This window comes from Frankia sp. EI5c (assembly GCF_001636565.1).
Classification (GTDB): domain Bacteria; phylum Actinomycetota; class Actinomycetes; order Frankiales; family Frankiaceae; genus Parafrankia.
On sequence record NZ_LRTK01000027.1, the window covers coordinates 1 to 115,343 of the forward strand.

Sequence of the window (115,343 nt, forward strand, 5' to 3'; positions counted from 1 at the left end):
ATGGCTGGCCCGGCTGGTATGGCTGGCCCGGCTGGGAGGGCTGGCCCGGCTGGGAGGTCAGCGGGCGCGGGCCGGGACGGGCAGGGGATATCCCGCGCGGGACGCGCGGGCGTGGCCTTGCCGCAACTCCCGGGCGAGACCCTTCAGGTAGCGCCGGGCGGGGCGGCGCACCCCGGCCGCCGCGGGATCGCGGATCATGACGGAACGGGCTGGCAGCAGGTACCGGCCGCGCAGGTACTCGCCGATCCACCGGCCCTGCGGACCGGCCAGCTCCGGGTCGGGGGAGACCCGGAACACCCCTTCCAGCTCGGTGTGGAAGACCCCGCCGAAGAAACGACCGCGACTCCAGGGCGGCGGCGGTGCGGCCGAACCGGGCCTCGTGCCGGTGCTGGTGCCGGTGCCGAGGTCTGTGCTGGTGGCCGTCGCCGACGGCGGTTCCAGGCCGGGCGCGGGAGGCGCGCCGACGAACACGATCGCGTCCTGGCCAGGCAGGGAGGTGTGTCGGACCCCGGGCAGGCCGCCACCCGGCAGGGTGAACGGGGGACGCCAGCCGGGGGCGGAACTCAGCGTGAGCGGACCGGGGAGCGCGGTGAGCCGGTCGATGAGACCGAACTCGTCGAGCGTCCGGGCCGCCGCGCGGGCGGGCAGCTCNCCGCCGGCACCCACCACCACGGCCACCGCGTCCAGCCCACTGTCGACGAGGGCGGCCAGCGCGGCCGCACCGGCGGACCCGAGTACTGCCGGGTCCGGATGCGCGGCGGTGGCGTCGACGACCACGGCCAACCGGGGAAGACGGGACACGCCGGCCGACTGTACGGCATGGACCACTCGTGGGGTGACACAGCCGGGGACACGCGCCGGCGCATTACCGTTACGGACATGAGTGTCGTCAAGATCAATGTGCTCACGGTCCCCCCGGCGATGCGGGAGACCCTGGAGTCACGGTTCGCCGGCCGGGCCGGGATGGTCGAGAAGGCGGACGGGTTCGAATGGTTCGAGCTCCTGCGTCCGCTGGAGGGAACCGACACCTACCTCGTCTACACCCGGTGGCGCAGTGAGGAGGACTTCCAGCGCTGGCAGTCCTCGATGGCCTTCAGCGAGGGCCACCGGGCCGCCAACGCCGAGGCCGCCCCGCCGGCTCACGGGCACCCCGGCGGCGCTCCCGGTGGTCAGGGCGCTCCCGGTGGTCAGGGCGCGCCAGCCGCGACGGGAGCCACGTTGTGGTCCTTCGAGGTCGTGCAGAGCGCGGCGCCACCCGCCGGCTGATCCGGCCCCGGTCCGTCCCCAACCACCGCAATCCGCCGCCGCGGCTCAGCCACGGGCGTCAGCCGTCCCGCGATGGCTCGCGTCCTCCACCTCGCCGACGAACTCCTCCACGACGTCCTCCATGGCCACGACCCCGAGTGTGGTGCCCGCCGCGTCGACCGCCCGGCCCAGGTGGGAGTTCGTCCGCTGCATTAGGCGCAGCGTCTCGTCGAGCCGCAGGCCCACGGGGATCCGCACCATGGGCCGCAGCCGGTGCGGCGGCAGCGGCTCGTCCCGTGCCTCCTCGGCGATCCCCAGGACGTCCTTCGCGTGCAGGAACCCGACCAGCTCCGCGGGCGGGCCCGGCGGGCTGCCCGCCACGGCGCTGTCCGCGGCCGGGGCGCGCACCGGGAAGCGGGAGAAGCCGGTCTCGGCGACGACCTGCTCCAGCTGGGTCGCCGTGACCGTCCAGGGCACGGTGACAATCTCCGCGCGCGGGATCATCACCGAGCTGGCGGTGCGTCCCGAGAGTTCCAGCGCGTGGGTGAGCAGTTCGTGCTCGCCGGAGTGCAGCAGTCCCTCCTGCCGGGACTGGCCGATGAGCGCGCCCAGCTCCTCCGGGGTGTAGGCGGTGGACAGCTCGTCGGACGGGGTGACGCGCAGCAGCCGCAGCACCGCGTTCGCGAACTGGTTCAGGAACGCGATGAACGGCCGGGTCATCCGGGCGAAGGCGAACAGCGGTGGGCCCAGCCAGAGCGCGGCGCGTTCCGGGCCGGCGATGGAGAGGTTCTTCGGCACCATCTCGCCCAGCACCATGTGCAGCGAGACCACGATCACCAGGGCGACGGCGAACGCGATCACGTGCTGGGCGTCGTGGGGTACGCCGGCCGCGGCCAGGCCCGAGGCCAGCAGGTGGGCCACCGCCGGCTCGGCGACCGCGCCGAGGGCCAGCGAGCACACGGTGATGCCGAGCTGGGTCGCCGCGAGCATGGGGGAGAGATGCTCCAGGTGGGTCAGCACCGCCGCCGCGCGCCGGTCGCCCTGCTGGACGAGCGGGGCGACCCGGTCGCGGCGGGCTGAGATCAGCGCGAACTCGGCACCGACGAAGAACGCGTTCCCGGCCAGCAGGAGCAGGCCGGCGAGGATCGCCAGCGCGGTCATCGACGCGCTCCTTCCGTGCCTTCCGTGCCTTCCGTGCCAGCCGTGCCAGTGCTGCCAGCCGTGCCAGTGGTGTCAGCCGTGCCAGCCGTGCCAGCCGTGCCAGCCGCGGTGCCGCTCGCCGCTGGCGCTGTTCCGGTCGGGTCGGCCGGTTTCGCGGCGAGGCGGANCCGGCTGATCCGACGGCCGTCGAGCGAGACCACCCCGAGCTCGTGCCCGTCCACCTGGACGACGTCGTGCGGCTGCCCGAGCCGGCCGAGGCGGGCCAGCATGAGACCGCCGAGGGTCTCGTACGGGCCGGGGGGCAGGCCGGTACCGGTAGCCGCCTCGACCTCGTCCAGGCGCAGGAGCCCCGACAGCAGCCACTGACCCGGGGCGAGTGGCACGACGTCCGGCGTCGTCCGCCGGTCGTACTCGTCGTCGACCTCGCCCACGAGCTCCTCGACGAGGTCCTCCATGGTGACGATGCCGTCCATCCCGCCGTACTCGTCGATCACGACGGCGAGCTGGAGGCCGCTGCGGCGCAGGCGATGCAGCAGGACCTCGCAGTGCAGGGAAGCCGGTACGAGCAGCGGCCTGACCAGGACCTCCGACACCCGGTGCCGGGGCCGCTCCCGCGGTGGCACCCGGAAGACATCCTTGACGTGTACGACGCCCATGACCTCGTCGGCGTACCCGCCCGCGGCACGGTCGCGGGAGCGCCCCGGTTCGGGGATCTCGGTCCCGCCGGTGTTTTCGGTCCCGCCGGCCCCTTCGGCCCCTTCGGCCCCTTCGGTTTCTTCGGTTTCTTCGGGCGCTTCGGCGCGGGGCGCGGGGCGCAGCACCGGGAAGCGGGACCGGCCGGTCCGCTCGGCCAGCGTCAGCAGGTCCGCCAGCGTCGTGTCCGCGGCGGTGAACACGGTCCGCATCCGGGGGGTCATGACGTCGGACGCGCGCCGGTCACCGAAGCGGAGCGATCTGCTCAGCAGGTCGGCGGTGGTGGAGGGGAGGGTGCCGTGCTCGGCTGAGGACGTCACGATCGAGTCCAGCTCGGCGGAGGACCGCCCGCTGCGCAGCTCGTCCTGCGGCTCGACTCCCACCGCCCGCACCAGGATGTTCGCCGCCCCGTTGAGCACGCTGATCAGGGGTCGGAAGACGCGGGTGAACAGCACCTGGGCCGGCGCGACCGCACGGGCGACCCGCACCGGCTCGGAGATGGCCCAGTTCTTCGGCACGAGCTCGCCGAACACCATCTGGGTGACGGTGGCCAGCACCAGGGCCAGCGCGATCGCCGTGATCGAGCGCGGCGACGGCGGGATCCCGACCGCCTCCAGCGGCGGGCGCAGCAGGGCCGCGATCGCCGGCTCGGCGAGGTAGCCCACTGCCAGCGAGGTCGCGGTGATTCCCAGCTGGGCTCCGGAGAGCTGGAACGACAGTGATCGCACCGCGCGCAGCACGGTGCCGGCGCGGCGCTCACCCGCATCCGCGGCCTCCTGCATCTGGTGTGGCTCGACCGCCACCAACGAGAACTCGGCTGCCACGAACAGTGCGTTGCCGGCGATCAGGAGCACGGAGACGATCAGGTAGCCGACGGCCTCAAGCATGCGGGTGGCTCCCTCGGATCGGCCCGGTGCGGCGAGGTGCGGTGCGGTGCGGACATGCGGTGTGGGCGGTGCGGNGCGGGCGGCGTGACGCCCGGAAGGGCATTGCCCGTCCGGCACGCCCGGAACACGCCCACAGCACCATTGCGTCCGACATCTCGCCGTCGGGCCGGTTGGTACGCCCCCGACCTGGGCGGGTTCGTCCCGGCGGTCGCGGCCCGCACGAGATTCAGTCACTCATGGTGTTGTGATCAGGTGCTCTCCGTTGTCACACTGATCGATGTGGCCCGGGTTCTCGCTGTAGCCAACCAGAAGGGTGGCGTCGCCAAGACGACCTCGGTCGCGAGCCTCGGTGCCGCGCTGTGCGAGCTTGGCCGCCGCGTCCTGCTCGTGGATCTCGACCCGCAGGCCTGCCTGACGTTCTCGATGGGTCTCGACCCGGACGCACTCGAACTGTCCCTGCACGACGTGCTGCTCGGCCGGCTGCCCGCGGGCATCGTGATCCGCCGCACCTCCGACGGCGCCGATCTGCTGCCCGCCACGATCGAGCTGGCCGGCTGCGAGGCCATCCTGCTGTCGCGGACGGGCCGTGAGCACGCGCTGCGGCTGGCGCTCGACGAGGTCGCGGCGGAGTACGACTTCGTCCTCGTCGACTGCCCACCCTCGCTCGGCGTCCTCACCATCAACGGCCTGACCGCCGCGGACGAGGTCGTCATCCCCCTCCAGTGCGAGACGCTCTCCCACCGGGGGGTGGGGCAGCTGCTCGACACCGTCGCGGACGTCCAGCGGCTGACGAACCCTCGGCTGCGGGTGCGCGGGGTGCTGCCCACCCTGTTCGACGGCCGTACCGCGCACAGCCGGGCCGTGGTCCTCGACGTCGCCTCTCGCTATGACGTGACCATTCTGGAACCGCCGATCGTCAGGTCGGTGCGGTTCGCCGAGGCCCCGGGCCTGGGGCGGTCGATCCTCACCACCGCCGGCCGGTCCAAGGGGGCGGAGGCCTACCGTGCCCACGGCCGCGCGATCGCCGGGGTGGCCGGCCCGCCCGTCGGCGAGGCGACGGCGCGGCGGGTACCGGCAGGAGGGGGCGCCGAAGAGGCCAGCGGCGCCGGGGGTGCGGGTGCGGCTGCGGGGGGCGCGAGTGGCGCGGGGGGCGCGAGCGGAACCGGGGGTGGGCCTGGCAGAGAAACCGGCGGCGGTCAGCCGCGGCCCGGCGGGCGGGTGAGCGCGCGTCCACCGGCGCAGGCGGTCGGCCCAGATGCCGCCGTGTCAGGCGCGGCGGTGTGAAGGCGGCGGTGTGAAGAACGAGCGTACGGCGGCGGGGTTCGACCGGCTGCGCCCCCGCGCGGCGGGAATCGACGGCACCCGCGAGACGGCGGGCGGCGGCGGTCACGGAGCGCCCGGCGGCGGCCCTGGGGCGAGAGTGCCCGGTCGCGGCCCGGCGGGCGGAAGTCGCGGGCCCGGCGGCGCGGCGGCGGCCGGCAGACCAGCTGCGCCCGGCGCCGGTACGGGACGTCGCCCAGCCGCCGGAGCGAGCGGGCCGGGCCCGGCGGTGGGCCGGGACGCGCACGGTAAGCGAGCCCTCTACAGCGGGGTGCGCCCACCGGGAGGTCGCAGTACGGCCCTCATGGTCGAGTGCTCGCGCTGCGAGCGGACGAGCGCGGTCAGCCTCCGCCGCGCGCTGTGGGTACTGACCCCGAGCATGCATCTCCCGCTGCCGCTGCGGCACCCGTCACTGCTGCGGTGCCCGGCCTGCGGGCGGCCGAGCTGGGTCAGGCTGGCGTTGCGCGCCCAGGCCTGACCCAGCCCGGTTCCCTGCCGTCCGCTCAGGCCGACTCGGCCTGGTGGGTGCGGTCGTTGTCGGCGGAGTCCGAGCCATCGCCGTCGCCCGACTCCGCGCCGTCCCGGACGGTGCCGGTTCCGCGGCCACGGCCGCCCCGGCGGCGCCGCCGGCGCCTGACGGGCTCGCCGTTCGGATCGGCGGCCGCGAGCTCGACCGGAGCTTCTCCGCCGGTATCCGTCGCGGTCTCGTCCCGGCCCGTGAGATCGGCCCCGAGGACGCGGACCGATGCGACGGTCACCGCCTGGTCGTAGCCGTCGGCTGAGCTGCGCGAATCGTCGTCCTGGACGCCGGCGCCCGCGGAGCCCTCGGGGGCACCGGCCACCGACAGCCCGGTCGCCGCGGCGGCCGCACCCGCTCCCCGGGTGCGCTGCCGCACGCGGGTCCGCACCGGGCGGACGGGCTTCTCCTCCTGGTCACGACCGCGGGTGCGGCCACGGGGGCCGGCTCCGCGCCGGCCGCCGCCCAGGTCCTCGACCTCTTCGGCGGCGAGCCCGGCGCGGGTGCGTGCCGCGTGCGGCAGCGTGCCCTTCACATCGGCCGGAATCGCCAGCAGCTCGAACAGGTGCGGGGAGGTGGAGTAGGTCTCCAGCGGTTCTTCGAACGGCAGCGCCAGCGCCCGGTTGACGAGGGTCCACCGGGGCAGGTCGTCCCAGTCCACGAAGGTGATGGCCACGCCGCTGCCGCCGGCCCGGCCGGTCCGGCCGATCCGGTGCAGGTAGACGTTCTCGTCCTCGGGGCACTGGTAGTTCACGACATGGGTGACGCCGCCGACGTCGATGCCGCGGGCCGCCACGTCGGTGGCGACCAGCACGTCGACCTTGCCGCCGCGGAACGCGCGCAGTGCCTGCTCGCGCTGGCCCTGGCCGAGGTCGCCGTGCACCGCCGCGGCCGCGAAGCCGCGCCGGGCGAGGTCCTCGGCGACCTTGTCGGCCGTGCGCCGGGTGCGGACGAACACCATGGCCAGGCCACGGTCGGTGGCCTGCAGGAGGCGGGCCAGCACCTCCATCTTGTCCAGCGCGTGCGCGCGGAAGACGTGCTGCTGGGTGTTCGGGACGGTGCGGCCCTCGTCCGGCTGCTCGGCGCGGACGTGCACCGGCCGGCTCATCAGCCGGCGGGCCAGCGAGATCACCGGGCCGGGCATCGTGGCGGAGAACAGCATCGTGTGCCGCTCCGCGGGGAGGTACCCGATGATGCGCTCGACGTCCGGCAGGAAGCCGAGGTCCAGCATCTCGTCGGCCTCGTCGAGGACGAGGGTGCGGGCGCCGGAGAGGTCGAGCGCCTTCTGCCGGGCCAGGTCGAGCAGCCGGCCGGGCGTGCCGACGACGATGTCGACGCCGGTGCGCAGCGCGGTCAGCTGGGGCTCGTAGGCACGTCCGCCGTAGACCGACAGCACCCGCAGGCCGCGGCCGAGGCCGGCGCGGGCGATGTCCGCGGTGACCTGCACGCACAGCTCGCGGGTGGGGACGACGACGAGCGCCTGCGGGCGGCCGTCCGCGCCTTCGTCCTTGGCGGTGACGACCTGGACCACCGGAATGCCGAAGGCGAGGGTCTTGCCGGTGCCGGTGCGCGCCTGGCCGATGATGTCGATGCGGTCGAGCGCGAGCGGGAGAGTGAGCTCCTGGATGGCGAACGGCCGGAGGATGCCGACCTCCGCGAGCGCCGCGACGGTCTCGGGCCGGACGCCGATCTCGGCGAACAGCGGCGCCTGGGGCGGACCCGCATCCGGGGTCTGGCTCGTCGCGTCAGCTGCGATTTCGCTGGTGGTTTCGCCGGGGCTGGCTTCGATGTCGGACGTAGGTGTGTTTGTGACGGACAGCGGGACACTCCTGGTCTGCTCTGAGCGGTGTCCTTCGCTGAACCCGCTCGCGATATGCCGCGCGGCGCCTGCGACCCGATTCCCCGGGGCGGCGTCAGTCGATCAGCGGCCTGTTGGCCAGGTGGTGTGATGGCCACCGGCTGGGTCAAGGATAACCCGTGTGCCGCCCCGAGTGGGTGTGATATTGCAACGTTCTTCGCCTAGTTGACGTGCGGATCGGCGGGTGGCATCGCGCTCGACCACCGGATTTCGTGCCCGCGGCCCAACACCCGTACGGGTTCCGCCGCACCGGCACCATCCGGCCACCCGTCCGGTGACATCTCACCGACAGCCCGCCGGCCGGTGTTTCTGTCGAGGCGGGTGGCGACGGACCGCGCGGACCACCGCGGCGCGGGCGGCCGGTGCGGGCGTACACCGCGGTGGGGTGGCGCCGAGGTGCCAGAATCACGCTGTGGCCCAGACTTCCCAGACCCGTACCGCAAGTCCCGCCGCCGCCGCGACGGAGCCGGCCGACGGGTCGGCCACGCCGGGCGGCGCGCACCCGGCGCTCGTCGATCTGCTGGGTCTGCTGGCCCTCGGTGAGCTGACCGCCTTCGAGCGGATGGCGACGGATGCCCGCATGGCACCGACCTTGGCCGACAAGATCGCGCTCGGTCGGATGGCGGCAGCCGAGTTCGCTCATTTCGAGGCGATCGAGGGCGAGCTGACCCGGCTCGGGGTCGACCTGGAACAGGCGATGGCGCCGTTCGTGTCCGCCCTGACCGCCTTCCACAACCTCACCGCGCCGTCGGACTGGCTGGAAAGCCTGGTGAAGGCCTATGTGGGGGACGGCATCGCGACGGATTTCTACCGCGAGATCGCCGGCCGGCTCGAACCNGAGGCCCGCGGGCTGGTTCTCCGGGTGCTCGCCGACACCGGCCACGCGGCCTTCGCCGTGGACCGGGTGCGCGCCGCCATCGCCAGCAATCCCGTGGTGGCCGGCCGGCTGGCGCTGTGGGCCCGCCGGCTGGTCGGGGAGGCCCTCACCCAGGCACAGCGGGTGGCGATCGACCGGGACGCGCTGACCGGCCTGCTGGCCGGGGTCGGCGACCTGGAGGAGATCGCGGCGATCTTCAACCGCATCATGGCCGCACACAGCCGGCGGATGGCCGCGCTCGGCCTCTCCGCCTGACGGCACCGGGGGCCGGGGCTGACCAGTCTCAGGCGGTGCCGAAACCGACCCGGCGGGCCTCGGACTCCGCGATCTCCACATAGGCGAGCGCGTCGGCCGGGACGACCACCCGGCGCCCCTTCTCGTCCACGAGGGTGAGAAGCCCGGTCTTGCCGCCGACCGCCTCGCTGACCAGCGCGGCGACCGCGTCCGGTGACTGGGTGCTCTCCAGTACCAGCTCGCGGGCGACGTGCTTGATCCCGATCTTGACCTCCACTCGATGACCTCCGCGTGGTCGAGTTGGCTGGGACGCCTGCTCTTTGCTGGGGCGCCTGCTCCGTACCGCCGGCAGCCGGCGGCACGGACGATCAGCGCCCACACTATGGCCTACCGGCCCCGGGGCGGGCCCGGCGGACCGCTGTTCGCTCCGGGCACACGGCCCGGTGGTGATCTCGGCTCAGTTCTCGGCGGTGGACGTCTCGACGGGCGGGCCGATGGACCCCTCGGCGGTCGTCGCGACGGACGCCTCGGTGGGCCCCTCGGCGGGCGGCGACTGGCGGGGGTAGCCGGCGATCCCGCGCCAGGCCAGCTCGACGAGTTGCTCCACGGCGCGTTCCTTGGGGATCGACGCACCCCGCAACAGCCACCAGCGTGCCCCCGACTCGGCCAGGCCCACCAGCCCGACGGCGAGCAGGTCGGCCTCGTCCTGGGTGAGCCCGGTGTCCACGACGATGGTGGCCGCGATGGCGCGCACGCACTGCGCGAAGTTGTCCTCCACCCGCTGCCGGACGGCGGGCTCACTGCGCAGGTCGGATTCCAGGACGAGCTGGTGGGCGCCGCTGGGGTCGTTGACGAAGTCGAAGTAGGCCCGGATCGACCGCTCGACGCGCACGTGGTTGTCGGCGGTCGACGCCAGCGCGGCGTGCACCGCCGACACCAGCCGCTCCGAATGCTCGTCGAGCAGCGCCAGGTAGAGCTCCAGCTTTCCGGGGAAGTGCTGGTAGAGAACCGGCTTGCTNACCCCGGCGCGCTCGGCGATCTCGTCCATCGCCGCGGCGTGGTAGCCCTGGGCGACGAACACCTCGCGGGCCGCGCCCAGCAGCTGGAACCGGCGCGCGGTTCGGGGGAGTCGGGGAGTGCGACCCGGACGCGACTGCGGCGCCGCAGGCTCGGCTGTCACCCGCGCACCTCCTGGTTGTTCACCGGCTGTCGTCGAGCACACGCGGGCCGGCGGTGCCCAGCCACGTCGACATCTCGCCAACACTACCCGCGTTGACGGCCCAGGCCCCCGGATGAGCACTGTTGCCCCGGCCTATCGGTATTCCTCCTCGTCGTCCTGCTCGACGACGAGGTTCTGTTCCACGGCGTCGAACTCGTCGGCCTCGGCCGCGCCGGGGTGCGGGGGAGCCGCGCCGGCGCCGCTGTCCTGGGTCTCCTGGGCCGTCTCCTGGGCCTCGGAGGGCCGCAGCTCGCGCGACTGCTCGGCGGCGTCGGCGTCCGGGACGTCCAGGAGGCGGTCGGTCGAGGAACTCATCGGGTCTCCCTCATCGCTCGTCCATTCGCTCGTCGTGCCGGGCCGGTGGCGCTGGTCCGGTGGCGCTGGTCCGGGTGTGGCCGCCTGGCACCGATACCCGCCATCGGCGCCGTCGACCCGGCGGTTGCGGGATCGGTCGCGGTCGGGCCCGACCCAACTTCCCAGTGGGCCTGCGTTGGGCCACCATTGGGCTGACTCGACATGGGGAGCGAACATGCGTTCGATCTGGAAGGGTGCGATCTCCTTCGGCCTGGTGTCGATCCCGGTCCGGCTCTACTCCGCCACCCAGGAGCGAGATGTCTCGTTCCACCAGGTCAGACGTTCGGATGGTGTTCGGGTCCGGTACCGGCGGGTGGCCGAGACCGACGGGGAGGAGGTCGCCTACGCGGACATCGCCAAGGGTTACGAGCTGCCTGACGGCGAGATCGTGGTGCTGACCGACGAGGACTTCGCCAGCCTGCCGCTGCGGACGTCGCGCTCGATCGACGTGCTGGAGTTCGTGCCGCTCGACCAGGTCGACCCGATCTACTTCGCGAAGAGCTACTACCTGGAGCCCGACCGCCCAGGCCTGAAGCCGTACGTGCTGCTCCGGGACGCGCTCGCGGGTTCGGGGCGGGTGGCGCTGGTGAAGGTGGCGCTGCGCCAGCGCGAGCAGCTCGCCACCCTGCGGGTGCGTGACGAGGTCTTCGTCCTGGAGACGATGCTGTGGCCGGACGAGGTGCGCGAGCCCGAGTTCGACTTCCTGACCGAGGAGGTGGACGTCCGGTCGCAGGAGCTGGCCATGGCGAGCTCGCTGATCGAGACGCTGGCCGCGGACTTCGACCCGACGAAGTTCCGGGACGAGTACCGCGAGGCGCTGCAGGCGGTGATCGACGCGAAGATCGCCGGTCGGGACGTCGTCGCCCCGGCCGCGGGGCCGGCCGCCCCGGGTCCTTCCGGTGATCTCATGGCGGCGCTGCGGGCCAGCATCGAGGCGGCCCGCGCGGACGGCCGGTCCGCGGACGCTTCGCGGCCGGCGGGCACGCGGGCCCGAAAGAGCCAGCCCGCCCGCGGCCCGAAGAGCGCCCGGGCGGCGAAGAGCGCCCGGGACACGAAGAGTGCCGGCGACGCGAAGACCACCAGGGACACGAAGACCACCGGGGACACGAAGACCACCAGGGACACGAAGACCACCAGGGAGAAGACGGGCACCGCCGCGCGGAAGGAGCACCCCGGCGCCGACACCGCCCGCCGGTCCGCCTGAGACCGCCGGCACCGCCTCGCCGCCGCCGTCCGGAACCGGGAACAGCCGGGCCGGTGGATGTGCTGTACCAGAGCGGACAACCTCACGCGACCCGCCGACAGGCGGGCTGTGCCGGAGGGCACGCGAACCGTCGATCACGGCTGCCGGGACGGGTGGCTGTGGCATCGTCGGGTGGTAAGTCAGCAGAAGGCGAGGAGCAACGTGTCACTACCGCCCCTGGTCGCCCCCGCCGAGGGGCTGACCGTCGACGAGGTCCGCCGGTACTCGCGGCATCTGATCATCCCGGACGTCGCGATGGACGGCCAGAAGCGGCTCAAGAACGCCAGGGTGCTCGCCGTGGGTGCGGGTGGGCTGGGCTCGCCCACGCTGATGTACCTCGCGGCGGCGGGCGTCGGGACGCTGGGCATCGCCGAGTTCGACGTCGTGGACGAGTCGAACCTGCAGCGGCAGATCATCCACGGGCAGTCGGACGTCGGCCGGAGCAAGGCCGAGTCCGCGCGGGACTCCGTCCTTGAGATCAACCCGTACGTGAACGTGATCATCCACGAGACCCGGCTGGACACCTCCAACGTCAGGGAGATCTTCAGCCAGTACGACCTGATCGTCGACGGCACCGACAACTTCGCGACCCGCTACCTGGTCAACGACGCCTGCGTGCTGCTCGGCAAGCCGTACGTCTGGGGCTCCATCTACCGCTTCGACGGGCAGGCGAGCGTCTTCTGGGCCGAGCACGGGCCCTGCTACCGGTGCCTCTACCCGGAGCCCCCGCCGCCGGGCATGGTGCCGTCCTGTGCGGAGGGCGGGGTGCTGGGCGTCCTCTGCGCCTCGATCGGGTCGATCCAGACCACCGAGGCCATCAAGCTGCTGACCGGGATCGGTGAGCCGCTGGTCGGCCGGCTGATGGTCTACGACGCGCTGGACATGACCTACCGCGCGATCAAGGTGCGCAAGGACCCGGAATGCCCGCTGTGCGGGAAGAACCCGTCGATCACCGAGCTCATCGACTACGAGGCGTTCTGCGGAGTGGTGTCCGAGGAGGCCCAGCAGGCCGCCGCCGGTTCCACGATCACCGCCGCCGAGCTGAAGGGCATCCTGGACGGCGGGGAACCGATCGAACTGGTCGACGTCCGGGAGCCCGCGGAGTGGGAGATCGTGCGGATCCCCGGCGCGCGCCTGATCCCCAAGGGTGATCTGCCGGCGCACCTGTCGGAGCTGCCGCAGGACCGGCGGGTGGTCGTCTACTGCAAGAGCGGGGTGCGCTCTGCCGAGGCGCTGGCGACGCTCAAGGCCGCCGGTTTCTCCTCGGCCGTGCACGTCCAGGGTGGGGTCACGGCCTGGGCGACCCAGGTGGACAAGTCACTGCCCGTCTACTGATTCGCGCCGTCCACTGATTCGCGGGAGGGTCGGGGCCGTGCCTGAACACGGGTTCCCGCACGGTCCCGGCCCGACGCCCTACGCGGTGTCGGTGCTGGACGCCGTCGCCGGCATCCCCGCCGGCCGGGTCCTGACCTACGGCGATGTCGCGGAGTTCGTCGGCGCGGGCACCGGCCGCACGGTGGGGACGGTGCTCGCCCGGTACGGCCACGAGGAGGACGTCCCGTGGCATCGCGTGGTCCGGGCTTCCGGCGAGCCGAATCCGGCGGCCCCGGCCGAGGCCCTGCGCCGCCTGAGCGCGGACGGAACCCCGCTGCGACCCGGGGGCACCCGGGTCGACCTCGCCGCGGCGCGCTGGGGCGGCCGGCTCAGCGCGCGGTGAAGCCGCCGTCGGCGGTGTAGATGCTGCCGGTCACCAGGGATGCCTGGTCCGAGAGCAGGAAGTTCACGACCTCGGCCACCTCCGCCGCCGTCCCCAGCCGGTTCGTCGGCTGGAAGTAGCGGGCTCCCCGCTGCGCGCTGACCATCGCCGTGTCGATGAACCCGGGAGCCACGGCGTTGACCCGGATCCCCCGCGTCGCGTTGTCCAGCGCGGCCACCTTGGTCAGGCCGATGACGCCGTGCTTGGCGGCGACATAGGCCGGCGTACCCGGCAGGCCGACGGTGCCCAGCACGGACGCCATGTTCACGATCGACCCGCCGCCGGTGGCGAGCATCGCGGGGATCTCCGCCCGCAGACAGTAGAAGACGCCGGACAGGTTGACGGAGATGACCTTGTCCCAGTCGGCCAGTGGGATGTCCTCCAGCGGTGCCCGGGTGGTCGCCACCCCGGCGTTGTTGACCGCGAGGTCGAGGCGGCCCTGGAACTCGTACGCGGTCCGCACGGCATCGGCCACCGCCTCGGGGTCGGCGACGTCCACGGCGAGGACGAGGGTCTCGCCACCGGCGGCCTCGATCTCGGCGGCGACCTCCTTGGCCGCGTCGGCGTCCCGGTCGGCGAGCACCACCCGGGCGCCGGCCGCGGAGAGCCGGCGGGCACACGCGGCCCCGATTCCGGAGCCCGCGCCGGTGACGAACGCGACCCGGCCGTGCTGTTCCCCGGCGCCGGCCCGGGGGGACGGCCCGGTGCCTGCCAGGGGTGCCGTGCCTGCCAGGGGTGCCGTGCCTGCCGGGGGCGCGGTGCCCGGGGGTGTGGTGCCTGCCGGGGGCGCGGTGCCCGGGGGTGTGGTGCCTGCCGGGGGCGCGGTGCCCGGGGGTGTGGTGCCTGCCGGGGGCGCGGTGCCTGCCGGGGCTGTGCCACCGGCGGCGGGGGTGTGGTCCGGTGTGGTGTCGGGGCCATGGGCGGGCTGAGTCATGGCATTACTCATACCGGGTGAAGCTGCCACGGTGAGGCAACGGCCCGCATCCTTTGCAACACCTTTAGTGCTATTCGTGCGCATCTTGTGTCGCTCCAGGGAATCCNGCGTCGCGACGCGGGCCGGCGCGTCGCCGCGCACCCCGCCGCCCGCGTCAGGCATTGGTGATCTTGTCGGGGTGGCGTGATGTGCTGTGCGGCGTGGTCACCGCGCCGCCCACCGCCCGCCACCCGCCCCGGCGACCGTTTCGCCTGGTGGCACCGCCCGTTCCGGCGGCATCACCCATCGTGTTGGATGCTGCGCAGGCCGAGGTGGTGGGACACGCCGGAGGCCNGCTGCTGGTCCTCGCCGGGCCGGGCACGGGCAAGACCACCACGCTCGTCGAAGCCGTCGCCCGCCGGATCGAGCGGGGTGCGGACCCGGCGTCCCTGCTGGTGCTCACCTTCAGCCGGCGCGCGGCCCGGCACCTGCGCGAGCGGTTCGCCGCCCGGCTCGGGCCCGGCGCGGTCGGCCCGGCCGCCTGGACGTTCCACGCCTGGTGCCTGGCCCTGCTGCGGGCCTACGGCGCCGGTACGCCGCTCGGCGGGTTCCGGCTGCTGTCCGGCCCCGAGCAGGACGCCCGCCTGCGTGACCTCCTGGAAGGCTCCCGCGAGCTCGGCCGCCCGGTCTGGCCCGACGCGCTGGCCGGGGCGCTGGGCACCCGCGGCTTCGCCGAGGAGGTCCGGATGCTCATGGCGCGGGCCCGGGAGGTCGGCGTGGACCCGCCGGCCCTGGCCCGCCTCGCCCGCCGGGTCGGTCGCGCCGACTGGAAGGCGGTCGCCGAGTTCTACGGCGACTACCTCGACGCGCTCGGGGCCGAGGGCGCGATCGACTACGCCGACCTCGTGCACAGCGCCGCGAACCTCGCCGCCGACCAGGACGTCCTCGCGAGCCTGCGCGGGCGCTACCGGGCGGTGTTCGTCGACGAGTACCAGGACACCGATCCCGCGCAGGAACGTCTGCTGGCGGCGGTCGCCGGTGGCGGTGGTGATCTAGTGGTCTTCGGCGATCCGGACCAGGCGATCTACGCCTTCCGCGGCGCGGAGGTCCGCGGCCTGCTCGACTTCCCGGCCCGCTTCCCCCGCCGGGACGGCTCGCCCGCCCCGGTCACCGCGCTGCGCCGCTGCCGCCGGATGTCCCCGGCGCCGCTCGCCGCCAGCCGCCGGGTGGCGGCCGCGCTCCCGTCCGCGGGCCTGCCCGTCCGGTACGTGCGCGCGCACCGCGATCTGATCGCGGCCGGCGGCACGGCCGGCCCCGGCCAGGTCTCGGCCCGCACCTACCCGACGGCCGGCGCCGAGGCGGAGGCGATCGCCGAGCTGCTGCGCCGCGAGCATCTGGAGAACGGGGTCGGCTGGGACGACATGGCTGTCCTGGTCCGCTCGACGGCCGGCCTCGGTGTGCTGCGCCGGGTGCTGACGGCATCCGGGGTGCCGGTGAGCGTCGAGGGCGGCGAGCTGCCCGCGGCCCGGGAGCCCGCCGCCCAGCTGCTGCTGACGGCGCTGCGCTGCGCGGACGAGCCGTCCGTCCACCTGACGCCGGAGACGGCGCGCGCGCTGCTGACCTCGCCGCTCGGCGGGGCCGATCCGGCCGGCCTGCGTGCCCTCGGCCGCGAGCTGCGGGCACTCGACGCCGCCGCGTCCGCGGCGGGGGCCGAACCCGCGGCGGCGGGACGGCTCCCGGGCACGCCCGCGTCGTCCGCCGAGCTGCTGCGGGCGGCCGTCGCCGATCCGGACCGCATGCTGCTTCTGGTCCCCGACGAGGTCGCCGCGCCGGCGCGCCGTCTCGGTCAGCTGCTGCGGACCGCCCGCGCCGAACTGCGGCGCGGTGCCGCGCCCGAGGACGCGCTGTGGACCCTGTGGTCGGCCAGCGGGTGGGGGCCCCGGCTGGAACGGGTGTCCGCGGCGGGCGGGCCCGCCGGCCGGTCGGCTGACCGCGATCTCGACGCCGTCGTCGCGCTCTTCGACGCGGTGGGGCGCCTCGGCGAGCGGCGGGGCCCCGGATTCTCGGTGGCCTCGGTGGTAGCCGAGCTCACCAGGCAGCAGATCGCCCCGGACACGGCGACGGCCAGGGCCGGTCGCCCGGCAACCGTTCGGCTGCTCACCGCGCACCGCTCCAAGGGACTGGAGTGGGAGGTCGTGGTCGTCTGCGGTGTGCAGGACGGCGTCTGGCCCGACCTGCGCCAGCGCCACACCCTGCTCGGTGCCGAGCAGCTCGACTCCCCACGCCGGGGCGGTCTCCGCCCGCCACGCACCCGGGAGGAGCTGCTCGCCGACGAGCGGCGGCTGTTCTACGTGGCGCTCACCCGGGCGCGCCGGCGGCTGGTGGTCACGGCGGTCGACGGCGCCGACGACGACGGGGAGCAGCCCAGCAGGTTCCTGCGCGAGCTGGGCGTCCAGGTGGAGGACGTGCGCACCCGGCCCGCCCGGCCCCTCACCCTGGTCGGCCTGGTCGCCGCGCTGCGGCGGATTTCCGTGGACCCGCAGGCCACGGCGGCGATGCGGGCGGCGGCGGCGGTCCGGCTGGCCGCCCTCGCGGCCGTCGGTGACGGTGACGGTGACGGCGTTGACGGCCGCGGCAGCGATGACGGCGGCCGCGGCAGCGATGGCGGCGGCAGCGATGACGGTGGCAGCGATGGCGGTGGCAGCGATGGCGGTGGCAGCGATGGCGGTGGCAGCGATGGCGGTGGCGGCGGCCGCGGTGGCGGTGGCCGGCCGCTGGTTCCCGCCGCCCATCCGGATCGCTGGTGGGGGCTGGTGGACGTCACCAGTTCGTCGGTGCCGGTCGTCGCGCCGGACGGGCCGATCAGGCTGTCCGGATCGTCGCTGTCGAGTCTGGCCGCCTGCGGGCTGCGCTGGTTCCTTGAACACGAGGCGAACGCGGCCGAGCCGGCCTCCGCCGCCCAGGGCTTCGGCAAGGTTGTGCACGCACTGGCGGACGAGGTGTCCAGCGGCCGGACCGAGGCGCGGATGGACGCCCTGGACGCCCGGCTCGACCTCGTCTGGCGGTATCTCGAGTTCGACTCGCGGTGGCGGTCCGCGCAGGAGCGGTCGGCGGCCCGGGAGGCGCTGCGCCGTTTCCTGGACTGGCACGCGGCGCAGCGACGGGCGGTTGTGGCCTCGGAGGTGCGCTTCGCGTGCGACATCGAGGTGGCTGGCCGGGTCGTCCGGCTGCGCGGTTTCATCGACCGGGTCGAGCTCGACGACGCCGGCCGGGTGCACGTGGTCGACTTCAAGACCGGCCGCGCGGCGCCGAGCCGTCGAGATCTGAGCACGCACGCCCAGCTCGGGAGCTACCAGCTCGCCGTGCGCGAGGGGGCGTTGGACCAGGTGCCCGGGGCGCGCGCGGTTCCGGGCGGTGCCGAACTGGTCCACCTGCGCCGGGACGCCGGCGGGGACAGCCTGGGCCCGCGCCTGCCGGACGAGCAGCCCGCCCCGCCCGAGGTGCAGCGCCAGGAGCCGTTGCCCGCGGAGGGGCGCGCGTGGATCGACGACCTGCTCCAGGACGCGGTACGGACCATCACCAGCGAGTCGTTCCGGCCGACACCGGGCGATGCGTGCACCATGTGTTCGTTCCGTCGATCCTGCCCGGCGCGGCCGGAGGGAGAGCAGGTGATCGATTGACCGGCGTCCTCGGCGCTGGCGCGCAGCAGGCGCTCCCCGGCCTCGGCCCCGCGGTGGACACCGGCGACGACGCGGCCACCCGTCCTCCGCTCGACCCCGAGGATCTCCGTGACCTGCTCGGTGTCCCGTACACCGACGAGCAGCTCGCCGCGGCCACCGCGCCGCTGGAACCGGCGGTCGTCATCGCCGGCGCCGGTTCGGGCAAGACGTCCGTGATGGCGGCCCGGGTGGTGTGGCTGGTGGCGACCCGCCAGGTCGAGCCGGGGCGGGTGCTCGGGCTGACCTTCACGAACAAGGCGGCGGCGGAGCTGGCCGGCCGGGTACGGCTCGCCCTGCGCCGGGCCGCAGAGCAGACGGGCCGGGACGGCTGGGGCCCGCCGGGTGGCGGCGGGCGGAGCGGTGGTCAGCACGGGGGCCACGAACAGCAGGGCCACGAACAGCAGGGCCACGAACAGCAGGGCGGCCCCGGGTGGGGCGGGGCCGGCGGCCGGTTCGACGGCGGGGCCGGCGAAACGCCCATGCCGGCCGTCACCGACGAGCCGACGATCAGCACCTACCACGCCTACGCCGGTCGCCTGGTCGGCGAGCATGCCCTGCGCCTCGGCCTGGAGCCGGACACGAGGATGCTCGTCGCGGCCGCGCGCTACCAGCTCGCGGCGCGGGTGGTGCGTACCCACGGCGGCCGGGTCGAGGCGCTGACCCGGTCGATGGCCGCGCTCGTGGCCGATCTCGTGGCCCTCGACGGCGAGCTGAGTGAGCATCTGGTCTCGGCCGACGACCTGATGGCCTTCGACGCCGACCTGTTCGAACAGGCGCTCGCGGCGGTCGCGGAGGCCGCGCGGCGGACCGGGACGAAGGGCCTGCGCCGCGAGCTGCGCCGGATCGCGGCGACCGCGCGGGCCCGGCGTGAGCTCGCGGCGCTCGTCGCCGACTACCGGGCGGCCCGGCGGGCCCGCGAGGTGCTGGACTTCGGTGACCAGGTCACCTTCGCGGCGCGGCTGGCCGGGCGAGTGCCGCCGGTGGGGGAGGCGGAGCGCGCGCGCTTCGGCGTGGTCCTGCTCGACGAGTACCAGGACACCTCGGTCGCCCAGCGGACGATGCTGGCGGGGCTGTTCGGCGGCGGGCATCCGGTGACGGCGGTCGGCGACCCCTGCCAGGCGATCTACGGCTGGCGCGGCGCCTCGGTCGCCAACCTCGACAACTTCCCCGACCATTTCCCGCGGGCCGACGGCGCGCCCGCCGCCCGTTACCGGCTTTCGGTCAACCAGCGCAGCGGTGGCCGGCTGCTCGTCCTCGCCAACGATGTGGCCGCCCCGCTGCGGGCCCGGCACCACGTCGTCGAGCTGCGCCCGCGGGCCGACGTCGTCGCCGCCGGGCGCACCCTGGTGGCACTGCACGCGAGCTGGGCCGAGGAGGTCACCTGGGTCGCCGCCCGGTTGGCGGAACTGGCCGCGGCGGGGGAGCGGCCGGGGAACATGGCCGTGCTGGTGCGGGCCCGGTCCGACGTCCGCGCGCTGCACACGGCGCTGACGGCGGCGGGGCTGCCGGTCGAGGTGGTCGGCCTCGCCGGGCTGCTGGACCTGCCCGAGGTGACCGAGGTGGTCACGGTTCTGGAGGTGCTGGACTCGCCCATCGCCAACGCGGCGCTCGTCCGCCTGCTCACCGGGCCGCGGGTACGGCTCGGCCCGCGTGACCTCGCGGCCCTGGGCCGGCGGGCCCGCGGACTGCTGGCCGCCGGCGGGCCCGCCGGCGGCCGGCGCGGGGCGGCCGCGGCCGGCACCGGTGGGGCGGTCGTGGATCCGCTGGCCGAGGCGGTCGCCGGAGTCGACCCCTGCGACGTCGTGGCCCTCGCGGACGCCCTGGCCGATCCCGGTGACGAGCTCTCCGCCGCCGGCCGGGAGCGGGTGATCGGGCTCGCGGCTGAGCTGGCGGCGTTACGCGCGCATGTGAGCGACGGCCTGCTCGACCTGCTGAACCGGGTGATCTCCACGATCGGGCTCGATGTGGAGATCTCCGCCAGCCCGAAGGCGGTCGCGGCCCGCCGGCGGGAGAACCTGGCCTCCTTCCTGGACGTCGCCGCCGACTTCGACGACCCCGACGGGCCGAACTCGCTGACGTCCTTCCTCGCCTTCCTGGGGGCCGCCCGGGAACACGAGCGCGGCCTGGACATCACCGGCCCGACCGGCGCCGACGCGGTCGCGCTCATGACGGTGCACCGGGCGAAGGGGCTCGAATGGGAGGTCGTGGCGGTGCCGGACCTGAGCCGGGCGGTCTTTCCCGACCTGACGGTGCGGGACAGGTGGACCACATCGCCGGGCGTGCTGCCCACTCCGCTGCGCGGCGACGCCGACGAGCTGCCGTCCTACACGGTCAGCGACTCGAAGGCGGCGCTGGCGACGTTCACCGACGACTGCCGGGACTACCAGGAGCGGGAGGAACGCCGGCTGGCCTACGTCGCGTTCACCCGGGCGAAGTCGGTACTGCTCGGCAGCGGGCACTGGTGGGGGCCGACGCAGCGTTCCAGGCGTGGTCCCTCGGTGTTCCTCACCGAACTGCGTGACCACGCCGAGGCCGGCCATGGGAACGTTGACGTCTGGACACCCGAGCCGCCCCCGGGCGGCAACCCCGATCTGGCCGTACCGGCCGAGTTCGAGTGGCCGATGCCCTACGAGCCGGTCGCGTACGCACGGCGGCAGCAGGCCGCCTCGGCCGTCCGGGAGGCGCTCGACCTGCTGCGCGCCGGGCAGGCGCCAGCGCCCGACGACCTGGCCGGGATGACCCCGCGGGAGCGGGCACTGCTCGCCGAGTTCGATCGCGAGGCCGCCCTGCTGCTCGCCGAGGAACGCGCGGCCCGGGCCCCCTTCCGGGAGGTCGCGATCCCGACCAGCCTGACGGCGTCCGAGATCGTGCGGATGCGCGCCGACCCGGCGGAGTTCGCCCGCGAGCTGGCCCGGCCGGTGCCGCGCCGGCCGGTGCCGCAGGCGCGGCGCGGCACCCGCTTCCACGCCTGGGTGGAGGAGGTGTTCGACCAGCGGCCGCTGATCGACGTCGACGACCTGCCGGATGCCGCCGACGCCGGCAGCCTGGACGACCACGACCTGGCCGGGCTGCAGGACGCGTTCCTGGCGGGGCCGTACGGCGGGCGCCGCCCGTTCGCCGTCGAGGCCCCGTTCGAGGTGATGATCGGCGGGCGGGCCGTGCGGGGGCGGATCGACGCCGTCTACGACCTGGGCGACGGCCGCTGGGAGGTCGTCGACTGGAAGACCGGCTCGGAGCCGGCCGACCCGGTGCAGCTCGCCGTCTACCGGGTCGCCTGGGCGCGGGTGCGCGGGGTCGGCGTGGCGGACGTCGACGCGGCGTACTTCTACGTCACGTCCGGGCAGGTCGTCCGTCCGCCGCTGCTGGCCGAGGAGGAGATCGTCGCCCTCCTGTCGGGCCAGGCGGGCCTCGACGGCCCGGGCCGCACCGCGCCCGGGGCCTGAGGGCGGCGTTCAGCGGCGGATGTCGACCAGCAGGGCGAGGTGGTCGGAGACCGCGGTGCGACGGGCCTCGGTGGACGCGACCGTCCCCACCGGCCCGCGGGCCAGGACATGGTCGAGCTGCACCCGGGGCGCATGCGCGGGATAGGTGCGGTGGGCGGCGAGGCGCCGCCAGCCGGTGAGCGCGGTGGGCAACCGCCCCGGCAGGTTCAGGTCGCCGAGCAGCAGCACCGGCCCGTCGGCGCCGCGCAGGCGGCGGACCAGCCGGCGCAGCTGGACGGCGTTCCAGCCCGGCGCGAACGAGAGGTGGGTGGTGACCACGGTGAGTGGTCCGCTGGCGGTCTCGATGACGGCCGCCAGGGCCACCCGCGGCTCGTCGTCGAGCAGGATCANGCGGGCCCGCCGGGACGTCCCGGCGACCAGGACGGGAGCCCGCACCGGTGACCGGCCGAGCGGCACCACCCACCAGCGGTGTACCGGCAGCCGGCTGACCAGGGCGATGCCGTAGGCCGGCTCGCCCGCGGCCCGGTGCCCGTCAGCCGGGCGCCAGCGGTGCCCCGGCGTGCCGTAGACGGTCGGGGCGAACCGCCAGCCGTCGTCGGCGGCCCCCAGCGCGGTGGCGGCGGTGGCGGCCAGGTCGCCCCCGCCGGAGCGCGGCTGCGCGAGATCCATCTCCTGCAGGCCGAGGACGTCGCAGTCCAGGTCGGCGATCGCGGCGGTGAGACGGTCCACCTCGACCCGGCCGTCGGCGAGGGACAGGCCGTGCATCGCGTTGAACGAACCGACCCGCACAGCACAGACCGTAGCGCGACCGGCGGGTGTCAGTCGGCCCGAAGCGGCGGTGCCGCGGGCTCCGGTCCCGGTCCTGGTCCTGGTCCTGGTCCTGGGCTGGTTACCATGCTGGCCCCCGGACTGGTCCCGGAATCGCCGTCGGCGGCGGGCGGGCCCACGGGGCACCCCGGTCGCAGCCCGATGGTCGCCCGCAGGACCAGCTCCAGCTCGAAACGGGCCTCGGGGTCGTCCAGGGTCTCGCCGAACAGGTCCCGCAGCTGCCCGACCCGGTAGCGCACGGTCTGCGGGTGGATGTGCAGCCGCTCGGCGACCAGCCGGCGCTGGCCGTGCAGGGCGAGCCAGTACAGCAGGGTCTCGGCCAGCCGGGTCCGGGTGCGTTCGGGGAGCGCGTCCAGCGGCNCGGTCCGCCGCCGCGCGAGATCGTCGAGCAGCCGCGGGTCGCGGGCCAGCAGCAGGTCGGCCAGGTGGTCGTCGGTGAACAGCGTGTCCCGCCCGGCCGCCGCGGGCAGCCGGCCGGCGATCAGCGCGGTGCGGGCGAACCGCGCGCGCTCCACACTCGAGGTGATCTGCCGCCAGGCGACGTACGGCCCGACGACCGCGCCGGTGCCGGTGAGCCGCTCAGCCAGCCGCTGCCGCCGCAACGGGTCGCCCGCGTCCCCCACGAACAGCCAGAACTCCGCGCCGTGGCTGGCACGGGGCAGGCCGATCGACACGTTCGGGGGCGGCTGTTCGCCGGGTCCGTGGGGCACCAGGACCGCCGCCATCCGCGCGGGCAGCCGGATTCCGCCGGTGCCGGCGACATGCTCGATGGTGGCGGCGTCCGCGCCGGAGAGCAGCAGCTCACCGAGACGGTCCCACAGCCGTTCCCGTTCACCGGCGGCCTCGAACTGGGCCAGCGCGTAGCCGTCCGCGGAGGCGGCCGAGATGCCGTCGATGTAGGCGAACATCATCTCGGCCAGGGACACGAGCGCGGCCGCGTCGAGCCCGGCGTGCAGCGCCGCCTCCCCGAGCCGGCGCCAGGAGATCCGGGCTCCCACCCGGTAGGCGCTCAGCAGGTTGTCGAGGGAGCGGCCGGCCCGGACCTCACCGCGCCCCAGCCGGACGTAGACCTCCCGGCTCGCGGCCAGATCGCCGGCGGCCGCCGGCCCGGCCTCGACGATGGCGAGGAAGCGGGCGAGCGCCTCCTCCACCCCCCGCCGGACGCCCCGCCCGAACGAGCCCTCCAGCGGGCGGGCGTATGCCGGCACCTCGGCGGCGATCGCCGCGATGATCTCCTCGGCGAGTGATTCCAGCCCGTGGGCCAGCGAGCCGCTCAGCCCGGGCGGAAAGGTTCCCACCGGGACAGTCTCGCCCGCCGCCCCGCCCTGAGGACCACCGGCCCGCCGCCCGCCGCCCGGCGCCGGGTTCCGGGTGTGAGGAGCACAATCGTCGCGTGGAGACTCCGACCGGCATCGTCAGCGTGCTGCTCACCGGCTGCGCGATCGGCCTGCTCGGCCGGCTCGCCGTCCCCGCGCGCCGGCAGGCACCGATCGGCTGCCTGATGACCGTGCTCATCGGCCTGCTGGGGGCCGCCCTCGGGCTCGTCGTCGCGACGAGTGTCGACGCCGGCTGGCTGCTGACGCTGCTGCTGCAGGTCGCGGCCGCCGCGGTGCTCGTCTTCCTCGTCTCGGCCGCCGGCGGTCGCCAGCAACGCTGACGGCTCTGGCCCCGGTCGGGCCGCGTTCGTGCTCGGGCCACAGATTCGTGCTCGTGTCACAGAGTGGGCCACGTGATTGGTGCCCGTATCGCCCTTTCGTAGTCCTCTTCTCTCCGCCTGGGGACGGGTCGAGGAGGTGAAGATGCCGAACGTGGCCGGCTGGGCGGCGCGGGCAGTAGCGTGGCGATGTGTCCTCGCCTTCGACCGCCGGCCCTACCGCCCTCAGCGCGGTGAGCGGCACGCTGCCCGCCCCCTCGTACCCGGTGCGGCGGGCGACCCTCGACAACGGCCTGCGGGTTCTGCTCGCTCCGGACCAGACTGCCCCCGTCGTGGCGGTCGCGGTGCACTACGACGTGGGTTTCCGCTCGGAGCCCGAGGGGCGGACGGGGTTCGCCCATCTGTTCGAGCACCTGATGTTCCAGGGCAGCGAGAACGTGGGCAAGGCCGAGCACCCCAAGTACGTGCAGGCCGCCGGCGGGATCTTCAACGGGTCGACCCACCCCGACCACACCGACTACTTCGAGCTGCTGCCCTCCGGTGCCCTCGAACTGGCGCTCTTCCTCGAGGCCGACCGGATGCGGGCGCCGAAGATCACCCGGGAGAACCTGGACAACCAGATCGCCGTGGTCCAGGAGGAGATCCGGGTCAACGTGCTGAACCGGCCCTATGGCGGGTTCCCGTGGATCACGCTCCCGCCGGTCGCCTTCGACACCTTCCCGAACGCGCACAACGGCTATGGCGACTTCACCGAGCTGGAAGCCGCCAGCCTGGACGACGCGGCGGACTTCTACGACAAGTTCTACGCGCCGGGCAACGCGATCCTGACCGTCGCGGGCGAGTTCGAGCCCGACCGGGTGCTCGACCTCATCCAGCGGTACTTCGGAGTGATCCCGGCCCGCGCGGTCCCGGCGCGGCGCAGCTTCGCCGAGCCGGTGCGGGCGGGGGAGTGCCGGGAGGTGCTCACCGACCGGCTGGCGCCCCGCCCGGCGCTCGCGGTGGGCTACCGGGTGCCGGATCCCGCCGCCGACCTTCCGGGCTTCCTCGCGGCGTCCCTGCTCACCGATGTGCTCACCACCGGCGACGCGAGCCGGCTGGAGCGGCGGCTCGTCCAGAAGGACCGTTCGGTGACCGCGGTCAGCACCTATGTCGGCACCTTCGGGGACCCGTTCGACCAGCGCGATCCGCTGCTGCTGACGCTGGAGGCCCGGCAGACCGGCGATTCGGGTGTCGACGCGGTGCTCGCGGCCGTCGACGAGGAGCTCGACCGGATCGCGAGTGACGGGCTTGAGCCCGGTGAGCTCGAACGGGTCCGGGCCCAGACCGCCGCCGGCATGCTGCGGGAGGCGGATGACGCGCTCGGCCGCGCTCTCAAGATTGCGACTTTCGAGCTGCACCACGGCCGCGCCGAGCTGCTCAACGAACTGCCCGGCCTGCTGGCGGAGGTCGGCGCCGAGGCGGTCGCCGCCGCCGCGGGCGCGCTGCGCGCGCAGGGCCGCGCGGTGCTGGAGCTGCGGGCGGGCGCCGCGTGACGATGACGATGCCCCGAGACCGGGCCACCGGCACGATGACCGGTGCGGGGATCTCCCGCGCGGGGGACGAGGAGGCACGGTGACGACGACCGCCCAAACTCCGACCGCCCAAACTCCGACCGCCCAGACTCCGACCGCCCAGAGTCCGGGCGCCGGGACGGCGACTGCCGGGAGCGGGGCCGAGGCCGCCGCTCAGGCCCCTTCGGTGATCCCGGTGGTCACCCCTACCGTCCCGGCGGAGCTGCCGGCGGTGGTCCGGCGCACCCTGGCGAACGGCCTGCGGGTCGACGTGGTCGCCCGGTCGAGTGTCCCGCTGGTCGAACTGCGGCTGCGGATCCCCTTCGCGGGCGCCGGCGCCGCGCACCAGGCCGAGGCCGAGCTGTTGGCGGAGACGATCCTCACCGGTTCGGGTCGGTATGACCGGGTCGGGCTGGCAACCGCCGTGCAGGCGCTGGGCGGGTCGCTGCGCACCGGCGTGGACGCCGACCGGCTGGCCGTCGTCAGCTCCGCGCTGGCCACCAGCCTGGAGCCGCTGCTGGCGCTGATCGCCGACGTGCTGATCTCGGCGAGCTATCCGGACGACGAGTTCGCCGGTGAGCGGGCCCGCATCATCGAGGACACCGCCACCGCGCTGAGTCAGCCCGCGGTGATCGCCCGCGAGGCGCTGCTGCGCCGGATGTTCGGTGACCACCCGTACGGCAGCGCCCTCAGCCAGCCGTCCGCCCTCGGCGAGGTCGGCGCCGAGCGGGTACGCGCCCTGCACGCGGCGCGGGTCTGCCCCGACGGCGCGATCCTCACCGTCGTCGGGGACGTCGACCCCGAGCGCGCGCTCGACGCGGTCGACGCCACGCTCGGCGCGTGGAAGGGAACCGCCGCCGAAGGCCACCCGCCGGCCCCGGTGGCCGCCGCCGGCCGCATCGTGATCGTCGACCGTCCCGGCGCGGTGCAGACGAACATCCGGCTCGGCGGCCGGGCGTTGGACCGCTTCGCGCCGGCGCACCCGGCGCTGCGGCTGGCGAGCACGATCTTCGGTGGCTACTTCAGCTCGCGCCTGGTCTCCAACATCCGCGAGGACAAGGGGTACACCTACTCGCCGCGCAGCGCGGTCGAGCACTACCAGGCCGGCTCCCGGTTCACCGTCGCGGCGGACGTCTCCACCGAGGTGACCGGTCCGGCGCTGCTGGAGATCCTCTACGAGCTCGGCCGGATGGCGCTGCTGCCGCCGGGTGCCGACGAGCTGGACGCCGCCCGCCAGTACCTCATCGGCACGCTGGCGCTGTCGGGCGCCACCGCGGCGGGCCTGGCCGGCACGCTGTCCGGGCTGTCGGGGGCCGGTGTCGGGGTGGAGTACCTGCGGGACCATCCGCGGGCCCTCACCCAGGTCACCGCGGCGGAGGTCCAGGCGGTCTCGGCCGAGCTGCTGGCGCCGACCGGGCTGGTCACCGTCCTGGTGGGCGACGCCTCGAAGATCGCCGACGCCGTGCGGGTACTCGGCGACGTCGAGCCGGTCTGACCCGCGCGGGGGCATGGCGAGTGACTGCGGTACGGGCGACGGTCGCGGTGCGGGCGGTCGCGGTGCGGGCGGCTGTGGTTCGGGTGGTCGCGGAAGCCGGAACGGGGAGCTTGGCGCCGGTGGGGGCAGGGCCGGCAGGGTCAGCGGCGGCTGGGCGTGGCACGCGGCGGGCTGGGGCGGGGCGTTCCGCCGCCGGGCCCTCCCGAGGCCGGCCCGGGCGGGGGTCCGGATCCGCCGCGGCCCAGCTCCCCGGGCAGGTTGACCCGTGGGTCGCCCACCGAGTCGACCACCTGACGGGCCAGGTCGTGGACCCGCCGGCCCATTCCCCGGGCGGTTCGGCGCAGTCGCTCGAAGGCGTCCCTGGGCTTGATGTGGTTGCGCTCGGCCAGTACTCCGATGGCCTGCTCGACGATGACCCGGGAGGCCAGCGCGTGCTCAAGCTGGATCACTGACAGCCGCAGCTGCTCGGTCTCGTTGAGATCGCGGTCGGCGCGGCGGGGGCGGCCCGGCGGGCTGAGGTCCTCGGCGAGCAGGTCGGCGAGGACCATCGCGGAGATGAGATCGCCGACCGGGCGGATCTCGGAGCCCGGTCCTTCCACGATCCAGCCCGCCGGCGCCCGTCGCAGCCGCATGTCGGCGGCGCCGTGCCCGGGGGCGCCGCCGCCGGCCGCGCCGCTCGGGCCGCGGGCGACGCCGGGGCGAGGAGGACCTGACCTGGGCGGGGCGGGTCGCGGAGCCCCCGGCCGGGCGGGTGGCCCGGACCGGACCGCGCGGGCGAGGACCTCCGGGGTCACCCGGGGCGTTCCCGGTGCGGGCTCCGGGGCCGCCGGGCCGGGTTGGCCGAGCCGGGTCCCCGGCTGCGGGCTCGGCGCCTGGGACGCCTCCCGCGCCGGGCTGCCCGCGATCGCGGGCTCACCGGTCGGGGCAGGCCCGCCGATCGGGCCGGCACCTCCGGCCGGGCGACGTTCGGCTTCCTGGTCGGGTTCGCCTGCCGGCGCGGGCTCCGGTCCGAGATGTCCCCGTCCCCGGCCCGGTTCTGCTTCCGGGCCCGGTCCGGTTCCGGCGGCGGACCGCCCGGCCGCGTCGGCGCCCTCGACCCCGTTACTGGCAGCAACCTCCGGCCGGGTCTCACGCGTCAGTTGGTCGCGCAGTGCGTCTGACGCTCCCAGACTGTCCGCGATTGCCCGTAGTACACCGAGTGATTCCGGGGGTACGGCGACAGCGGACCGGTCGAGGCCGGCGAGGATGCCCAGCACTGCCCCGTCGGGGCCGATCACGGGCATCGAGACATGGCTGCGGACGCCGAACCGTTCGGCCTCGACGGTGTCGGCCAGGGTGGGATCCTGGTCGGCCNGAGAACCGGCGGCTGGCGCCCCGTCCAGCATTCGGGCAGGTAGACACCGGGCGCGCGGGACATCCAGCCCGGAAACCAGATCGNGGATCGGCCCGGTCACCCGCAGATAGACGGCATCGGTCGCCGACACCGCGACGAGGCACGTCTGCTCCATCTGGTGGAGTGCATGCGTGGCTCTCAGCGCGGCGTCGACCGTGCTCCACGGGAGTCCTGAAGGTGCTGACGACACAGGCCGAACTCTCCCACAAAGTTCACGGGCAGTGACGGACACCGTCCCACGCGCCGGCCATGTGTGCGCCGGGAAGGCGTGAACTCCCGCAATGTCGTCGCCCTGCGTATCCGTTATGCGGCAGAAGTGACCTTATCGGTGACCTGACGGAGGGACGGGTTGGTCATCACCGTCCCATCGGGAAAGACCACGGTGGGCACGGTCGCGTTGCCGTTGTTGGCATCGCGGACAAGTTGCTCTGCTGTCGGGTCCTGCTCGATGTCGACCGTCACGTACTCCACGCCCGCGCGGTCCAGCTGGCCTTTCAGCCGGACGCAGTAACCACACCAGGGGGTGGTGTACATAGTGATCACAGCGGGACCTCCGTCGGGAGCGATCGAATCGTGGTGGGGCCGCCCGGTTGGCGGCTGATGTGCATAACCCGGTTGTGGTGCCTTCGCTTCCCGCTTCCGCGTGTCGGGTCGCGCCCCGACTACCGTGTCGCATCATGTCCGGACCAACTGCCCCCGGGGCCCGTCGCCCGGCGTCCGCGTCTCCTCGCCGCCCGTCGCCCGTCGAGGAGACTGCCGGCGTGGGCGAGTCGACTGTGACAACGCGGAGCAGTTCGGTTACACCCCGAAGCGGGTCGGTGCCACCGCCGGGCATCCCGGTGAATTCTGGCGAGCAGCTCGATCCCGAACAACTCGCCGCTGTGTTGGCACCTGTGGGCCCGGTCTGCATCCTCGCCGGTGCGGGCACCGGCAAGACCCGTGCCATCACCCACCGGATCGCCCATCTGGTGACGGAGCGGGGGATCGGTGCCGGGCAGATCCTAGCCGTCACGTTCACCAACCGCGCCGCCGCGGAGCTGCGCGGGCGGCTGCGGTCGATGGGGGCCGAAGGCGTCCAGGCCCGCACCTTCCACGCGGCGGCACTGCGCCAGCTCAGCTATTTCTGGCCGCAGGTCGCCGGAGTGGCGCTGCCGAGGCTGGAGAAGAGCAGAATGCCGCTGCTGGTCCGCGCGGCGAACCGGGTGCGGCTCCGCCCGGACCGTGCCGAACTGCGCGATCTCGTCTCGGAGATCGAATGGGCCAAGGCGATGATGGTCGCCCCCGTGGACTACGCCCACCTCGCCGCCGAGCACCGGCGGGAGACCTCGCACGCCCCCGACGTCGTGACCCGGGTGTACGAGGCATATGAGGACGTCAAGGGCGAGGCGGGCGTCCTCGACTTCGACGATCTTCTGTTGCTCACCGCGGCCGTGATCGAGGAGCACGGGTGGGTCGCCGCCGAGCTGCGCTCCCGGTATCGCCACTTCGTGGTCGACGAGTACCAGGACGTCAACCCGCTCCAGCAGCGGGTGCTCGACGCCTGGCTCGGGGAGCGCGACAGCCTGTGCGTCGTCGGGGACGAACACCAGACCATCTACTCGTTCACCGGGGCCAGCGCGCGGTACCTGGTGGAGTTCCCGCGGCGGTTCCCCACCGCGACGGTCGTCCGGCTCGTCCGCGACTACCGCTCGACTCCCCAGGTGGTCGCCCTGGCGAACGGCCTGCTCGACGGTGCCCGCCCGCCCGCGGCGCCCGTCACCCCGGCGGCTGCCCCGGCTGCCCCGGCTGCCCCGGAGTCTTCCGCGGGGCGGTTGGTGGCGATGCGTCCGCCGGGCCCGGCACCCGCGTGGCTGGAGGCGGACAGCGAGCCCGAGGAGGCCGCGGGCGTGGCCCGGCGCATCCGCGGGCTGCTGGCCGGTGGTGTCCCGGCCAGCGAGATCGCGGTGCTGTACCGGATCAACGCGCAGTCCGAGGCGTACGAGACGGCGCTGGGCCGGGCTGACATCCCCTATCTGCTGCGCGGTGGGGAGAAGTTCTTCGAGCGGCCCGAGGTCACCGGCGCGGTGCGGATGCTGCGCGCGGCCGTTCGTTCCGCCGAGCCGGACCGGCCCGGGGGGCTCGCCGACGCCGTCGTCGACGTGCTGGGCGCGCTGGGCTGGCGCCCCGGCGCCGCGCCGGCCGGCCCGGGTGCGGACCGCGAGCGCTGGGAGAACCTCGCCGCGCTGCACCGGCTCGCCATCGATCTGGCCGCCGCCAGTCCGCGGGCCGGCCTCGACGACTTCGTCGCGGACCTCGCCGAGCGGGCCGCGCACCAGCACGCCCCGACGGTGCAGGGGGTCACGCTGGCCTCACTGCACGCGGCCAAGGGCCTCGAATGGGACGCGGTGTTCCTGGTCGGCCTGGTCGACGGAACGCTGCCGATCATCCACGCCCAGACCGAGGAGCAGATCGCCGAAGAACGTCGCCTCCTGTACGTCGGCATCACCAGGGCGCGGGTTCACCTGACGCTGTCGTGGTCGCTGGCCCGTGCGGAGGGAGCCCGTCGGTCCCGGCGGCCGTCGTGCTTCCTCGACGACCTGCGCCGGTCGGCCTCCCGCTCCGCGACCGCCGGCTCAGGCGCCAGCCGTTCGGATGCCGGACGGCTGGGCGCTGACCGTGAGGGTGCCGGCCGAGCCGGTGCCGGCCGAGCCGGTACTGGCCGAGCCGGTGCTGGACGAGAAGGTGCTGGACGAGAAGGTGCTGGTCGCGAGGGTGGCGCGGCAGTGGACGGCGGTGGTCGTTCCCGGGGTCGGCAGAGCGTTCCCTGCCGGGTCTGCGGGCGGGCACTGGTCGGCGCGCGGGCCCGGATCGGGCGGTGCGACGACTGCCCGGGCCAGGCGGACGCGGGCCTTTTCGAGCGGCTGTGTGCCTGGCGTGCTCAGCGCGCCAGGGAGCAGGGCGCGCCCGCGTTCGTCGTTCTCACCGACGCGACGCTGCGGCTGGTCGCGGAGCGGCGGCCCGCGACCGTCGCGGAACTCGTCGCGCTGCCGGGTGTCGGTCAGGTCAAGCTCAACCGGTACGGCGACGACATCCTCGCGCTGGTCGCGGCCACGCCGCCGCCGGGGTCGGCTCGCTGACGTCCCGCGGATCGGCGACATCAGCGGCACCGGCGGCACCGGCGGCACCGGCGGTACCCGGTCGCGTGTTCACATGAAGTGACTATGTAGTCGCCTCCAGCGACACGCCCGGCCTGTGTCGATCTCCCTGTGCCGGAACGTGTCCCGTGGATCACGCGAAAAATAGGTTGTCAGTCTCGGTGACTGCTCCTACCGTTGTCCGTGAACACCGGGGCGCGATCAGTGCGCCCATGGGGGCGGAACCAGTTCTGGTTCGGCGGAGCCGCGGAGGAGGTCATGATGAGCACGAAGATCATGGCCGCCGTGCGTGTGCGGTTGTTCCCCGCCGACCTGCAACTCCCGTCCGGCGGGTGGACCCCGAGCCGCGATCTCTGCCTCGACCTCGCCGTTGGGTGGGCCGAGGCCAGCGGCCGGCAGACCGCCGTCGCGCGNGATGGCGCCGCGGCAACCGGCAACGCCGTGAGCGGTGATGCCCTGGCTGGCCGCGTCGCCACGTGCGCCGACCTGGCGGGCGCTGCCGTCGAGGGCAGCCCGATGACTCATGAAGGCACGACCGCACGTCTGGCGGGCGCTGGCAGCACGCGTCCGTTCCAGCAGTCGGGTCCCGTTCCGGATCCACTCCCGGCCTAGCGCCGACCCGGAGTGACTCCCGAGGCCGCGGATCCCGACAGGGATTCGCGGCCTTCGTGTTTCTCCAGGTCTGCCGTCCGCCAGCCACCACCCGGAGGTCTGATCCTGACCGTCGCCGATGGACCCAAGACCGAGCTACCGAACTGGAACAAACCGCCAATGTCGGAGGTGACCCCGGTGTTCGACCCCTCGATCGATTCCCGGATCGAGCGGGAGCGTCTCGTCCTGCCCTGCTGGGACGTGGACCCCGAGCTTTTCTTCGCCGAATCCCCGGCGGATGTCGAATCNGCCAAGTCCGTCTGCGTGCAGTGCCCGGTGCGACCGGCCTGCCTTGCCGCCGCCATCAACCGTGCCGAGCCCTGGGGGGTGTGGGGCGGCGAGCTCGTCGTGACGGGCCGGGTCGTCCCGCGCAAGCGTCCCCGGGGCAGGCCGCGTAAGCAGGTCGCGGCCTGATTCCGGGCCGGGTGGCAGGGCGGGGCGTCGACTTTTCGGCGCCCCGCCCCTTGGCGTTGGCGTGCGCTTCTCCTGATGGTGCGGTGGGCGCCGGTAGGGTGCGAGCGTGCCCAGCAGCGATCGCGTGTATCCGATCCGGACGGGTGCCGGCACGGTGGCGCAACCAGCGGCCGGCGCTTCTCCGGGCGAGGCGTTGGCGCGCGTGGTGGCCGTGCTGACCGACCCGAAGCTCGCCCATGTCGTCGACCTGGTCGCCTGGGTCGAGCGCGGCTGGTTGTGGGTCGCGAACGCCGGCGGCGCCTCGCGCCTGCCGGCGGACGCCCCGGACGGGCCCTGGGAGGTCCTGCGCGGCCGTGACCCGGTCGCCGTCCAGGACCCGCTGCACGGCGTTCCGCTGGCCGCGGCCCTCGCGGATCCCTCCCCGCCGTCGGCGCGGAACTCCTATCCGCTCGCCGGGCGGCGGCTGCTGTCCGTCTTCGCCGATCCGACGCGTTCCCCCGACGTGGTGGTCGTGCACACTCCGCGGCACTACTGGCCCGAACGGGGGGGTCACCTGGGTGAGCATGGCTCACTCGACGCGGGCCAGTCGCGGGCGCCGCTGCTCCTCGCCGGGGCGGGTGTGACCGGCCGGGGACTGCTCAGGCGAGCGGCCAGGGTGGTCGACATCGCCCCGACGCTGGCGATGCTCGCCGGAGCGACCATGCCCGCGACGGAGGGTGCGCCGCTGGCGGATCTCGCCGGTCCCGGCGCGCGCCACGTGGTCGGGCTGCTGTGGGACGGGACGAACTGCAACGACCTGCTCGACCTGGCGGGGCGCGGCGAGCTGCCGAACGTCGCGCGCCTGCTGGCCCGCGGGGTGGCGTTGACCNGGGGTGCCGTCGCGGAGTTCCCGAGCGTCACCCTGACCAATCACACCTCGGCACTCACCGGCGTCGGGCCTGGCCGGCACGGGATCCTGCACAACGTCTACTTCGACCGGGAGACCGGCCGCCAGGTGATCGCCAACGACGCCGGGACCTGGCATGTCGCCTGTGACCAGCTCCGGGAGGGTGTCCTGACCCTCTTCGAGGCGGTCGCGCGGGCCCGTCCCGGTGCGCGGACGGCCTGTGTGAACGAGCCGATCGACCGGGGGGCGGACTATTCGACGTTCGGTCTGGTCCGCGACCTCGGCGTTTCCGCCCGGCCCGGCGGCGCCGGCGGTCAGGGGGGCGCGACCATGGACGACTACCTGCCTCCGGCCGAGGGCGATCCGCACGCGAACGCGGGCTGGGTGACCGCCGATCCGGACTACGCGTGGTCGACGCGGGTGGACGCGCTGGGACTCAACCAGATTGTCGACCTGTGGGCCGAGGGCACCGAACCACCTTTGCTGACCTGGTGGAACACGACCATCACCGATACCGGTCATCACGGCGGGGGCGCCTGCTCGCCCGAGTCACGCGCCGCGCTCGCGGACGCCGACCGCCGGCTGGGGGTCTTTCTCGACCTGCTCGACCGGCGCGGGCTGACCGACTCCACCGCGATCCTGCTGACGGCCGACCACGGATTCGAGACAGCCGACCCGGCCTGCCGAGGCGACTGGGACGTCGCCCTGCGGGAGTGCGGGATCGAGTTCCGGGACGAGGGCTACGGCTTCATCTACCTGAATGTTTCCGCGCACCTGGATGTCTCCGCGCACCTGGATGTCTCCGTGCCGCCGGGCACCGCCGGGGCCGGCCCGGACGGCCACCCGGGCGCACCGGTCGACCTGCCGCCGCAGGCCGCGGGTACCTGAGCCGACCGTCGCCCGGTCGGTGCCGGTGGTCAGCTGCCCGGTGGTGTGCGGGGTGATGGTGTGCGGGGCGGTGGTGTGCGGGGCGGTGGGTCAGTCGCGCTCGGCCTTGGGTTCGCGGGCCGGCCGGGTGCGGCTCGCGGGCCGGCTCGTCTCGGCCGGCCCGGCCTGCTCCGGGGGCCGAACACGGCTGCGCGAGCGGCTGGCGCGCTGAGCCGGAGCCAGCACGACCGGCCCCGGCCTGGCCCGGGCGACGGCGGTCCCGTCCCCGACCTCGACGTCGAGCCCGGGCAGCCGGCGGCCAGGGCGGTTGGCGGCCTTGGCATGGCGGGCGGCGGCGGTTCGCGGCGCGGCGAAGCCGGGCTGCCAGCGCTCCATCTCGGCCCGGAACGGGCCGGAACTACCGAGCTGGCACAGAATGCCGATCGCGCCGAGCGTCACCCGGTGGATCAGCAGGTACGACGGCGGAAGGTTGAGCTGGCGACCGAGCTGCGCCGCGGCGGACCGCCAGTCGCCGAGCCGGAGGGCCTCGCCGCGCAGCCAGCCGCGGGAGAAGGTGAACTCGTCCTGCGCGATCGGCGCCAGCATCGGCGCGAGATAGTCCAGCAGACCGTCGGCGGGGATGCTGGCGCCGGCCGGGATGAACCCCTCGGCCCGAAGGCCCTCCGCCACCGCCTCGGCGTCGCCGGCGAGGGTCAGGCGGGCCAGCCGCCCGATGGGCTCGGGTAGCCCCTCGGGCAACCGGTTCACCGCGCCGAAGTCGAGGACCCCGAGGCGCCCGTCGGGAAGCAGCCGGAAGTTTCCCGGATGCGGGTCGGCGTGCAGCAGCCCGGCGCGACCGGGGCAGGAGTAGAGGAAACGGACGAGCAGCAGACCAGCCCGGTCCCGTTCCTCCTGCGTGCCGCTTTCGATCACGGTCGACAGNGGCACGCCGTCGACCCACTCGCTGACCAGCACGCGGTCGGCACCGGCGATCGGACGGGGCACGACGATGTCCGGGTCGCCCGCGTACGCCTGCGCGAACGCCCGCTGCCAGGCGGCCTCAAGGCGGTAGTCGAGCTCCTCGGTGATGCGCGCTTTGAGCTCCGCGATCAGGGGTTTGATGTCGAGCCCCGGGGTGAGGGCACCGAACAGGCGGGCCGCCCGGCCGAGCTGGTTGAGATCGGCCAGCAGCGCGGCACCGGCTCCCGGGTACTGGATCTTGACCGCGACGGGGGTTCCGTCCGCCCACACCGCCCGGTGCACCTGCCCGATGCTGGCCGCCGCGGCCGGCGTGTCGTCGAAGCTGGTGAACAGGGACCGCCAGTCGGCCCCGAGCTCCTCGCGCAGGACCTTGTGCACCGCCGCGGCGGGCAGCGGCGGCGCCGCCTCCTGCAACTTTGTCAGGGCGGCCCGATAGGGGCTGGCGACCTCGTCGGGCAGCGCCGCCTCGAAGACGGACAGCGCCTGCCCCAGCTTCATGGCGCCGCCCTTCAGCTCCCCGAGTACCCGGAAGACCTGCGCGGCGGTGCGTTCCTGCAGCTCGGTGGCGACGGCTTCGGCGGGCCGGCCGCCCAGACGTTTCCCGACACCGAGGGTCGCCCGGCCGGCCATGCCGATCGGGAGGGTCGCGAGCTTGGCGGTGCGGACGACCGCCCGCCGCGGGATGTCGGACACGCCTCCATCGTGCCCTCTCCCGGGGGGCGCTGTGTCGTCCTCGCGATAGACGGCCTCACCTCGTGCTGCCCGTGTCGGGCTGCCGCCGGTCGCGGGAGGGGGCGTTCCCGGTGGGTGAGACCGGGTTGGCGTGGGGTGGTGGGTCGGCCGCGCGGCGTGCGGTGCGGCAGGGGCACTCGGGGTGCGGCGGCCAGGTGCGGCGCCGGATCCGCAGGTCGGACCGGGTGATCTCCAGGGTGCCCTCGGCGGTCGCGGGCAGCCGCGGCCGCGATCCGCCGGTGGCGGGGGGCGCCGCGTCGAGGAGATCGAGGGCCTGCATGCAGGCGATCGAGGCGACGAGGGTGGCCAGGGAGATCTCGCAGGGGTCGGCGCCGCGTTCCGAGGGCCGGACCATCTGCATCGCGAGGATCGGCCAGTCGGGATCGCGGGCGTCCCGGTGCAGGTGCTGGCAGTGCAGACAGGACGTGCTGCCCGGAACCACCAGCGGGCCGACGACCCCGGTGGTCTCGCGGACACCCGCGAGCAGATGCGGGAACCCGGCCCGCTCCAGGCGGAGGCACTCGTCCGGATGGATCAAGGGCAGGCCCACCGGGGCGAGAACCACCAGGTCGGGGCGCAGTGGCTCCACCAGGGAGGCCCTCGGCGCCCCCGGCGCACCCGGCGAGCGGGCCGAGCGCGGCGAGCGCGGAGTCGGTACGCGGCCGGTAGGACCCGGAAGCTGCCCGACCCGGCCCATCGCGGCCTGGGTGGCCGACGAGCGGGGCCGGCCGACGTCGTCGAGGCGCAGCCCGCCGGGCGCGACGTCGGCGGGCGCGGTGCTGCCGGGATCGTCGACGACCACCTGGCCGACGCCGGCAGCCGTCAGCAGGGTCGCGATCTGGGCCCCGATTCGCCCGGCGCCACGTACCGACACCCGCGCCCGGCGCCGGCGCCACAGCGCTGACCGGGGCAGCCGGACCCCGAAGCTCGCCAGCGACAGCGCGGCGACATCCGGTGCGAAGCGGCCGTGGTCGACCTCGGCGGAGGCCGGAACCCCGGTACCGGCCGCGGTGCCGGGGTCGCTGTCGTCGTCGAGCAGGCCGGCCTGGGCGAGGATCTCGATCATCGTGCGGGTGGCCGGATCGCGGGCCTGCCCACCGGGATCAAGATCGGGGCCAGGTGGCTCCAGGGTGTCCAGCGCGGACCGGTAGGCCGGGCCGATGCCGGTCAGTATGACGGCGCGCAGCGGATCGACGCCGATCTGCAGAGTGGTGCTGTCCCGCCAGAGTCGGCGGAGACCGGGCTTGAGGACCGGGCGCACGGGATCCTCCCCTTGCGTCGGCCGGCGGGGACGGGCCGGCGGCGATGAGACCGGTCCACGATGACATGGCATCGCCGGGTCGGGGCCGATGTCAGCCGGGTCTGTGGAAAGACGATTCTCGTCCGCGAATGCGGGATTCCGTCATTTCTGCACCCGTGTTCGCCGACTCTGTAGAAGGTGAATTCGGCGAAAAAACAAATGAATACGGCTCGGTCGCGGCGGCCGTGAGACGGTGCCGCGGCCGTGAGACGGTGCCGCGGCCGTGAGACGGTGCCCGGCCCACCGGCGGTGACCGGGCCCCGCCGGTGGGCTCTCGTTGTGCTGACCGGTGCGCGGTGCCCGCCCGGCGGGTCAGCCGCGGGTCGGTCCGCCCGGCCGGTCAGAAGGCGATCCCGCCCATGTCGCCGGAGACAGGCGAACCCCCGGGGAGCGCAAGAGCCTCCGGCTTCCCCTTCCGGAGGCGCCTCGCATACCCGGGGGCCCGTCAGGTCAAGCTACGACCGATCAGCGTGCCGGTCAATTCGTGTGGCCTCGTGGCGGGCTTCTCGGCGGCCTTCCCGGCCGCGGCGGCTGCCCGGGTCAGGATCCCGGGCCGTCCGAGGTGGGGGCGGGACCCTCGCCGGGTGGTTTGTCGTCAAGTTTCTCGATTTCCGCCATGATGTCCAGATCCCCGCCGGCTGTCGCCCCCGAGACGAAGGCGGACGGGTCTGCCAGATCGTCCCCGCCGGGCAGCAGGTCGGGGTGGGCCCACACCGCGTCCCGCCCGTCGTGGCCACGGGCCACGGTCAGGGCCTCCCACAGGGCCGCGGCCTCGCGCAGCCGGCGCGGCCGCAGCGAAAGCCCGACCAAGGTCGCGAAGATCTGCTCGCCCGGGCCGCCTTCCGCCCGCCGCCGGCGCACCATTTCGCGCAGTTTCGCCGCCGACGGCAGGTGCTCGCGGGCGGCGGTGTCCGCGACGTGGTCCACCCAGCCCTCGATGAGCGCGAGCACGAGCTCCAGCCGGGCGAGCGCGGCCTTCTGCTCAGGCGTGTCGGCGTCGGCGAAGACGTCCTCACCGAGCGCCTCGGTGAGCCGCTCCGGATTCATCAGCGTCGTCGGGTCGATCATCTGCATCACCCGGCCGACGGCCTCGGGGTCCACGGCGATCCCGCGCGCGTACTCCTCGACCGCGCCCAGTACGTGGGAACGCAGCCAGGGCACGTGCGCGTACAGCCGGTTCGAGGCCGCCTCGCGCAGCGCGAGGTAGATGCGGACCTCCTCGTCGGCGAGGCCGAGACCCTCCCCGAAGGCCGCCACGTTGGCCGGCAGGAGGGCCGCGGTGCCGGCCGGGCCCAGCGGCAGCCCGACCTCGGTCGAGCTCACCACCTCGCCGGCCAGGCTGCCGATGGCCTGGCCTACCTGAGCGCCGAAGAGCATCCCGCCGACCTGGTTCATCATCTGCATGACCGGCCCGCCGGCACCCATCAGCCGGCCGAGGTCGACGCCGGGCGGCAGCGCGCCCGCGAGCTCGGGCGGCAGGTCGCCGCCGCCGAGCTGGCTGAGGCCGGACGAGATCCCGGTGCGCATGGCCTCGACGACCTTGCTCGCGACCGGGTCGCACAGCGTCCGCCAGACCGGCAGGGTGGCCTCGATCCACTGCTCGCGCGACCAGGCGACGGCGGTGGCGGCTCCGGANGGGAGGGCACTCACCGGGTCGAGCCACACGTCGGCGATGCGCAGCGCGTTCTCGACCTCGCCGACCTCGGCGGGCCGCACGGCGCGGTCGGTGCTGCCCAGCGCCCGTACCGCCACCTGGCGGGCGAGCTCCCAGTTGACCGGCCCACCCTGCCAGGACAGGAGACGCTCAAGCTCGGCGAAGAACGGTGCCCCGCCGCCGGAGGGGCGGCCGGGGTCACCACCCGGCGTCGGGCCGAAGCCGAAGGGGAAGCCGCCGCTCATCGCGGGGACCCGTGGACGTTCCGTGGGGACATGAACCCACGGTAGTGCGTTTTCCGGTCGACTGGTGAACGGTGGCCGGTCGGGCGTTNCGGTCGAGGGGTGGATGCCACCTTCTCGGACCAGGTGCCCGTTGTGCACCCCTCTCCGGTTGCCGACGGCAGTGCGCGGCCCGGGGTCGTGGTTCTCGCCGAGATACGCGAAACACCGCTGTCCGTGGACGAATGCCTGGCCGCCGTTCGGCTGCCGGAGGTGGGCGGAATCGGGCTGTTCATCGGTACCGTCCGCGATCATGATCATGGGCGGTCGGTGGACGACCTGGAGTACAGCGCGCATCCGAACGCCACCCGCGAGCTCGCCCGGGTCGCCGCCGACGTGGCCGCTGAGCAGGGCGTTCGCGCCATGGCCGTGCTGCACCGGACGGGGCGCCTGGCGATCGGGGACATAGCCGTCATCGTGGCGGCCGGGGCCGCGCACCGGGCGGAGGCCCTGACCGCCTGCCGCCGCCTCATTGACGACGTGAAGGAACAGGTCCCGATCTGGAAGCGGCAGGCATTCGCGGACGGCTCGTCGGAATGGGTAGGCGCCTGCTGAGTGGGCACCTAAGATAGATGTAGGTCATCTACCTTCCCCCGTCTCGACGTCGAGGCCGCCATGTGGTTCCTGCTTATCCCCCNCGCCGCGCTGATCCTCGCCCTGGTCTGGTTCACGCTGCGCAGCCGTCCCGACCGCACCTCCGAAGCCATGATCACTATCGAGGGGTACCGCCGCGGCATGGCGGCCCTCGCCCGACCCATCTCGGCTGGTGACCCGGCCTCCATTGCTCCAGTGTCACCCTCCGTGACGACCCTCGCCGCTTCCGTCCCGGTTCCCGTCGCACGTCCGGCGGACCCCGGTCCGACCGAGCCGATCGCGACGGCGGCGACGGCCTCGGCAGCCGTCGCCGAGAGCGAGCCCGGCGGAGTGTCCTGAGGCCAGTCCCGGTACCGGCTCCGCACGTGTCGAGTGGGGCGGTCGCGGCCCTGTGCGGGCCGCGGCCGCCCCACTGGCATGAAGGCCCCTGACCTCGCCGGCAGCGCGCTGCCGGGGCCCGCCGCGAATGCGTCCGCGGACCACCGGCGGCGATCTACGTAGACTGCGGGCATGGGCCGCCGCGCGCAGACACTTTTCGTTGCGTCGGTACTGACGCTGATCCTCGCCGTTGTCGGCCTGTGGATGCCGGTGCCCTATGTGACGTTCGCCCCGGGCCCGGTCACCGACACGCTCGGCAAGGTGGACGGGGCCCCGCTGATCGAGATCAGCGGTCGTGAGACGTACCCCACCTCGGGCAGCCTGGATCTGACGACCGTGGAGGAGACCCCCCGGCTGAACCTGCTGGGTGCGCTGCAGGACTGGGCTTCCTCCGACCGTGCCGTCGTCCCCAGCGAGCTGGTGCGCCCCCCGGGCACCTCCCAGGAGGAGATCCGCCAGGAGAACACCCAGGCGATGCTGGAATCCCAGGACCAGGCCACGGCGGCGGCGCTGAGCGAGCTCGGCATCACCCCGACGGGGACGGATGTGATGGTGCACGAGGTGCCGGCCGGTTCGCCCGCCTCGGGTCTGCTGCGTTCCGGGGATGTCATCACCGCTGTCGGCGGCGTCCCGATCACCGGTCAGGAGAGCCTGCTCGCGGAGATATCCAAGGTCGCGCCCGGTGACGCCGTGGAGGTGACGTACCGCCGCGACGACCGCACGGCCGCGGTGAAGATCACGACCAGGGCCGCCACGGGTGACCCTAAGCGCGCGATGATCGGAGTCACGACCACCGAGAAGCGCTCCTACCCCTTCACGGTCAAGATCCGGATCTCCGACATCGGTGGCCCGAGCGCCGGCCTGATGTTCGCGCTGGGCATCGTCGACCTGCTCACACCAGGTGAGCTCACCGGCGGGAAGACGATCGCGGGCACCGGAACGATCGACAGCTCCGGGGCGGTCGGCTCCATCGGGGGCATCCAGCAGAAGATCCTCGGCGCCGAGCAGGCGGGCGCCACCATCTTCCTGGTGCCGAAGGAGAACTGCGTGGACGCTGTCCGGATCGGCCCGGATCAGCTGCGGCTCGTCGAGGTGACGAGCCTGTCGGGCGCACTCGACGCGCTGGAGACCCTGCGGAAGGACCCCGCCTCGACGGCGGTGCCGACCTGCCCGGCCGAGAAGTAGCCCAGACGGAAAGAGCGGGGAGGGGCGCCAGGCCGGCGAGGGCCGGCGAGGCGAGGGCCGGCGAGGCGAGGGCCGGCGGTCGCCGAACCGCGGAGCGCCCGGTCCTGCCGCCCCGCGGGTCGGCGGTCTACCGGAACGTGTCGAGCAGCCCGTCGACCAGGTTGTCGGCCAGATCCGGGTCGATGACCAGCTCGTCGTCGCCCCGTACCCGCAGGCAGGAGGCGTGCAGGCCCGCCCGGGTGACCCCGACCGCGAGCCGGACGTCCTGTCGCTCGGGGTGGTTGGCGGCCCAGTGCTCGATGTCCCGTTCGTCATAGGGAACGTCGGCCTCGGCGCTGGGCGGCAGCACCACGAGTTCGGTGACCAGGACGCAGCCGAGGACCTCGGGGGGCCAGCCGATGCCAGCCAGGACTTCGTCGAGGCGCCCGGCCGGGAGCGGTTCCTGCTCCACCGGCGTTAGGGAACCTGGTGNGGCGTCGCCGATGTGGGGGGCCAGACCCGGTTCGCGCAGGAGCAGCTCGGAGGTGTCCGCGAGTGCGTAGACCTGGCTGGGCTGGTCCCACCCAAGCTCGGCGACGTGTCGTTCGACCTCCAGGACGACGGAGGTCAACTCGGTGGTGCTCGGAGTGGTCACCGACCCATCCTCTCGGATCCAGCCGACCCCGGCTGGCGTAGGTTGCCCTGGAAGGCGGGCAGTCGCACCAGGGAACGGACGGAGGAGCTAGTGGCAGGTACCAGTCGTAGACCTCTACTGACACGCACGCGTCTGCTCGTGCCGGTACTGGTCGTCCTGGTCCTGATCATCGTGGTGGTGGGCGTGTACACCCGCCTCTACACGGACCTTCTGTTCTACCGTTCGGTGGACTTCAGCAACGTCTTCAAAACAGTGGTATTCACTCGAATACTTCTTTTCGGGCTCTTCGGCGCAGTCATGGCAATCGCCGTGGGGACGAATATAGTACTCGCCTACAAGCTGCGCCCGCCGATCCGTCCCCTGTCGACCGAGCAGCAGAACCTCGAGCGCTACCGGGTGGCGATCGAGCCCTACATGCTGCCGGTCCTGCTGGCGGTCTCGGCGCTGTTCGGCATCGTCGCCGGGTTGTCGGCGTCGGGGCGGTGGCGGACCTGGCTGCTGTGGGTCAACCGCGAGCCGTTCGGCGAGCGTGACGCCCAGTTCGGCCGGGACCTCAGCTACTACACCTTCACCTACCCGTTCCAGCGCTTCCTGCTCGCCTTCCTGCTCACCACGGTGCTGCTTTCACTGCTGGTCGCGGTGCTCACGCACTACCTCTTCGGGGGCATCCGGCTGCAGTCCGCCGGTGAGCGGGTGGCACCCGCGGCGAAGGCGCACATCTCGGTGCTGCTCGGCCTGCTCGCGCTGCTCAAGGCGTGGGCCTACTACCTCGACCGGTTCGGCCTGGTCTTCTCGGCCCGTGGGGTGTCGACCGGCGCGTCCTACACCGACGTGCACGCGGTGCTGCCGGCGAAGCTGATCCTGCTGTTCATCTCGCTGGCCTGCGCGGTGCTGTTCATCTACAACATCTTCCAGCGGGGATGGACGCTGCCGCTGCTCGGCGCGGGCATCCTGGTGCTGTCGTCGGTGGTCATCGGCGGGATCTACCCGGCGATCGTCCAGCAGTTCCAGGTCAAGCCGAACGAGGCCTCGCGCGAGGAGCCGTACATCACGCGCAACATCGCGGCGACCCGAGCGGCCTACGGCATCCAGGACATCGAACCGATCGACTACCCGGCCTCGACGGACGCCAAGGCACCGGAGATCGCCGCCGACACCGGGACGATCCCGAACATCCGGCTGCTCGACCCGAGCAAGGTGTCCAAGACCTTCCAGCAGCTCCAGCAGATCCGGGGCTACTACGGCTTCCCGCAGACGCTCGACGTCGACCGTTACACCACGGTGGAGGACGGTGAGCCCACCACGCGGGACTACGTCGTGTCCGTCCGTGAGCTGAACCAGGCCGGGCTCGGCGAGGACCAGCGGAACTGGATCAACGAGCACCTCACCTACACCCATGGGCGAGGTTTCGTGACCGCCCCGTCCAACACGGCTGACGGCGGGCGCCNCGACTTCAACCAGAGCAACCTCCCGGAGACCGGCGACCTCGGGGTCCGGGAGAGCCGGGTCTACTTCGGCGAGATGTCACCGGAGTACTCGATCGTCGGTACCCGCCAGGCGGAGATCGATGGCCCGGGCCCGAACGACACCCAGCTCACGACCAGCTACGACGGCGATGGCGGGGTCTCGATCGGCTCCAGCTTCCGGCGGGCGCTGTTCGCGCTCCGCTTCGGCGAGGCGAACATCATGCTCTCCAAGGACATCACCGGCGACTCGCGCATCCTCTACGAGCGCAACCCGCGCGACCGGGTCAGCAAGGTGGCGCCCTGGCTCACCCTGGACGGCGACCCCTACCCGGCGGTGGTCGACGGGCGGGTCACCTGGATCCTCGACGGCTACACCACCTCGGACGGCTACCCCTACTCGGCCCGGCGGACCTTCGGGGACGTGACGGCCGACGCGGTGACCACCCAGAGCCGCAACCGCACCCAGCAGCCGGAGAACCAGGTCAACTACATCCGGAACTCGGTGAAGGCGACGGTCGACGCCTACAACGGGACGGTCACCCTCTACGCCTGGGACGAGCAGGACCCGGTGCTGCGGACCTGGATGAAGGCATTCCCCGACACGGTCCACCCGAAGAAGGACATCTCGGACGCCCTCATGGCGCACCTGCGCTACCCGGAGGACCTGTTCAAGGTGCAGCGGGACCTGATCGGCCAGTACCACGTGGACAACGCCCGGGAGTTCTACTCCCAGGAGGACTTCTGGGCGGTGTCGGACTCCCCGGACGACAGCGGGAAGCCCCAGCCGCCGTTCTACGTGTACAGCCAGCTGCCCGACCGGGACAAGCCGTCCTACAACCTGACCTCGCCGCTGATCTCGGCCCGCTCGTCCAAACTGGCCGCCTACATGGCCGTGTCGATGGACCCGGAGGACTACGGCCGGTTCACCCTGCTGCAGCTGCCGCGGGGCGAGACCATCAACGGGCCNGTCCAGGTGCAGAAGGCCATCGAGTCCACCGGCGAGGTCGCCGAGAAGCTGAGCCTCTGGCGGGGCCAGGGCTCGCAGACCATCGAGGGGAACCTCCTCACGCTGCCCGTCGCGGGCGGCCTGCTCTACGTCGAGCCGTACTACGTCCAGGCCCGCGGGTCGACGGGGTATCCGACGCTGCAGGGCGTGGCCGCGGCCTTCGGCGAAAAGATCGGTTTCGGACCGACCCTGGCCGATGCGCTCAACGCCCTCTTCGGCAACGGGGCGGGCGCGGCCGCGGCTGGTGCCGGGACCTCGGCGGCGCCGGCGGACACCGGCGAGGACAAGCCCGAGACCACACCGCGGCCGACCGAGCCCGCCAGCGGTGATCTGGCGAGCGCGGTCGCCGCGGCCCAGAGCGCCTACCAGGCCGGTGTGGACGCGCTCGCGAAGAGCCCGCCGGACTTCGGCGCCTACGGGAAGGCGCAGGAGGACCTCCAGGCGGCGCTCGGCCGGCTGCGGGAGCTGGCCCCGACGTCAGCCCCGACACCCGCTCCCACCGCCAGCCCGGCCAGCTCGCCCAGCCCGGCCAGCTCGCCCAGCCCGTCATCGGTGCCCGCCTCGGCCGCGCCGGCCGCGTTCTCGCCGGCCTCGGTGTCACCGTCCCCGGCGGCCCCGGGGTGATCCCGGGGGAGGGGAGCGCCCGGCGCGGGGCCGTGCCCGGGCGGGGCGTTCCCCTGCGCGGGGCGCGCCCGGAGCGGGTCGGGCAGCACGGGTCGGGCAGCGTACGGAGCGGACGAAAACTGGTAGGCCCGCTCGTTTGACATCCGGCCTCCGCGTCCCTGTATAGTAAAGACACACACCGACGCGGGGTGGAGCAGCTCGGTAGCTCGCTGGGCTCATAACCCAGAGGTCGCAGGTTCAAATCCTGCCCCCGCTACCACGTGGGATATCCCCCAGAAACCTAGGTTTCTGGGGGATATTTTTTTGCCGTGGATTTTCGGGGGCCCGTTGTGGGGTCCGGAGTGTTTTGGTGTCATTTGGCGCCGATCAGCCCGCCACTCTGCTGGCACCAAAGATGGTGGTAGAGCCCGCCCCGGGCGAGCAGTTCCCGGTGGGTGCCCTCCTCGGTGATCCGTCCCCGGTCGAGGACGACGATGCGGTCCATGGTGAGCAGGGTCGACAGCCGGTGCGCGATGGCGATCACGGTCCTGGTCGCCCACAGCTCCTCCAGCGCCTCCTGGACGAGCCGTTCACTCTCGCTGTCCAGGGCGCTGGTGGCCTCGTCCAGCACCAGGATCGGGGCCGCACACAGGAATGCCCGGGCCAGGGCGATCCGCTGGCGCTGCCCGGTCGACAGCCGGATCCCCCGCTCGCCCACCAGAGTGTCGTAGCCCTGGTCCGTCCCGACGATGAACTCGTGGGCGTGGGCCCGGCGGGCGGCCGACTCCAGCTCGTCGCCGCTTACCGCGACGCCGGCACCATAGACGATGTTCTCCCTGATCGAGCGGTGGANCAGGGTGACGTCCTGCGGCACATAGGCGATGAGCCGGGCGAGCTGGCGGTCGTCGATCGGCNCCCCGTCCAGCAGCAGCGTGCCCGCCGGTAGCGGGTAATAGCCCAGCAGCAGCTTCAGCAGTGTCGACTTTCCGCTGCCGCTGAGGCCGACGATCCCGACCTTCTCGTCGCGGGCGATGCTCAGCGTGACCCCGTCGAGCACCGGGCGGGTGGGTGCGTCCGGGTAGGCGAAGCGCAGTCCGTCGATGCGCAGGGTGCGGGCATAGCCGGGCGGCGGGCCCGCGGGCGGGCCGGGCAGGAGGCCCGCGGGCGGGGNGGGAGGCGGGCCGCAGAGCGGGTCCGCGAGCGGATCGGGCGGCTGCGCGGGACGCGGCGGCTCCGGCCCGACCGGCCGTCGCGGTCTCGGTCGTCCGGGCTGCTTCGGTTGCCGCGGGACCTCGACGAGACTCTCGCGGATGATGTCGCGGCTGCCGAAAAGATAGCGATAGGCCTCCTCCACCCGGGCGAACTGGAGGTTCAGCTGCGAGACGATCCAGACGGTGGCCCAGATGTAGTCGGAGAAAACCATCAACGCGGTGAGAAACGTGGCGAACTGGGTCAGTGTCAGGTCGCCGTCGAGATACAGGTGCAGGTTGAGCAGAACGGTCGCCGGCCAGAGCAGGTAACGCACGACCAGGCTCATCACCGCGAAGTAGAGGAAGTTCCACCGATAGGACGAGGCGGCCGCGCGCACCAGGCCGCGCCGCCGGTCGCGCACCCCGGCCTGCTCGGCCCGCTCGCGCCCGAAGGACTTCACCGCGACGAAGTTCGCGATGACGTCGATCACGTGCCCCTCGAGATCGGACGAGGTGTCGGCGGCCGCACGCTCCNGGGCGGCCACCCGGGACACCGTCAGCCGGGCCAGGAGGAACATCACCGCCAGGCCGGCGGCGAAGGCGCAGCCGGTCCGCAGGTTCACCGTGAACATGATCGCGACGAGGATCGGGAGCCGGACGATCTGCTCGCAGTACTCCCAGTACAGCGCGTTCAGGAACTCGCGGTACTCCCGGCCGAGTGTGCTCGCGTAGCTGCTGATCTTTCCGGTGAACGTCCCGACGAAGTAGGGATAGGGCTGGTCGATCACCTTCGCCAGGACGAGGTCCTCGTACTCGTACCCGCGGGCGAGCACCAGCCGGACCCACAGCTGCTCGGCGGCCCGCCAACACAGGTCATGGGCGATGCCGCAGCAGATCAGTGCCGCCGCCCAGCGCAGCGCCAGCCGCTCGTCGACCGGGGTCGCGGCCAGCGCACCCACGAAGCGGCCGACGACGACCGGCACCACCGCGAGCGCGGCGTTCGCGAGGACGAACAGGCACAGCACCGCGGCCGCCCGCCCGCGGAACGTGCGCAGGTGGGCGAGGTACGAGCAGAGCCCGGCGTGCCGACGCTCGGCCACCGCCGGGTCGTCCGCCGGGTCGTCCGCCGGGCCGCCCACCGCGTGGCCGGTCGCGTCGTCCACCGCATCGCCCGTCGCGAGGCCGGTGGCGTGGCCGGGCGCGGCGGCGGGGCCGGAGGCCGAGGTCGCTGCCATGCCCGCAGCGTGACGCGGATATCCACAGCACGCACCTGAATTTTCACCGAAACAGCCTGCGGCCGCCCTGACCCCGCGGCGGGATGCCTCCGTGGCGGCCGTGGCGGCCGTGGCGGGTCACCCGCCGGGGCGCTCCGGGGTGCGCCACGGACTCGTCGGGCGGAGCTGGTCGGCCGCCCACAGCAGCGACCGGGCCAGTGATCGTGCCTCGTCGGGGTCCAGGTAGGCGGCGGCCAGGCTGTCGAGCATCGGGGCGTCGACCCGCAGCAGGACGACCGGCGCGGCGCCGGTACTGGCGGGCGGTTCAGGCCGGACAGTGATCTCCGCCTGCCCGATCTTCGTGATCAGGATGCCGTCCCGTGGGTCATGGTGGACGAGCGCCATGGTCTCCTCATCGATCGAGCCGGAAGCAACCAGTCCTCGCGAGAGGTTGGACTCCCGTTGGCTCCTCATGGTTGCCCGATGGTGGCTGGTTGTCGTGATCTCGACGTTCGCGCTCACCGCGCGCCCCAGGCGTACGTCTGTTTGACCAGGCGCAGGTAGACGAAGGTCTCCGTCTCCCTGACCTGCGGCAACGCCCGGATCTGGTCGTTGATCAGCGACAGCAGGTGCTCGTCGTCCTCGGCCACCAGCTCCACCAGGATGTCGAACGTGCCCGCGGTCAGCACGACGTAGTCGACCTCGGGGAGCTCGGCGAGCGCCTCGGCGACCTCGCGGGTGTCGCCGGAGACCCGGACGCCGACCATGGCCTCGCGGCGGAAGCCGACGCGCAGCGGGTCGGTGACCGCGACGATCTGCATGATCCCGGCGTCCAGCAGGCGCTGCACACGCTGGCGGACCGCCGCCTCCGACAGCCCGACGGCACCCGCCATCGCGGCGTAGGAGCGCCGCCCGTCCTGCTGGAGCTGCTCGATGATCGCCTTGTTGATGTCGTCCAACAGCGGCTCGGGAAGCTGGCGCTGACCGGGCGACCTGCGTGGCTGCACGCGACATCCTCCTGGATGTTCGTCGGACGGACGCCGATCGTGGGGCACGTACCCGCTGCGCGTCATCGTATGGGCGCCGCGGCATGAGCTGAATGCGTTCTTCGTAACCCTTGCTTTCTACCGATTCCATCGTAATCCCCACTCCGGGTCTACGATTTCGGTAGTCGAAAGTAGGGGGAGGGTGCGGTGATGACGCACAGGGCGACGACCACGGCCCGGCGTTCCGGCGTCCCCGCCGAGACGATCGCCAGCCTGCTGGAACGCGAGGAGCGGGCACTCGAGGAGCGCACGCCGGCGTCCCGGGCGATGCACACGCGGGCCGCCCGGACGATGACCGGCGGGGTGCCCTCGTCCTACCAGGCGCGCGATCCGTGGCCGATCTACCTCACCCGTGGCCAGGGTTCGCGGGTGTGGGACGTCGACGGGAACGAGTACTGCGACTTCCACAACGGATACGGCTCCATGGTGCAGGGTCACGCGCATCCGGCGATCGTGCGGGCGGTTACCGAACGGATCACACTCGGATCACACTTCGCCATGCCGACCGAGGACTCGGTGATCGTGAGCGAGGAGCTGGCCCGCCGTTTCCGGCTGCCCCAGTGGCGCTTCGTCAACTCCGGGTCGGAAGCGACCATGGACGCCATCCGGATCGCCCGCGGGGTCACCGGCCGGGACACCATCGTCAAGATCTTCGGTTCCTACCACGGACACCATGACTACGTGATGGTCTCCATCGGCACGCCCTACGAGGACATCGGTCCGGCGGACCACATGAACTCCCTCAGCTACGGCGCCGGGATCCCGCAGTCGGTCGTGGACCTCACCGTGCCGGTGCCGTTCAACGACGCCGGCGCGATGGAGCGGCGGATCCGCGCGTTGGAGGCCGAGGGCCGCCTCCCCGCCTGCGTGATCATGGAAGCGGCCATGATGAACCTGGGCGTGGTGCTGCCGGAGCCCGGTTACCTGCAGGCCGTCCGCGAGATCACCCGACGCCACGGGGTGGTGCTCATCTTCGACGAGGTCAAGACGGGCCTGNGCGTCGCCGCCGGTGGCGCGGTCGAGCGGTTCGGGGTGGTGCCGGACATGGTGACCCTCGCCAAGGCGCTCGGCGGCGGGCTGCCCACCGGCGCCATCGGAGCCACCGCGGACCTGATGGCCGCCGTGGCGGCGGACCGGGTCAAGCAGGTCGGTACCTACAACGGGAACCCGCTGGCGATGGCGGCGGCGCGCGCGAGCCTGCTGGAGGTGCTCACGCCGGCGGCGTACGCGCACCTGGACCGGCTCAACGACCGGCTGCTGGCCGGGTGCGACGAGATCCTCGTCCGCCACGGCCTGCCGGGCTACGCGGTGGGCATCAGCTCCAAGGGCTGCGTCCACTTCACCGACGCGCCGATCCGCGACTACACCTCCTTCATGGCCCACCAGAACGCGGAGCTCCCGGAGCTGGCGTGGCTCTACAACGCCAACCGCGGCGTGCTGATGGCCCCCGGGCGCGAGGAGGAGTGGACGCTGTCGGTCCAGCACACCGACGCCGACGTCGACCGCTATCTGGACGGCCTCGACGCGATGGCGGGAGACCTCGCCCGCGGGTGACCCGAACACTGACCCGGCTGAGCGCTGACCCGGCTGAGCGCTGATCCGGCACGGTCAGGGCGCCGGGCCGCCGGTCAGCGGCCGCCGGTGAAGGCCGCGAGGACGCCGCCGACCCGGGACGGCCGGCCGGTGCGGTTCTCGCGGGCATCGGCCGCCGTGGCCAGGGCCGCCCCGCCCCGCACGCCGAGCCACCGCAGCGGCTCGGGCTCCCACCGCCGCCGGTCGTGGCCCACCCAGGGCAGCCCGGTCCGCTCCGAGCTGCGCCCGGTGATCAGCTCGGCCAGGGTCCGGCCGGCCAGCGCGCTCGCCGTGACCCCGTCCCCCACGTAGCCGCCGGCGTGGGCGAGCCCGGTCGCGCGGTCGAGGTGGACGGTGGGCGTCCAGTCGCGGGGCACTCCGAGCGGCCCGCCCCACCGGTGCGTGATCCGAGCGGTCGCCGCGGCCGGGAACAGGGTCGCGAGGGTCTGCCGCAGCTGATCGAAAACGGCGGGCTCGACGTCGTAGGACGGGCTGAGCCGGGAGCCGAAGTGGTAGGGGGCACCGTTGCCACCCAGCACTATCCGCCCGTCGGAGGTACGCTGCGCATAAATGATCATGTGCCGGTCATCGCTCACGGTCACCCGGCGTTCCCAACCGATCTCGTCCCAGCGGGCGGGCCCGAGCGGCTCGGTCGCGATCACCATGGAATAGAGCGGCGCGAGCTCCCGGCGCAGGCCGGGCAGGGCGGCGGTGTAGGCCTCGGTGGCCCGCACGATGACATCGGCGCGCACGACCCCGCCGTCCAGGACGACCCGCCCGGGGACCACCCGCCGCGCCCGGCTGCGCTCGAACACGCTGACGCCGCGCCGCTCCGCGGCGAGGGCGAGCCCGCGGACGAGCCGCCCCGGATGCAGCGCCGCGCAGTCCGGGTCGAGCACTCCGCCCTCGGCCCCGGCCACCCGGACGATCCCGGCGACCTCCCGGGCGTCCAGCCACTCGTCCCCGGCCTCCCGGCGCAGCCGGGTCGCCTGCGCCGCGGTGGTCGCCACCCGCAGTGAACCGGCCTTCACGAAGTCGCAGTCGATCCCCTCCTCCCGGGTGACCGCGCCGATCTCGTCGATGGTGGCGGCGAGGGCGGGGCGCATCTGCCCGGCCAGCGCGGCGGTCGGGAACAGGGCCGAACACCAGCCTCCGTTGCGCCCGGAGGCGCCGAAGCCGACGGTCTCCTTCTCGACCACGATCACGCGCAGCGAGGGCTGGGCGCGGGCGAGGTGGTAGGCGGTCCACAGGCCGGTGTAGCCGGCGCCCACCACACAGACGTCGGCGGTGAGCGCTCCCTGGGCCTTCGGCCGGGGTGGGCGGGCCGGGCCGTCCGCTGTGTCGGCCCACAACGACCAGCCGGTGGGACTGAGCAGCACGCGTTCCTGACCGCCGGCACCGGTGCCATGGCCCGCCCGGGCCCCGGCCGGGGTTTCGCCCGGAGTGCCTTCCAGAGCGTTGTCCGGGGTTTCGCCCGGTCGGCTGTCGCTGTCGCTCACGGTCCGTCGTCTCCCGCTCCGCCGTGCCGATCGCGGCGGCCGGCGTCGGCCGCGCGCTCGGAAGCACCCCCGGATCCGGGGTCCCGCACCAGGGTCGCATCCCGCCGGATGCGGTATGGAGGGCGGGTTCTGCGCCGCATCGAAATCGCCCTTTTACCAGGGTTTCGATTGCATAGTGGCCGGGCCGGAGCTCTTTCCGTGCTACCGGGTTCGTGGAACCATCGCGTTCGATGGGTAGGGGCCTTGGACCTGAGGAGGCGTGGCACCCGGGAGCAGCCGGGAGAGCGGCAAAGGGAGAAGGCGCAATGGACCGGACGCTGAACAACTTCGTCGGGGGGAAACCGGTGCCCGCCCTGGACGGGCGGACGACGCCGGTGCTGGATCCCTCGACTGGTGAGCTCCTCGCGCACGCCCCCAACTCCGGCCCGGCGGACGTGGAGTCCGCGGTCGGCACCGCGGCCGAGGCGTTCGAGGAGTGGCGCCACACGACGCCGGCCGAGCGCTCCCGCGCGTTGCTGCGGCTGGCGGACGCCGTCGAGAGCCGCGCGGCCGAGATCGCGGCGGTGGAGNGCGCGAACACCGGCAAGCCGCGTCAGCTCACCCTCGACGAGGAGATCGCCCCGTCGGCCGATCAGATCCGCTTCTTCGCCGGGGCGGCCCGGCTGCTGGAGGGCCTGTCGGCGGGGGAGTACCTGGCCGGCCACACCAGCTACGTGCGGCGGGAGCCGGTCGGGGTCTGCGCTCAGGTCGTCCCGTGGAACTACCCGTTGATGATGGCGGTCTGGAAGGTCGCTCCCGCGCTGGCCGCCGGGAACACGGTCGTGCTGAAGCCGGCGGAGACCACGCCGGCCAGTGCTCTCCTGCTGGCCGAGATCGCCGCCGAGTTCCTCCCTCCGGGGGTGCTCAATGTGGTCTGTGGCGACCGGGACACCGGGCGGGCGATGGTCGCCAGCCGCGGTCCCGCGATGGTCTCGGTCACCGGCAGCGTGCGGGCGGGCGTCGAGGTCGCCCGCACGGCGGCGGACACCCTCAAACGGGTGCATCTGGAGCTCGGCGGCAAAGCCCCGGTGATCGTCTTCGACGATGTCGACCCCGCGGCCGTCGCCGACCAGATCGCGGGCGCCGCGTACTTCAACGCCGGGCAGGACTGCACCGCCGCCACCCGGGTGCTCGCCGGGCCGGGTATCGCCGACGAGCTGGCGGAGGCGCTCGCCGAGGCCGCCCGGCGGACGGTGACCGGCCCGCCCGCGGCGCCTGGCGTGCCTGGCGGGGCGCCGGAGGCGGATTTCGGGCCGCTGAACAGCGCCGGCCAGCTGGCACGGGTCAGCGGGTTCGTCGAGCGCAGGCCGGAACACGCCCGCCTCCTCGCCGGCGGGGCGGCTCTCGACCGGCCGGGGTACTTCTACCCCGCCACGGTCATCGCCGGGCTGCGCCAGCAGGACGAGCTGGTCCAGCGGGAGGTGTTCGGCCCGGTCGTCACGGTCCAGCCGTTCTCGTCCGAGGACGAGGCGGTGGCCTGGGCAAACGGGGTGGAGTATGGACTTGCGTCCAGTGTCTGGACGCGGGACCACTCGCGTGCCATGCGGGTCGTGCGCCGGCTGGACNTCGGCTGCGTGTGGGTCAACACCCACATTCCCATCGTGGCCGAGATGCCGCATGGAGGGTTCAAGAACAGTGGATACGGAAAGGACCTTTCCGTCTTCGGGCTTCAGGAGTACACCCGGATCAAGCATGTCATGCACAACTTCGAGTTCTAGGGCCGGTGGCGGTGACGGACGGTGGCCGGAAGTCGGGAAGCGGGCAACTCGGAAGCGGGCGACTCGGAAGCGAGCGACTCGGTGGCGGGCAGCGGGGAGGCCGGCGGCCGGAAGACGGGCGGCCGGGCGGCGGATGGCCGGGTGGCGGGCGATGCGCTCCCCGGGGCGTCCCGGGGAGCCGGGCGGGAGCTGCACACCCGGTTCGTGACCGTGCACGGCTATCGCCGGGCCTATCTGCGGGCTGGCCGCGGGCCGGCGCTCCTGCTGATCCACGGCATCGGTGACAATTCGGGAACCTGGCGGGACCTGATCCCCGCGCTGGCGCGCCGCCACACGGTCATCGCTCCCGACCTGCTCGGGCACGGCGGTTCGGACAAGCCGCGAGGCGACTACTCGGTCGCCGGCTATGCCTGCGGGATGCGGGATCTGCTCACCGTTCTGGGGATCGAACGGGTGACGGTCGTCGGTCATTCGCTCGGCGGGGGCGTGGCCATGCAGTTCGCCTACCAGTTCCCGGCCCGGTGTGAACGCCTCGTCCTGGTGTCCACCGGCGGCGTCGGTCCCGACCTGCACCCGGTGCTGCGGGCCGCGACGGCGCCGGGCTCGGGTCACGCGCTCGCGCTGCTGGCCAGCTCGCCGGGGCGGCGGGTCGGCTCGGTGGTCGCGGGTGCGCTGCGGGTACTGCACACCGATGTGGGCCGGGACGCGGAGGACCTGATGCGCGTCTTCGCCTCGCTGGAGGTTTCGACGGCGAGGCAGGCGTTCCTGCGCACCCTGCGCTCCGCGGTGGACGGGCGCGGCCAGGCGATCACCATGCTCGACCGGTGCTACCTCGCGGCCGGCATGCCCTCGCTGATCGTGTGGGGTGAGCACGACGGGGTCATTCCGGTGGAACACGCCAGGATCGCGCACGAAGCCATGCCGGGCAGCCGGTTGGAGATCTTTCCGGAAGCCGGCCATTTCCCGCATCACGCGGACCCGGAGCGGTTCCGGGCAGTCCTGGAGGACTTTCTCGCAACCACCCGGCCCGCCAGTCATTCGGACCGGCAGTGGCGCATGTTGCTGCGCACCCGTCATGACGGCGCGCGGGTTGGCGGGCGGACCGCGGCGGGCGGGCCGACCGCGGCGGGCGGGCGGACCGCGGCGGGCGGGCGAGCACGGCGGGTACGACGGGCTCCGGACGAAGGATGAAGCGATTTCCCGGCGGAGGACCTCCGCCCCGCGGGTTCGGCGCCGTACCGGCGTACCGTTCGGAGGGAAGCCGCGCCGGAGACGGTGGTGGACATTACCGGACAAGAACTGTCCGGACAAGCACCCCGTCGGCAAGTTAAGTGGACATGTCCATCAGACATCTGTCGGCGCGGCCCACACCGCAGGCAACACTTGTCTCACTTCGGCGTTGTCGGCAGGCTCCAGTAGCGCGCTGTCCCGGGTGACAGTCGATGATGGCGCCGGGCCGCCCGGGTCACGCCGGTGTCCCGTGCCGGATGCGCATTACTCTGGGGTGGCCGCTATCGCGAAGTTCCTGGAGCAGGAAGGCACGTATCTGGCCTATCCTTGGCTCGTAACGCTAATGTCGTCAAAACCTCGGAGGTCGACCGTTGGCACGTCGTGCGCGACTGAGCTGGCCGCAGGAACATCACCAGGCAAGTGAGGTGGTCGTCCGCCGGGTCGACCCGGGCCGGGGCTGGACCCTCGAACAGGCCCGTGACCTCGTGGAGCAGGGGTACTCCGTCGAGAACGTCGCCGAACGGACAGGTTTTCCCGCGAAGATGCTCAAAGTCGCGGCCAAAGACTGAGGGTGGTCATCTTCGGTACCTCGTGATGCCCGGACTCTCGGTGGCGCGCCCGGTTCCGTAGGCCCGCCCGGCGCCGTCGTGGTTGTGAGCAGTCGGTTGTGGCGCGGGATGGGTCACTCCAGTCGCCCACGGTGTCAACAATACGTCCCTGCGTGTCTGTCCATCGGTGTCTCTTGGCGTGCGCCCCCATCGGGTGTGGACTTCGAGGCCGCTGCGCCCTGAGAACTTCGCTGAATTGGGCCGCCCGACTCAATCGTTCCAGTAGTGACACCGTCACACGCGGCCGTGTCACCGCAATCGGGTGACTACTTGTTCCCATACCCGTCACCTATTGCGGGGGAGCGCTCCCGGGTGATCGGGATTCGATTTGGCTATCCCGGCGCGCGTCAGGCCCGGTACTGGTCATCCGCCGGTGTTCGCGACCGGCCGGGCGTTTCGGGTCCGTGGGGCGTGGTGGTCACCCGGACCAGTCGGTGCAGGTGATCGGAGTAGAGGCCGGCCAGGCCGTATCCGCGAAGTCGCCGCAGGGTGGCGGTCGACTGCGCGTCCCACCCGAAGGCCGCGACCCCGGCGGCGCGCAGATCATTCACGATCACCGCCCGGGCCGGGGTCCACTCCCGGGCCCGTAGGTTCAGGGCGTCGACGCCGGCCGCCCGCAGGGCGCGGGCATAGGACGCGGCGCCCCCGTGGGCGGCGATCTCCGCGGCCGAGGCGGAGTTCACCAGCCGGACCTCGCTGTCGATCTCCCGCCAGGCCCGCAGGTCGGAAAGCGGCCCACACAGCCACAGCCGCCGGGCGGCGGCCGCACCGCCGGCCGCCCGCGCGGCGCCGATGACCGCCCGCGCGGAGTCGACGGAGGTCATCCCCGCCGGCTGGCCCTTCAGATCCAGGCTCAGCTCGAAGCCGCAGCCCAGCTCCCGATACAGGTCGGCCAGCGCCGGCAGCCACCGGGGCAGGTCGGCGCGGCGCAGGCCGGTGACCCGCTGCCGCCGGGCGGGCTGGCCCAGCGCGGCGTTGTGCCGCAGCACCGGGACGCCGTCGGCGGTCAGCCACACGTCCGACTCCAGACCGCCCGCGCCCGCCGCCAGCGCCCGCCGGAAGGCCGGCAGCGTGTTCTCCCCCTGCAGCGGCGCCGGGGCGCCGCGGTGCGCGAACCCGATCACCGCGGGAGCCGCGGGCCCGGCGGCGGTCAACTGGCGAAGTGCCGCAGGGCGAGGTCGTGCAGGTGGCCGTTCGTCGTGAGGATCGTGCCGCCGGCCGGCCCCCGCCGGCCGCGAAGGTCGGTGAAGCGGCCGCCGGCCTCCTCGACGATGACCTGCAGGGCCGCGAGGTCCCACAGCGAGACCTCCGGCTCGCAGGCGAGGTCGACAGCGCCCTCCGCGACCATCATGTGCGACCAGAAGTCGCCGTAGGCCCGACTGCGCCAGACCTGCTCCGCCAGGCTCAGGAACTCGGGCAGGCGGTCCGCGGTACGCCATCCCTCGATGGAGGCGAAGGAGAGGAACGCGTCCGACAGCCGGGCGACGGAGGAGACCCGCAACGCCCGGGTGTCCCCGGTGGCATCCCGGGTGAAGGCGCCCATGCCGCGGGCGGCCCACCAGCGCCGGCTCATCGCGGGGGCACTCGCCACCCCGACGACCATCTCGCCGTCCACCTCAAGGCCGAGCAGGGTGCCCCAGACCGGTACACCGCGCACGAAGTTCTTGGTGCCGTCGACGGGGTCGAGGATCCAGCGCCGGCGGGCGTCCTCGCCGACCAGGCCCTCCTCCTCGCCGAGGACCCCGTCACCGGGGCGCGCCGTGGCGAGGCGCTCTCTGATCATGGATTCGACGGCGGTGTCCGCGTCGGAGACCGGGGTGTTGTCAGGCTTCGACTCGACGTGAAGATCCACAGCCTGGAAGCGGGCGAGGGTGATCCGGTCGGCGGCGTCGGCGAGGCTCAGAGCGAGCGCGAGGTCGTCGGCCAGCCAGCCGGTGGGGTCGGCCGCCCCGGCCGGGTTGGCACTGACGGGGCTCGGGTTTGACGGAGTCACGAGGGAAGACTACGAGTTCCGACGTCCCGGGATCGGGTCGGCGCTCACCGGGCAGGGGCCTCGGATCGCCCGTCCCGGGCGGCCGGCACGCCCGGTTTGACCGCTTCTGCGGTGCTGGGAGGCTCGTGCGGGTCGGGAGGCGTCCGGCCGTAGAGGGTCTGGGACCAGATGAGGGTGAGCGTTCTCACCACCAGGGCGGGGTCCGCCCGGGGGTGGCGGCCGAGTGTCTCCCGCAGATAGGCGTCCGTCATGGCCATCAGCGCCCGTGCGCTCTGGGGGTGGTGGCCGGCGGCGACACCGCCGCGGACGTGCTCGCGCCCGAGCCGTTCCGCCACGGCGTCGGCGAACCCGTCCACGGCGACCTGCCGGTAGCGGGCGGCTAGGTCGGGGTCGCCCGCCCCGGCATCCGCGATGGCGCTCAGCACCAGCCCCTGGCGCAGATGGACGTCGACCAGGGTGCGGGCGGAGCGGAGACAGTCCTCGACGGGGTCGCCGTTGCCGTCGAACCAGGCGGCCGAGGTGGCCGACAGCTCGCCCTCGAGCTCGTGCAGCATCCGGCGCAGCAGATCGGGGATGTCGCGGAAGTAGGCGTAGAACGCCGACCGCCCCAGACCTGTGCGGGACATCAGCGCGGCCACCGTCATCGGCCCGCTGGCGGCCGTTCCGATCATCTCGGCCGCGGCTCGGAGGATCTCCCGCTCGGCTTCCACCGGCTGCCGGCGCCGGCGTCGGGTGATGCGGGCGAACTCACCCGCGCGCGGCACCGTCCCCTGATCGATCACAGCCTGAGAGTAGGTGCCGCCTTAGCATGATCACCCCACCGGGGTCAGGGTTTGTTGATCACATGGTTGCGGCTAGCCCTGTGGCGCCGGCAGCTGTGCTTGGACGTCGGTGGTTGTGCGGATGTGTCCGATGTTGTCCGCCGTGGTGGCTCGGTGTGCCGATCGGCGGGCCGAGCGGCGGGCCGGGATCAGCCGGGCGTGGCCCGGGCCGCCAGCAGCCGGCGGAGGCTCGTCACCCGGGCGGGATCGGCCCGGCCGGCCTCGGCGGCCTCGTCCAGGCCGCAGTCCGGCGCGGTCAGATGGTCGCAGCCGGGCTCGCAGCCCGCGGTCGCCGCGGCCAGGTCATCGAACGCGAGCAGCACCCGTTCGAGCTGCACGGCGCCCAGTCCGAACGAGCGGATTCCCGGCGTGTCGACCACCGTCCCTCCGTCGGGCAGCGGCAGCGCGATCGCGGCCGAGGAGGTGTGCCGGCCGCGGCCGGTGACCGCGTTCACCACGCCGATGGCCCGGTCCGCGTTCGGCACCAGGCGGTTGACCAGCGTCGACTTGCCGACGCCGCTGTGGCCGAAGAAGACGCTGGTGGCACCGTCAAGCAGGGCGAGCAGTTCGCGCAGGTCACTGCCCGGCCGGGTGGTGACCACCGGCAGCCCCAGCGGTTCGTAGGCCGCCCGCACCGGGCCGGGATCGGCGAGGTCGGTCTTCGTCAGGCACAGCACCGGGGTCAGCCCGCCGTCGTAGGCGGCGACCAGGCATCTGTCGATCAGCCCGGTGCGGGGCGGGGGATCGGTCAGCGCGCAGACGATGACCAGCAGGTCCGCGTTGGCGACGATCGGCCGCTCGACCGGGTCGCTGTCATCGGCGGTACGGCGCAGCAGGCTGCTCCGCTCGTCCCGGCGGACGATGCGGGCCAGCGAGCCGGATCTGCCCGACAGGTCACCGACCAGCTCGACCCGGTCGCCGACGACCACGGATGTCCGCCGCATCGACCCGCCGCGCACCGCCGCCACCAGCTCGGTGCCCCCCGCGCCCGCCGCGCCCCTCCTGCCCGCCGCGCCGGTCGCGGCCGGCCGGCAGGTGTACCGGCCCCGGTCCACCGCGACCACGACGCCCGCCCGGGCGTCCGCGTGCTCGGGGCGGTTGCGGGTCCGCGGCCGGGAGCCCCGGCCGGGCCGGATTCGGACGTCGTCCTCGTCCAGTTCGCGCGCCACCGTGTCACCCGGCCAGCATCGCGGTCCACATCCGGGCGAAATCCGGGACGGTCTTGCCGGTTGTGGCGATGTCCTCGATGGTCAGGCCGGGCACCGCCAGGCCCACCACGGCGAACGTCATGGCCAGCCGGTGGTCGGCGTGCGGGTTCAGACGCGCGCCGCGCAGTGGCGCCGGGTCGATCCGCAGGCTGTCGGCGGTCTCGGTGATCCGCGCGCCGAGCTTGCCGAGCTCGCCGGCCAGCGCGGCGAGCCGGTCCGTCTCCTGTAGGCGCAGGTGGCCGATACCGCGCAGCCGGGACGGTGAGTCCGCCAGCACGGCCAGGCCGGTGAGCACCGGTGCGGCCTCCCCGAAGTCGGACAGGTCCACGTCGATGCCGGTGAGCCGCCCGCCGCCAGTGATCCGCAGCCCCTCGGGCAGCAGCTCGGCCTGGCAGCCCATCGCCACCAGGAGATCGGGCAGCATGCGGCCCGGCTGCTCTGTCCGGGCCGGCCAGCCGGGGATGGTCACCTGGCCGCCGGTCACCGCGGCCGCGGCGACGAAGGCGGCGGCGCTGTTGAGATCCGGCTCGATCACCCGGTCGAGCGCGCTCGGCGCCCCGGGCTCCACCCGCCAGCGGCGCAGCGACGCCGCGGTGGCGGCACCGGCCGGCAGGTCGCCCGGGCCCGGCACGTCGACGTGCACCGTCACCCCGGCCGCGCGCAGATCGGCGACGGTCATGTCCAGGTAGGGGCCGGAGGGCAGCCGGTCGCCCGCGTGGGTCACGGTGGCGCCGCGCTCGAAGCGCCCCGCCCCGAGCAGCAGCCCCGACACCATCTGACTGGAGGTCGACGCGTCCACGGTGACCGCCCCGCCGGCGATGCCGCCGCCGCCCCGGACGGTGAAGGGCATCCGGTCGCCGTCGATGTGCGCGCCGAGCGCCCGCAGCGCGCCCAGCAGCGGCGTGAGTGGACGCTCCCGCATGCGCGGGTCGCCGTCGAAGCGGATCTCACCGCGCGCCAGCGTGGCCAGCGCCGGCGTGAAGCGGGCGACGGTTCCGGCGTTGCCGCAGTCGACCGACGCCGTTCCGCTGGGGATGGTGCCGACCGGCCCGGTGACCACGAAGTCGGCGGCGCCCTGACCGCCTTGGCTCCGGTCGCCCTGGCTCCGGTCGCCCTGGCCGCCGGCCGCGAGGCCGGCCGAGGCCGCGGGATCCGCGGGCGCGTCGACCACCCGCGCGCCCAGGGCCCGCAGAGCCGCGGCCATCAGCAGGGTGTCGCGCGAGCGCAGCGGCGCGCGCAGCCGGGAGACACCGTCGGCCACGGCCGCCAGCACCAGCGCCCGGTTCGTGCCCGACTTGGATCCGGGAACCGCGACGGTGGCGCTGACCGGTCCGTCCGCGACCGGCGCCGGCCACGGGTCGTCCTGCTCGCGCTGCTCGCGGATGGTGGTCGTCACACTGCAAGCATGCCGGATCCCGGGCGTCAGTCGGGCCGGCGGGCCGAGGCGATCAGATGGATTCCGATGGACTCGCCCTCGCGCTCGGCGGCCAGCTCGACCTCGGTGCGTACCAGTGTGGGGAAGCAGGAGACGTCCTCGGCGACGGCGCGGCGGACCGCCTCGGCCGACAGCACCGTGCGCGGACGGATCCAGTCGACCTCCAGGCCCGCGCTGGTCAGCAGGGCGCGAAGCTCCTCGGGCCAGAAACACCGGGTGATGCTGCCGTCCTCGGCCGGAACCAGGACGACGTCGGCGCGCGGAACGTCGGACAGCTCGGCCCACCGGTGCTGCTCGGCCAGCCGGGCGAGCCCCAGCAGCAGCGAGTCGACGCACAGCAGCAGGCGGCCGCCCGGCCGCAGCATCTGGTAGATCTCCTCCAGCGTGGTCTCCGTCGCCAGGCAGAAGGACAGCGCCCGCGCCTCGGCGAGAACGGCGTCGAACGAGCCGGGACGGAACCAGTCGAGCGAGCGCGCGTCGCCGACGACCCGCCGCAGCTGCCCGGGGCCGGGAGCCGGGTCGCTCTCGCCGGGCGCGTCGACGATGCCCAGGCTGCCCACCACCCGGACCACCTCGTGGCCGGCGGCGACCATCTGGCGTGCGAATCTGGCACGTGGGCCGGAGACGTCCAGAACGCGGACCGGGGCGGTGGGAAGCCATTCCCGCAGTTGGGCGGAGGCGGCCTCCTCATAGAAGGCCCAGTACGGATCGTCACTGTCCGCCGGGGCCTCGCAGACCAGCGTGGTCGTGTTCGCCCTGGACGAGTGAGCGTCGGCGTCGGCGCCAGACAGCATGGACCGTTCCTACCCTTCGAGGGGCAATGATGCGAGGCAAGTCACACACGCAAGGTGAAATTCTGACAGATGTTCGGCCCGACCACGAAGTGTCTTTCGCCAGCGGTTCGGACAACGGGAAGACCCGCACGCCCGCGGCGGGTCCCGACGCCGGCCCCGACGCCGCGGCGGGCGCCGTTCCACCGGTCGCCAGCGCTCTCGCGGGCACGGCGCCTCCGATGGATCTCGGGTCCCCTGTCAATATCGACGGCGGACGGCTCCGGGTGGTTCCCGCGGCGACGTCCCCGTCCACCGCGTCCGCCGTGGCCGCCCCGTCCGCGGTGGCCGGCCCCGCCGCGGCCGGCGCGACGGTCGTCCTGCTGCACGGTGCGGGCAGCGGCACCGACACCCCGGTGCTGACCGCGCTCGCGGACCGCCTGACCGCCGCCGGCGTGCGGGTCGCCGCGCTGGAGATGCCCTACCGGGTGGCTGGCCGGCGGGCACCGGACCGCCCGGCCCGGCTGGACGCCGTCCTCACCGCCGCCGTCGACGCGTTGGGGCGGCCCGAACACCTCGGGCTCGCGGGGGCGTCGATGGGGTCGCGGGTGGCCGTGCGGTGCGCCCGGGCCGTCGGCGCCCGCGCCGTGCTGGCGCTGGGATTCCCCCTGCAGCCCCCGGGCGACCGGCCGTCCCGCGCCGACGAGCTGGCCGGGGCCGGTGTTCCCGTGCTGGTGGTCCAGGGAGAACGGGACGCCTTCGGGACACCGCCGGCGGACCCGGCCAGACAGATCGCGGTCCACATCGTGACCGGAGCCGACCACTCGTTCCGGGTACGCGTCCGGGATGCCAGGACGGTGGGCGAGGTGACGGACGAGGCGGCCGGGACCGGTGCGTCGTGGCTGCTCGGTCGGCTGCTGGACGGGGCGGCCGCCGGCGGCTGACCCGGCGGGCGTCCCGGATGTGTGCTCACGTCCACCTCTGGTACCCAGGTCGGGCGGAGCGGAACCGGGAATTGCCACCGGCCTTCGCTGGTTTGGCGGGAGGGAAGTGCTCGATGCCCGGCACGGCCGCTCACCGCACCGAGGTGGTGCGGCGCGCAGGTGCCCGCGTCACGGAGGTTCGATGAGGTCCCACCACAGCATTCCGGCGCCGCCGGCACGGGAGCAGTGCGCGATGCTGCCGGGACGCGCCGGCCCGGTCACCGTGCCGGGGCGCACCNAGGCCGGGGCAAGGGTATCGTCCGGCGCGGAGAGCAGGCCGATCCGGCCTGTGGCCGGCGGGCCGGGAACCGGCTCCCGGCGACCCGAAGGAGTGATCCTGGTCGACGAGACCAATGACGAGACCCCCGAGGAGCGCGGCTCGCGGTTCGAGCGGGACGCGCTGCCTTTCCTCGACCAGCTCTACGCGGCCGCGCTGCGGATGACGCGCAACCCCGCGGACGCCGAGGATCTCGTTCAGGAGACCTTCGTCAAGGCATTCGCGGCGTTCCACCAGTTCCAGGAGGGCACCAACCTCAAGGCCTGGCTGTACCGCATCCTGACGAACACCTTCATCAACACCTACCGGAAGCGGCAGCGGCAGCCGTTGCAGAGCCCCACCGAGCAGGTGGAGGACTGGCAGCTCGCCGAGGCCGAGTCGCACACCTCGACCGGCCTCAAGAGCGCCGAGGCGGAGGCGCTGGAGCATCTGCCCGACAGCGACATCACGGAGGCGTTGCAGGCCCTTCCGGAGGACTTCCGGATGGCGGTCTACCTGGCCGATGTCGAGGGGTTCTCCTACAAGGAGATCGCTGAGATCATGGGCACGCCGATCGGGACGGTGATGTCCCGGTTGCACCGGGGGCGGCGTGGTCTGCGGAAGTCGCTGGAGCAGTACGCGCTGGACCGCGGACTTGTTCCGGCCGGGTCCGCCGAGAACGAGGGTGGTGCGTCGTGAGCTGCGGCGGAGCCCACGAGATCGACTGCCGAAAGGTACTCGACGCGGTTTTCCTCTACCTCGACGGCGAATGCAACGGTTCGCAGCAGAACCTCATCCGGTCGCACCTTGACGAATGTTCTCCGTGCCTGCGGGAGTTCGGCGTCGAGCACGAGGTGAAGATGCTTGTCGCCCGCAAGTGCGGCGGGGAGCGGGCACCGGACTCGCTGCGGCTGAGCGTACTTGCCCGGCTGCGGGCCGCTCGGTCGAGCGCCGACGCGACGGAGTTCCGCCCGGACTAGCTCCGGTCGCCGGTCGCCGGACCCGGTGTCCGCCGCGGTTGCGGCACCGTTCGTCCGGCGCCGGTTCCGAGCGCGCAACGAGCCCTCGGATACGGCGGCTAGGCTCCGGGGCGTGCGTATCCTCGTCACCGGCGCGGCCGGTTTCATCGGTTCCACCGTCGTCGATCGGATGCTTGCTGACGGCCACTCGGTCGTCGGCCTTGACGACCTGTCGTCCGGGCGTATGGAAAACCTTGCGCAGGCAGCTGCCGACCCCCGCTTCTCCTTCGAGAAGGGGGATATAACGGCGACAAATCTCGCTGACTTCGTCACCCGGGTCCGGCCGGAGGTCGTGGCTCATCTCGCCGCGCAGATCGACGTCCGCGTCAGTGTGGCCGATCCGTTGCACGACGCGCGCCTCAACGTGCTCGGCACCATCAACGTGCTGGAGGCGGCGCGGGTGGCCGGTGCGTCGAAGGTGATCCACACGTCGTCCGGTGGGTCGATCTACGGGACCCCCACGGCCCTGCCCGTCGCCGAGTCCGCGCCGCCGGCGCCCGAGTCCCCGTACGCCGCCGGCAAGGCCGCCGGGGAGCTGTACCTCAACGTCTACCGGGCGACCTACGGCCTCGCCAGCACGGCGCTGGCGCTGGGTAACGTCTTCGGGCCGCGGCAGGACCCGCACGGCGAGGCCGGTGTGGTCGCGATCTTCGGTACCGCGATGCTGGAGGGACGCCCGACCAAGATCTTCGGTGACGGTTCGACCAGTCGGGACTACGTCTACGTGCATGACGTCGCGGACGCCTTCGCCCGCTGCCTGCCGGCCGAGGCCGCCAACGGGCTGCGGCTCAACATCGGGACCTCGGTGGAGACCACCGTGCTCGACCTGCACAGCCGCCTCGCGCGCCTGGTCGGTGTGCCGGACGAACCGCAGTTCGCGCCGCCTCGGGCCGGCGAGCTCCAGCACATCTCGCTCAACGTCGACCTCGCCGCCCGCGAGATCGGCTGGCGCCCCCAGGTCGACCTCGACACCGGGCTCGGCCACACCGTCGACTGGATCCGCTCCAGGCTCGGCGGCTCGGCGGGCACCGGCGCCTGAGGGCGGACGGCGCCCCGCGGGCCGCTGGCCCGGCCTGGGGCCGGGCGGGGCGGCCCGGGTCGTGCGACCCGCCCGCCCCGCCCGGCCCACCGATCAGGTGTTCGGGCGCTTGCCGTGGTTGGCCTTGTGCTTGGCCCTGGCGCGCCGCTTGCGCTTCTTCTTCGCCATGGTGGCCTCCTCTCGTTCGTCGGCCACATACTGCCAGCCCGCGGGTGCTGGCCGTCCTGATGCCCTCAGCGAGGGGGCACTCAGGTCACGGGGAGCTCACCCGGAGGGCGCCCGGTCGCCGGTGCCCGGTCCGGTCCCTCGGCCTCCGTCCGGCCGAGGGGTACGTCGGCGACCGGTGGCTGGTCCGACCGCGACTGGTCGGCCGGTGGCGGCTCGGCCCCGGCCGCCGGCCCCGCCTCCGCCTCCGCCTCCGCGTCGAGCGTGTCACCCAGGGCCGACACATCATCGCCGGCTGGCGCGGCTGGCGCGGCTGGCGTGCGCGGCGCGGGTGGGGCGGGTGGCGCCGGGTCGTCCGCGGCCAGGCCGGCGTCGGCTGATCCGTCCTCGGTCAGGCTGTCCTCGGTCAGGCTGAGGACGCCCAGGCTGAGGTCGGGCGGATCATCCCCGGGACTGTTGCCGGCCGGCTGCCGCGCTCCGGGCGGCGCCGCGGTCCTGCGGGGCCGGGCGAGACCGGCGACCACCCGGGCCTGCAGCGTCCGCCGGGCGCGCACCGGGGCCACGCCGCCGAACAGCCCCAGGCCCGCTGCCATCAGGACGTCCCCGAGGCTGACCACCGCGGCCGCGCCGGGCGTGGGCAGGGGCAGGATGTCGCCGAGGACGCGCAGCGAGGTGCCCGAGTCCGCGACGGTGTGGAAGCGCGAGGTCTCGATCTCCCCGACGGGTACTCCCGCCTTCCTGGCGGCCCATGCCGAGACCGGCATGTCCCCGCCGTTGGAGCTGATCACGACCGCATTGAGGATCACCCCGACGCACAGCAGCGGTAGGCCCGGCAGCCGGAGGTTGACCAGCGCGAAGGTCACCAGTCCGACCGACGCGAGGATCCAGGCCGGGCCGTGGAGCGGGCCGATGAGCCGGCCGAGGGCCAGCGCGGCCACGACCGCGGCGAACAGCGCGGGCCACGCGACGTACACGCGGCTGAGGGCGTCCAGGGTCCCGCCCCTCGCGAGTCCCACGGCCAACCCGCACAGAAGGGTCAGGAGGAGGAGTACGAGCACATCCGTAAGTGTGGAGGGTGGTGGGCCGGGCGCACAGCACCGCCCGCCGGTGTGACCCGTCCGCGACGCCTGTCAGGCCTGCGCGCGCCCGCGACGAGGGGGCACGCGGACCGGCCGGCCGGCGGCGCGGGTGCCCCTGACCCGTGCCATGGCACGGGAGGGTGGCCGGAACCACCGCCGCGGGCCGGCCGGCCCGGGAATGCGATCGCGCGAGTCGGGCCGAGTGCACTCCGGAGCATGCCCGGTGGCCACTACGCTCACAGCGGGCGCGCCGCAGCGTGGTCGAGGCGAGAAAGGGGAGCCTGATGGCCGAAGAAGTCCGTGCCGAGATGGTGGCCAATGTCTGGAAGGTCGTGGTCGGTGTCGGTGACTCCGTCGCGGCCGGTGACGCGCTGGTCATTCTCGACTCCATGAAGATGGAGATCCCGGTGATCAGCGAGGAGGGCGGCGTCGTCGCCAGCATCGCCGTCAACGAGGGCGATGTCGTCCAGGACGGGGACCTGATCGCCGTCGTGGACTCCTGACCGGGGCCGGAGGCACACCGGGGCACACTCCCCGGGTTGCGCCGCGGCACTAAGCTCGCTCCTTATGGACGCCTCGTTCTGCGACCGCTGTGGCCAGCTTGCGAGCATCGGCAACCACGAGGCGTGTGCCCAGGCGCGTGCGCTGGAGCCGCCGCGCTACTGCGCGGCCTGCCGGCGTCGCCTCGTCGTCCAGGTGACCCCGCTGGGGTGGACGGCGAGCTGCGCCGAGCACGGGACGTTCGCGTCGGCCTGACCTCGGTCTGACTCGGCCTGACCTCGGTCCGACCTCGCCCCGGTCGAGGTCGGACCGCACCGGTGCGCGATGACGAGCGGGGCGGCCAGGACGTTTCCGACGCCCGGGTGCGGGCGTCGGAAACGGGTGGCCTGCGGCGTGGTCCTTACAGGCTGGCCTGTAGGGACTTGATCGGCATCCGCAGCTCGGCGAGCATCGCCAGGTCGCTGTCGGGTGTCTTGCCGAGAGTGGTCAGGTAGTTTCCGACGATCACCGCGTTGATGCCGCCGAGCATGCCCTGGACGTCGAGGTCGCCGAGGGTGATCTCCCGCCCGCCGGCGTAGCGCAGGATCGTGCGCGGCAGCGCCAGCCGGAAGGCGGCGATGGTGCGCAGCGCGTCCCGGGGCTCGACCGGGGGCAGATCGCCGTAGGGCGTCCCCGGCCGCGGGTTCAGGAAGTTCAGCGGCACCTCGTCCGGATTCAGCGACGCCAGCTGGGCGGCCAGCTCCGCGCGCTGCTCCAGTGACTCGCCGACTCCGATGATCGCCCCGCAGCACAGCTCCATGCCGGCGGCCCGGACCAGCTCACACGTCTCCCACCGCTCCTCCCAGCTGTGGGTGGTCACGACCTGGGGGAAGTACGAGCGCGCCGTCTCGAGGTTGTGGTTGTAGCGGTGCACGCCGAGCTCGGCGAGCTCGTCCACCTGTGCCTGGGTGAGCATGCCCAGCGAGCAGGCGACGTTGATGTCGACCGCCTCGCGGATGGCCGCCACCCCCTCGCGGATCTGGGCCATCAGCCGCTCGTCCGGCCCGCGGACGGCGGCGACGATGCAGAACTCGGTGGCGCCGGTCGCGGCCGTGGCCTTCGCCGCCTCGACGAGGGAGGGGATGTCGAGCCAGGCGGAGCGCACGGGGGAGTCGAAGCGCCCGGACTGCGAGCAGAAGTGACAGTCCTCCGGGCAGCCGCCGGTCTTGAGGCTGACGATGCCCTCGACCTCGACCTCCGGGCCGCACCAGCGCAGCCGCACCTCGTGGGCCAGCGCGAGCAGGTCACCGATCGAGTCGTCCGGCAGCCGCAGGACCGCCAGGACGTCCTGCTCGTCGAGGCCACGCCCGGCTTCGAGCACCTGCCGGCGGGCGCGGGCGAGAACGTCGTCGGGAGCGTCGTCGGCCCCGGACGTTTCCACTGTCGTGGTCACAGGTGCGGTCACAGGTGATCCCCATCAGAAGGTCGTGGCCGGCGGCGTGGTACGCGCCACCCGGTCGGGCTTGGAACCATTGTTCTGCCATCCTCGCGGCTGGTGCCGGTGTTGTGACGTGAGTCCGTCGGTGTCGTCATGGCGCGTGCCGGGCGCGGAAGCGCCCGGCGTGGAACGTGCCGCCGAGCGCGGGCTCCAGCGAGGCGCGCGCCACCTGCCGGAACCGCTGCGTGTCGAGCTGCCCCGAACCCTCCGGGACGGCCCCCGCGAGCGGCCGCGCCGCCAGCAGCTCCAGGTCGGCGAGGTTGCTGCGGGCGGCCAGGTCCGGCTCGGCCGGCCAGGACCCGACCACGATGCCGGCCAGCGCCAGGCCGCGGTGTGCCATGGCCTCCAGTGTGAGGGCGGTCGCGTTGAGGGTGCCCAGCCCCGCGGTCGTCACCACGAGGACCGGCGCCCGCAGCTGGCAGGCCAGGTCAGCCAGGGTGGAACCGTCGTCGTCGTAGCGGACGAGCAGGCCCCCGGCGCCCTCCACGAGCACGAGACGACCTTCGGCCCGCAGGTCCCGCACGGTGCCGGCGACGGTGGCGAGGTCGAGGGTGGGCAGCCCCGCGCGCCGGGCCGCGCTGACCGGTGCGAGCGGGTCGGCGTACCGCGCGAGTTCGTGGACGTCCTCGATGCCGGCGAGGCGCCGGACGAGGTCGACGTCGCCGAGCTCGCCGGGAAGCACGCCGGTCTGCGCGGGCTTCACCACGGCCACCGCGGAACCGTCGGCCGCGGCGAGCGCGGCCAGCGCCGCCGTCACCACGGTCTTGCCCACCCCGGTCCCAGTTCCTGTGATGATAATCACGCTCACGGGGCGGGGAACCTGGCGATGGCATCGGTGATCACCGTGACGGCCCGCCGCACGTCGCTGTCGCTGAGGTCGGCGCGGGCGGCGACCCGAAGCCGGCTCGTGCCCGCGGGCACCGTCGGCGGGCGGAAGCAGCCGACGGCCACCCCCGCCTCCCGGCAGGCCGCGGCGACGGCGACGGCCCGCTGCGGATCGCCGAGCACGACGGAGACCACGGCGCCGGCCGGCTCCGGTGCCGCGGTCGCGGCGGCGATCTCCCGGGCGCGCTCGCGGACCTTCGCCGGCAGGTCGGGCTGTTCGGTGAGCAGCCGCAGGGCGGCCAGCGCGGAGCCGGCGCAGGCGGGCGCCAGGCCGGTGTCGAAGATGAAGGTCCGGGCGGTGTCGATGAGGTGGTCACGCAGCATCGCCGGCCCGAGTACCGCGCCGCCCTGGCTGCCCAGTGACTTGGAGAGGGTCACGGTCGCGATTACATCCGGCTGGCCGGCGAGCCCCGCCGAGGCCGCCGCGCCGCGCCCGCCGGCCCCGACGACACCGAGCCCGTGGGCCTCGTCGACCAGCAGCACGGCACCGTGCCGCCGGACGACCGCGTGCAGCTCCGGCAGCGGCGCCAGATCGCCGTCCGCGGAGAAGACCGAGTCGGTCAGGACGAAGGCCCGGCGCCAGGCCCGGGTGGCCAGCACCCGGTCGACGGCGGCGACGTCCGCGTGCGGGGTGACCACCACCTTCGCCCGGGACAGCCGGCAGGCGTCCACCAGGGAGGCGTGGTTGTTCTCGTCGGAGATCACAATGTCGCCGGGACCGGTCAGCACCGTCAGCATCGCCAGATTGGCCGCGTAGCCCGAGGAGAAGACCAGCGCCGAGGCGAAGCCGAGATGCTCGGCGAGCGCGTTCTCAAGGTCACCGTGCAGGGTGGTCGTCCCGCTCACCAGACGGCTGCCGGTGGACCCGGCGCCGAACGAGCGCAGCGCCGCGATGCCGCCCTCGACGACCTCCGGATGGCGGGCGAGCCCCAGGTAGTCGTTGCCCGCCAGGTCCAGCAGCAGATCGCCGTCCGTCCAGGGCTGGAGGGAACCCTGGACCGGCAGGGCCGCGGCTCCCGCGGCCGGCGCGGGCAGATGCGCGGCCCGGGCCGCCCGGGGCCGTAGCTCGCGACGCAGGCCGGCCTGCGCGCGCAGGCGCGCCGCCTCGCGCAGCCAACCGAGCGGATCGGCGTCGGCGGACCCGCCGACCAGGGTGGTGGGGGACGTTACGCGAGTGCTGTCGGGCGTCACGTCGGCGAGCGTACGGCGCATTCCGGCCCGGCCGCCCGGCACGCCCCGGGCGGCGTCTGGCAGTCTGCGTCCCGTGGGAACCCTGGCCGACGCCCTGCGAGCGAGCACTGATCTGCGTGGCGACGACATCGACCATCTGCATGCGCTCGTCGCCGACTGGGCGCTGCTGGCCGACCTGTCGTTCGCCGACCTGCTGCTGCTCGTGCCCGTGCGGTCCGGTTCCGTCCGGGCGGGTCATGCCGGCGGCATGGAGTTCCAGGTCGTCGCCCNGGTGCGCCCGACGACCGGCCCGACGGCCTACCACAACGACGAGGTGGGCAGCGTCGTCATCAACCGGTGGGTGGTGCAGAACGCCTGGCGCGAGCACCGCATCGCCCGGGAGGGCGAGCCCGAGTGGGACGGCGGGGTCCCGGTCCGGACGGAGGCGATCCCGGTCCGGCACGGCGACCGGGTCATCGCCGTGCTGGCCCGCGACACCAACCTGGCGACGACCCGCACGCCGAGCGCGCTGGAGTCGGCGTATCTGCAGGCCGCGAACACCCTGGCCCTGATGATCGCCGAAGGCGCCTTCCCGTTCCGGGCCGGCTCGGCGGAGCTGCCGGAGCCGCCGCGGGTGGGCGACGGGATGATGCGCCTGGACGGCGCCGGCAAGGTCATCTTCGCGAGTCCGAACGCGCTGTCGGCCTACCGCCGCCTCGGTTACACCGGGAACGTCACCGGTGAGGACCTGCGGACGGTGCACCGCGCGCTCAACCTGCCGGCGACGACCCCGGCGGTGTGGCACGCGATCAGCCGGCGGCGCCCGGTCGAGGTCGAGCTGGAGACGGGCAGCACCGTGGTGCTGCTGCGGGCCATTCCGCTGTTCCCGGGAGCCATCCGGGAGGTGCTCGTCCTCGTCCGTGACATCTCGGAGCTGCGTCGCCGGGAGGCGCAGCTCCTGAGCAAGGACGCGACGATCCGCGAGATCCACCACCGGGTCAAGAACAACCTGCAGACGGTGGCCGCCCTGCTGCGGCTGCAGATGCGGCGCACCAAGGCGGACGAGGCCCGGGACGCGCTGCGGGAGTCGGTGCGGCGGGTGACGTCGATCGCGGTGGTGCACGAGACGCTCTCCCAGACGCTGGGGGAGTCCGTCCCGTTCGACGAGATCGCCGACCAGATCACCTCGGTGACGGTCGACCTCGCCTCGACCGGCACGCGGGCGACGACCCGGCGGACGGGGTCGTTCGGGCGGTTGCCCGGCGAGCTCGCCACGCCGTTGGCACTTGTGCTTTCGGAGCTTCTGCAGAATGCTGTCGAACATGCGTTCGACGGATCCTCGGGGGCGATCGAGCTCCGCGTGCGGCGGGAGGGCGACCGCCTCGACGTCGTGGTCGCCGACGACGGCGCGGGNCTGCCCGAGGACTTCCAGCTCGAGCACTCACCCCGGCTCGGGCTGCAGATCGTGCGGCAGCTGGTGCTGGGCGAGATGCGCGGGACCATCCGGCTGCAGGCCGGTCCGGCACGGGGGACGGAGGCCCTGCTGTCGATCCCACTTTCCTGAAGTCGTGTGTTTGGGGTCCGCGTGGCGGGGTAGACCCACATTCGTGACCTCCGCCCACGGCCGACGTGCGCTGGTGGCGTCGTCGTCGGGGGCGGGTCGGCCGCCGGCCGCGGTGGGCCGGAAAGATTTTTCGGCCGCTCCGTCCGTGTCCGTGCAGGAACCTGCGGCGGACGGCCGGACAGAGCGGCCGATGGTGTTACCTCATGCGACTCCCGCGCTGAGCGCGCGCGGATCCGGTGCTGTGGCACGGAATGAGGCCTACTTGCCCATGCCGGGGCGAGATTCGGCCCGTCCGTACACAGCCTGGCTGGTCGCGGTCGATGTTCGGTTGTGGTGGGCCTGCCATGGGCAGGCGTGTTCGGTGTTGGCGCCGTCTGGCTCGACTCCGCCCCGGGCAGGGCGAGGTCAGGCTCAGGCGGTGCGAACTCGCAGGCGGACCTGGCGCTTGAGCGCCCGGCGTTCATCCTCACTCAGGCCGCCCCAGACTCCGGAATCCTGCCCGGTGTCAAGAGCCCAGTTGAGACAGTCACTTGTGACCGCACAACGCCTGCAGACTGCCTTCGCTTCTTCGACCTGGCGTTCTGCCGGACCGGTTGTACCGATCGGGAAGAAGAGCTCGGGATCCTCGTCACGGCAGAGCGCGCGGTGGCGCCAGTCCATGCGTACTACTCCCTCTCTCGTCTCGGACCACACGGCNCATCAGACGCTCGGTGAGCCNCCATGGTTGCGTCGCGTCCCAGAAGAAAATTCCGGATGTCTGGTCGGGCCGCGACGGCGGAGGCTTGTGCGAGTGCATGCGCGTGGTCCCAGGTGCACGTGCATCTACCTCGGACATTCGCCACCCTCCCACCGGNACGGGCAGGGGCGCAAGAACCTGCATGCCTCTTCACACCGGGTCTGGCCGGTACCTGTCCACCGGGGACACATGTGGACCACCGATCGCGCGACCCTCCGTCCATCATTGGTCGCTGGGAGAGAATCCNTTGTCCCGTAGCGTTTTGCGGGGCTCTGGATCATGTCTGACCGTTGTNNGGTAGCGGAGTGCCGCGCGCCGTTCCCATCGTAGATGATGTTGATCTGGCCGGTCATGACGTCTCGTCATTCTGTGCTACGCTGTCGCTTTGGTGTTGATTTAACTCGTGTAAGAAGGCTGGCGCCGCGTCCCTCGTGACACCGCGTCCCTCGTGACACCGCGGTCGCGCGGCGAGCTCCACCTGTCGAATGCTGGCCGCTGAGTCATCTGCTGGCCGCTGAGTCATCGCCTCTGCCATCTGGGCATCACGGTGCCCGGCCCCGTGTCNGCTACCGGTACCGGGTGGCTCCGTGCAGGATGGAGCAATGGAGGTTCTGGGCCATCGCGGCAGCCGGACACCTGGTCCGGAGAACACGGTCGAGGCCGTCGATGCCGCGTTACGAGCGGGCGCGGACGGAGTCGAGCTAGACATCCGCCGCAGTGCGGACGGTGACCTGGTGTGCGTGCACGACGCGCGCCTTCCCCGCTTCGGTGGCCGGGCTGTCATCCGTCGTTCCACCAGGGAGCTGGCGAGCCGCGGTATCCCCGCGCTGACCGAGATGCTCGACGTCTGGGGCGGGCGCGGCCGGCTGATTCTGGAAATCAAGAACCAGCCGGGCCAGCCGGACTTCGACGCTCCACGTGAGCGGACGGCGCGTGCGCTCGTCGAGCTGCTGCGGGCCCGGGGCCACGCGGCACCGGCCATCACGGTCTCGTCCTTCGACTGGTTCGCGATCGAGGCGGTGCGCGATGCCGGTATCGGCGTCGGGACCGCGTTCCTCACCATGCCGCGGATGTCGGTCAGCGGCGGGATCGCCTACGTCCGCTCGGCCGGCCACACCGAGCTGCACGCCCACGTGTCCGCCGTCCGCGGGGTGCCGGATGCCGTGCGGCGCGCGCGCAGCGCCGGCGTGCGGCTGGTCACCTGGACGGTCACCGAGGCCGAGGCGGCGCTTGAGCTTCGCGACGCCGGTGTCGACGGAATCATCTGTGACGACCCGGCCGGTATCAGCCGGGCACTCGGAAGGGGCTGACCCCGCCGGAGGGCTGATCTCGGCCGAGGGCCGAGGGCCGAGGGCGTCAGGCGATCACACGCAGGGCGTGGGCGTGGTTCGTCAGTTCCACGGACTCGAAGTACCCGAGCACCTCACCGTCCATCTGCACCGCTGTCGGGCGGGTGGCACGCAGCGTGATGGACGCCGCGTCGTGCAGCCCGACCACGTTGCGGCCGTGCGGCTCGGGGTTCCTCCCGAGCATCTGCAGCCCGGTGCGGATCACGCTGGTGGCCCGCGCCTTACGCAGGCCGAGCAGGTCCAGGCCCGTGTCGAAGGAGGCCTCCGGGCAGGCCGCCACCGGCCGGTTGTTCAGGTAGGTCCAGGGCCGGGTGTTGCACACGATCGCGAGCGCCACCTCCACCGGCTCGCCGTCGTCCGCCGTGGGGGTCGAGGTGACGGTGATGCCGGGGCCGCCGCGGCCGCCGCCGCGTGCCAGCTCCGCGAGCGCGCAGCGCAGGAACAGCCCCGGTGTGCTGCGGCGCCCCTTCTCCCGGCGGCGCTCGACGGCGGCCACCACGTCGGCGTCCAGCCCCATCCCCAGACAGAACGCGAAATAGCGGTGCTGGTCGCCGTAGTGGGCGAGGCCGACGCTGACCTGGCGGGAACGGCCCTCGCGCAGCGCGCCGAGCAGCTCCCCGGTTGCCTCCACCGGGGACAGCGAGTAGCCCAGCGCCCGGGCGAACACGTTCGTGCTGCCGCCGGGGACCACGGCGAGCGCGGGGCCCTCCCCGGCCGGCCCGCTGCCGACCAGGCCGTTGACGACCTCGTTGACGGTGCCGTCGCCACCCAGGACGATCACTACGTCGACGCCCAGCTCGCGGGCGTGGGCACCCAACTCGACCCCGTGGCCGCGGCCCTTGGTGACAATGGTCTCAAGTGAGACGTCGGCTGCCAGAGCGGTGGCCAGCACGTCGCGGACCCGCTCGGTAGTGGTGGTCGCAACCGGATTGACGACCAGCAGCCCGCGCATAGCAATACGGTAGCCTGCGCGTTCATTAAGGGCGGCGGGGAGGGAAAACTCTCACACCGAGCCGGTGCCCGCGGGGCCCGCGGTGCCCACGGGCCGACCGCACCGCCGCCCGCGCCGTAATCTTTGCGGATGGGTACCAACCGTCGTGCCGTGGGCGACTCCGGCCCGAAGGCGGGGCCGGGGGCCGGCCTGGGCGCCGTGCCGCGGCCGCTGCTCGTCGCNGGTGCGCTGCTCGCCGCTGAGACGGCGCTGCTTCTCGGCCTGGGGTTGCTGCTGGTGGTCCGCGGGTTCGGCTCCGACATCGACGACGTCGGGCGGGCGGAGACCGGCGGCCTGCTGGCGCTGGTGGGTGCTGCCTGCCTCGGCCTGGTGACCTGGGGTGTGCTGCGGGGCCGGGGCGGATTCCGCTCGCCGGCCCTGGTCACCCAGGTGCTGTGCCTCCCCGTCGCCTGGGGGCTGTTGCAGGGCGGCCTGTACGGCTACGGGGTGCCGTTGCTGGTGGTGCCGCTCGCGATCATCGTGGGGTTGGGCCTCGGCGGCGGCTACGCCCGGTCGGCCGAGGAGCGCGACGAAGGCCCGGTAGGACGAAGCCGGTGAAGGCACGGTGAGCTGGGCCGAGCCGAGCCGACCCGGGCCCGGGGGTCGGTTGGCCGTTGCGATCGGCTGGCCGCCGGTGGGTCAGCCGTCCTCCAGCAGCCCGCGCCGCAGCTGGGCCAGCGTGCGGGCCAGCAGCCGGGACACGTGCATCTGCGAGATCCCGAGCTCGTTCGCGATCTGCGACTGCGTCATGTTGCCGAAGAAGCAGAGCAGCAGGATGCGCTTCTCGCGCGGCGGAAGCTTCTCCAGCAGCGGCTTGAGCGACTCCCGGTACTCCACGCCTTCCAGCGACTCGTCCTNCACCCCGAGCGTGTCCGCGACCGCCGGGGCCTCGTCGTCACCGGAGTCGGGTGCGTCGAGGGACACCGCGGAGTAGGCGTTCGCCGACTCCAGGCCCTCCAGCACCTCCTCCTCGCTCATCTCCAGGTGGCGGGCGATCTCGCTGACCGTCGGCGAGCGGCCCAGTGACTGGGACAGCTCGGAGGTCGCCTTCGTCAGCGAGAGCTTCAGCTCCTGGAGCCGGCGGGGAACCCGGATGGCCCAGCCCTTGTCCCGGAAGTGGCGCTTGATCTCGCCGACGATCGTCGGCGTCGCGTAGGTCGAGAACTCGACCCCGCGCTCCGGGTCGAACCGGTCGACCGACTTGATCAGACCGATCGTCGCGACCTGTACCAGGTCGTCGAGCGGCTCCCCGCGATTGCGGAAACGGCGGGCCAGGTACTCGACGAGCGGAAGGTGCATGCGGACCAGCTGGTCGCGCAGGGCGGCCCGCTCCGGATCGCCCTCCGGCAGCGAGACCAGCCGGACGAACAGCGCCCGGGCGCGGACCCGGTCCGGGGAGGTGCTCGCGGAGCCGGAGTGCGCGGGGGGATCGGAACCGGCGGCGTCGGCCGTCTCCTCCGGCTGGGCCTGCTCGCCCACGGCGGAGCCGCCGGCCGGGCCGCCGGGCGCCGGGGCGGAGCCGGGCTGGGAGGTGGCGCCGTGCTCCGACACCGGTCCGACGCCGAACTCGACGCGACCGCCGGCCTCCCGGCCCGCTGTGCTGGTGAGGGCGGTGACGCCGGGGACATCCCCGGCGTTGCGCTGACTGATGGCCGCGACCGGGTCGACCGCGTCGAGGGCGCCCGCGGAGTCGAGGTCGCCCGCGTGGCCGGTCGGTACCGATCGGGGTGTGGTGGGTGTTCTGCCGGCTGAAGTCACAGCGTGCCTACCGTGTCGCCGAGGGCCGCCGCGGAGGCCGCGCCCGAGCCGCCGACGTGCCCGGCCGGGGGTTCGCCCAGGTCGGCCCGGTCGCCGCGACGCTTCTGGAGGGCAATGCTCACCCGGGATCCCGGTCCCGTCGAGCTGGAGACGTCCCCGGCCAGAGCGGTCAGGACGGTCCAGGCGAACGTCTCGGTGGACGGTGGCTCACCGTCCAGGCTTTCGACCGTGACCAGGACCTTCATGACGCCGGGATCCAGGGTGAACCTGCATTCCAGCGACGATCCGGGGACGGCCGAGACGAGGAGCAGCGCGCAGGCCTCGTCCACCGCGATGCGGAGATCCTCGATGTCATCGAGGGTGAAGTCCAACCGGGCCGCGAGGGAGGCCGTAGCCGTTCTCAGGACGGTCAGATAGGCACTCGCGGCGGGCAGGGTGAGCTGGACGACGTCGTGCGGGCCGCCTTCGTCAGCGGCTTTGCCCGAAACGCCGTCGGAGTTCTCCGCGCCGCCGGTAGAAGGCGTCGGATTCACGTTCCTACCCCCAAGAGCCCGGGTCGTGAGGAAGATCCTCGTCGATGGATGTCCGTCTTCGTACCGGGCGCGGGCAGCCGCGACCGGCCTTGCGCCCCGGGGTGCGATGTCCGTTTCCGGACGACACTCCGGTGCTGACCCATGCCCCGTAACGCGGGGCGGTACTCCGATGATGGCCGTGCCCGGGAGGTGCGTCCGGCGCACCATCCCGTTAGCTCACCACCGTACCCAGCGGGCCTGGGGTGTCGCAGGTCGGGTGATCAGATGGCGCGCCGGGGTGCCCGGCTGATCCCGGATGGCCGGTTCATGCACCGCCAGCCGGGGGATTCGGGGCCTGCTCCCGGGTGATCAGGGGACATCCGGGGACGGGGCCGCGGACACCAGCGCATCGATTGCCCCCGCGTCCAGGCGCCAGGTGGTCCACTCCGAGGTGGGTACCGCCCCCACCGACCGGTAGAAGGCGTGCGCCGGCGTGTTCCAGTCCAGCACGGCCCATTCCAGGCGCTGGCAGCCGTTGCGCACACACAGCGCGGCGAGCTCGGTGAGCAGTGCCCGGCCGTGCCCGGCCCGGCGGTGCTCGGGCCGCACGAAAAGATCGATCAGGTACATCCCCGTCCGGCCGGTCCAGGTGGAGAAGGTCGGGTGCCACAGCGCGCACCCGACGGCGGCGGCGGCGGGCGCCGGGACCGCGACCAGGCAGTGGGCGGCCGGCGGGTCACCGAACAGGGCGGTGCTGAGATCGCCGGCGGTCATCGCCACCGCGTCCGGTTCCCGCTCGTAGGACGCGAGGTCACGGACCAGGGACAGGATGTCGGCGACGTCCGCCGGCTGCGCGGCTCTGATCATTTCGGCTCCGGGACGAGTGGTGCGCCGCGGCGCCGTGGCGGGCACGGCGGCACCGGCGGGAAAAGCGGAACGTCCCCGCCAGGTGGCCGCAGACCACCTGGACGGGGACGTCCGCCGTGCTGGTCGCCGTCGCTCAGGCGGCGGCCTTGGTCTCCCAGAAGATCGTGGAGATCTCCTCGATCAGGTCGAGGAGCTGCTGACCCTGGGCCGGGTCGACCGAGCCCTTGGCGCCGGCGGCACCGGCGGCCTTGGTGGCCTTCCAGAACAGCTCGTGCAGCTGCGGGTACTTCTCCGCGTGGTTCGGCTTGAAGTAGTCGGTCCAGAGCACCCAGAGGTGGTGCTTGACCAGCTCGGCGCGCTCCTCCTTGATGACCAGCGCGCGCGCCCGGAACTCGGGGTCGGTGTTGGCCTGGTACTTCTCCTGGATGGCCTTGACCGACTGGGCCTCGACCTTCGCCTGAGCCGGGTCGTAGACGCCGCAGGGCAGGTCACAGTGGGCGTTGACGCTGGTCGCGGGATTGAGCAGGCTCATGCCGCCGTCCTCTCTGTACGCCATGGTTTTCCGTTGCCCAGGACGACCGTGTCCGCGCCGGATGGGCCGGCCCTGGGTGGGTGCGATCGCGGGAGGTTGATCGCAAGTGAGCAGCTCGCGGACCGGTTTCCCGCCTTCTGGCAACCTACCCCTGTGAGCCCCAGCTTTTCTCCGCGGGCGGTGTCCGTCCGCGGCGAGTCCATGCGTCCGACGCTGCGCGACGGCGATGCCTGCCTCGTTCTGTGGGGGCTTCCGCCCCGGCCGGGGGACGTGGTCGTCGCCCGGCTGCCGGAGCGGGGGCTCGGCGTGAAAAGGGCTGAGTTCGCCGACCCGGACGGTTCCTGGTGGCTGCGTTCGGACAACGTGGGCGTCGGTACCGACAGCGCCACGTTCGGGATGGTCCCGGCCGCCGACATCCTGGGCCGGGTTGTCGTGCGCTACTGGCCGCGGCCGCGGGTGCTGCGCCGGCGGCGGGTGCGGCTGTAGTCCGCGCGGTGCCGTGTTCCGCTCCGTGCCGCCGGCGGCTCAGGAACGGCCGGCGGTTCAGGAACGGCCGGCGGTTCAGGAACGGCCGGCGGTTCAGGAACGGCCGGCGGCGCTGCCGAGCGGGCGCAGCGAGTCGTAGAAGGCCCGGCAGTCGGCGTAGGCGGGAAGAATGCCGGCCGCGGCGGCCTGGCTGAGGCTCGGGGCAGCGACGTCCTTCTCCGACAGCAGCGGAGTCAGGCCGGGCGGCCACGGCAGGTCGAGATCAGGGTCGAGCGGGTTGATGCCGTACTCGCGCTCCGGGGTGTAGGGAGTCGAGCACAGATAGGTGATCACCGCGCCGTCGGTGAGGGCCATGAACGCGTGCCCGAGCCCTTCCGAGATGTAAAGGCCCCTGCGGTCGACGTCGTCGAGTACGACCGCCGCGTGTGCCCCGAAGGTCGGTGAGCCGATCCGGATGTCGATCACGCAGTCCAGGATGCGGCCGTTGACGCAGGTGACATACTTCGCCTGGCTGGGCGGCACCTGGGCATAGTGCACCCCGCGCAGTGTTCCCGCGCGGCTGACGCTGGCGTTCGCCTGGGCGAGGTCGAGGCGATGGCCGGTGACCGATTCCAGCGCATCAGTACGGAACCATTCGAGGAATGTCCCGCGAGCGTCGGCGTGCTTGCGCGGGGTGAACAACCAGGCATCGGCTATCGGCAGCTCGGNGACCTCCACGAGAACCTACGCTACTAGGTTTAGTTCGCTGATTCCCCGACAGGTCCGTCCGGGAAGGCGTGCGCGNGGTGACGATGGTGACACCACAGGTTGTGNGGCGGATCGCTCCTGCCGGGATATCTCCCGGTCCGTAGGTTCCGATATCACGTGCGGTGACCCGGCCGGCCTTCCGCCCGTTGGTGGATCGCGTCCGCGTCGCCGGCCGCACTCCGTAAACCCACGGACGAACAACAATCGCCCGAGGCGTGAATCACCTCACGGTTCATCCGTGATGGACGTGTCTCGAACCCTCGATCATTGGCGTGATGTCCNGCCGGAAACGAGGGGGAAACTCGGCGGAATCGGCGGCGCGGCGCCACCCGACTTTCGGCCCGATTCAGAAACCAAGGTGTCATGGCTGCCCACCGCTGCGGCCGGGAAGGCGGCGGTGGGCGGGCTCCCGGACGCCCCCTCGGACCCACCCTCTCGGGACCCGCCCCCTCGGGACGTGCCCTCGCGGGACGCTCGCGGGACGCGCCCTCCGGGACGCCCGGGCGCCGGCTCCGGCCGGGGGAGGGGCCGGCGGGTGTGCCGGACCCGGCGTCGGGGGCGCCGGAGGCCGCGTCGAGGCGAGTCGGATGGCCGACAGTCGGCGCCGCGCACGGGCTGCCGCAAACCGGTGGACAGCGGCGGGCCGGACTCGTCCGGGACACATGCCGGGGCTGCTGCGTCATGCCTCCGCTACCTCGGAAGTCACCTTCCGTACCCGACGTTTCATGTTGATGACATCTGTGGTTCGTCGGTGGCCAATCCGACAGGCGGGCCCGGAGGGCTCCGCGTGCCATATTGGAAGCAGCGTCGGGCCACCCCCGTCGCAGGAATGTGGCACACCGGTCGCCTCACACGTCGAGGCGACACCGCAAGGCCCGCCGCCCCGCGAACGTGTGATCTTCGTCGGGGTCCCGGGAACGTCCTAGCCACGTCCGGGCAGTGACTCCGTTCGCCGGACGGTACCGCCGTGGCTTGTCCGAGGAGCCCCTTTCGTGACCGCAACCACCGACCACACGACTATTGACCCGTCCCACGTCGCCCCGGCCGGGGCGCAGTCGCCAGCGGGGTCGCCGGGCTTCGACGGCCCGAGCCCGCGCCCGTCCGACGACGATCCCGCCTTCGCGCTGCACCGCGGCGGCAAGATCGGAATCGGTCTGACCGCCCCCCTGAACAACCGCGAGGATCTCTCCCTCNCCTACACGCCCGGTGTGGCCAGGGTGTGCATGGCGATCGCCGAGACGCCGGCGTTGGCCGACGACTACACCTGGCGGTCCAACACGGTGGCCGTCGTGACCGACGGAACAGCGGTGCTCGGCCTGGGTGACATCGGTCCCGCCGCGGCGCTGCCGGTCATGGAAGGCAAGGCCGCGCTGTTCAAGCACTTCGGCGGGGTTGACGCCGTGCCGATCTGCCTCGACTGCACCGACACCGAGGAGATCGTCGACACGATCGCCCGCCTCGCCCCCGGGTTCGGCGGCATCAACCTCGAGGACATCTCGGCGCCGCGCTGCTTCGCGATCGAGTCGCTGCTCCAGGACCGCATCGACATCCCCGTGTTCCACGACGACCAGCACGGCACCGCGATCGTCGCGCTGGCCGCGCTGGAGAACGCCGCCCGCCTGACCGGGCGGGAGCTGTCGGACCTGCGTGCCGTGGTGTCGGGCGCCGGCGCGGCGGGCATCGCCGTCACCCGGATCCTGCTCGCCGCGGGCATCGGGGACATCGCCGTCGGGGACAGCCGCGGGATGATCTACGCGGGCCGGGACGGTCTGACCACGGTCAAGGCCGCGCTCGCCGCCGAGACGAACAAGGCGGGGCTGCGGGGCTCGATCAACGAGGCCCTGGCAGGCGCGGACGTCTACCTGGGCCTGTCCGCCGGCAAGGTGCCCGAGGACGTCGTGGCCACGATGGCGCCCGAGTCGATCATCTTCGCGATGNCCAACCCGGACCCGGAGATCGACCCCGAGGTCGCCCACAAGTACGCCCGGATCGTCGCGACCGGTCGGAGTGACTACCCCAACCAGATCAACAACGTGCTGGCCTTCCCGGGTGTGTTCCGGGGTGCGCTGGACGTGCGGGCCAGCCGGGTCACCGAGGGCATGAAGCTCGCCGCCGCGCGGGCACTCGCCGACGTGATCGCCGACGAGCTGGCCGACGACAACATCATCCCGAGTGTCTTCGACAAGCGGGTCGCCCCCGCCGTCTCGAAGGCGGTGGCCGACGCGGCCCGTGCCGACGGAGTCGCGCGGCGCTGACAGCGGTGACGGCGCGGCCGCCGGGGTCCTCCCGGCGGCCGCGCCGTCCTCGGGAGTGCGGCCCGGTGACGCGGCCCGGTGACGCGGTTTCGGTCAGACCCGGCCGCATCCCGGGCACGGCCGGTTCTCGCTCGCCTCGGTGAGCGGGCGCAGCGCCCCGCAGCCCTTGTAGGAGCAGCACACGAAATCCGCCGACGGGACGATGATGATCGGATCGCCGTCGGTCACCACCACCACCGGCGGCTCCGGTGCCGGCACGGGCCGGCGCCTGCGCCAGCCGAATCGACGACCGCCCCCGTCACGGCCGACCGCAGCCGGCGTCCCTCCCTGTGTCGCCACGGAAGTGAGTTCAGCACATCCGGGGTGCGGGCGCGACGGCCGGGCCACCCGCGGCCACGTGGTCGGCTCCGCCCGGCGCCACCGGGGCCGGGCGGAAGTGATCCGAACTCGGACGAACCGCGGCGGCTGCCCCGCGGCCCGTTGTCGCACTAGGGTCGGCGTCGTGCTTGCCGCCGCAGCTGTCTCGATCAACCCAGATGATCCGCTCTCCGGCCTCGCCGTCGGTGAGCAGCCGGAGCCGACCGTGCCCGATGGCTGGACAACCGTCTCCATCCGGGCCGCCGCGCTCAACCATCACGACCTCTTCAGCCTCCGCGGCGTAGGGCTGCCCGCCGACCGGCTGCCGATGATCCTCGGCTGTGACGCCGCCGGGGTGAGCGCCGACGGTGAGGACGTCGTCATCCACGCCGTGATCGGCGATCCCGCGCGGGGCGGCGGGGACGAGACCCTCGACCCGTCCCGGACACTGCTCTCCGAGCTGCATCCCGGGACGCTCGCCGAGCGCATCGCCGTACCCCGGGCGAATCTGGTCCCGAAGCCGGCCTCGCTGTCCTGGGAGGAGGCGGCCTGCCTGCCGACCGCCTGGCTGACCGCCTACCGCATGGTCGTCTCCCGCGCGGGTCTGCCGCCGGACGGCGGCGGAAGGATCCTCGTCCAGGGCGCCGGGGGCGGAGTGGCCACGGCGGCCCTGCTGATCGGCAAGGCCGCCGGTCACACCGTCTTCGTCACCTCGCGGGACGAGGCGAAGCGGCGGCGCGCGCTCGACCTCGGCGCCGACCTCGCCGTCGAGCCGGGGGCGCGCCTGCCGACCCAGGTCGACGCGGTGATCGAAACGGTGGGGGCCGCCACCTGGTCGCATTCGGTCCGCGCGCTGGTCCCGGGAGGCCGGATCGTCTGCTCCGGAGCGACGAGCGGCCCGAACCCACCGGCGGAGCTGAACCGGATCTTCTTCCGGCAGCTGTCGGTGATCGGTACGACCATGGGGAGCCGGGGGGAGCTGCTCGGCCTCGTGGAGCTGCTCGACCGCACCGGTACCCGCCCGTTGATCGATGACGTCCGCCCGCTGGCGGAGGCCCGGGCCTCGTTCGAGCGGCTCGCGCACGGCGAGATGTTCGGGAAGCTCGTTCTCACCGTGTAGACCCGGTAGAGCCTCGCGGGCGTGGGGCCGCCGGCGCCTCGCAGGCGAGGGTGCCGGCGCGGGCGTCAGAGATCGGGGTCGTCGTCGGGGCGGGCGAGCCAGGTCGCGAGCTGTTCGACGGCGTCCTCGAACTGCGGGTGCAGGTCGACGAAGGTGCGCAGCGCGTCCGCGAGCCATTCGAACGACACCGACTCCTCGCCGCGACGGCTGGCGAGTTCCTCGATGCCCCGGTCGGTGAAGTACATGCTGGAACGGTAGCGGCTGGTGCCGGTGCCGCCCCGAACCGGATCCGGCGGTGAGCCGAGCCCGCGCGTGCCGGGCTGGCTCACCGCCGTAAGACACCGTGGCTGTCGCCGCGGGTCGGTGTGTCGCCGGAGACGCCGTCAGGCGTCGCCAGGGGAGCGCTACCGCGGTGCGCCTGCTGCTATGTGGTGGTGCCTGCTGGTACCGCGGCGGACCGCGGTTGCGGCGGCCCGGGGCCTGGCGCCAGGCCCCGGACCGCCGTGATGCCGGTCGGCCGCGGTTCGGTCGGTCGTGCCGCTGTCGGTCGTGCCGCTGTCGGTCGTGCCGCTGTCGGTCGTGCCGCTGTCGGTCGTGCCGCTGTCGGTCGTGCTGTCAGTCGCTGAAGGCCGCCTCGACGAGCGCCGCCTGCTCCCGCTCGTGCACCGACGACGAGCCGGAGGCCGGGGCGGCCGAGGCCCGCCGCGAGACCCGCCGCAGCCGCAGGCCGTCGGGCAGCGACTCGGGCAGGTTCAGCGCCATGTGCGGGTAGGCACCCTGGTTCGCCGGCTCCTCCTGCACCCACACGAGGTCGGTGACATTCGGGTACCGGCGCAGCACCTCGACGAGCTCCTGCCCGGGGGTCGGGTAGAGCTGCTCGACCCGCAGCAGCGCGAACCGCTGCGCGTCGTTCCGCTTCTCCCGGGCGGCGGCCAGGTCGTAGTAGACCTTGCCGGCCGAGAGCAGCACCCGGCGCACGCTCGCCGGATCGCTGGCGGCGGCGTCGTCGATGACGGGCTGCCAGGAGCCGCCGGTGAGCTGCTCGACGGAGCTGGCCGCCGCCTTGAGCCGCAGCATCGACTTCGGTGTGAAGACGATCAGCGGCCGGCGCACCGGGGACAGAGCCTGCCGGCGCAGCAGGTGGAAGTAGCTGGCCGGGCTCGACGGCGCGGAGACGGTCATGTTGCCGTCGGCGCACAGGGAGAGGAACCGCTCGATGCGGGCGGACGAGTGGTCCGGCCCCTGGCCCTCGTAGCCGTGCGGGAGCAGCAGGGTCAGCGAGGAACGCTGGCCCCACTTGGCCTCACCGGCCGAGATGAACTCGTCGATGATCGATTGCGCGCCGTTGGCGAAGTCGCCGAACTGCGCCTCCCACAGTACGAGCGTGTCGTCCCGGGCGACCGAGTAGCCGTACTCGAAGCCCATCGCGGCGAACTCGGAGAGCAGCGAGTCGTAGGTGTAGAAGGTGCCGACCTTCGACCCGTCGTCGTTGCGCAGGGTGCGCAGCGGGGTGTGCTCCTCCGCGGTGTAGCGGTCGACCAGCACGGAGTGCCGCTGGCCGAAGGTGCCGCGCCGGCTGTCCTGGCCGGTGAGCCGCACCGAGGTGCCGTCCAGCAGGAGGCTGCCCAGCGCGATGGTCTCGGCCAGCGCCCAGTCGATGGTGCCGGTCTCGATCATCTGCGGGCGGCGCTCGATCTGTGGCCGCAGGCGCGGGTGCATGACGAACCCGTCCGGCAGGTTGACCTGGGTGTCGACGATCTTCTTGACCGTCTCCAGCGGCACCGCGGTGGTGACGGCCGCCGCGGCCGCCGCCTCCGCCGGGGTGGTGACGATCCGGGGCTGCGGCGTGGGCCGGGTGGTGGTCTCCCGGGTCTCGGCGAACGCCTTCTCCAGCTCGGCGCGATAGCTCTTCATCGCCTGCTCGGCCTCGTCGCGGGTGATGTCCCCGCGGCCGATCAGCGCCTCGGTGTAGACCTTGCGCACCGAACGCTTGGAGGCGATCGTGTCGTACATCAGCGGCTGGGTGAAGGACGGCTCGTCCATCTCGTTGTGACCGCGGCGGCGGTAGCACACCAGGTCGATGACGACGTCCTTGTTGAACTCCTGCCGGTAGGCGAACGCCAGCGTCGCCACCNGGACGCACGCCTCCGGGTCGTCCCCGTTGACGTGGAAGATCGGCGCCTGCACCATCCGCGCCACGTCGGTGGCGTAGACGGAGGAGCGGCTGGACGTCGGCGAGGTGGTGAAGCCGACCTGGTTGTTGATGACGACGTGGACCGTCCCACCCGTGCGGTAGCCGCGCAGCTGGGAGAGGTTCAGGGTCTCGGCGACCACACNCTGGCCGGCGAAGGCCGCGTCGCCGTGGATGAGCACCGGCAGGACGGTGTACCCCTCGAAGCCCTTGTTCAGGACGTCCTGCTTGGCCCGGGCGACACCCTCGAGCACCGCGTCGACGGCCTCCAGGTGCGACGGGTTGGCCACCACCGAGACCGGGACGGCGCGGCCTTCGCGGTCGGTGTAGACGCCGTCCGCGCCGAGGTGGTACTTCACGTCACCGGAGCCGTGCGCCGTCTGCGGGTCGACGTAGCCCTCGAACTCGTCGAAGATCTGCCGGTAGGACTTCCCGACGATGTTCGCCAGCACGTTGAGCCGCCCGCGGTGGGCCATGCCGATGACGACCTCGTCGAGGGCCGACTCCGCCGCCTGGCCGAGGATCTCGTCCAGCAGCGGGATCGTCGACTCGGCGCCTTCGAGCGAGAACCGGCGCTGGCCGACGTACTTGGTCTGCAGGAACGACTCGAACGCCTCGGCGGCGCCGAGCCGCTCCAGCACGTAGAGCTGCTCCGCCGGGTCGGGCCGCTCCGCGGAGCGCTCGACCCGCGCCTGGATCCAGGTGCGCTCCTCGGGCTCCTGGATGTGCATGTACTCGATGCCGACCCGGCGGCAGTACGAGTCACGCAGCACGCCGAGCACGTCCCGCAGCGACATCGTCCGCTGGCCGGCGAACCCGTTCACCGGGAACTCGCGGTCGAGGTCCCAGAGGGTCAGGCCGTGGCCGTTGATGTCCAGGTCGGGGTGGCTGCGGATGGCGAACTCGAGCGGGTTCGTGTCGGCCATGAGGTGGCCGCGCACCCGGTAGGCGTGGATCAGCTCCATCACCTGGGCGCCGTGGTCGAGGTCGCCCTCGTGGTGCGCGGAGATGTCGGGCAGCCAGCGGACCGGGACGTACGGGACCCGCAGCGACGCGAAGATCTCGTCGTAGAAGCCGTCGGCGCCCAGCAGTAGCTGGTGGATGCGCCGCAGGTACTCACCGGACTGCGCGCCCTGGATGATGCGGTGGTCGTACGTGCTGGTCAGCGTCATGATCTTCGAGATCGCGAGCTTCGCCAGCGTCTGCTCGGAGGCACCCTGGAACTCGGCCGGGTACTCCATCGCGCCGACGCCGATGATCGTGCCCTGGCCCTCCATGAGGCGCGGGACGGAGTGCACCGTCCCGATGCCGCCCGGGTTGGTCAGGCTGATCGTGACGCCGGCGAAGTCGTCCATGGTCAGCTTGTTCGTCCGGGCGCGGCGGACGAGGTCCTCGTAGGCCAGCCAGAACTGGCTGAAGTCGAGGGTCTCGGCCTTCTTCACCGCGGCGACCACGAGCTGGCGGCCCTTGGGGGTGACCAGGTCGATCGCGAGCCCGAGGTTGACGTGCTCGGGCTGGACGAGCGTCGGCTTCCCGTCGATCTCGGCGTACGAGGCGTTCATCGCCGGGTGGTCGATCAGGGCCTTCACCATGGCGTAGCCGATCACGTGCGTGAAGGAGATCTTCCCGCCGCTGGACCGGGCCAGGTGCCGGTTGATGACGATCCGGTTGTCGGCGAGGAGCTTCGCCGGAACCGCCCGGACGGAGGTCGCGGTCGGGATGTGCAGTGAGGTCTCCATGTTGGAGACCACCCGGGCGGACGCACCGCGCAGCGGCGTCCGGTCGCCGGCCGCGACCGGAGCCGCGGGTCTGGCTGCCGGCGGGGCCGGCGGGGCCGGAGTTGGGGTCGGGGCGGCCGGTGCCGGAGCGGCGGGCGGCGCGGTGGCCGGTGCCGCGCTCGCGGCGGGAGGCGGGGCGGAGGGTGTCGAGGGCGTCGACGTCGACGCGGGACCGGGGGCGGTGACACCGCTCGCCCGCGCATCCCCGGCGGCCGGGTTCGCGGGACGATAGTCGGAGAGGAAGTCGCGCCACTCCGGGGAGACACTCTCCGGGTCTTCGAGATACTGCTGATAGATCTCGAAGACCAGCCACTCGTTGGGGCCGAAGTCAGGTTCTGACGCGGGGACCGTCGGTGCTGTCACGGGGCCAATCGCCTCTATCCACGGTGTACATCTCAGCCTGTTCGCAGGCCCTTCGCTACCGTCTGCTCAGGTTACCCGGCGNGGACGGGGCCGCAGGAGCTGGCCTCCCTGGCATCGCGTCACATTTGACNCCCTTTGGCCGGGTTGTCGGCCCGCCGCCGGTACCGACCCGCCGCCGCCCCCTCCGGTCGCGATCTCGCCTGTGCCAGCGACAAAGGCCGGCTCGCCAGGTGCGTCCACCGCGTTGCCCGGAGCGCTGTGACGGACTACAAGGAGACCTTTCGGACCGGTTCGGGCCAGGCATCCGGCTGGTCCGCGCCCACCGTCCGGTCGGCAGGTGGTGTTGCTCTCGGTAACCGCTGGCGCGACCTGTGGACCCGCGCGTCAGCATGTCAGGACAGCCGTCGAAAGTCAGGGAAGCGGGGAGGCCGAGTGCCCGATCATGACGAGTCGCCTGCCGGGCGGGTGCGGCTGGGAGTCGACGTCGGTGGCACGTTCACCGACCTGGTGGCGGTCGACCCGGACGGTGCGCTGCGGTTCGCCAAGGTCCCCACCGTCCCGGCCGACCCGTCCGGCGGAGTGCTGGCCGCGGTCGCGGCGGCCGCCCTGGCCGGGCCGCGGGTCGGCACCTTCGCCCACGGGACGACCGTCGCCACCAACGCGCTGCTGGAGCGGGCCGGGGCCCGCACGGCGCTCGTCACCACCCGCGGCTTCCGGGACGTCATCGAGATCGGTCGGCAGAACCGGCCGTCGCTCTACGACCTGACGGCGGACCGCCCGCCGAGCCTCGTCCCGCGCGAGCTGCGGTTCACCGTCGCCGAGCGATGCGGCCCGGACGGGGTGATCGAACCGCTGCGCGCGGACGAGGTCGACCGGGTCGTGGCGGAGGTGGCGGCCGTCCCCNGGCTGGAAGCGGTCGCGGTCTGCCTGCTGTTCTCCTTCGCCCACCCCGGCCACGAGCGGGCCGTGGCCGCCGCGCTGCGCCGGCGGCTGCCGGCGGTCACGGTGGTCGCCTCCAGCGAGATCCTGCCGGTCTTCCGCGAGTACGAGCGGTTCGCCACCGCCGTCGCCGACGCCTACCTGACCCCGCGGCTGTCCTCCTACCTCCGGCGGCTGGAGCGGCGGTGCGCCGAGCGGTCCCTCGCCGTCCCGATGATCATGCAGTCGTCCGGCGGAGTGGCGGAGCTGGCGGAGGCTGCCGGCCACGCTGCCCGGTGCGTGCTGTCCGGGCCGGCGGGAGGCGTGGTGGGCGCCGCCTACGTCGCCGGCCTGTCCGGGGTGCGTGACCTGCTGACCTTCGACATGGGCGGGACGTCCACCGACGTCGCCCCGGTCCTGGGTGGACGGGCGCTGACCACGTCGGAGTCGGTGCTCGCCGGGGTGCCGATCATGCTTCCCGCGGTGGACGTCCACTCGGTGAGCGCGGGTGGCGGGTCGATCGCCTGGGCCGACCCGGGCGGCGCGCTGCGGGTCGGGCCGCGTTCCGCGGGAGCCGACCCGGGGCCGGCCTGCTACGGGCGCGGTGGCACCCACCCGACCGTCACGGACGCCGACCTCTACCTGGGCTACCTGGCCGACGGCGCCGGCCTCGGCGGCGAGGTGACCCTCTCCCGGGCGGCGGCCGAGGCCGCCCTGCGCGACCTCGGTGCCCAGCTCGGCCTCACTCCGGCGCAGACCGCCGCCGGTGTCGTGGCCGTCGCGGACGCGGAGATGACCCGGGCACTGCGGGTCGTCTCGGTGGAACGCGGCATCGACCCGCGGGAGCTGGTGCTGGTCGCCTTCGGCGGGGCCGGCGGGACGCACGCCTGCGCCCTGGCGGAGGAGCTCGGCATGACCCGCGTCCTGGTCCCGCTGGCCGCCGGCGTCCTGTCGGCCCTCGGGCTGGCCATCGGGGACGCCCGGCGCGACCACATTCGCCCGCTCATCGGCCGCCTCGCTGAGGTCGACCTGGTCGGGGCCTTCGCCGAGCTGGCCGACCTGGCGGCGGGCCAGGACCCGGCCGGTCCGCCGCCCGCGCTGCGGTGGCGGGTGGACTGTCGGTACGTGGGCCAGTCGCACGAGCTGACGATCGACGTCGAGCGGCCCGAGGGCGGTACCTCCGCCGCGGCGCTCGCCCGGGCGGTGCGCGCCGCCTTCGAGGAGGAGCACCAGCGCCGCTACGGGCATGTCGCGCCCGAACGCGACGTCGAGACGGTGGCGGTGCGGCTGGTGGCGACCGTGCGCGGCACCCGGCCCGCGCCCGTCGCGCCGCCCGCCGACCCGGCGGCGCGCCGCGGCCGGCGGCAGGCCTGGACGGGCGGCGGGTGGCGGGACATCGAGGTGATCCCGCGGGCCGCGCTGGGGGCGGGGGAGGTGGTGCGCGGTCCGGCGGTGGTGGAGTTCGCCGAGTCGACCTGCCTGGTCCGCGGTGGCTGGACCGGCATCGTGGACGATGTCGGGACGCTGGTGCTCACCCGTGCCGACCAGCCCCCGCCCGACCAGCCCCCGTCGCGGTGATCCCCGCCTGAACCAACCCGATCGGCGGATTCGCCACGACTTCTGTCCGGAAGACGCTGACGGGAACCGGTGCGGCGAGCGCGGCGTTAGACTAGCCAGTGCCGGTCCGTATCATGGCCCCCGGACCCAAATTGAGTCGCTACGTGCGACATCGCGCCGTGAGGCGACCTGGCGGGCCGGCACTCTACTTCTTCGGTGGTCCGTTTCCTCGGCGGCCCGCGCCATCGGCGCGGAAGTGATCCCAGCCCGTCGGCCCGGCCGGGCGGTGCCCGTCCACGAGGACTCCACCGCCGCCCGCACCGCTCCCGCCCGCACCGCTCCCGTGGTCGGCCGGGTCCAGCACACGCCCGATCAACGCGCAGTCCGCCGGCGGTTCGGTGCCGGGGGCCAGGCAGGCGACGAGCGCGTGGTCGTCCCCGCCGTGCAGGATCCATCCGAGCGGGTCCGTTCCCACCGCGGCGGCCGCCGCGCGGATCGGCGCCGGCACGGGCACCAGGTCGCTGTCGAGGTCGATCCACACCCCCGACGCGGCGGCGATGTGGCCCAGATCGGCGAGCAGCCCGTCGGAGATGTCGCACATTGCGTGCGCTCCGGCGGCGGCCAGCAGCGGCCCGTGCCGGTACGGCGGACGGGGCCGCTGATGTGCCAGCACCAGCTCGGCGTGCCCGGGGGTGTCCAGGCGGACGGGGGAACCCGCCGCGGCGGCGCGCAGCAGCCCCAGCCCGGCCTCGGCCCAGCCGATCCGCCCGGCCAGCACGACCAGATCGCCCGGGCGGGCGGTGTCCCGGCGTACCGGCGGCCTGCCGGCCAGGTCACCGAGCGCGGTGATCGCCAGCACCACGCTTTCGGACGAGCTGACGTCCCCACCGGCGACCGACGCCCCCACCAGCGCGCACTCGTCGCGAAGACCGTCGGCGAGCTGCTCGGCCCAGGTGACCGGCAGGGTGCCCGGTGCTCCCAGGCCCACGACCAGGGCAGTCGGGCGGGCGCCCATCGCGGCCACGTCGGCGAGGTTCTGCGCGGCGGCCTTGCGGCCGACGTCGTAGGCGCTCGACCAGTCGCGCCGGAAGTGCCGGCCCTCGATCAGGAGATCCGTCGTGACGACGACCCGCCCGTCGGCGGCGGCGACCACCGCGGCGTCGTCCCCCGGCCCGAGCAGGATGTCCGGGCTGGTCGGCAGCCGTCGGGTGATGGCCCGGATCAGGCCGAACTCACCGAGGTCGGCGACGGTGTCGCCGGTACCGCTGTCGGCGCTGTCCCCGGTACCGCTGTCGGCGCTGTCGCCGGGTCCGCTGTCGGCCGCGCCGGTGGCTGATCCACGTGTGGTCATCGTCGGCCAACGCTAGTGGACCGGAACCCGCATTCCGGGCCGGGTACCGGCTGGCGGGTCCGGGCGGGCGCCGTTGATAGGGAATTAACGCGGTATACGACACTTCCCGCAACATCCAGGACATCACATTGACATGTGCCGCTGCGACTCTGACGCGCGTGCACCCCCACCGTCGGCGACCGGCTCGCCCCGCGATGACCGCCCCGGAGCGGGCGCGGACAGGCCGGCGGGCGGGCCCTGCCGGGCGTCGGCGCGGGTAGGGCGCGAGTGGCCCTGCAACCCGGACGAGGAAAGATCGAGGGCCGGCACTACCTGCCCTCCACCCCGGAGACGATCAGCTGGGGTGCGCTGCCGACCGCGCGGACGCGGCCGGTGCTCAGCGTCGACTCCGGCACGACCGTCACCATCGACACGGTCAGCCAGGAAGGCATCCTCGAGGATCAGGGCCGCGATCCGGACGCCTTCTTCGGTGGTTTCGGCGTGGTGGGGTCGGAGGTGCTGGAGGACGCGCGGGCCATCGCGGCCTCGGGCATCCCGCACCGCTTCGGCGTCGACGGATCGCACGTCGTGACGGGTCCGGTCTACGTCCGCGGCGCGGTGCCCGGCGACATGCTGCGGGTCGACATCCTCTCGCTGCACCCGCGCGCCCGGTACGGCGTGATCTCCACCCGCCACGGCGGCGGTCTGCTCGCCGGGGAGTTCCCGGAGACACCCGCGCCGGCGCTCGACGCCGACGCGCGGCGCTGGCAGGGATTCCGGACGGTCACGTCCTTCTGCACCGTCGAGCGGCGGCGGGGGCGGCTGTTCGGCGCGATGCCCGGCGGCCACGGCCGCGCCCGGTTCACGCTGAACCCCTGCCTGGGCATCATGACGGTCGCCGCGGACGTCACGGACGGCGCGGTGACGTCCTTTTCTGCGGGGTCGCACGGCGGTGCCCTGGACTGCCGTGACCTCGGCCCCGGCGCGCATCTTTACCTTCCNGTCCACGTCCCGGGTGCGCTGTTCGCCGTCGGTGACCCGCACTACTCCATCGGTGACGGGATGATCGGATCCACCGCCCTGGAAGGTCCGCTGCGGGCGACCCTGCGGCTGGTCACCCTGCGGGAGGCCGCGGCCACCAGCGCCCTGGGCGCGCTGCGCGAGCCGTTCGTCGAGACCGAGGATCTGTGGATCACCATCGGGTTCGATCCCGATCCGCGGGAGGCGATGCGCCGGGCGGCGCGGGCAGCGGTGACCTTCCTGCAGACCCGGGCCGGGCTGGCCCGGTCGGACGCGGTCGCCTATCTGGCGGCGGCGGCGGAGTTCGGGGTCGGCCGGCTCACCGGCGGCCACGGGTCGGCCTTCTGCCGGATCAACCGCGCGGACTTCACCGAGCCGGCGCCGGTCAAGGCACGCCTCCCGCGTGCGGGCTTCGCCCGGATCGTCGGCGGGGCGGACAGCGAACCCGACCGCGAGCAGGCCGGGCCAGCCGCCGAATCCGCCGGTTCGGCCGGTCCCGCTGATTCGTCCCTGCCGGCTCCGACCGGCTCGGCCGGTCCGGCGGTGCTTCCTGACCAGGAACGTCCCCCGGGAGCCGAACCGGCGGCCGGGCCGGAGCCGCCCGGCCGCGTCGAGGAGTCGGTCGACAACGCGTAGTGCCGGCGGCGGCCCCGGCCTCGGCGGGCGGCGCTCAGTCGGTCGGGGTGGGAGCGTCGTCCAGGCCCTCCAGTTCGGAGAGCTGGATCGGACGCCAGCGCTGCCGCCGTTCGTCGGCATCCGCGTGCACCGAGGACGTCCCGTGGGCCGGGGGAGCCCCCCCGGTGCCCGGAGCCGCAGGCCCCGCGTTCTGGGCGGGCGTCGCGCCGAGTGCCCCGCTCCCTCCGGCGGACGTGGTGGCGTCGGGCTCCCCGGGCCCGTCGACGGCGGGCGATGCCCCCGCGGCCAGTCCGCCCGGCCCGGCAACGCCGTTCCCCGGGTGGACCCCACGGTTCGGCGGGGCCGGGGTGCTCGGCGGGGCCGCGCCGCCGGCCGGCCCCGTGATGCCCGGCAGGCCCGCGACTGCCGGGAAGACGGACACGCTCGGCGCGGCGGGGGACTCCGGTGCGGCGGTGGACTCCGGCGCGGCGGACGCACCAGGCCACAGGTCGTGCCCCGGGCCGCCGCCGCGCAGGCCGGGGAAGCCGTTCGGCGTGCTGCCGACGGAGGCCCAGCCGGTTGGCGAGCCACCCGCGCTGGGCCAGTTGGCTCCTGGGCCGAACGGGGCCGCCGCCGGCCCGGAGCCGGTCGCCCCGGGCTCCGGAAGGGACTGACCGGGGTCACGGCGGGCCGTCGGTGACTGGTCCGGCGGCGGGGTGACCGCGGGTGGCCTCGGCGCCGGTCCCGCAGGCCAGCTCGGCGGCATCGCGGCCGGGGCCACGGCGGCCGGCGGCCCCGCCTGGGAGGCGTGCGGGACCTGGGCGGCCGGGCCCGTGCCGCCCGCGGGCAGGGCCGGCGGCTGGGACGGAACGAGCAGCTGGGTCACCAGCATCGCCGGGTCCGGATGGTCCGGCGCCGCGGGGACGATGGGCGTCGCGACCACCGGGACGATTCCGGCCGCGGCGAGTCGGGGCCACAGCGGCGCGAGCGCCGCCTCCTGGTCGATCTCGAACTCGGAGCGGCGGACCCGCCAGATCCGCCAACCGACGCGGCGCAGCTCACGCTCGCGGGTGAGGTCCCGTTCCACCTCTTCGCCGGCCCGGGTGGTGTCGCCGTCGCACTCGACGGCGAGCCGGGCCCGGCCACCGGAAACCACCAGGTCGAAGCGACGTCCGTTGATCTCCACCTGGGGGGTGACGTGATATCCGCGGGCCACCAGCGCCAGGAACACCCGCTGCTCGAACAACGAGTCGAACCGAGGGTGCGGCAGCACCGGGCTCACCTCGGACGCCGACAGCGGCGCGGCGGAGAGCGCCAGCGGAGCCGACCCCGAGTGCGCCAGCACATAGCTCAGGTAGCTGTGCCGCAGGTCGCCGGGGTGGAGTTCGGACGCCGAGACCGAGTGGAACAGCCACACCTGGTCCCGGGCCCGGGAGGCGGCCACGTTGAACCTCCGCTGGTACTCCAGCCGGGTCAGCGAGGTCGTCGACGTGCCGGGCGCGATGACCAGCGAGAGGAACACGACGTCCCGCTCGTCGCCCTGGAAGTCGGGCGGAGAGCCCACCCGAAGCTGACGCCGCTGCTGCTCGGCGGCGGACATCCGCGAGGTCAGCTCGGAGCGGATGAGCTCGGCCTGGGCACTGCCCTGCAGCACCACGATGCCGAAGCTGAGGCCCCGGTAGCGCGGGTCCTCGGCGCACTTCAGGACCTGGGTGACCAGCGCCTCCGCCTCGACGGGGTTGCGCGGGCCGTCGGCCGTCGCGGTCGTGTACGCATGCGGGACGAACTGGGCGCGCAGCGGCGCGAGGCGGTCCACCCCGAACTGCCGCAGCGGCACCAGCGGTGCGTCCCGGTAGAACATCGCCGACGACCATTCGATGATCTCCGGCATGCAGCGGAAGTGCTCACGCAGCCGCACGACGTCGCCGAACCGGGTCCGCAGCAGCGAGAACAGGCTGGAACGCGGGGTGAAACCGACCCGCAGCCAGCTCGGGACGTCCGGCAGGAGCGTGTCGAGCCGGGTGAAGACCGGTTCGAGCTCCTCGACCGAGGCGTCCGGCGGGGTGCACTGGCGGTCGTCGCCGACGACGATCACCCGGGGCGCCAGCCAGAGCAGGAAGAGGCTTTCCAGCCCGGCCTGGCTTCCCTCGTCGACGATCACCACGTCGAAGCTGTCGCGCACCGCGGGGATGGTCGACAGCACCTCGCTGATCGGCATCACCCAGGCCGGGACGGCGGTCTGCGCGATGCGCATCGCCTCCCGGGCGGCCTGCCGGTAGCGCTCGGCGTGCCGGCCGGTGAACCGGCCGCCGGCGGCCATCGCGTCGGCGTAGGCCCGCAGCGCCGCCGACTGCTCGGTGCCCATCCGCTCCAGGCAGTGTTTCCAGGCCAGCGCGCCGGCGAGCTCCGCGGTGGCGGAGGCGACCAGCTCGTCGGCCGCGTCCAGGTCGGCGTCCAGATCGGTCTGGTCGGTGGCCCGGACGCGGGCGAGCCAGGTCGCGGCCACCGCGTGCGACCAGGCCTTCCCGAACGACTCGAACAGCTCCGCCGGGATCTCGTCCGAGCGGCCGTCGGCCGCCCGGTCGGCCCGGCCGGCCCGGCCGGTCGGGAAGCGGCCGGACTGGAGGAGGTCGGCCAGCACCGGGTGGGCCTCCCGGACCCGCCCGAGCAGCTCGTCCCGGCGCCGGGCCCGGGCCCGGGCGTTCAGCGCGTCCGCGGTCGCCTCCAGCGCCGCGACGTAGCCGGCCGGGTCGCGGGACTCGACCGCCATCGCGAGCAGCGCCAGCTCGTCGACGGCGTCCGGCTGCGCGGCGGCCGCGACGAGCTCGGCGGTGAGGTCCCGAAGCTGGGTGCCCGCGGCTGTCGCCGCCTGGCGCAGCCGGTGCGCGTTCGCCGCGGCGCCGACGTCGACGCAGGCGGCGGGGGAGTCCAGCGCGATGCCGCCGACGCCGAGCGCGTCGAGGAGCGCGGCCAACCGGCCGCGGGCGGCCACGGCGGCGTCGATGGCCCGCGCCACGTCCTGCGCCTCGGTGAGGCGGGCCAGCCGCACCTCCAGCTCCGCGGTCGGGTCGGGAACGACGCTCAGCAACGACCACGCCCGGGTGGCCGCCTCCAGCGCGACCTCCGCCCGCAGCCGGCACAGGGCCAGGTCCAGCAGTTCGGGGGTGCGGGGCGGAACACCGTCGACGAGGGTCTGCTCCAGCAGGACGCGGGCCGCCTTCTGGGCCTTCGACCGGAAGAACCGGCGCAGCGCGCCTCCCGCCTCCATGTGTTCGCGCAGGGCCAGGGCAGAGGTCAGCAGGGTAGTGGCGTCGGGGCCGGAACCGGCCTCGTCGAGCGGGAGCTCGACCCGGTGCAGGCCGAGCTCCGTCACTGCCTGGGTCGCCTCGGCGATCGCGGGCGCCGCCGCGGCGACCTTCGTCCACAGCACCGCGGCGCGGTTGGCGAAGGCGTCGGCGAGCGCGTCCGCGGCCCAGGGCTGCCGGACGTTGAGCCGGTTGATGATCTCCACCGCGCGCAGCACGGCGTCGACGCTGGCGGCCAGCCGCTCGGCGGCCTCGTCACCCGCGCGGGTGAGGGCGTCCGCGAGGGCGGGGACCATGAGCGCCGCCTGCCGGGACAGCGCCTGCTCGGCGGCCTCGGCGGCGTGCAGGGCCCCCCGCTCGGCGTAGGCCAGCACCGTCAGCTCGGATCGGGTCGGCAGCTCGCCCAGCTCGGGGGGCAGCCCGAACGCGCGCTGTTCGCGCAGCGCCGACAGGGCTATCGCCGAGGTGATCGGCGACGGCACCGTCGGCGGGTCGGACGGGCCGCTCGACCCCACGAGCGCGACGGCGCCGTCGTGGCTGGTCAACCCCCCAGGCCCACTGGTTCCCCCAGGCCCACTGGTTCCGCCGGGTCCACCGGTGCCGCCGGGACTGCCGCTCCCGTCGGGTCCGGCGGGCGCCCCGGAGCCGTCCTGGCGCGAAGCTCCGCCGCCAAGCGACGCGGGCCCCGACCCCGATGCTGAACCGTTCCGATCGGGTTCCGCGGGCTGGGCCGGACGAGGCGCCGGCAGCGCCGGCGGGGTGCGGACGAGGCGCCCGGCCATGGTGATCCGCAGCGGGGAGGTCGGCGCGGCCGACGAGTCGCCGGATCCGTCACCACCCGGTGCCTCGCCCGGATGGGCCGGCCCGCCGTGCCCTCCCGGCCCGTCCGGGAAACGGGGGAGCGTCCGGGCCGGCGGGTCGGGTGTGGTCAGCAGCCGCCAGAGCTCGACGGCCTCCGCGTCGTTGAGCGGGGTCCGCGGCCAGCCGCCGCCCTCGGGCCCCGGCACGGGCACCGGGATCCAGCCGTGTTCCGCGGCCTCGTCACGCAGCCGAGCGGCGATCTCCGCCCGGGTGCCCGACCAGCCGGCACCGACCTCGTAGGTGCCGTGGCGGCGCCACTCGGCGGCCCGCCGGGCCGCGACGGCGGTGGCGATCCGGTCCCGTTCGGCCATCGCCGACTCCCGGCGCTGGCGCGCCGTGCGGATCCGTTCGTCCTGCGAACCGGCGTCGTAGACGGCCTTCTGCGCGGCCAGCGCGCTGACGCTGGTCGCGAGCTCGCCGGCGCCGGTGTCGGCGTCCTCGGTGAGGGAGACGCACAGGCGGCGCAGTTCGGGCGGGAGCTTCTCCTGCAGCACCCGCAGCGCCTGGCCCTTCTGACTCGTCACCAGGACCCGGCGGCCCTCCGCGAGCAGCGCGCTGATCAGGTTCGCGATGGTGTGGGTCTTGCCGGTGCCCGGTGGGCCCTCGACGACGACCCCGTTGTCCATGCGGAGCCGGCGCATCACCCGGGCCTGCTCGGGGCTGATCGGCAGCGGGGACAGCCATTCCGCGGCGTCGGCGGCGTCGGCGGCGTCCGCCGAACTGTCCGACCCGGCCGGGAGCGCCGCCGCGGCCCGGGCGGCCCTGGTGCCCTCCGCCCGGGCGAGCCAGGCCAGCCGCTCGGAGGTGTCCAGGGTCTCGACGAGCTGGGCGAGGCCCAGCGGCGGCAGCCCGTCGCCGCGCAGCGCGTCGAGCATCTGCTCGTAGTAGTTGAGCAGCGCGGCCTGCCCGCGGGACCGCAGGACGAGCGCGGGCGCGAGCGTGACCGCGGCGCTGGGGCCGGCCGGGCCGGGAGGCTGCCAGTTCGGGCGGTACCCCTCCGTCGTGCCGTCGACGGCGAGCGTGAGCCAGTCCCGCAGCAGGCGTTCGTCGTCGGCGCCCAGCGGAGCCGCGTCCCGCGAGCGCAGCCGCTCGTGCAGCGCGTTGGTCCGTTCCGGGCGGAACGCCGTGACCCCGTCGAGGAAGGCGCTGTCCTNCAGCCGGGTGGAGGATCCCGCCGGAACCCGCAGCCGCACGGCCGAGGTCATCGGATCGGTCTCGACCACCAGCCGGGTGACGAGCAGGTGGCGGCGGACCGGCCGGGGCAGCCACCAGGTCAGCAGGCCGGTGGCCAGCACCAGCTCCAGGGTGTCGCCCTCCTGGGCCAGGCGCTGCGCCACCCCGTAGAGCGTGGTGTGCAGGTGGCGGCGGTCGGCGTCGGCACGGGCCCGGGAGCTCCACACCTGCCAGGCCCGGGCCCATTCCGCGAACGCGGCCGCGACGTCGGGCGGAACCTGCCCGGTCGTCGGAACGGCGAGCACCGGAGCGGGGCGTGCGGCGCCGGGCATCTCCCCGTTGCCGGCCCCCTTCGGAGCGCTGCCCTCACCGCCGGCAGCGCGGTCGTCGCTCGGGTCGCCGCCCTTGCCCCCCTTGCCGCCGTTGAGGCTGGCGGTGCCGTTGCCGTTGCCGTTGCCGTTGCTGCTGGTGTTGGCGCTGCCGTTGCTGCCCGCGCTGCCGTTGAGGCTGGCCTTGCCGTTGCCGCTGGGCCTGCCGTTGCTGCTGGCCTTGCCGTTGCTGCTGGCCTTGCCGTTGCCAGTGGTACCGCCGTTGCCAGTGGTACCGCCGTCGCCAGTGGTACCGCCGTTGCCGTCGGTGCCGCCCTCGCCCGCGGCGTCGTCCGCGCGGGGCAGGGCATCGGGGGAGCTCTGCCCGGGCCCTCGGGATGCTCCGTTCAGGTTCTGGGCCGGCCCGCTGCCGTTGGCATGGGGCCCCGCGGACCCGTTCCGCCCCGCCGCCTCGCCGTCCGTCCGGGGGAGGCGCCGGCCGGCCTCAGATCCGGCGCCGGGGTGCCCGGTGCCGCCCGCGGTGCCGCCGCCGGCCGGTCCCGGTTCGTCGCCGGGCCGGGCCGGCGCCTGCGCGGCCTGCAGAGTCGGCAGGTCGTAGATGAGGACCGGGGCCGCGGTCAGGTCGACGTCGGCCGGCGGCACGGCGCCGTACAGCACGATGCCGGACTGCGGGAGCCCGGTCGACGCGTCGGTTCCGCGGACGGGGAGCCGCACCCGGCCGCGCAGGATCTCGGGGAGCGGCGGCGCCGGGGGCAGCAGGGCCGCCGCGGGTGCTTCGAGCAGAACCTCCCCGGCACCCGCGTGCTCGAACAGCGACAGCCCGGAGGGGAGGTCGGCGAGCCAGATCACCAGTGGGTTCTCGTCGACGTCGACGACCTGCTCGGACTGGGAGACCGCGACCTCGTGCAGGAAACGGACGAGTCGGTGGCAGCGGTCGGTCAGCGCGGCGTGGCGCTCCCGCCGAGCCTCCTCCAGTTCGGCCGCCTCGGCGGCCGCGGCCTCGGCCGCCGAGGCGGCGGCGGCAGCGGCGGTGATGACGGCGCTTCCGCCGGCGGCGCCCTCGTCGCCGGCGCCGTCGCCGGCGGCGGAGCTGTCAGCGGTGCTGCTGCTGCCGGGGGCGCCGCCGGTGACGGCGACGCCGGTGCCGGCGGCCGCGCTGTCGGTCGGGCCGCCACGGCCAGCAGCGCCGCTCACGGCCCCGCCGCCGGCCGGGTCACCACCCGCCCGGGGGTCATCCGGGGCGCCGCGCGCCGTGCCGCGGGCGGGCCTCGTGGGTCGGTCGCCCGCTCCGTCCGTCCCGGTGCCCCCCGCGTCCGTGGCTCTCGCGTCCACCTCGCCCGAGTTCACCGCGCCCGAGTTCACCGTGCCCGAGTCCGTCGTCATATCTCTCCCCGATTCCGGCCGGCGCGCGCCGGCGGCGGAACTCGTGACGGGGCGTCGCGAACGCCCTGTTCCGATCGTTCCGGCGCCGAACCATCCGATGCCGGAACTGGTGCAAGCCTCCCGGACGAACCAGGAAGGCGCCCCCGCGACCCACTGTTTGCGGCACTCTCACGCATGCCCAGTNGGCCCAAGGGGGGTGTGTCCGACACCGATCGGTTGTCCGTTGCCGGCCCGATTCGCCTGCCGCTGGGCATAGTTGGGCCTGCTGGGATGTCGTCGATCCGTGGCCTGACGAGCGATGTGACAGGTCGACCGACAGGCCCACCGGCGTGCCGCTGCCCGGCCCGAAGGTGGGATGCGACAACATACGCATCTGTGAGGTCACGGTTCTTTGCCGACACCCACGTGCACTCCAGGTACTCGCGGGCGTGTAGCCGCGACTGCGACCTGGAGCATCTGGCGTGGTGGGCGGCCCGCAAAGGCATCCGGGTCGTCGGTACCGGCGACTTCACCCATCCGGCCTGGTCGCAGGAGCTGGCGACCAAACTGGTGCCGGCCGAGCCCGGGTTGTTCCGGCTGCGCCCTGATCTGGAGCGCGACGTGCTCGCGACGCTGCCGGCCTCGTGCCGCACCGCGACGCGCTTCATGATCTCGACCGAGATCTCCACGATCTACAAGCGTGGAGACCGCACCAGAAAGGTCCATCACCTCCTCTACGCCCCGGACCGGGAAGCAGCCGGTCGGATCACCTCCGCACTGGCCCGAATCGGCAATCTCGCCGCGGACGGCCGGCCGATCCTCGGCCTGGACTCCCGCGATCTGCTGGAGATAGCACTCGGCGCCGGCGAGGGCTGTTACCTCGTCCCGGCCCACGTGTGGACGCCGTGGTTCGCCGTTCTCGGTTCGAAGTCCGGATTCGACGCCGTCGAGGACTGCTACGCCGATCTGGCTGATCACGTGTTCGCGCTGGAGACCGGGCTGTCGGCGGACCCGGAGATGTTCTGGCGGATCTCCGGCCTGGACCGGTACCGGCTCGTCAGTAATTCCGACGCGCACTCCCCGCCGATGCTCGGGCGGGAGGCGACGGTCTTCACCTGCGAGCCCGACTACTTCTCGATTCTCGCCGCGCTGCGCACCGGGAACGGCTTCGGCGGCACCGTCGAGTTCTTTCCCGAGGAGGGGAAGTACCACCACGACGGACATCGCAGGTGCGCAGTCGCGCTCACACCGGAGGAGACCCGCGAGCTCGGCGGGATCTGCCCCGTGTGCGGACGGCCGCTGACCGTCGGTGTGCTCAACCGGGTCGACACGCTCGCCGACCGGGACGAGCTGCACCGTCCGGACACCGCGGGGGAGGTCACCTCGCTGGTCGCGCTCCCCGAGATCGTCGGTGAGATCCTCGGCGTCGGTCCGAAGAGCAAGTCCGTGGCAACCCAGGTCACGGCCCTGGTGTCCAGGCTCGGGCCCGAGCTGGGCATCCTCTCGGACGTCCCACTGGACGCGATCGCCGAGGTCGGCTCGCCGACGCTGGTCGAGGGCATCGGGCGGCTGCGCCGCGGCGAGGTCATCCGGCAGGCCGGGTACGACGGTGAGTACGGCGTCATCCGCCTCTTCGAGCCGGACGAACTCACCGCGGATGCGGGCACCCTGTTCGACGTGCGCCCGACCGGCACCGGGCCCGTCCCGGGCAGGGGGTCGAGCCCGCGGAAGGGCCGTGGGGCCGCCCGCCCCAGCGCGCTCGCTCCCAGTGCGCTCGCCCCCAGTGGGGAGGTCTCCGGCCCGCTCGCCCCCGGTGCGGACGTCCCCGGCGCTGGCACGGCCCGGACCGCCGAGGCGCGCGCCGGCCGGGCCCCCGGTGGCGCGGCCGGCCACCGCGTGCCCTCGGTCCTCGACGGCCTCGATCCCGACCAGCGCCGGGCCGCCGCGTACGTCGGCGGCCCGCTGCTGGTCCTCGCCGGCCCGGGCACGGGGAAGACCCGGACGCTGGTGCACTCGATCGCCCACCGGGTGCGTGAGCTGGCGGTGCCCGCCGAGCAGTGCCTTGCCGTGACGTTCACCCGCCGCGCGGCGGGGGAGCTGCGCGAGCGTCTCGAGCCGCTGCTCGGCCCAGGCCAGGCCGCCGGGTCCGCCGGGTCCGCCGACGCCGCTGGGTCCGCCGAGGCCACCGGGTCCGCCCGGGCGGACCCGGTCGCCACGACGTTCCACGGGCTCGGCCTGATGATCGTCCGAGAGCAGTACGAGGCACTCGTGCGGGCGCCGGAGGTGCGGGTGGCCGACGACGCCGTCCGCGCCGAGCTGCTGGACGAGGCGCTGCACGGAGCGGCGACCTCGCGGGCCCGCGGCCGAGTCGCGGCCGAGCTGTCCGCTCTCAAGCGGCGGCGCGCGCTCGGGCAGCCCTACCGCGAGGATCCGGCGGCCGGGGTGCTGGCGCGGTACGACGCGGCCCTGCGGGACCGCAACATGGTCGACCTCGACGACCTGGTGACGCTCCCGCTCGGGCTGCTGCGCTCCAGGCCGGAGCTGGCGGCGCAGTACCGGCGGCGCTGGCGCCATGTCTGGGTCGACGAGTTCCAGGACATCGACGAGGTCCAGTACGGCCTGCTGCGCGAGCTCTGCCCGCCGGACGGCGACCTGTGCGCGATCGGTGACCCGGACCAGGCGATCTACAGCTTCCGGGGTGCCGAGGTCGGCTTCTTCCTGCGCTTCGAGGAGGATCATCCGGGGGCGCGCCGGGTCTCGCTGACCCGCAACTACCGCTCGACGCCGACGATCGTCGCGGCGGCGCTGGACGCGATCGCTCCGGCCACCTTCGTCCCCGGCCGTGAGCTGCGCGCGGTGACCGGCCAGGAGGCGGACGGACCGGTCGTGGTCCGGCAGTGCGCGAGCGAGGCGGAGGAGGCGAACGCCGTCGCCGACCTCGTCGAGGAGGCACTCGGCGGCACGTCGTTCCACGCGATCGACTCCGGGGTGGACGGCTCGCGGCGAGGCCGGCTGTCGTTCGCCGACATCGCGGTCCTGTACCGCACGGCGCGGCAGGCCGAGCCCGTGGTCGACGCCCTGCTGCGCCGCGGGTTCCCGTTCCGGCAGCACGCGCACACCCCGCTCGCCGATCTGCCCGCCGTCGCCGCCCTGCTCGCGGACCTGAGAGACCCTCGCGCGGACCCGGGGGACGTCGTCGCCGGGGCGGGAGCCGGCGCCGCGGCGCCGCGCTCCGTCACGGCCCACCTGCGGGACGCCGCCGCGCGGCTGGCCGACCTGGCGGCCAATGCCGGAACGGCCCTCGCCGCCGTGCTGGCGGAAGGCCCGGCGGAAGGCCGGGCGGTGGGCCGGGCCGCGGGCCGGCCACCCACCGAGGCGGAGATCCGGCGGGCCGTCGAGCTGCTGACCCCGGCGGCCGTGGCCGCCGGTGACGATCTCGGTTCGTTCCTCACCGCGGTCACCCTCGGGACGGAGGTGGACGGGCTGGATCCGCGTGCCGACCGGATCTCGCTGCTGACCCTGCACGCGTCCAAGGGGCTGGAGTTCGGGCTCGTCATCATCGTCGGCTGCGAGGACGGGCTGCTGCCGCTGCGCTGGGGCGGGCGGCGGCCTGCCGGTGCCGGCACGGGAATACCCGAGACGCCCGAGACGCCCGAGATACCCGAGACGCCCGAGGTGGCGGAGGCGGCGGCCGAGGCAGAGGATGCGGAGGAGCGGCGGCTGTTCTTCGTGGGTATCACCCGGGCCCGGCGCCAGCTGGTGCTCACCCACGCGGCGCGGCGCCGCCGCGGTGCGGAGGCGGTGGTCGAGACCGGCCCCTCACCGTTCCTGGCCGCGATCGACGGGCGGCACCTGGAGAAGAGGGCCGGCTCGTCGGCGGAGGCCGCCCGGGCCCGCCGCCGTTCGGCCGGTCAGCAGCTTCGCCTGATGTGAGCCGCCGCCCAGCCGGCCCGGGACCCGGCCCGGGTCAGTCGAGGCGGCGCAGGGGGAATCTGACCGCCGCGTCGGCCAGGACGTCCAACAGGGTGTCGATCTCCGCCTCGGTGTTCGCCGCGGTGACCTGGACCCGGACCCCGACCTGGTCCCGCGGGACCACCGGGTACGGCGCCACCGTCACGTAGATGCCCTGCTCGTAGAGGAAGGCGCCGAGCGCGTCCGCCTGGTCGGGATCGGCGAGCGGGATCTCCACGACGGGATGGCCCGAGGTGTTGAGGGTGGCCAGCCCGAGCGAGCTGATTCCGTCCAGGACACGTCTGGTCAGGGTGTACAGGGCCAGCCGGGCCTGTTCGCCCCGCTCGGCGTTCACCCGCAGGCCGACCTGGGCGGTCGCCAGCGATGCCACCGGCGGCGGGCCGGAGAAGATGTAGGGGTTGGCCATGGTCTTCAGGTAGTCCTTCNGCTCCGTCGGGCAGGTCGCGAACGCGAGCAGCGAGGAGTAGGACTTCGAGAAGCCGCCGACCAGGACGACGTCGTCGTAGCTCTGCCCCAGGTGGCGCAGGATGCCGTTGCCGCGCAGGCCGTACGGGGTCGGCTCGGCCGGGGAGCGCTCGCCCAGAATCCCGAAGCCGTGCGCGTCGTCGACGTAGAGGACCGCCTCGTGCGCTCGGACGATGTCGATGAGTTCGGCCAGCGGCGGCCAGTTGCCCGTCATGCTGTTCACCCCGTCGATCGCGACGACCCGGGGGAACGTCGGGCAGGCACGCAGTGCCCGGTCCAGCCGGTCGAGCCGGTCCTCCCGGAAGTGGCGCACGGTGGCGCCGTGCCCACGGGCCATCACGGCGCCGTCATGCAACGAGGCGTGGGCATGGACCTCGACGAACAGGGCGCCCTTGCCAACGAGTGCGGGCAGCACTGACAGGTGAATGTGGCTGATCGTGGGGAGGAGCAGGGTGTCGGGTGCGCCGAGAAGCTCGGCGAGAGTCTGCTCGATCTCGGTGAACAGTCGTGGGCCGGCAATCATCCGGGACCAGCTCGGGTGGGTTCCCCAACGGTCCAGGTACTCCGGAACGGCCTCGATGATCTCGCGGTCGAGATCAAGCCCGAGATAGTTGCAGGAAGCGAAATCGATCAGCCAGCGACCGGCCACCCGAATGCGGCGCCCGTCGATTCCGTCCACCTGCGAGTCATAGAACGGTGACTGTCGGCGCATGCGGTCCATCTCGGCCATGACGCCATAGGGTCGCTCCAGCACACGGCGGACGCCCAGGCCCACGGAAGGCTGGTCGCGTGTCACGATCCGTGTGCGGATAGTTTCGAGGTCGGATGGTGCGGGGGAGGAATCCGAAAGCTGGGTCATCCNGCCCTCTCCCGGCCCCGGGGGGCGTGCCGGGGTGTTGGTGCCATCGCCGTCACCGGCCTCTCAGGATTCCCGAGACGCAGTCTCCGGGTCATGGGAAACGAGAAGAATCGACGAAAGACCGCCCGGGTCGCGGTGAGATAATGCGCAGTACACGCCCCGTGGCGAAGAGCCACATATGCACATTAGCTGGTCGAGCCGGAGTCATCCACCGCTTTCCCGTTTTCCTGGAGGCACACCCGAGCGCTGTGCGGCCCCGCCCGCCGACGGCCGGTGCGGCCGGGCCGCCCGGTCGGTCGGCCGCGCGCCCGTGTGGCTGCCCCCTGCCAGCACCCTGCCGGCCGGCCGGCAGGCAGCCGGCGCTGGAGGTCCGCGGGAGACGGGGCGTCTCCCGGCCCGCGCCGGCCGGTGCCGTCCCGGCGCGGACAACCCTGTGCGGGCGTGGTGTTATCGTCCCCGGCATGTCCGAGACCGTGTCCGCTTCGAACAGCCCGACGTCGAGCGCGCCGGCTTCGGCCAGGCCCGCGTCCGAGGGCCCGCCGGTCGTGCGTGACCTTCCCTACGCGGGCTTCGGCCTGTCCCGGTCGGTCACCCTCTTCAAGGCGCACCGCAAGGAGCCGGTCGACCCCGCCGGGTTCTACTCGCTCATCGCCGCGGACTCCGTCCGCCAGCTGGAGCGGTACACCTCGCTGTCCGGTCAGCTGGTGCTCGACGTCGGCGGCGGTCCCGGCTACTTCCGGTCCGCCTTCCTGGACGCCGGAGCCCGCTACTACTGGGTCGAGCCAGACGTCTCCGAGATGGAGGCGGGCGGGATCGAGGTGCCGGGGCGGATCCGCGGCAGCGCCCTCGAGCTGCCCTTCCGGACCGACTCGATCGACCTCTGCTACAGCTCGAACGTCCTGGAGCACGTTCCCGACCCGTGGCGGATGTGCGCCGAACTGGTGCGGGTCACCCAGCCCGGTGGGCTCATCTTCCTCAGCTACACCAACTGGCTGTCACCCTGGGGCGGGCACGAGACGGCGCCCTGGCACTACCTCGGCGGGCACCGGGCCGCGGAGCGGTTCCGCAGGCGCGAGGGCCGGGCGCCGAAGAACCGGTTCGGAGAGACCCTCTTCCCGGTGTCGGTCGCCGGGACCCTCGCGTGGGCCCGGCAGCGTGACGATGTCGTGGTCGTCGACGCCATGCCGCGGTACCTGCCGGACTGGGCGAAGGTGATCCTCCGGGTCCCCGGTGCGCGCGAGGTCGTCACCTGGAACCTCGCCCTGGTGCTTCGCAAGGTCTAGTACTTCGCAAGGTCTAGCCCGTCCCGCCGGGCCCCCGCGGCTCACCGGCCGGGGGCCGGCCGGAGGGCCGCCGGAGCTCCGCCGGCGTGGGCTGCCGGGGCGGTGCGAGCCGGGCGACGGGCAGGCGGTCGCATTCCAGCCGTATCTCGTCGTCGCGCACCGCCCGCAGCGTGGCCAGGAAGTCCGACCGCGGAATCTCCCGGGCACCGAGCGTTACCAGGTGCTCAGTCGTGAGCTGGGTGTCGAGCAGCTTTCCGCCGGCCTGCCCGAAGCGGTCCAGGAAATCGGCCAGGGCGACCTTGGACGCGTCCGTGGCGCGATGGAACATGGATTCGCCCATGAAGACCCGCCCGACCAGCACGCCGTACATTCCGCCGACGAGCCGGTCGTCGTCCCAGATCTCGATGCTGTGGGCCCAGCCGAGGGCGTGCAGTTCGGCGAAGCCCTCGATCAGCTCCTCGGTTATCCACTGGTACGGGCCGTCCCGCCGACAGCCGCGGACGACGTCCACGAAGCACGTGTTCAGGGTGCTGGTCCAGGTGCTCCGGCGGAGGCGGCTGACCAGCGAGCGGCGGATCCGCATCGCGCCGGGCACCAGCACCGACCGCGGGTCCGGGCACCACCAGGGCGGGTCCAGCAGGTCCGGGCCACCGACGGGCGGGCCGCCGGTGCGGGGGAGCGCCCCCGGCGGGGTCGCCGGCCGGGGCACGGGGGGGATCCGCGGGATGATCCCGCGTTCGACGGCAGTGCCGAGAACGGCGCGCAGCTCGGCGGCCTCGGCGGGGTCGTCCGACGGCCACGGGAAGGCGCCCTGACGGTAGGCGCCGACGAGATTCGCCGGTGTCATACCGCCCCCGGCCGCGACCGGGCCGTACCCGGGCGCCTGGTCCAGATAGCGCTCCAGGAGCGGATGGTCCCAGCCGGACCGCGAGCGACCGGGCCTCGGTGGGGTCAGCATCGCAGCTGCCCCGCGGGCGCCGGTGTCCTGCGCTCGCCCGCCCGCCGCCCGCCCGCCGGCAGCCCTCCTGTCTTCAGGGCGTCCGTCTCCAGGGTGTCCGTCTTCAGGGCGCCTGTGCCCAGGCCGCCGGTGCCCAGGCCGCCGGTGCTCAGTTCGTCCGTGCTCAGTTCGTCCCTCTTCAGGCGGTCGAGGCTCGGGTCCTCGGCACTGCCGGGCTTGGCGAGCGGGCCGGAGGCCGGCTCGGTCTCCGCCCACTCGACACAGGAGACGGGTGAGGAGAGGACCGCCGTCAGCTCCGCCGCGGGCCGCGGCCGGCCCAGGAAGTATCCCTGGGCCAGATCGCACCCGTAGTTCCGCAGCTTGGTCAGCGCGCTGGCGCTGTCCACGCCCTCCACCACGATCCGCAGGCCCAGCTCGTGCGCGAGCCCGATCGTCGAGCGGACGATCGCCTCCGCCTTCTGCCGGCGCGCCCGGGAGCCGTCCTCCAGCCGGGTGACGAAGGACTTGTCCATCTTCAGGATGTCGACCGGGAGCTCCTGGAGATAGGCGAGCGACGAGTAGCCCGTGCCGTAGTCGTCCACGGCGATCTGGACGCCGAGAGCGCGCAGCTCGTCCAGGACCGCGGCGGAGCGGACCAGGTCCCGCATCAGCGTGGTCTCGGTGATCTCCAGTTCCAGTGCCGCGGGGGGCAGCGAGTACTGCCGGAGCAGGCGGCGGACCTGGTCCGGGAAGGCGCGGTCCAGCAGGTCCGAGGCGGCGAGGTTGACGGCGACGGTGACGTCCACGGCGGCGTCCCGCCAGCGCTGGCACTGGGCCAGTGCCAGCTCCAGCACCTCGACCGTCAGCGTGCGCATCAGCCCCGCCTGTTCGGCCAGGGGGACGAATGCCTCGGGGGTCAGCAGACCGCGGGAGGGGTGTCGCCAGCGGACCAGCGCCTCCACGCCGTGCGGGCGCCCGGAACCCAGGTCGACCTTCTCCTGGTAGTGGACCTCGATCTGGCCGGTTCCCAGNGCGGCCCGCAGGGATTCGATCATGTCCAGGCGCAGCAGCGTGTTGACCTCCGCGCCCGGGCGGTAGTACTCCACCCCGGTACGGCCGGACTTCGCGCCGTACATGGCGACGTCCGCCCGCTGCAGGAGGGTCTGCGCGTCGAGCGCGTGGTCCGGGTGGAGAGCGGCGCCGATGCTCGCCCCGACGTGCAGGGTCATCCCGGCGACGTCGAAGGGGTCCGACAGCGCGAGCAGGACGCGCTCGGCCACCCGCCGGGCGGTGTCGGCGTCGGCGTCCTCCAACAGGACGGCGAACTCGTCCCCGCCGAGGCGGGCGTGCACGTCACCGGGCCGCAGCGCCCCCGAGATGCGGGAACCGACCTCGATGAGCAGGGCGTCGCCCATGTGGTGGCCGAACGAGTCGTTGACCTCCTTGAACCGGTCCAGATCCAGCAGCAGAAGGGCGGACGAGTCGCCGTGCGCCGAGTTCGCCTCCATCTGGGAGAGCCGTTCGAGGAATCCGCGCCGGTTGGTCAGGCCGGTGAGGTCGTCGGTGTGGGCGAGCACCTTGCTGTCGGCGAGCTGCTGCACCTCGACGAAGGTCATCGCCGCGCGGGCGAGCGCGGTGAGCACGGTCGCCGCCGCCAGCACGACCGTCACGAACGGCAGGCCCACGGTGGAGCCGATGACGAGCAGCGCCAGTGCCACGACAGTCAGGACGAGCGGGACCGCGATGACGCTCCACCCGGACATCGGCGTCGGCCGCCGCCATGGCTGCCGCTGCCAGGCCGCGAACGCGGGGGGCAGCAGCGAGAGCAGCCAGACGACGTCCAGCAGACCACCGAGGGCGTACTCGTCGTTCGTGATCAGGACCAGGACGCAGGAGTCGGCGAGCGCGAAGCCGCCGAGCCCACCGCCGAGCAGCCACCAGACCCGGCCGGGCTGCCAGCGCAGCAGCCCGAAGCCGGTGACCACCAACAGCAGCAGCAGCAGGTCGGCGAGGGGGTAGACGAGGCTGAGCACGATCATCGAGGGTTCCCCGGGGCCCGCGTCGATGATCCATGAACCGATGCCGCTGCTGAGCGCCGCCACCCCGAGGGCACCCACCAGCGCGTCGAGCCAGACACTCGGGTGGAAGCGCAGCACCCGCTGCCGCAGCAGCAGGATGACAGCGATGTAACAGGCGGGGTAGAAGAGCAGCCAGCCGATGTCCGCCGCCGACCCGCCGCTGGTCTGGGCCCCCGAGTCCTCGTCGACCAGGAGGCTGAAGTAGACGCCGCCGAGACCGTAGCTGATGATCCCGGCTCCGAGCAGGGCCCAGGGCGCCCGTACCCCGCGCAGGAGCACCGCCCGCAGGATGCACAGCAGGCCGGAGACGACCGTGACGGCAGCCCGCAGTGACACGACGGCCGGTTGGTCCGCATCCACTCCGACCAGGGTGACCGCCGTGTACAGCGCGGCGGCGAGCAGCAGCGACAGCTGCGCCAGGCGGATCACGCGGAACCGGCGCGGCGCCGGCATCGAGATCGTCAAGCGTCGCTCGCACGCTCGGGGGCGACCCGCCCCGGTGCGGCGGTGGCTGCCCCGGGCGCGAGGGTGGCTGCCGCGGGCGCCGGGGTGGCCGCGCCGGCCGCGACGGCACGCGGACCCGCCGGCTGAACGGTAAGGCCGCGCCGTGGCGGCCTGCCACCAGCTTGGCGACACACGGGCCCGGACATGGGGGAAATTCTCATACATGCGTCTTCGCGGTCCGCATGGGGTGGTGGTCCGTGGCGGGATGCCTGGGTGCTTGTTGTTGCGGGTCACACAGTGCGCACCCGGCGGTGCTGTTCCGGTGGCCGGCCCGGCCCGGCCGGTGCCGGCCGGGCCGGCGGCGCGATGTGGACGGGCCGGGCGCGCACTGTTTGATGTCCAGGGGAGAACACGAGTTCCCCGGTGGCCATCGGACATGTTCTGGGAGGAGTCGACGTGCGACTTGGGGTGCAGATTCCGGACTTCACCCGGCCCGCGGGGCCCGCGGATCTCGGCCGCGCACTAGCCGAGGTGGCGGGTGAGGTCGATGCCGCGGGGTTCGACTATCTGGCCGTGATGGACCACTTCTTCCAGATCGACTTCGTCGGTCCGCCCGAGCACGACATGCTGGAGGCATACACCACGCTGGGCTATCTGGCCGCGAACACCCGCAGAGTGAAACTACTGGCGCTGGTCACCGGGACGATCTACCGCGAACCCGGAATCCTGGCCAAAATCATCAGTACGCTGGACGTCCTTTCCGGCGGCCGGGCGGTCCTCGGTATCGGTGCGGCCTGGAACGAGGAGGAGTCAGTCGGGCTCGGAATTCCCTTTCCGCCGGTCGCCGAACGGTTCGAGCGCCTGGAGGAGGCCCTGCAGATCTGCCTGCGGATGTGGTCGGAGGACGAGAGCCCGTGGGCCGGGAAGCACTATCAGCTGGCCCGCCCGCTCAACTTCCCCGCGCCGCTGACCCGCCCGCATCCGCCGATCATGATCGGCGGCGGGGGGGAGAAGAAGACGCTGCGGCTGGTGGCGCGGTACGGGCAGGCGTGCAACCTGTTCTTCGGCCCTGACCTCGGGCACAAGCTGGACGTCCTGCGCCGGCACTGTGACGCCGAGGGGCGCGACTACGACGAGATCACCAAGACCTGCTATTACTCGTTCGACGTGGGTGAATCCGGCGAGAACGTCGGGCGCATCCTCGACGATCTCGGGACGCTGGCCGAGCTCGGTTTCTCCGTCGCGCTCGGAAGCGTCGCGAACGTCTGGGGGATCGAGCCGCTGCGGATCCTCGGGGAACGGGTCGTGCCGGCGGCGGCCGAGCTCTGACGTTCCGCTGTCGGCCCCGCTGCCTGTGAGTTCAGGCAGGCAGGCAGCCCCAGTCGGGCGGGAGAGCGCCCGGTGCCCGGTGCCCGGTGCCGGCGGGTGCGGGTGGCGCGCCGGCACCGGGCGGGAGTCGCGAGATCAGCCCTTCCACAGCTCGCGGACGCTGTCCGCGACGGTGGCGGCCTGCTCCCGTCCCGCGCGGGCGGCGGCGGCGCGGATCGCCGGGTCGAGGATGTTCGAGCCGAAGGCGGCCCGGGACGCCTCGTCCGAGGTGACGACGAGCACCCGACTGCCGGCACGTTCGAGGCGCCGCACCTCCGTCGGAATTCCCATACCGTTCACCGGCGCGAGAATCAGCACCCGTTCATGGCCTTCCGCCAGATCCGCGTTGATCACCGACCGCATCCCGCCGTCGACGTACCGGCGATGGTCCACGGTCACCGGTGGGAACACGCCCGGCAGGGCGGAACTCGCCGCGACCGCGTCCACCAGATGAACGCCGGAGTCGCGGTCGAAGGCCACCCAGTCACCCGTTTCGGCGTCCACCGCCACCACCATCAGGCGGCGCCGGGGCCATTCGCGCACCGAAAGTCGGCCGGCCACGATCTGCCAACGATCCTCTTCTGAGGGGACCTCGGCAGCCAGCGCGTACGCGCCGATGCGGGCGCGGGCGTCGCGCGCGCCGCGCGAGCCCGCGGTGACCTGGGCCAGGGTCGACATGAGTTCGCTGTAGTCGAACTCGACCGTCGGTTCGGCGGTCGGGTCGGCGGGGGCGAGCTGCCGCGAATAGAGCAGATCGAGATCCGCGCCGCTGCTGATCAGCGCTCCCACCGTTGAGCCCGCCGAGGTCCCGACGATCAGGTCGGCGTCGGAAACGTCGATGCCCGCCTCGGCGAGACCGACCATGAGGCCGATCTCCCAGGCGATACCGGCCACGCCTCCGCCGCCGAGGACCAGCGCGTGCCGCATCCAACACACCTCTCCGCGACAGCCCTCGTCAGGGTCCGTCGCTTTCAGAAGGGCTTTTAGGAACTACGCACCGGAGGTGGCAAGACACCGCCCAAATCGCCCGATCGTGCCAGGCCATTGCGGCATGGAGATCGCCGCGGTGTAGATAAAAGGACGGTGACCAGGTCTGATCGGTACCAGACCGCTCGTGCTCCCGAGCAAAGACGGCGGACGGCATCAGGCGCCGCCGGTCCGGACCCGGGTTGCCAGCGTGACATTCCGGGGCAGGTCGCCGCCACGGACATCGGATCTTTCGCTGGAGGCCCCAAATGACCGCGGCCATTGACCGGACGTCCCTGGCGCGAAACGAGCACCTGACCTTTCGGGCGAACCGCGGAGCCGGGCGGCACGGCTGGCTGCGGCTCACCCCGGCCTTCGGTGTCCGGCTCGTGCGGAGCCGGATTTGTCGGCTGCCCGCGGGCTCGGTCGTCACCGACCNGTTCTCGGGCACCGGGACGACGCCGCTGGCAGCGGCCGAGCTCGGTCATCTCGGCCAGAGCACGGACGTCAATCCGTTTCTTGTCTGGCTCGGCCGGGCAAAGGTGCGTCGCTACCTCCCCGAAACCCTGGCCGAGGCACGGGGCGCCGTCCTGGCGGTCGTCGCCGGGGCCACCCGGGCCGACCCCGGCGCCGCGCTGTGGCAGCCGGACATCCACCGGATCGAGAAATGGTGGGGGCCGGGAGAGCTGCACGCCCTGCGGGCCCTGCGAGCGGCGATAGACGCCTATTCGGGCCCGGTGGGGGACCTGCTCCAGATCGCCCTGTGCCGGGTGCTCATATCGGTCAGCAACGCGGCTTTCAACCACCAGTCGATGTCGTTCGCGGCGGGGGCGGCGGGGTCGGCGGCGGCGTCCTACGACCGGCGGGCCGCCGCCGCGGCCGGCGCGACGATCGCGAGATTCGGCACCGAGGCCGCGGAGCTCATCGAGTCGGCGGGCCTCGACCTGCCGGGTACGGCCACGGTCCGCGAGGGGGACTCCCGCGCGCACACCGCCGACCTGCGGCAGGCGGACCTGCTGCTCACCAGCCCGCCCTACGTGAACCGGATGTCCTACATCCGGGAGCTGCGGCCCTACATGTACTGGCTTCGCTTCCTCGACCGTGCCGTCGACGCCGGGCGGCTCGACTGGCGCGCGATCGGCGGGACCTGGGGAGCCGCCACCTCGAACCTGCGGACCTGGACGCCGACCACGCCGACCCCGGTGGACGCGGAGCTGGACACCGTGTGCGCGCGGATCGCCGCCGCGGGGGACCGCAACGGGCCGCTGTTGGCCACCTACGTGCGGAAATACCACCACGACATGTGGCTGCACTTCCAGGCCAGCGCCAGTCTGGTCCGGCCCGGTGGGAGGGTGTCGTACATCGTCGGGAACTCGACCTTCTACGGCAACTCCGTGCCGGCGCAGGAGTGGTACGCGCGCATGCTCCGGGAACTCGGATATGTCGGCGTCGAGGTCGAGGTGATCAGAAAGCGTAACTCGAACAAAGCCCTCTTCGAGTTCGATGTGCGGGCTTCTCGCCCGGGTGGCTAGACGCATGCGGGCCTGCCTGCTCCCACCCGGACAGTAGGCGGAACATTCGGCGGGCGGCGGTGTGCGTTTATCATCGGTCCTCCGGCGGACCACCCGCCGAAAACGCTCGGGAGGCCAGGTGACCCCCACGGCCCTGGCGACCGCTGACGGCCGCGGACAGCGGCCGCAGGTTGACGTACGAGTATGAGGCAGACAGATATCCCGTGACGACCACCACGACCCGAACCCGGCCCTGGGCGACACCGGCAACACGGATCGCCGTCATCGTCGCCGAGATCGCCGCGCCCGCGGTGCTCGTCACGGCGCTGCTCGTGCTCATCTCGTGGCACGAGGCACCGGATCTGGCCCATGGCCTGCTCTGGGGTGCCGTTTCAGTACTGTTCGGGACGGCCATCCCGATGGCGTTCGTCCTCTATGGCGTGCGCCGGCGCCGCTGGTCGGATCATCACGTTCCCGAACGCAGCAAGCGAATGGCTCCGATGCTGTTCGGCTGCGCCTCGGTCGGCGCCGGCTGCATTCTCCTGCTGGCCTTCGACGCGCCGAAGAACCTGGTCACTGTCTATGTCACCATCATTGTGGAGGCGCTGGTCCTCACCGGGATCACCCGATTCTGGAAAATCAGCGGGCATGTGGCGGCGGCGGCGAGCTGCGCCACCGTCGCCATGTTCCTGTTCGGGCGGTCCTTCGCGCTCTGCTGGCTGCTGGTCCCGGTCGTGGCGTGGGCGCGGGTCCAGACGAGAAACGCCCGGCTTGCCCAGGGCCCGGCCGAGGACCACGACGAGATCGACGGCCACACCCCGGCCCAGACACTCGCCGGCGCCGCGGTGGCGGCCGTGACGGTCGCCACCGCCTGCCTGCTGGCAGGAACCCGGTAGCGGGCGGCCCCGGCGCGGCATCGCCATCCGGGAGCGGGTCTCGACGCCCCGACACCACGAGGGCGCGCGACACCAAGAAGGGCGCCGTGGCGGCAAGAAAGGCACCGTGGCGGAACCAAAGACGGCGTGGCAGCACGAAAGGCGCGGAAACGGCACGAAAGTTGTGCGGGCGGATGACGGGGTCGCGCGGCGCGGCCAACGGCGCGCCCGCGGATGACCTCGACTTTTCGAGTTCTCCCGCCCGTGCCGTAGGCTCGCCGAAACCCGCGTGCGGAAAAGGTCGCAGGCAGGCCCGTTCGAATCGGAAAACGACGGTATAGCGTGCGAGTTCGACGCCCGCCCGGCAGGCGACGCCAGGCAGCGATGCCTCGGTGNCGTGCGCGGTGACGACGGCGTGCCCGATGGCGAGTATTTGGTCGCGGTTCTTCCCGGTATCAGCGCGTGTT

At 73.3% G+C, this 115,343-nt stretch carries 81 protein-coding genes, 1 tRNA gene and 37 pseudogenes; 58 read left to right on the forward strand and 61 right to left on the reverse strand.

Annotation, left to right across the window (positions count from 1 at the left end):
* Window positions 1–57 precede the first annotated feature (57 nt).
* The coding region (locus tag UG55_RS13990) for a hypothetical protein (RefSeq protein ID WP_242424308.1) at window positions 58–651 on the reverse strand (594 nt) is incomplete at its 5' end.
* A gap of 228 nt (window positions 652–879) precedes the next feature.
* Between UG55_RS13990 and UG55_RS13995 the strand changes: the two genes are divergently transcribed.
* Window positions 880–1,266: an antibiotic biosynthesis monooxygenase gene (locus tag UG55_RS13995; protein WP_066068176.1), complete on the forward strand. Its 387-nt coding sequence runs from the start codon at window positions 880–882 to the stop codon at window positions 1,264–1,266.
* Window positions 1,267–1,311: 45 nt separating this feature from the next.
* Here the strand turns inward: UG55_RS13995 and UG55_RS14000 are convergent, their stop codons facing one another.
* Both UG55_RS14000 and UG55_RS14005 read right to left on the reverse strand, forming a co-directional pair.
* On the reverse strand, window positions 1,312–2,406 hold the full coding sequence (locus UG55_RS14000) for a hemolysin family protein (protein ID WP_066068179.1): 1,095 nt from the start codon (window positions 2,404–2,406) through the stop codon (window positions 1,312–1,314).
* Between the two features lie 167 nt (window positions 2,407–2,573).
* Window positions 2,574–3,986 (reverse strand): annotated as a pseudogene (locus tag UG55_RS14005) (hemolysin family protein); the annotation flags it as partial.
* Between the two features lie 279 nt (window positions 3,987–4,265).
* Here UG55_RS14005 and UG55_RS14010 point away from each other — a divergent pair.
* Both UG55_RS14010 and UG55_RS36705 read left to right on the forward strand, forming a co-directional pair.
* Entirely contained in the window at window positions 4,266–5,270 is a 1,005-nt protein-coding gene (locus UG55_RS14010) for a ParA family protein (RefSeq protein ID WP_066068456.1), read from the forward strand.
* A gap of 10 nt (window positions 5,271–5,280) precedes the next feature.
* A complete protein-coding gene (locus UG55_RS36705; protein WP_242424309.1) occupies window positions 5,281–5,784 on the forward strand; it encodes a hypothetical protein in 504 nt (167 codons plus the stop codon).
* A 25-nt stretch (window positions 5,785–5,809) separates the two neighbouring features.
* Here the strand turns inward: UG55_RS36705 and UG55_RS14020 are convergent, their stop codons facing one another.
* Complete coding sequence (locus UG55_RS14020; RefSeq protein ID WP_066068187.1) at window positions 5,810–7,525, reverse strand: DEAD/DEAH box helicase; 1,716 nt, start codon at window positions 7,523–7,525, stop codon at window positions 5,810–5,812.
* Between the two features lie 568 nt (window positions 7,526–8,093).
* Between UG55_RS14020 and UG55_RS36710 the strand changes: the two genes are divergently transcribed.
* On the forward strand, window positions 8,094–8,518 hold a 425-nt coding region (locus tag UG55_RS36710), incomplete at its 3' end, for a ferritin-like fold-containing protein (protein ID WP_396230907.1).
* A 1-nt stretch (window position 8,519) separates the two neighbouring features.
* Window positions 8,520–8,813, forward strand: a pseudogene (locus UG55_RS36715) (ferritin-like fold-containing protein); the annotation flags it as partial.
* A gap of 28 nt (window positions 8,814–8,841) precedes the next feature.
* Here the strand turns inward: UG55_RS36715 and UG55_RS14030 are convergent.
* The 4 genes and pseudogenes from UG55_RS14030 to UG55_RS14040 form a co-directional block, all read right to left on the reverse strand.
* Window positions 8,842–9,069 carry a DUF3107 domain-containing protein gene (locus UG55_RS14030; RefSeq protein WP_066068192.1) on the reverse strand — a complete coding sequence of 76 codons (228 nt, stop codon included), beginning with the start codon at window positions 9,067–9,069 and terminating at the stop codon, window positions 8,842–8,844.
* 180 nt (window positions 9,070–9,249) lie between these two features.
* Window positions 9,250–9,810: TetR/AcrR family transcriptional regulator (locus UG55_RS14035; protein WP_242424310.1), on the reverse strand; the 561-nt coding region annotated here is incomplete at its 5' end.
* Window position 9,811: 1 nt separating this feature from the next.
* Window positions 9,812–9,972: pseudogene (locus UG55_RS36720) on the reverse strand (helix-turn-helix domain-containing protein); the annotation flags it as partial.
* 132 nt (window positions 9,973–10,104) lie between these two features.
* Window positions 10,105–10,326, reverse strand: coding sequence for a hypothetical protein (locus UG55_RS14040; protein WP_066068196.1), 222 nt, complete (start codon window positions 10,324–10,326; stop codon window positions 10,105–10,107).
* Between the two features lie 214 nt (window positions 10,327–10,540).
* Between UG55_RS14040 and UG55_RS14045 the strand changes: the two genes are divergently transcribed.
* The 3 genes from UG55_RS14045 (at window position 10,541) to UG55_RS14055 (ending at window position 13,325) form a co-directional block, all read left to right on the forward strand.
* The gene (locus UG55_RS14045) at window positions 10,541–11,569 is read left to right on the forward strand and encodes a Ku protein (RefSeq protein ID WP_083986793.1); all 1,029 of its coding nucleotides are present in this window, start codon (window positions 10,541–10,543) and stop codon (window positions 11,567–11,569) included.
* A gap of 201 nt (window positions 11,570–11,770) precedes the next feature.
* Window positions 11,771–12,943 (forward strand): adenylyltransferase/sulfurtransferase MoeZ, encoded by a 1,173-nt coding sequence (moeZ, locus tag UG55_RS14050; RefSeq protein ID WP_066068199.1) that lies wholly within the window; start codon window positions 11,771–11,773, stop codon window positions 12,941–12,943.
* A gap of 37 nt (window positions 12,944–12,980) precedes the next feature.
* Window positions 12,981–13,325: an MGMT family protein gene (locus UG55_RS14055; protein ID WP_066068202.1), complete on the forward strand. Its 345-nt coding sequence runs from the start codon at window positions 12,981–12,983 to the stop codon at window positions 13,323–13,325.
* Here the strand turns inward: UG55_RS14055 and UG55_RS14060 are convergent.
* Window positions 13,312–14,298, reverse strand: a complete 987-nt coding sequence (locus UG55_RS14060) for an SDR family NAD(P)-dependent oxidoreductase (RefSeq protein ID WP_313954612.1) — start codon at window positions 14,296–14,298, stop codon at window positions 13,312–13,314. The two genes, UG55_RS14055 and UG55_RS14060, sit on opposite strands and share 14 nt — an antisense overlap.
* Before the next feature lie 287 nt (window positions 14,299–14,585).
* Between UG55_RS14060 and UG55_RS47290 the strand changes: the two genes are divergently transcribed.
* The 4 genes and pseudogenes from UG55_RS47290 to UG55_RS14070 all read left to right on the forward strand — a co-directional run.
* On the forward strand, window positions 14,586–14,631 hold a 46-nt coding region (locus tag UG55_RS47290; protein ID WP_396230912.1), incomplete at its 3' end, for a hypothetical protein.
* Between the two features lies 1 nt (window position 14,632).
* Window positions 14,633–16,883 (forward strand): annotated as a pseudogene (locus tag UG55_RS14065) (ATP-dependent helicase); the annotation flags it as partial.
* A gap of 153 nt (window positions 16,884–17,036) precedes the next feature.
* Window positions 17,037–17,957 (forward strand): annotated as a pseudogene (locus tag UG55_RS28520) (RecB family exonuclease); the annotation flags it as partial.
* A complete protein-coding gene (locus UG55_RS14070; RefSeq protein ID WP_066068204.1) occupies window positions 17,954–21,439 on the forward strand; it encodes an ATP-dependent DNA helicase in 3,486 nt (1,161 codons plus the stop codon). The pseudogene UG55_RS28520 and the gene UG55_RS14070, both read left to right, overlap by 4 nt.
* Window positions 21,440–21,448: 9 nt before the next feature.
* Here UG55_RS14070 and UG55_RS36725 read toward each other — a convergent pair.
* The 3 genes and pseudogenes from UG55_RS36725 to UG55_RS36735 form a co-directional block, all read right to left on the reverse strand.
* Window positions 21,449–21,828, reverse strand: a 380-nt coding sequence (locus tag UG55_RS36725; RefSeq protein ID WP_242424311.1) for an endonuclease/exonuclease/phosphatase family protein, incomplete at its 5' end; no start/stop codon positions are given.
* Between the two features lies 1 nt (window position 21,829).
* Window positions 21,830–22,228: pseudogene (locus tag UG55_RS36730) on the reverse strand (endonuclease/exonuclease/phosphatase family protein); the annotation flags it as partial.
* 29 nt (window positions 22,229–22,257) lie between these two features.
* A partial coding sequence (locus UG55_RS36735; RefSeq protein WP_242424312.1) for a helix-turn-helix domain-containing protein occupies window positions 22,258–22,627 on the reverse strand: 370 nt, incomplete at its 5' end.
* A gap of 1,033 nt (window positions 22,628–23,660) precedes the next feature.
* Between UG55_RS36735 and UG55_RS14085 the strand changes: the two genes are divergently transcribed.
* The 3 genes from UG55_RS14085 to UG55_RS14095 all read left to right on the forward strand — a co-directional run bounded on the left by UG55_RS14085 (window position 23,661) and on the right by UG55_RS14095 (window position 26,966).
* On the forward strand, window positions 23,661–23,924 hold the full coding sequence (locus tag UG55_RS14085; protein WP_066068213.1) for a hypothetical protein: 264 nt from the start codon (window positions 23,661–23,663) through the stop codon (window positions 23,922–23,924).
* 188 nt (window positions 23,925–24,112) lie between these two features.
* Window positions 24,113–25,453: a M16 family metallopeptidase gene (locus tag UG55_RS14090; protein WP_396230908.1), complete on the forward strand. Its 1,341-nt coding sequence runs from the start codon at window positions 24,113–24,115 to the stop codon at window positions 25,451–25,453.
* Window positions 25,454–25,658: 205 nt separating this feature from the next.
* A complete protein-coding gene (locus UG55_RS14095; RefSeq protein ID WP_066068215.1) occupies window positions 25,659–26,966 on the forward strand; it encodes a pitrilysin family protein in 1,308 nt (435 codons plus the stop codon).
* A gap of 140 nt (window positions 26,967–27,106) precedes the next feature.
* Here UG55_RS14095 and UG55_RS36740 read toward each other — a convergent pair whose 3' ends face one another.
* Entirely contained in the window at window positions 27,107–28,249 is a 1,143-nt protein-coding gene (locus UG55_RS36740) for an ANTAR domain-containing protein (protein WP_313954613.1), read from the reverse strand.
* A 413-nt stretch (window positions 28,250–28,662) separates the two neighbouring features.
* On the reverse strand, window positions 28,663–28,902 hold the full coding sequence (locus UG55_RS14105; RefSeq protein ID WP_066068222.1) for a mycoredoxin: 240 nt from the start codon (window positions 28,900–28,902) through the stop codon (window positions 28,663–28,665).
* Window positions 28,903–29,036: 134 nt separating this feature from the next.
* On the opposite strand from UG55_RS14105, the gene UG55_RS14110 reads away from it, so the two are divergent.
* From UG55_RS14110 to UG55_RS36760, 5 genes and pseudogenes are all read left to right on the forward strand, one after another.
* On the forward strand, window positions 29,037–31,475 hold the full coding sequence (locus tag UG55_RS14110; protein ID WP_066068228.1) for an ATP-dependent DNA helicase UvrD2: 2,439 nt from the start codon (window positions 29,037–29,039) through the stop codon (window positions 31,473–31,475).
* Between the two features lie 735 nt (window positions 31,476–32,210).
* A pseudogene (locus tag UG55_RS36745) lies at window positions 32,211–32,392 on the forward strand (hypothetical protein); the annotation flags it as partial.
* 1 nt (window position 32,393) lies between these two features.
* Window positions 32,394–32,558: pseudogene (locus UG55_RS36750) on the forward strand (WhiB family transcriptional regulator); the annotation flags it as partial.
* Window positions 32,559–32,664: 106 nt separating this feature from the next.
* Window positions 32,665–33,426: pseudogene (locus tag UG55_RS36755) on the forward strand (nucleotide pyrophosphatase); the annotation flags it as partial.
* Window position 33,427: 1 nt separating this feature from the next.
* Window positions 33,428–34,332: pseudogene (locus UG55_RS36760) on the forward strand (alkaline phosphatase family protein); the annotation flags it as partial.
* Window positions 34,333–34,422: 90 nt separating this feature from the next.
* Here UG55_RS36760 and UG55_RS36765 read toward each other — a convergent pair.
* The 5 genes and pseudogenes from UG55_RS36765 to UG55_RS36775 all read right to left on the reverse strand — a co-directional run.
* Window positions 34,423–35,253, reverse strand: an 831-nt coding sequence (locus tag UG55_RS36765) for an AarF/UbiB family protein (protein ID WP_242424313.1), incomplete at its 5' end; no start/stop codon positions are given.
* Window position 35,254: 1 nt separating this feature from the next.
* Window positions 35,255–35,985, reverse strand: a pseudogene (locus tag UG55_RS36770) (ABC1 kinase family protein); the annotation flags it as partial.
* A gap of 55 nt (window positions 35,986–36,040) precedes the next feature.
* The gene (locus tag UG55_RS14135) at window positions 36,041–37,285 is read right to left on the reverse strand and encodes a ThiF family adenylyltransferase (protein WP_066068240.1); all 1,245 of its coding nucleotides are present in this window, start codon (window positions 37,283–37,285) and stop codon (window positions 36,041–36,043) included.
* A gap of 579 nt (window positions 37,286–37,864) precedes the next feature.
* The coding region (locus UG55_RS14140; RefSeq protein ID WP_242424314.1) for a zinc-dependent metalloprotease at window positions 37,865–38,959 on the reverse strand (1,095 nt) is incomplete at its 5' end.
* Window position 38,960: 1 nt separating this feature from the next.
* Window positions 38,961–39,223, reverse strand: a pseudogene (locus tag UG55_RS36775) (zinc-dependent metalloprotease); the annotation flags it as partial.
* Window positions 39,224–39,322: 99 nt separating this feature from the next.
* On the opposite strand from UG55_RS36775, the gene UG55_RS14145 reads away from it, so the two are divergent.
* A complete protein-coding gene (locus UG55_RS14145) occupies window positions 39,323–39,814 on the forward strand; it encodes a molybdenum cofactor biosynthesis protein MoaE (RefSeq protein ID WP_066068246.1) in 492 nt (163 codons plus the stop codon).
* A 549-nt stretch (window positions 39,815–40,363) separates the two neighbouring features.
* Window positions 40,364–41,416 (forward strand): PDZ domain-containing protein, encoded by a 1,053-nt coding sequence (locus tag UG55_RS14155; protein ID WP_066068252.1) that lies wholly within the window; start codon window positions 40,364–40,366, stop codon window positions 41,414–41,416.
* Between the two features lie 127 nt (window positions 41,417–41,543).
* Here UG55_RS14155 and UG55_RS36780 read toward each other — a convergent pair.
* Both UG55_RS36780 and UG55_RS36785 read right to left on the reverse strand, forming a co-directional pair.
* A partial coding sequence (locus UG55_RS36780; protein ID WP_242424315.1) for a PPA1309 family protein occupies window positions 41,544–41,887 on the reverse strand: 344 nt, incomplete at its 5' end.
* A gap of 1 nt (window position 41,888) precedes the next feature.
* Window positions 41,889–42,050, reverse strand: a pseudogene (locus UG55_RS36785) (hypothetical protein); the annotation flags it as partial.
* Window positions 42,051–42,140: 90 nt separating this feature from the next.
* Between UG55_RS36785 and UG55_RS36790 the strand changes: the two are divergent.
* From UG55_RS36790 to UG55_RS14170, 4 genes and pseudogenes are all read left to right on the forward strand, one after another.
* Window positions 42,141–43,497, forward strand: a 1,357-nt coding sequence (locus tag UG55_RS36790) for a UPF0182 family protein (protein ID WP_242424316.1), incomplete at its 3' end; no start/stop codon positions are given.
* A 1-nt stretch (window position 43,498) separates the two neighbouring features.
* Window positions 43,499–44,482, forward strand: a pseudogene (locus UG55_RS36795) (UPF0182 family protein); the annotation flags it as partial.
* A 1-nt stretch (window position 44,483) separates the two neighbouring features.
* Window positions 44,484–45,146, forward strand: a pseudogene (locus UG55_RS36800) (UPF0182 family protein); the annotation flags it as partial.
* A 182-nt stretch (window positions 45,147–45,328) separates the two neighbouring features.
* Window positions 45,329–45,405: transfer RNA gene (locus UG55_RS14170), tRNA-Met, on the forward strand.
* A 93-nt stretch (window positions 45,406–45,498) separates the two neighbouring features.
* Here the strand turns inward: UG55_RS14170 and UG55_RS36805 are convergent.
* From UG55_RS36805 to UG55_RS14185, 7 genes and pseudogenes are all read right to left on the reverse strand, one after another.
* On the reverse strand, window positions 45,499–45,977 hold a 479-nt coding region (locus UG55_RS36805), incomplete at its 5' end, for an ATP-binding cassette domain-containing protein (protein ID WP_242424317.1).
* 1 nt (window position 45,978) lies between these two features.
* Window positions 45,979–46,039 (reverse strand): annotated as a pseudogene (locus UG55_RS36810) (hypothetical protein); the annotation flags it as partial.
* Between the two features lies 1 nt (window position 46,040).
* A pseudogene (locus UG55_RS46245) lies at window positions 46,041–46,182 on the reverse strand (ATP-binding cassette domain-containing protein); the annotation flags it as partial.
* Between the two features lie 114 nt (window positions 46,183–46,296).
* Window positions 46,297–46,849, reverse strand: a pseudogene (locus UG55_RS36820) (ABC transporter transmembrane domain-containing protein); the annotation flags it as partial.
* Between the two features lies 1 nt (window position 46,850).
* A pseudogene (locus tag UG55_RS36825) lies at window positions 46,851–47,550 on the reverse strand (ABC transporter ATP-binding protein); the annotation flags it as partial.
* Window positions 47,551–47,667: 117 nt separating this feature from the next.
* Window positions 47,668–47,934, reverse strand: a complete 267-nt coding sequence (locus tag UG55_RS14180; protein ID WP_066068259.1) for a hypothetical protein — start codon at window positions 47,932–47,934, stop codon at window positions 47,668–47,670.
* Between the two features lie 113 nt (window positions 47,935–48,047).
* A complete protein-coding gene (locus UG55_RS14185; protein ID WP_066068262.1) occupies window positions 48,048–48,536 on the reverse strand; it encodes an Lrp/AsnC family transcriptional regulator in 489 nt (162 codons plus the stop codon).
* Window positions 48,537–48,725: 189 nt separating this feature from the next.
* On the opposite strand from UG55_RS14185, the gene UG55_RS36830 reads away from it, so the two are divergent.
* On the forward strand, window positions 48,726–49,571 hold an 846-nt coding region (locus tag UG55_RS36830; protein WP_242424318.1), incomplete at its 3' end, for an aspartate aminotransferase family protein.
* Window position 49,572: 1 nt separating this feature from the next.
* Window positions 49,573–50,129 (forward strand): annotated as a pseudogene (locus UG55_RS36835) (aminotransferase class III-fold pyridoxal phosphate-dependent enzyme); the annotation flags it as partial.
* A 74-nt stretch (window positions 50,130–50,203) separates the two neighbouring features.
* Here the strand turns inward: UG55_RS36835 and UG55_RS14195 are convergent.
* Entirely contained in the window at window positions 50,204–51,646 is a 1,443-nt protein-coding gene (locus tag UG55_RS14195) for an FAD-binding oxidoreductase (RefSeq protein WP_083986799.1), read from the reverse strand.
* Between the two features lie 305 nt (window positions 51,647–51,951).
* Here UG55_RS14195 and UG55_RS36840 point away from each other — a divergent pair.
* The 5 genes and pseudogenes from UG55_RS36840 to UG55_RS14210 all read left to right on the forward strand — a co-directional run.
* Window positions 51,952–52,215: aldehyde dehydrogenase family protein (locus UG55_RS36840; protein WP_242424319.1), on the forward strand; the 264-nt coding region annotated here is incomplete at its 3' end.
* A gap of 1 nt (window position 52,216) precedes the next feature.
* Window positions 52,217–53,250: pseudogene (locus tag UG55_RS14200) on the forward strand (aldehyde dehydrogenase family protein); the annotation flags it as partial.
* A gap of 1 nt (window position 53,251) precedes the next feature.
* A pseudogene (locus UG55_RS36845) lies at window positions 53,252–53,403 on the forward strand (aldehyde dehydrogenase family protein); the annotation flags it as partial.
* Window positions 53,404–53,544: 141 nt separating this feature from the next.
* Window positions 53,545–54,594: an alpha/beta fold hydrolase gene (locus UG55_RS14205; RefSeq protein ID WP_242424346.1), complete on the forward strand. Its 1,050-nt coding sequence runs from the start codon at window positions 53,545–53,547 to the stop codon at window positions 54,592–54,594.
* 410 nt (window positions 54,595–55,004) lie between these two features.
* Window positions 55,005–55,202: a hypothetical protein gene (locus UG55_RS14210; protein WP_066068269.1), complete on the forward strand. Its 198-nt coding sequence runs from the start codon at window positions 55,005–55,007 to the stop codon at window positions 55,200–55,202.
* Window positions 55,203–55,588: 386 nt separating this feature from the next.
* Here the strand turns inward: UG55_RS14210 and UG55_RS14215 are convergent, their stop codons facing one another.
* From UG55_RS14215 to UG55_RS14240, 6 genes are all read right to left on the reverse strand, one after another.
* Complete coding sequence (locus UG55_RS14215; protein WP_066068476.1) at window positions 55,589–56,365, reverse strand: glycerophosphodiester phosphodiesterase; 777 nt, start codon at window positions 56,363–56,365, stop codon at window positions 55,589–55,591.
* Between the two features lie 26 nt (window positions 56,366–56,391).
* Complete coding sequence (hisN, locus tag UG55_RS14220; protein WP_066068272.1) at window positions 56,392–57,234, reverse strand: histidinol-phosphatase; 843 nt, start codon at window positions 57,232–57,234, stop codon at window positions 56,392–56,394.
* 44 nt (window positions 57,235–57,278) lie between these two features.
* Window positions 57,279–58,016 carry a TetR/AcrR family transcriptional regulator gene (locus tag UG55_RS14225; protein ID WP_128422995.1) on the reverse strand — a complete coding sequence of 246 codons (738 nt, stop codon included), beginning with the start codon at window positions 58,014–58,016 and terminating at the stop codon, window positions 57,279–57,281.
* A 188-nt stretch (window positions 58,017–58,204) separates the two neighbouring features.
* Window positions 58,205–59,224: a ribosome small subunit-dependent GTPase A gene (gene rsgA, locus UG55_RS14230; protein WP_066068275.1), complete on the reverse strand. Its 1,020-nt coding sequence runs from the start codon at window positions 59,222–59,224 to the stop codon at window positions 58,205–58,207.
* Window positions 59,225–59,228: 4 nt separating this feature from the next.
* The gene (locus UG55_RS14235; RefSeq protein ID WP_083986800.1) at window positions 59,229–60,659 is read right to left on the reverse strand and encodes a 3-phosphoshikimate 1-carboxyvinyltransferase; all 1,431 of its coding nucleotides are present in this window, start codon (window positions 60,657–60,659) and stop codon (window positions 59,229–59,231) included.
* Window positions 60,660–60,685: 26 nt separating this feature from the next.
* Window positions 60,686–61,492, reverse strand: a complete 807-nt coding sequence (locus UG55_RS14240; protein WP_066068278.1) for a methyltransferase domain-containing protein — start codon at window positions 61,490–61,492, stop codon at window positions 60,686–60,688.
* A gap of 218 nt (window positions 61,493–61,710) precedes the next feature.
* On the opposite strand from UG55_RS14240, the gene UG55_RS14245 reads away from it, so the two are divergent.
* From UG55_RS14245 to UG55_RS14260, 4 genes and pseudogenes are all read left to right on the forward strand, one after another.
* The gene (locus tag UG55_RS14245; protein WP_066068482.1) at window positions 61,711–62,412 is read left to right on the forward strand and encodes an alpha/beta family hydrolase; all 702 of its coding nucleotides are present in this window, start codon (window positions 61,711–61,713) and stop codon (window positions 62,410–62,412) included.
* Window positions 62,413–62,690: 278 nt separating this feature from the next.
* Window positions 62,691–63,406: pseudogene (locus UG55_RS14250) on the forward strand (sigma-70 family RNA polymerase sigma factor); the annotation flags it as partial.
* A complete protein-coding gene (gene rsrA, locus UG55_RS14255; protein WP_066068284.1) occupies window positions 63,403–63,687 on the forward strand; it encodes a mycothiol system anti-sigma-R factor in 285 nt (94 codons plus the stop codon). The pseudogene UG55_RS14250 and the gene rsrA, both read left to right, overlap by 4 nt.
* Window positions 63,688–63,799: 112 nt before the next feature.
* Window positions 63,800–64,765: an NAD-dependent epimerase/dehydratase family protein gene (locus tag UG55_RS14260; protein WP_066068288.1), complete on the forward strand. Its 966-nt coding sequence runs from the start codon at window positions 63,800–63,802 to the stop codon at window positions 64,763–64,765.
* Window positions 64,766–64,858: 93 nt separating this feature from the next.
* Here UG55_RS14260 and UG55_RS47295 read toward each other — a convergent pair whose 3' ends face one another.
* Both UG55_RS47295 and UG55_RS36850 read right to left on the reverse strand, forming a co-directional pair.
* Window positions 64,859–64,933, reverse strand: a complete 75-nt coding sequence (locus tag UG55_RS47295; protein ID WP_369809780.1) for a 50S ribosomal protein bL37 — start codon at window positions 64,931–64,933, stop codon at window positions 64,859–64,861.
* A gap of 80 nt (window positions 64,934–65,013) precedes the next feature.
* Window positions 65,014–65,946, reverse strand: coding sequence for a DUF5317 domain-containing protein (locus UG55_RS36850; protein WP_242424320.1), 933 nt, complete (start codon window positions 65,944–65,946; stop codon window positions 65,014–65,016).
* A gap of 347 nt (window positions 65,947–66,293) precedes the next feature.
* Between UG55_RS36850 and UG55_RS14270 the strand changes: the two genes are divergently transcribed.
* Together UG55_RS14270 and UG55_RS14275 are read left to right on the forward strand one after the other, a co-directional pair.
* A complete protein-coding gene (locus tag UG55_RS14270; RefSeq protein WP_066068291.1) occupies window positions 66,294–66,512 on the forward strand; it encodes a biotin/lipoyl-binding carrier protein in 219 nt (72 codons plus the stop codon).
* Window positions 66,513–66,576: 64 nt separating this feature from the next.
* A complete protein-coding gene (locus UG55_RS14275) occupies window positions 66,577–66,765 on the forward strand; it encodes a hypothetical protein (RefSeq protein ID WP_066068295.1) in 189 nt (62 codons plus the stop codon).
* Window positions 66,766–66,910: 145 nt separating this feature from the next.
* Here UG55_RS14275 and bioB read toward each other — a convergent pair whose 3' ends face one another.
* The 3 genes from bioB to UG55_RS14290 all read right to left on the reverse strand — a co-directional run bounded on the left by bioB (window position 66,911) and on the right by UG55_RS14290 (window position 70,084).
* Complete coding sequence (gene bioB / locus UG55_RS14280) at window positions 66,911–67,954, reverse strand: biotin synthase BioB (protein ID WP_066068297.1); 1,044 nt, start codon at window positions 67,952–67,954, stop codon at window positions 66,911–66,913.
* 124 nt (window positions 67,955–68,078) lie between these two features.
* Window positions 68,079–68,795 (reverse strand): dethiobiotin synthase, encoded by a 717-nt coding sequence (gene bioD / locus UG55_RS14285; protein ID WP_066068299.1) that lies wholly within the window; start codon window positions 68,793–68,795, stop codon window positions 68,079–68,081.
* The gene (locus UG55_RS14290; RefSeq protein WP_083986801.1) at window positions 68,792–70,084 is read right to left on the reverse strand and encodes an 8-amino-7-oxononanoate synthase; all 1,293 of its coding nucleotides are present in this window, start codon (window positions 70,082–70,084) and stop codon (window positions 68,792–68,794) included. Before UG55_RS14290 ends, bioD begins: the two co-directional genes overlap by 4 nt.
* A 52-nt stretch (window positions 70,085–70,136) precedes the next feature.
* Here UG55_RS14290 and UG55_RS36855 point away from each other — a divergent pair.
* The 3 genes and pseudogenes from UG55_RS36855 to UG55_RS36860 all read left to right on the forward strand — a co-directional run.
* The coding region (locus UG55_RS36855) for a histidine kinase N-terminal domain-containing protein (RefSeq protein ID WP_242424321.1) at window positions 70,137–70,332 on the forward strand (196 nt) is incomplete at its 3' end.
* 1 nt (window position 70,333) lies between these two features.
* Window positions 70,334–71,455: pseudogene (locus UG55_RS14295) on the forward strand (sensor histidine kinase); the annotation flags it as partial.
* A gap of 1 nt (window position 71,456) precedes the next feature.
* Window positions 71,457–71,606: pseudogene (locus tag UG55_RS36860) on the forward strand (ATPase); the annotation flags it as partial.
* Window positions 71,607–72,017: 411 nt separating this feature from the next.
* Here the strand turns inward: UG55_RS36860 and UG55_RS27340 are convergent.
* The gene (locus UG55_RS27340; protein ID WP_018634477.1) at window positions 72,018–72,266 is read right to left on the reverse strand and encodes a WhiB family transcriptional regulator; all 249 of its coding nucleotides are present in this window, start codon (window positions 72,264–72,266) and stop codon (window positions 72,018–72,020) included.
* Between the two features lie 678 nt (window positions 72,267–72,944).
* Between UG55_RS27340 and UG55_RS14300 the strand changes: the two genes are divergently transcribed.
* Window positions 72,945–73,652: a glycerophosphodiester phosphodiesterase gene (locus UG55_RS14300; RefSeq protein ID WP_066068303.1), complete on the forward strand. Its 708-nt coding sequence runs from the start codon at window positions 72,945–72,947 to the stop codon at window positions 73,650–73,652.
* Between the two features lie 46 nt (window positions 73,653–73,698).
* Here UG55_RS14300 and UG55_RS14305 read toward each other — a convergent pair whose 3' ends face one another.
* The 6 genes and pseudogenes from UG55_RS14305 to sodN form a co-directional block, all read right to left on the reverse strand.
* Window positions 73,699–74,643: a diacylglycerol kinase family protein gene (locus UG55_RS14305; RefSeq protein ID WP_066068305.1), complete on the reverse strand. Its 945-nt coding sequence runs from the start codon at window positions 74,641–74,643 to the stop codon at window positions 73,699–73,701.
* 678 nt (window positions 74,644–75,321) lie between these two features.
* The coding region (locus tag UG55_RS36865; protein ID WP_242424322.1) for a sigma-70 family RNA polymerase sigma factor at window positions 75,322–75,539 on the reverse strand (218 nt) is incomplete at its 5' end.
* Window position 75,540: 1 nt separating this feature from the next.
* Window positions 75,541–76,440 (reverse strand): annotated as a pseudogene (locus UG55_RS14315) (sigma-70 family RNA polymerase sigma factor); the annotation flags it as partial.
* A complete protein-coding gene (locus UG55_RS14320; RefSeq protein WP_066068315.1) occupies window positions 76,437–76,973 on the reverse strand; it encodes an anti-sigma factor in 537 nt (178 codons plus the stop codon). The pseudogene UG55_RS14315 and the gene UG55_RS14320, both read right to left, overlap by 4 nt.
* Window positions 76,974–77,321: 348 nt before the next feature.
* Window positions 77,322–77,819 carry a GNAT family N-acetyltransferase gene (locus UG55_RS14325; protein WP_066068317.1) on the reverse strand — a complete coding sequence of 166 codons (498 nt, stop codon included), beginning with the start codon at window positions 77,817–77,819 and terminating at the stop codon, window positions 77,322–77,324.
* A 133-nt stretch (window positions 77,820–77,952) separates the two neighbouring features.
* Window positions 77,953–78,351, reverse strand: coding sequence for a superoxide dismutase, Ni (sodN, locus tag UG55_RS14330; RefSeq protein ID WP_066068320.1), 399 nt, complete (start codon window positions 78,349–78,351; stop codon window positions 77,953–77,955).
* 153 nt (window positions 78,352–78,504) lie between these two features.
* Between sodN and UG55_RS14335 the strand changes: the two genes are divergently transcribed.
* Window positions 78,505–78,837 carry a S24/S26 family peptidase gene (locus UG55_RS14335; RefSeq protein WP_066068323.1) on the forward strand — a complete coding sequence of 111 codons (333 nt, stop codon included), beginning with the start codon at window positions 78,505–78,507 and terminating at the stop codon, window positions 78,835–78,837.
* Between the two features lie 93 nt (window positions 78,838–78,930).
* Here the strand turns inward: UG55_RS14335 and UG55_RS14340 are convergent.
* Window positions 78,931–79,544: dTDP-4-dehydrorhamnose 3,5-epimerase family protein (locus tag UG55_RS14340; protein ID WP_242424324.1), on the reverse strand; the 614-nt coding region annotated here is incomplete at its 5' end.
* A gap of 1,032 nt (window positions 79,545–80,576) precedes the next feature.
* Between UG55_RS14340 and UG55_RS36870 the strand changes: the two are divergent.
* The 3 pseudogenes from UG55_RS36870 to UG55_RS36880 form a co-directional block, all read left to right on the forward strand.
* Window positions 80,577–80,777 (forward strand): annotated as a pseudogene (locus UG55_RS36870) (NAD-dependent malic enzyme); the annotation flags it as partial.
* 1 nt (window position 80,778) lies between these two features.
* A pseudogene (locus UG55_RS36875) lies at window positions 80,779–81,521 on the forward strand (NADP-dependent malic enzyme); the annotation flags it as partial.
* Between the two features lies 1 nt (window position 81,522).
* A pseudogene (locus tag UG55_RS36880) lies at window positions 81,523–81,839 on the forward strand (malic enzyme-like NAD(P)-binding protein); the annotation flags it as partial.
* A gap of 93 nt (window positions 81,840–81,932) precedes the next feature.
* On the opposite strand, the gene UG55_RS14350 reads toward UG55_RS36880, so the two are convergent.
* Window positions 81,933–82,097, reverse strand: coding sequence for a hypothetical protein (locus UG55_RS14350; RefSeq protein WP_242424325.1), 165 nt, complete (start codon window positions 82,095–82,097; stop codon window positions 81,933–81,935).
* A gap of 244 nt (window positions 82,098–82,341) precedes the next feature.
* On the opposite strand from UG55_RS14350, the gene UG55_RS14355 reads away from it, so the two are divergent.
* Entirely contained in the window at window positions 82,342–83,316 is a 975-nt protein-coding gene (locus UG55_RS14355; RefSeq protein ID WP_066068335.1) for a zinc-binding dehydrogenase, read from the forward strand.
* A 65-nt stretch (window positions 83,317–83,381) separates the two neighbouring features.
* On the opposite strand, the gene UG55_RS14360 is transcribed toward UG55_RS14355, so the two are convergent.
* From UG55_RS14360 to UG55_RS36895, 4 genes and pseudogenes are all read right to left on the reverse strand, one after another.
* On the reverse strand, window positions 83,382–83,561 hold the full coding sequence (locus UG55_RS14360; protein WP_066068492.1) for a DUF6104 family protein: 180 nt from the start codon (window positions 83,559–83,561) through the stop codon (window positions 83,382–83,384).
* A gap of 370 nt (window positions 83,562–83,931) precedes the next feature.
* Window positions 83,932–85,450: thiamine pyrophosphate-dependent enzyme (locus tag UG55_RS36885; protein WP_242424326.1), on the reverse strand; the 1,519-nt coding region annotated here is incomplete at its 5' end.
* 1 nt (window position 85,451) lies between these two features.
* A pseudogene (locus UG55_RS36890) lies at window positions 85,452–85,652 on the reverse strand (thiamine pyrophosphate-dependent enzyme); the annotation flags it as partial.
* A gap of 1 nt (window position 85,653) precedes the next feature.
* Window positions 85,654–87,648 (reverse strand): annotated as a pseudogene (locus tag UG55_RS36895) (multifunctional oxoglutarate decarboxylase/oxoglutarate dehydrogenase thiamine pyrophosphate-binding subunit/dihydrolipoyllysine-residue succinyltransferase subunit); the annotation flags it as partial.
* Window positions 87,649–88,080: 432 nt separating this feature from the next.
* On the opposite strand from UG55_RS36895, the gene UG55_RS36900 reads away from it, so the two are divergent.
* A partial coding sequence (locus UG55_RS36900) for a hydantoinase/oxoprolinase N-terminal domain-containing protein (RefSeq protein WP_304440411.1) occupies window positions 88,081–88,551 on the forward strand: 471 nt, incomplete at its 3' end.
* 1 nt (window position 88,552) lies between these two features.
* Window positions 88,553–90,144: pseudogene (locus UG55_RS14370) on the forward strand (hydantoinase/oxoprolinase family protein); the annotation flags it as partial.
* A 184-nt stretch (window positions 90,145–90,328) separates the two neighbouring features.
* On the opposite strand, the gene UG55_RS14375 reads toward UG55_RS14370, so the two are convergent.
* The gene (locus UG55_RS14375; protein WP_066068345.1) at window positions 90,329–91,474 is read right to left on the reverse strand and encodes a thiamine-phosphate kinase; all 1,146 of its coding nucleotides are present in this window, start codon (window positions 91,472–91,474) and stop codon (window positions 90,329–90,331) included.
* 267 nt (window positions 91,475–91,741) lie between these two features.
* Here UG55_RS14375 and UG55_RS36905 point away from each other — a divergent pair.
* Window positions 91,742–92,454: acetamidase/formamidase family protein (locus UG55_RS36905; protein WP_242424327.1), on the forward strand; the 713-nt coding region annotated here is incomplete at its 3' end.
* A 1-nt stretch (window position 92,455) separates the two neighbouring features.
* Window positions 92,456–93,109: pseudogene (locus tag UG55_RS36910) on the forward strand (acetamidase); the annotation flags it as partial.
* 34 nt (window positions 93,110–93,143) lie between these two features.
* Here UG55_RS36910 and UG55_RS14385 read toward each other — a convergent pair.
* Window positions 93,144–98,129, reverse strand: coding sequence for an AAA domain-containing protein (locus UG55_RS14385; protein WP_313954614.1), 4,986 nt, complete (start codon window positions 98,127–98,129; stop codon window positions 93,144–93,146).
* Between the two features lie 2,385 nt (window positions 98,130–100,514).
* On the opposite strand from UG55_RS14385, the gene UG55_RS14390 reads away from it, so the two are divergent.
* Window positions 100,515–104,051, forward strand: a complete 3,537-nt coding sequence (locus UG55_RS14390) for a UvrD-helicase domain-containing protein (protein WP_066068350.1) — start codon at window positions 100,515–100,517, stop codon at window positions 104,049–104,051.
* A 34-nt stretch (window positions 104,052–104,085) separates the two neighbouring features.
* Here UG55_RS14390 and UG55_RS36915 read toward each other — a convergent pair.
* Window positions 104,086–104,515, reverse strand: a 430-nt coding sequence (locus UG55_RS36915) for an aminotransferase class I/II-fold pyridoxal phosphate-dependent enzyme (RefSeq protein ID WP_242424329.1), incomplete at its 5' end; no start/stop codon positions are given.
* Between the two features lies 1 nt (window position 104,516).
* Window positions 104,517–105,414 (reverse strand): annotated as a pseudogene (locus UG55_RS36920) (aminotransferase class I/II-fold pyridoxal phosphate-dependent enzyme); the annotation flags it as partial.
* A 545-nt stretch (window positions 105,415–105,959) separates the two neighbouring features.
* Here UG55_RS36920 and UG55_RS14400 point away from each other — a divergent pair.
* Entirely contained in the window at window positions 105,960–106,697 is a 738-nt protein-coding gene (locus tag UG55_RS14400) for a class I SAM-dependent methyltransferase (protein ID WP_066068495.1), read from the forward strand.
* A gap of 13 nt (window positions 106,698–106,710) precedes the next feature.
* On the opposite strand, the gene aat is transcribed toward UG55_RS14400, so the two are convergent.
* From aat to UG55_RS14410, 3 genes and pseudogenes are all read right to left on the reverse strand, one after another.
* Window positions 106,711–107,655, reverse strand: coding sequence for a leucyl/phenylalanyl-tRNA--protein transferase (aat, locus tag UG55_RS14405; protein ID WP_066068354.1), 945 nt, complete (start codon window positions 107,653–107,655; stop codon window positions 106,711–106,713).
* Window positions 107,649–108,665 (reverse strand): EAL domain-containing protein (locus tag UG55_RS36925; RefSeq protein ID WP_242424330.1); only part of this gene is annotated, 1,017 nt, incomplete at its 5' end. The genes aat and UG55_RS36925, both read right to left, overlap by 7 nt.
* Window position 108,666: 1 nt before the next feature.
* Window positions 108,667–110,165 (reverse strand): annotated as a pseudogene (locus UG55_RS14410) (diguanylate cyclase domain-containing protein); the annotation flags it as partial.
* A gap of 447 nt (window positions 110,166–110,612) precedes the next feature.
* On the opposite strand from UG55_RS14410, the gene UG55_RS14415 reads away from it, so the two are divergent.
* Window positions 110,613–111,485 carry an LLM class F420-dependent oxidoreductase gene (locus UG55_RS14415; RefSeq protein ID WP_066068357.1) on the forward strand — a complete coding sequence of 291 codons (873 nt, stop codon included), beginning with the start codon at window positions 110,613–110,615 and terminating at the stop codon, window positions 111,483–111,485.
* A gap of 135 nt (window positions 111,486–111,620) precedes the next feature.
* On the opposite strand, the gene UG55_RS14420 is transcribed toward UG55_RS14415, so the two are convergent.
* A complete protein-coding gene (locus UG55_RS14420) occupies window positions 111,621–112,451 on the reverse strand; it encodes a patatin-like phospholipase family protein (protein ID WP_066068360.1) in 831 nt (276 codons plus the stop codon).
* A gap of 308 nt (window positions 112,452–112,759) precedes the next feature.
* Between UG55_RS14420 and UG55_RS47300 the strand changes: the two are divergent.
* The 3 genes and pseudogenes from UG55_RS47300 to UG55_RS14430 all read left to right on the forward strand — a co-directional run.
* Window positions 112,760–112,928, forward strand: a pseudogene (locus UG55_RS47300) (DNA methyltransferase); the annotation flags it as partial.
* 1 nt (window position 112,929) lies between these two features.
* A pseudogene (locus UG55_RS47305) lies at window positions 112,930–114,022 on the forward strand (DNA methyltransferase); the annotation flags it as partial.
* 203 nt (window positions 114,023–114,225) lie between these two features.
* On the forward strand, window positions 114,226–114,897 hold the full coding sequence (locus UG55_RS14430; protein ID WP_242424331.1) for a hypothetical protein: 672 nt from the start codon (window positions 114,226–114,228) through the stop codon (window positions 114,895–114,897).
* The last annotated feature ends 446 nt before the right edge of the window (window positions 114,898–115,343 follow it).

Coding starts and splice junctions, on each gene's coding strand:
- UG55_RS14045 (WP_083986793.1), top strand. CDS start 10,541: ATGCGTTCGATCTGGAAGGGTGCGATCTCCTTCGGCCTGGTGTCGATC.
- UG55_RS13995 (WP_066068176.1), top strand. CDS start 880: ATGAGTGTCGTCAAGATCAATGTGCTCACGGTCCCCCCGGCGATGCGG.
- UG55_RS14300 (WP_066068303.1), top strand. CDS start 72,945: ATGGAGGTTCTGGGCCATCGCGGCAGCCGGACACCTGGTCCGGAGAAC.
- sodN (WP_066068320.1), bottom strand. CDS start 78,351: ATGAGCCTGCTCAATCCCGCGACCAGCGTCAACGCCCACTGTGACCTG.
- UG55_RS14270 (WP_066068291.1), top strand. CDS start 66,294: ATGGCCGAAGAAGTCCGTGCCGAGATGGTGGCCAATGTCTGGAAGGTC.
- UG55_RS14155 (WP_066068252.1), top strand. CDS start 40,364: ATGGGCCGCCGCGCGCAGACACTTTTCGTTGCGTCGGTACTGACGCTG.
- UG55_RS14290 (WP_083986801.1), bottom strand. CDS start 70,084: ATGCGCCGTACGCTCGCCGACGTGACGCCCGACAGCACTCGCGTAACG.
- UG55_RS14305 (WP_066068305.1), bottom strand. CDS start 74,643: ATGCGCGGGCTGCTGGTCGTCAATCCGGTTGCGACCACCACTACCGAG.
- UG55_RS14385 (WP_313954614.1), bottom strand. CDS start 98,129: ATGCTCGACGCGCTGCGCGGCGACGGGCTGCCGCCGCTGGGCCTCGCC.
- UG55_RS14060 (WP_313954612.1), bottom strand. CDS start 14,298: ATGACTCAGCCCGCCCATGGCCCCGACACCACACCGGACCACACCCCC.
- UG55_RS14420 (WP_066068360.1), bottom strand. CDS start 112,451: ATGCGGCACGCGCTGGTCCTCGGCGGCGGAGGCGTGGCCGGTATCGCC.
- UG55_RS14375 (WP_066068345.1), bottom strand. CDS start 91,474: ATGACCACACGTGGATCAGCCACCGGCGCGGCCGACAGCGGACCCGGC.
- UG55_RS14245 (WP_066068482.1), top strand. CDS start 61,711: ATGGATCTCGGGTCCCCTGTCAATATCGACGGCGGACGGCTCCGGGTG.
- UG55_RS14000 (WP_066068179.1), bottom strand. CDS start 2,406: ATGACCGCGCTGGCGATCCTCGCCGGCCTGCTCCTGCTGGCCGGGAAC.
- UG55_RS14325 (WP_066068317.1), bottom strand. CDS start 77,819: ATGATCAGAGCCGCGCAGCCGGCGGACGTCGCCGACATCCTGTCCCTG.
- UG55_RS14360 (WP_066068492.1), bottom strand. CDS start 83,561: ATGTACTTCACCGACCGGGGCATCGAGGAACTCGCCAGCCGTCGCGGC.
- UG55_RS14240 (WP_066068278.1), bottom strand. CDS start 61,492: ATGCTGTCTGGCGCCGACGCCGACGCTCACTCGTCCAGGGCGAACACG.
- UG55_RS14040 (WP_066068196.1), bottom strand. CDS start 10,326: ATGAGTTCCTCGACCGACCGCCTCCTGGACGTCCCGGACGCCGACGCC.
- UG55_RS36740 (WP_313954613.1), bottom strand. CDS start 28,249: ATGCCCGTGATCGGCCCCGACGGGGCAGTGCTGGGCATCCTCGCCGGC.
- aat (WP_066068354.1), bottom strand. CDS start 107,655: ATGCTGACCCCACCGAGGCCCGGTCGCTCGCGGTCCGGCTGGGACCAT.
- UG55_RS14180 (WP_066068259.1), bottom strand. CDS start 47,934: ATGGCGCTCGTCCACCATGACCCACGGGACGGCATCCTGATCACGAAG.
- UG55_RS27340 (WP_018634477.1), bottom strand. CDS start 72,266: ATGGACTGGCGCCACCGCGCGCTCTGCCGTGACGAGGATCCCGAGCTC.
- UG55_RS14110 (WP_066068228.1), top strand. CDS start 29,037: ATGTCCGGACCAACTGCCCCCGGGGCCCGTCGCCCGGCGTCCGCGTCT.
- UG55_RS14275 (WP_066068295.1), top strand. CDS start 66,577: ATGGACGCCTCGTTCTGCGACCGCTGTGGCCAGCTTGCGAGCATCGGC.